This is a genomic window from Streptomyces sp. NPDC002125 (genome assembly GCF_053593715.1).
The window spans coordinates 56,989-171,363 of the sequence record NZ_JBSFDD010000015.1; the positions used below are offsets into that span (position 1 = coordinate 56,989).

Annotated in this window: 100 protein-coding genes and 1 riboswitch (2 of these 101 cut by a window edge); of the genes, 64 read left to right on the plus strand and 36 right to left on the minus strand. The window is 71.8% G+C overall.

Features of this window, described 5'->3' with window-relative positions; genetic code table 11:
* The 5 genes from ACWCQM_RS24300 to ACWCQM_RS24320 form a co-directional block, all read right to left on the minus strand.
* Positions 1-970, minus strand: partial view of a helix-turn-helix domain-containing protein gene (locus ACWCQM_RS24300; protein ID WP_450917259.1) — the 5' portion only. Its footprint begins 554 nt before the window's first position; the window shows 970 of its 1,524 coding nt (coding positions 1-970); the start codon lies at positions 968-970; the stop codon falls past the left edge of the window.
* A 5-nt stretch (positions 971-975) separates the two neighbouring features.
* Positions 976-2,091 carry an S-methyl thiohydantoin desulfurase domain-containing protein gene (locus ACWCQM_RS24305; RefSeq protein ID WP_450917260.1) on the minus strand — a complete coding sequence of 372 codons (1,116 nt, stop codon included), beginning with the start codon at positions 2,089-2,091 and terminating at the stop codon, positions 976-978.
* Positions 2,092-2,101: 10 nt separating this feature from the next.
* Positions 2,102-3,181 carry a DUF917 domain-containing protein gene (locus ACWCQM_RS24310; RefSeq protein WP_450917261.1) on the minus strand — a complete coding sequence of 360 codons (1,080 nt, stop codon included), beginning with the start codon at positions 3,179-3,181 and terminating at the stop codon, positions 2,102-2,104.
* Entirely contained in the window at positions 3,174-4,736 is a 1,563-nt protein-coding gene (locus ACWCQM_RS24315; protein ID WP_450917262.1) for a hydantoinase/oxoprolinase N-terminal domain-containing protein, read from the minus strand. The genes ACWCQM_RS24310 and ACWCQM_RS24315 overlap by 8 nt, the downstream gene beginning before the upstream one ends.
* Before the next feature lie 78 nt (positions 4,737-4,814).
* Complete coding sequence (locus tag ACWCQM_RS24320) at positions 4,815-6,164, minus strand: purine-cytosine permease family protein (protein ID WP_450917263.1); 1,350 nt, start codon at positions 6,162-6,164, stop codon at positions 4,815-4,817.
* Between the two features lie 328 nt (positions 6,165-6,492).
* Between ACWCQM_RS24320 and ACWCQM_RS24325 the strand changes: the two genes are divergently transcribed.
* Both ACWCQM_RS24325 and ACWCQM_RS24330 read left to right on the plus strand, forming a co-directional pair.
* On the plus strand, positions 6,493-7,212 hold the full coding sequence (locus tag ACWCQM_RS24325) for an aspartate/glutamate racemase family protein (protein ID WP_450917264.1): 720 nt from the start codon (positions 6,493-6,495) through the stop codon (positions 7,210-7,212).
* A 46-nt stretch (positions 7,213-7,258) separates the two neighbouring features.
* The gene (locus ACWCQM_RS24330; RefSeq protein ID WP_450917265.1) at positions 7,259-8,485 is read left to right on the plus strand and encodes a cysteine desulfurase-like protein; all 1,227 of its coding nucleotides are present in this window, start codon (positions 7,259-7,261) and stop codon (positions 8,483-8,485) included.
* A 179-nt stretch (positions 8,486-8,664) separates the two neighbouring features.
* Here the strand turns inward: ACWCQM_RS24330 and ACWCQM_RS24335 are convergent, their stop codons facing one another.
* Positions 8,665-9,606, minus strand: a complete 942-nt coding sequence (locus ACWCQM_RS24335) for an SDR family oxidoreductase (protein WP_450917266.1) — start codon at positions 9,604-9,606, stop codon at positions 8,665-8,667.
* Between the two features lie 121 nt (positions 9,607-9,727).
* Between ACWCQM_RS24335 and ACWCQM_RS24340 the strand changes: the two genes are divergently transcribed.
* The gene (locus ACWCQM_RS24340) at positions 9,728-10,294 is read left to right on the plus strand and encodes a TetR family transcriptional regulator (protein ID WP_450917267.1); all 567 of its coding nucleotides are present in this window, start codon (positions 9,728-9,730) and stop codon (positions 10,292-10,294) included.
* Between the two features lie 166 nt (positions 10,295-10,460).
* On the opposite strand, the gene ACWCQM_RS24345 is transcribed toward ACWCQM_RS24340, so the two are convergent.
* Positions 10,461-11,249 (minus strand): IclR family transcriptional regulator, encoded by a 789-nt coding sequence (locus ACWCQM_RS24345; protein ID WP_450917268.1) that lies wholly within the window; start codon positions 11,247-11,249, stop codon positions 10,461-10,463.
* Positions 11,250-11,423: 174 nt separating this feature from the next.
* Here ACWCQM_RS24345 and ACWCQM_RS24350 point away from each other — a divergent pair, with 174 nt between their 5' ends.
* The 3 genes from ACWCQM_RS24350 (at position 11,424) to ACWCQM_RS24360 (ending at position 15,137) form a co-directional block, all read left to right on the plus strand.
* The gene (locus tag ACWCQM_RS24350; protein ID WP_450917361.1) at positions 11,424-12,332 is read left to right on the plus strand and encodes a 5-dehydro-4-deoxyglucarate dehydratase; all 909 of its coding nucleotides are present in this window, start codon (positions 11,424-11,426) and stop codon (positions 12,330-12,332) included.
* A gap of 91 nt (positions 12,333-12,423) precedes the next feature.
* Positions 12,424-13,761 carry a gluconate:H+ symporter gene (locus ACWCQM_RS24355; protein ID WP_267080266.1) on the plus strand — a complete coding sequence of 446 codons (1,338 nt, stop codon included), beginning with the start codon at positions 12,424-12,426 and terminating at the stop codon, positions 13,759-13,761.
* 47 nt (positions 13,762-13,808) lie between these two features.
* Positions 13,809-15,137 (plus strand): enolase C-terminal domain-like protein, encoded by a 1,329-nt coding sequence (locus ACWCQM_RS24360; RefSeq protein WP_450917269.1) that lies wholly within the window; start codon positions 13,809-13,811, stop codon positions 15,135-15,137.
* A 112-nt stretch (positions 15,138-15,249) separates the two neighbouring features.
* Here the strand turns inward: ACWCQM_RS24360 and ACWCQM_RS24365 are convergent, their stop codons facing one another.
* Together ACWCQM_RS24365 and ACWCQM_RS24370 are read right to left on the minus strand one after the other, a co-directional pair.
* Complete coding sequence (locus ACWCQM_RS24365) at positions 15,250-16,053, minus strand: ABC transporter ATP-binding protein (RefSeq protein WP_450917270.1); 804 nt, start codon at positions 16,051-16,053, stop codon at positions 15,250-15,252.
* Entirely contained in the window at positions 16,050-16,325 is a 276-nt protein-coding gene (locus ACWCQM_RS24370; RefSeq protein ID WP_450917362.1) for an alpha-isopropylmalate synthase regulatory domain-containing protein, read from the minus strand. Before ACWCQM_RS24370 ends, ACWCQM_RS24365 begins: the two co-directional genes overlap by 4 nt.
* Here ACWCQM_RS24370 and ACWCQM_RS24375 point away from each other — a divergent pair.
* Positions 16,206-16,529 (plus strand): hypothetical protein, encoded by a 324-nt coding sequence (locus ACWCQM_RS24375; RefSeq protein WP_450917370.1) that lies wholly within the window; start codon positions 16,206-16,208, stop codon positions 16,527-16,529. The two genes, ACWCQM_RS24370 and ACWCQM_RS24375, sit on opposite strands and share 120 nt — an antisense overlap.
* Positions 16,530-16,541: 12 nt before the next feature.
* On the opposite strand, the gene ACWCQM_RS24380 is transcribed toward ACWCQM_RS24375, so the two are convergent.
* Positions 16,542-17,519 (minus strand): hypothetical protein, encoded by a 978-nt coding sequence (locus ACWCQM_RS24380; RefSeq protein WP_450917271.1) that lies wholly within the window; start codon positions 17,517-17,519, stop codon positions 16,542-16,544.
* 183 nt (positions 17,520-17,702) lie between these two features.
* Between ACWCQM_RS24380 and ACWCQM_RS24385 the strand changes: the two genes are divergently transcribed.
* A complete protein-coding gene (locus ACWCQM_RS24385) occupies positions 17,703-19,976 on the plus strand; it encodes a heavy metal translocating P-type ATPase (RefSeq protein ID WP_450917272.1) in 2,274 nt (757 codons plus the stop codon).
* Positions 19,977-20,043: 67 nt separating this feature from the next.
* Positions 20,044-20,496, plus strand: coding sequence for a flavodoxin family protein (locus ACWCQM_RS24390; RefSeq protein WP_450917273.1), 453 nt, complete (start codon positions 20,044-20,046; stop codon positions 20,494-20,496).
* A 391-nt stretch (positions 20,497-20,887) separates the two neighbouring features.
* On the opposite strand, the gene ACWCQM_RS24395 is transcribed toward ACWCQM_RS24390, so the two are convergent.
* Positions 20,888-21,118: a hypothetical protein gene (locus tag ACWCQM_RS24395; protein WP_450917274.1), complete on the minus strand. Its 231-nt coding sequence runs from the start codon at positions 21,116-21,118 to the stop codon at positions 20,888-20,890.
* 358 nt (positions 21,119-21,476) lie between these two features.
* Positions 21,477-21,664: riboswitch (cyclic di-AMP (ydaO/yuaA leader) on the plus strand.
* A gap of 2 nt (positions 21,665-21,666) precedes the next feature.
* Here ACWCQM_RS24395 and ACWCQM_RS24400 point away from each other — a divergent pair.
* Both ACWCQM_RS24400 and ACWCQM_RS24405 read left to right on the plus strand, forming a co-directional pair.
* Positions 21,667-22,524 carry a transglycosylase SLT domain-containing protein gene (locus ACWCQM_RS24400; protein ID WP_450917275.1) on the plus strand — a complete coding sequence of 286 codons (858 nt, stop codon included), beginning with the start codon at positions 21,667-21,669 and terminating at the stop codon, positions 22,522-22,524.
* 245 nt (positions 22,525-22,769) lie between these two features.
* Entirely contained in the window at positions 22,770-23,354 is a 585-nt protein-coding gene (locus tag ACWCQM_RS24405; RefSeq protein WP_450917276.1) for a hypothetical protein, read from the plus strand.
* Between the two features lie 67 nt (positions 23,355-23,421).
* On the opposite strand, the gene ACWCQM_RS24410 is transcribed toward ACWCQM_RS24405, so the two are convergent.
* Positions 23,422-24,315 (minus strand): SIS domain-containing protein, encoded by an 894-nt coding sequence (locus tag ACWCQM_RS24410; protein WP_450917277.1) that lies wholly within the window; start codon positions 24,313-24,315, stop codon positions 23,422-23,424.
* Positions 24,316-24,719: 404 nt separating this feature from the next.
* Here ACWCQM_RS24410 and ACWCQM_RS24415 point away from each other — a divergent pair, with 404 nt between their 5' ends.
* The 17 genes from ACWCQM_RS24415 (at position 24,720) to ACWCQM_RS24495 (ending at position 43,274) form a co-directional block, all read left to right on the plus strand.
* Positions 24,720-25,712 carry an MBL fold metallo-hydrolase gene (locus ACWCQM_RS24415; RefSeq protein ID WP_450917278.1) on the plus strand — a complete coding sequence of 331 codons (993 nt, stop codon included), beginning with the start codon at positions 24,720-24,722 and terminating at the stop codon, positions 25,710-25,712.
* Positions 25,713-25,793: 81 nt separating this feature from the next.
* Positions 25,794-27,368: an ATP-binding protein gene (locus ACWCQM_RS24420; protein WP_450917279.1), complete on the plus strand. Its 1,575-nt coding sequence runs from the start codon at positions 25,794-25,796 to the stop codon at positions 27,366-27,368.
* The gene (locus ACWCQM_RS24425; RefSeq protein ID WP_073748240.1) at positions 27,365-27,787 is read left to right on the plus strand and encodes a roadblock/LC7 domain-containing protein; all 423 of its coding nucleotides are present in this window, start codon (positions 27,365-27,367) and stop codon (positions 27,785-27,787) included. The genes ACWCQM_RS24420 and ACWCQM_RS24425 overlap by 4 nt, the downstream gene beginning before the upstream one ends.
* Entirely contained in the window at positions 27,784-28,137 is a 354-nt protein-coding gene (locus tag ACWCQM_RS24430; RefSeq protein WP_073748241.1) for a DUF742 domain-containing protein, read from the plus strand. The genes ACWCQM_RS24425 and ACWCQM_RS24430 overlap by 4 nt, the downstream gene beginning before the upstream one ends.
* A complete protein-coding gene (locus ACWCQM_RS24435; protein ID WP_450917280.1) occupies positions 28,115-28,729 on the plus strand; it encodes a GTP-binding protein in 615 nt (204 codons plus the stop codon). The genes ACWCQM_RS24430 and ACWCQM_RS24435 overlap by 23 nt, the downstream gene beginning before the upstream one ends.
* Entirely contained in the window at positions 28,726-30,033 is a 1,308-nt protein-coding gene (locus ACWCQM_RS24440; RefSeq protein WP_450917281.1) for a cytochrome P450, read from the plus strand. The genes ACWCQM_RS24435 and ACWCQM_RS24440 overlap by 4 nt, the downstream gene beginning before the upstream one ends.
* Positions 30,034-30,108: 75 nt before the next feature.
* Positions 30,109-30,516 (plus strand): cell division protein SepF, encoded by a 408-nt coding sequence (locus tag ACWCQM_RS24445; RefSeq protein ID WP_450917282.1) that lies wholly within the window; start codon positions 30,109-30,111, stop codon positions 30,514-30,516.
* A gap of 7 nt (positions 30,517-30,523) precedes the next feature.
* Positions 30,524-31,756 (plus strand): AAA family ATPase, encoded by a 1,233-nt coding sequence (locus tag ACWCQM_RS24450; RefSeq protein WP_450917283.1) that lies wholly within the window; start codon positions 30,524-30,526, stop codon positions 31,754-31,756.
* Positions 31,753-32,112 (plus strand): nucleotide pyrophosphohydrolase, encoded by a 360-nt coding sequence (locus ACWCQM_RS24455; RefSeq protein WP_450917284.1) that lies wholly within the window; start codon positions 31,753-31,755, stop codon positions 32,110-32,112. Before ACWCQM_RS24450 ends, ACWCQM_RS24455 begins: the two co-directional genes overlap by 4 nt.
* Before the next feature lie 135 nt (positions 32,113-32,247).
* Positions 32,248-32,772 (plus strand): DUF6099 family protein, encoded by a 525-nt coding sequence (locus ACWCQM_RS24460; protein ID WP_450917285.1) that lies wholly within the window; start codon positions 32,248-32,250, stop codon positions 32,770-32,772.
* A gap of 73 nt (positions 32,773-32,845) precedes the next feature.
* The gene (locus ACWCQM_RS24465; RefSeq protein ID WP_073748247.1) at positions 32,846-33,769 is read left to right on the plus strand and encodes an LLM class F420-dependent oxidoreductase; all 924 of its coding nucleotides are present in this window, start codon (positions 32,846-32,848) and stop codon (positions 33,767-33,769) included.
* Between the two features lie 149 nt (positions 33,770-33,918).
* Positions 33,919-34,854 (plus strand): homocysteine S-methyltransferase, encoded by a 936-nt coding sequence (mmuM, locus tag ACWCQM_RS24470; protein WP_450917286.1) that lies wholly within the window; start codon positions 33,919-33,921, stop codon positions 34,852-34,854.
* 43 nt (positions 34,855-34,897) lie between these two features.
* On the plus strand, positions 34,898-36,457 hold the full coding sequence (locus ACWCQM_RS24475; protein WP_450917287.1) for a 3' terminal RNA ribose 2'-O-methyltransferase Hen1: 1,560 nt from the start codon (positions 34,898-34,900) through the stop codon (positions 36,455-36,457).
* Entirely contained in the window at positions 36,454-39,003 is a 2,550-nt protein-coding gene (locus tag ACWCQM_RS24480; protein ID WP_450917288.1) for a polynucleotide kinase-phosphatase, read from the plus strand. The genes ACWCQM_RS24475 and ACWCQM_RS24480 overlap by 4 nt, the downstream gene beginning before the upstream one ends.
* Before the next feature lie 122 nt (positions 39,004-39,125).
* Positions 39,126-40,358 carry an arginine deiminase gene (locus tag ACWCQM_RS24485; protein WP_450917289.1) on the plus strand — a complete coding sequence of 411 codons (1,233 nt, stop codon included), beginning with the start codon at positions 39,126-39,128 and terminating at the stop codon, positions 40,356-40,358.
* 180 nt (positions 40,359-40,538) lie between these two features.
* Entirely contained in the window at positions 40,539-41,555 is a 1,017-nt protein-coding gene (gene argF / locus ACWCQM_RS24490) for an ornithine carbamoyltransferase (protein WP_450917290.1), read from the plus strand.
* A gap of 231 nt (positions 41,556-41,786) precedes the next feature.
* A complete protein-coding gene (locus ACWCQM_RS24495; protein ID WP_450917291.1) occupies positions 41,787-43,274 on the plus strand; it encodes an amino acid permease in 1,488 nt (495 codons plus the stop codon).
* Here ACWCQM_RS24495 and ACWCQM_RS24500 read toward each other — a convergent pair.
* Positions 43,222-43,680: an ATP-binding protein gene (locus tag ACWCQM_RS24500; RefSeq protein ID WP_450917292.1), complete on the minus strand. Its 459-nt coding sequence runs from the start codon at positions 43,678-43,680 to the stop codon at positions 43,222-43,224. The two genes, ACWCQM_RS24495 and ACWCQM_RS24500, sit on opposite strands and share 53 nt — an antisense overlap.
* Before the next feature lie 297 nt (positions 43,681-43,977).
* Between ACWCQM_RS24500 and ACWCQM_RS24505 the strand changes: the two genes are divergently transcribed.
* Together ACWCQM_RS24505 and ACWCQM_RS24510 are read left to right on the plus strand one after the other, a co-directional pair.
* Positions 43,978-44,805: an enoyl-CoA hydratase family protein gene (locus tag ACWCQM_RS24505; protein ID WP_073748255.1), complete on the plus strand. Its 828-nt coding sequence runs from the start codon at positions 43,978-43,980 to the stop codon at positions 44,803-44,805.
* Positions 44,806-44,863: 58 nt separating this feature from the next.
* Positions 44,864-47,167 carry a bifunctional salicylyl-CoA 5-hydroxylase/oxidoreductase gene (locus ACWCQM_RS24510; RefSeq protein WP_450917363.1) on the plus strand — a complete coding sequence of 768 codons (2,304 nt, stop codon included), beginning with the start codon at positions 44,864-44,866 and terminating at the stop codon, positions 47,165-47,167.
* On the opposite strand, the gene ACWCQM_RS24515 is transcribed toward ACWCQM_RS24510, so the two are convergent.
* Genes ACWCQM_RS24515 through ACWCQM_RS24530 form a run of 4 tightly spaced genes read right to left on the minus strand, consistent with a single transcriptional unit; the run spans position 47,154 to position 50,926 of the window.
* The gene (locus ACWCQM_RS24515) at positions 47,154-47,612 is read right to left on the minus strand and encodes a hypothetical protein (protein WP_450917293.1); all 459 of its coding nucleotides are present in this window, start codon (positions 47,610-47,612) and stop codon (positions 47,154-47,156) included. The two genes, ACWCQM_RS24510 and ACWCQM_RS24515, sit on opposite strands and share 14 nt — an antisense overlap.
* The gene (locus ACWCQM_RS24520) at positions 47,609-48,430 is read right to left on the minus strand and encodes a GNAT family N-acetyltransferase (RefSeq protein ID WP_450917294.1); all 822 of its coding nucleotides are present in this window, start codon (positions 48,428-48,430) and stop codon (positions 47,609-47,611) included. Before ACWCQM_RS24520 ends, ACWCQM_RS24515 begins: the two co-directional genes overlap by 4 nt.
* 53 nt (positions 48,431-48,483) lie before the next feature.
* Complete coding sequence (locus ACWCQM_RS24525) at positions 48,484-49,302, minus strand: PaaX family transcriptional regulator (protein ID WP_450917295.1); 819 nt, start codon at positions 49,300-49,302, stop codon at positions 48,484-48,486.
* Positions 49,303-49,306: 4 nt separating this feature from the next.
* Positions 49,307-50,926, minus strand: coding sequence for an AMP-binding protein (locus tag ACWCQM_RS24530; RefSeq protein ID WP_450917296.1), 1,620 nt, complete (start codon positions 50,924-50,926; stop codon positions 49,307-49,309).
* 135 nt (positions 50,927-51,061) lie between these two features.
* On the opposite strand from ACWCQM_RS24530, the gene ACWCQM_RS24535 reads away from it, so the two are divergent.
* Entirely contained in the window at positions 51,062-52,195 is a 1,134-nt protein-coding gene (locus ACWCQM_RS24535) for an acyl-CoA dehydrogenase family protein (protein ID WP_450917297.1), read from the plus strand.
* Positions 52,192-52,593, plus strand: a complete 402-nt coding sequence (locus ACWCQM_RS24540; protein ID WP_450917298.1) for a RidA family protein — start codon at positions 52,192-52,194, stop codon at positions 52,591-52,593. Before ACWCQM_RS24535 ends, ACWCQM_RS24540 begins: the two co-directional genes overlap by 4 nt.
* 61 nt (positions 52,594-52,654) lie before the next feature.
* On the opposite strand, the gene ACWCQM_RS24545 is transcribed toward ACWCQM_RS24540, so the two are convergent.
* Genes ACWCQM_RS24545 through ACWCQM_RS24565 form a run of 5 tightly spaced genes read right to left on the minus strand, consistent with a single transcriptional unit; the run spans position 52,655 to position 58,154 of the window.
* Entirely contained in the window at positions 52,655-53,788 is a 1,134-nt protein-coding gene (locus ACWCQM_RS24545; protein WP_450917299.1) for an FAD-dependent monooxygenase, read from the minus strand.
* 51 nt (positions 53,789-53,839) lie between these two features.
* The gene (locus tag ACWCQM_RS24550) at positions 53,840-54,409 is read right to left on the minus strand and encodes a GTP-binding protein (protein WP_073748263.1); all 570 of its coding nucleotides are present in this window, start codon (positions 54,407-54,409) and stop codon (positions 53,840-53,842) included.
* Positions 54,410-54,415: 6 nt separating this feature from the next.
* The gene (locus tag ACWCQM_RS24555; protein WP_450917364.1) at positions 54,416-54,772 is read right to left on the minus strand and encodes a DUF742 domain-containing protein; all 357 of its coding nucleotides are present in this window, start codon (positions 54,770-54,772) and stop codon (positions 54,416-54,418) included.
* A 47-nt stretch (positions 54,773-54,819) separates the two neighbouring features.
* Entirely contained in the window at positions 54,820-55,257 is a 438-nt protein-coding gene (locus ACWCQM_RS24560) for a roadblock/LC7 domain-containing protein (protein ID WP_073748264.1), read from the minus strand.
* A complete protein-coding gene (locus ACWCQM_RS24565) occupies positions 55,254-58,154 on the minus strand; it encodes a nitrate- and nitrite sensing domain-containing protein (protein WP_450917300.1) in 2,901 nt (966 codons plus the stop codon). Before ACWCQM_RS24565 ends, ACWCQM_RS24560 begins: the two co-directional genes overlap by 4 nt.
* An 835-nt stretch (positions 58,155-58,989) precedes the next feature.
* On the opposite strand from ACWCQM_RS24565, the gene ACWCQM_RS24570 reads away from it, so the two are divergent.
* The 7 genes from ACWCQM_RS24570 to ACWCQM_RS24600 all read left to right on the plus strand — a co-directional run bounded on the left by ACWCQM_RS24570 (position 58,990) and on the right by ACWCQM_RS24600 (position 66,341).
* On the plus strand, positions 58,990-61,905 hold the full coding sequence (locus ACWCQM_RS24570) for a Na+/H+ antiporter subunit A (RefSeq protein WP_450917301.1): 2,916 nt from the start codon (positions 58,990-58,992) through the stop codon (positions 61,903-61,905).
* The gene (locus ACWCQM_RS24575) at positions 61,902-62,495 is read left to right on the plus strand and encodes a Na(+)/H(+) antiporter subunit C (protein WP_450917302.1); all 594 of its coding nucleotides are present in this window, start codon (positions 61,902-61,904) and stop codon (positions 62,493-62,495) included. Before ACWCQM_RS24570 ends, ACWCQM_RS24575 begins: the two co-directional genes overlap by 4 nt.
* Positions 62,492-64,141 carry a Na+/H+ antiporter subunit D gene (locus ACWCQM_RS24580; RefSeq protein ID WP_450917303.1) on the plus strand — a complete coding sequence of 550 codons (1,650 nt, stop codon included), beginning with the start codon at positions 62,492-62,494 and terminating at the stop codon, positions 64,139-64,141. Before ACWCQM_RS24575 ends, ACWCQM_RS24580 begins: the two co-directional genes overlap by 4 nt.
* A complete protein-coding gene (locus tag ACWCQM_RS24585; protein ID WP_450917304.1) occupies positions 64,138-64,770 on the plus strand; it encodes a Na+/H+ antiporter subunit E in 633 nt (210 codons plus the stop codon). Before ACWCQM_RS24580 ends, ACWCQM_RS24585 begins: the two co-directional genes overlap by 4 nt.
* Positions 64,767-65,090, plus strand: a complete 324-nt coding sequence (locus ACWCQM_RS24590; RefSeq protein WP_267080313.1) for an MrpF/PhaF family protein — start codon at positions 64,767-64,769, stop codon at positions 65,088-65,090. Before ACWCQM_RS24585 ends, ACWCQM_RS24590 begins: the two co-directional genes overlap by 4 nt.
* Positions 65,087-65,488: a monovalent cation/H(+) antiporter subunit G gene (mnhG, locus tag ACWCQM_RS24595; protein WP_450917305.1), complete on the plus strand. Its 402-nt coding sequence runs from the start codon at positions 65,087-65,089 to the stop codon at positions 65,486-65,488. The genes ACWCQM_RS24590 and mnhG overlap by 4 nt, the downstream gene beginning before the upstream one ends.
* A 121-nt stretch (positions 65,489-65,609) precedes the next feature.
* On the plus strand, positions 65,610-66,341 hold the full coding sequence (locus ACWCQM_RS24600; protein ID WP_450917306.1) for a CDP-alcohol phosphatidyltransferase family protein: 732 nt from the start codon (positions 65,610-65,612) through the stop codon (positions 66,339-66,341).
* Here the strand turns inward: ACWCQM_RS24600 and ACWCQM_RS24605 are convergent.
* The gene (locus tag ACWCQM_RS24605) at positions 66,310-66,759 is read right to left on the minus strand and encodes an adenylyltransferase/cytidyltransferase family protein (RefSeq protein ID WP_073748274.1); all 450 of its coding nucleotides are present in this window, start codon (positions 66,757-66,759) and stop codon (positions 66,310-66,312) included. The genes ACWCQM_RS24600 and ACWCQM_RS24605 overlap by 32 nt on opposite strands.
* Before the next feature lie 166 nt (positions 66,760-66,925).
* Between ACWCQM_RS24605 and ACWCQM_RS24610 the strand changes: the two genes are divergently transcribed.
* The 3 genes from ACWCQM_RS24610 to ACWCQM_RS24620 are packed head-to-tail and all read left to right on the plus strand — an operon-like array spanning position 66,926 to position 71,096.
* Positions 66,926-68,170, plus strand: a complete 1,245-nt coding sequence (locus ACWCQM_RS24610; protein WP_450917365.1) for a glycosyltransferase — start codon at positions 66,926-66,928, stop codon at positions 68,168-68,170.
* The gene (locus ACWCQM_RS24615) at positions 68,167-69,855 is read left to right on the plus strand and encodes a lipopolysaccharide biosynthesis protein (RefSeq protein ID WP_450917307.1); all 1,689 of its coding nucleotides are present in this window, start codon (positions 68,167-68,169) and stop codon (positions 69,853-69,855) included. The genes ACWCQM_RS24610 and ACWCQM_RS24615 overlap by 4 nt, the downstream gene beginning before the upstream one ends.
* Complete coding sequence (locus ACWCQM_RS24620) at positions 69,852-71,096, plus strand: hypothetical protein (protein WP_450917308.1); 1,245 nt, start codon at positions 69,852-69,854, stop codon at positions 71,094-71,096. The genes ACWCQM_RS24615 and ACWCQM_RS24620 overlap by 4 nt, the downstream gene beginning before the upstream one ends.
* On the opposite strand, the gene ACWCQM_RS24625 is transcribed toward ACWCQM_RS24620, so the two are convergent.
* Positions 71,065-72,606, minus strand: a complete 1,542-nt coding sequence (locus ACWCQM_RS24625) for a hypothetical protein (protein ID WP_450917309.1) — start codon at positions 72,604-72,606, stop codon at positions 71,065-71,067. The two genes, ACWCQM_RS24620 and ACWCQM_RS24625, sit on opposite strands and share 32 nt — an antisense overlap.
* Before the next feature lie 108 nt (positions 72,607-72,714).
* Here ACWCQM_RS24625 and ACWCQM_RS24630 point away from each other — a divergent pair, with 108 nt between their 5' ends.
* Positions 72,715-73,878 (plus strand): glycosyltransferase, encoded by a 1,164-nt coding sequence (locus tag ACWCQM_RS24630; protein ID WP_450917310.1) that lies wholly within the window; start codon positions 72,715-72,717, stop codon positions 73,876-73,878.
* 12 nt (positions 73,879-73,890) lie between these two features.
* Here the strand turns inward: ACWCQM_RS24630 and ACWCQM_RS24635 are convergent, their stop codons facing one another.
* From ACWCQM_RS24635 to gmd, 5 genes are read right to left on the minus strand one after another with little or no spacing between them, the layout of a single operon-like run.
* Positions 73,891-74,718 carry a glycosyltransferase family 2 protein gene (locus ACWCQM_RS24635; protein WP_450917311.1) on the minus strand — a complete coding sequence of 276 codons (828 nt, stop codon included), beginning with the start codon at positions 74,716-74,718 and terminating at the stop codon, positions 73,891-73,893.
* On the minus strand, positions 74,715-75,416 hold the full coding sequence (locus tag ACWCQM_RS24640) for a hypothetical protein (protein ID WP_450917312.1): 702 nt from the start codon (positions 75,414-75,416) through the stop codon (positions 74,715-74,717). Before ACWCQM_RS24640 ends, ACWCQM_RS24635 begins: the two co-directional genes overlap by 4 nt.
* Entirely contained in the window at positions 75,413-77,668 is a 2,256-nt protein-coding gene (locus ACWCQM_RS24645) for a LamG-like jellyroll fold domain-containing protein (protein WP_450917313.1), read from the minus strand. The genes ACWCQM_RS24640 and ACWCQM_RS24645 overlap by 4 nt, the downstream gene beginning before the upstream one ends.
* Positions 77,665-80,445, minus strand: coding sequence for a LamG-like jellyroll fold domain-containing protein (locus tag ACWCQM_RS24650; protein WP_450917314.1), 2,781 nt, complete (start codon positions 80,443-80,445; stop codon positions 77,665-77,667). The genes ACWCQM_RS24645 and ACWCQM_RS24650 overlap by 4 nt, the downstream gene beginning before the upstream one ends.
* Positions 80,442-81,455 (minus strand): GDP-mannose 4,6-dehydratase, encoded by a 1,014-nt coding sequence (gmd, locus tag ACWCQM_RS24655; protein WP_450917315.1) that lies wholly within the window; start codon positions 81,453-81,455, stop codon positions 80,442-80,444. Before gmd ends, ACWCQM_RS24650 begins: the two co-directional genes overlap by 4 nt.
* Positions 81,456-81,569: 114 nt before the next feature.
* On the opposite strand from gmd, the gene ACWCQM_RS24660 reads away from it, so the two are divergent.
* Positions 81,570-82,553: a GDP-L-fucose synthase family protein gene (locus ACWCQM_RS24660; RefSeq protein ID WP_450917316.1), complete on the plus strand. Its 984-nt coding sequence runs from the start codon at positions 81,570-81,572 to the stop codon at positions 82,551-82,553.
* A gap of 60 nt (positions 82,554-82,613) precedes the next feature.
* Here ACWCQM_RS24660 and ACWCQM_RS24665 read toward each other — a convergent pair whose 3' ends face one another.
* Positions 82,614-84,158 (minus strand): sugar transferase, encoded by a 1,545-nt coding sequence (locus tag ACWCQM_RS24665; protein WP_450917317.1) that lies wholly within the window; start codon positions 84,156-84,158, stop codon positions 82,614-82,616.
* Positions 84,159-84,360: 202 nt separating this feature from the next.
* Between ACWCQM_RS24665 and ACWCQM_RS24670 the strand changes: the two genes are divergently transcribed.
* Complete coding sequence (locus ACWCQM_RS24670) at positions 84,361-84,738, plus strand: ankyrin repeat domain-containing protein (protein ID WP_450917318.1); 378 nt, start codon at positions 84,361-84,363, stop codon at positions 84,736-84,738.
* Positions 84,739-84,860: 122 nt separating this feature from the next.
* On the opposite strand, the gene ACWCQM_RS24675 is transcribed toward ACWCQM_RS24670, so the two are convergent.
* Both ACWCQM_RS24675 and ACWCQM_RS24680 read right to left on the minus strand, forming a co-directional pair.
* The gene (locus ACWCQM_RS24675; protein WP_450917366.1) at positions 84,861-86,333 is read right to left on the minus strand and encodes a catalase; all 1,473 of its coding nucleotides are present in this window, start codon (positions 86,331-86,333) and stop codon (positions 84,861-84,863) included.
* Entirely contained in the window at positions 86,326-86,802 is a 477-nt protein-coding gene (locus tag ACWCQM_RS24680; protein ID WP_450917319.1) for a Fur family transcriptional regulator, read from the minus strand. The genes ACWCQM_RS24675 and ACWCQM_RS24680 overlap by 8 nt, the downstream gene beginning before the upstream one ends.
* Before the next feature lie 206 nt (positions 86,803-87,008).
* On the opposite strand from ACWCQM_RS24680, the gene ACWCQM_RS24685 reads away from it, so the two are divergent.
* From ACWCQM_RS24685 to ACWCQM_RS24725, 9 genes are all read left to right on the plus strand, one after another.
* Positions 87,009-88,493 (plus strand): AlkA N-terminal domain-containing protein, encoded by a 1,485-nt coding sequence (locus ACWCQM_RS24685; protein ID WP_450917320.1) that lies wholly within the window; start codon positions 87,009-87,011, stop codon positions 88,491-88,493.
* Between the two features lie 34 nt (positions 88,494-88,527).
* Positions 88,528-89,037 carry a methylated-DNA--[protein]-cysteine S-methyltransferase gene (locus ACWCQM_RS24690; protein ID WP_450917321.1) on the plus strand — a complete coding sequence of 170 codons (510 nt, stop codon included), beginning with the start codon at positions 88,528-88,530 and terminating at the stop codon, positions 89,035-89,037.
* Between the two features lies 1 nt (position 89,038).
* Positions 89,039-89,704 (plus strand): alpha-ketoglutarate-dependent dioxygenase AlkB family protein, encoded by a 666-nt coding sequence (locus ACWCQM_RS24695; protein WP_450917322.1) that lies wholly within the window; start codon positions 89,039-89,041, stop codon positions 89,702-89,704.
* A 113-nt stretch (positions 89,705-89,817) separates the two neighbouring features.
* Positions 89,818-90,321 (plus strand): hypothetical protein, encoded by a 504-nt coding sequence (locus ACWCQM_RS24700; protein WP_450917323.1) that lies wholly within the window; start codon positions 89,818-89,820, stop codon positions 90,319-90,321.
* Complete coding sequence (locus ACWCQM_RS24705) at positions 90,321-91,712, plus strand: hypothetical protein (RefSeq protein WP_450917324.1); 1,392 nt, start codon at positions 90,321-90,323, stop codon at positions 91,710-91,712. The genes ACWCQM_RS24700 and ACWCQM_RS24705 overlap by 1 nt, the downstream gene beginning before the upstream one ends.
* Positions 91,713-91,771: 59 nt before the next feature.
* Complete coding sequence (locus ACWCQM_RS24710; RefSeq protein ID WP_450917367.1) at positions 91,772-93,151, plus strand: vWA domain-containing protein; 1,380 nt, start codon at positions 91,772-91,774, stop codon at positions 93,149-93,151.
* Positions 93,152-93,209: 58 nt separating this feature from the next.
* On the plus strand, positions 93,210-94,322 hold the full coding sequence (locus tag ACWCQM_RS24715) for an ATP-binding protein (protein WP_033302095.1): 1,113 nt from the start codon (positions 93,210-93,212) through the stop codon (positions 94,320-94,322).
* The gene (locus ACWCQM_RS24720) at positions 94,319-97,114 is read left to right on the plus strand and encodes a hypothetical protein (protein WP_450917325.1); all 2,796 of its coding nucleotides are present in this window, start codon (positions 94,319-94,321) and stop codon (positions 97,112-97,114) included. Before ACWCQM_RS24715 ends, ACWCQM_RS24720 begins: the two co-directional genes overlap by 4 nt.
* A gap of 224 nt (positions 97,115-97,338) precedes the next feature.
* Positions 97,339-97,974: a DUF6058 family natural product biosynthesis protein gene (locus ACWCQM_RS24725; protein WP_450917326.1), complete on the plus strand. Its 636-nt coding sequence runs from the start codon at positions 97,339-97,341 to the stop codon at positions 97,972-97,974.
* On the opposite strand, the gene ACWCQM_RS24730 is transcribed toward ACWCQM_RS24725, so the two are convergent.
* Positions 97,949-99,325, minus strand: coding sequence for an acetamidase/formamidase family protein (locus tag ACWCQM_RS24730; protein WP_450917327.1), 1,377 nt, complete (start codon positions 99,323-99,325; stop codon positions 97,949-97,951). The two genes, ACWCQM_RS24725 and ACWCQM_RS24730, sit on opposite strands and share 26 nt — an antisense overlap.
* A gap of 347 nt (positions 99,326-99,672) precedes the next feature.
* Between ACWCQM_RS24730 and ACWCQM_RS24735 the strand changes: the two genes are divergently transcribed.
* The gene (locus ACWCQM_RS24735; RefSeq protein WP_450917328.1) at positions 99,673-100,326 is read left to right on the plus strand and encodes a class I SAM-dependent methyltransferase; all 654 of its coding nucleotides are present in this window, start codon (positions 99,673-99,675) and stop codon (positions 100,324-100,326) included.
* 518 nt (positions 100,327-100,844) lie between these two features.
* Positions 100,845-101,498, plus strand: coding sequence for a hypothetical protein (locus ACWCQM_RS24740; protein WP_450917329.1), 654 nt, complete (start codon positions 100,845-100,847; stop codon positions 101,496-101,498).
* A gap of 292 nt (positions 101,499-101,790) precedes the next feature.
* Here ACWCQM_RS24740 and ACWCQM_RS24745 read toward each other — a convergent pair whose 3' ends face one another.
* Entirely contained in the window at positions 101,791-102,588 is a 798-nt protein-coding gene (locus tag ACWCQM_RS24745; protein WP_450917330.1) for an inositol monophosphatase family protein, read from the minus strand.
* Positions 102,589-102,775: 187 nt separating this feature from the next.
* Here ACWCQM_RS24745 and ACWCQM_RS24750 point away from each other — a divergent pair, with 187 nt between their 5' ends.
* The 6 genes from ACWCQM_RS24750 to ACWCQM_RS24775 all read left to right on the plus strand — a co-directional run bounded on the left by ACWCQM_RS24750 (position 102,776) and on the right by ACWCQM_RS24775 (position 112,086).
* Complete coding sequence (locus ACWCQM_RS24750) at positions 102,776-103,432, plus strand: hypothetical protein (protein WP_450917331.1); 657 nt, start codon at positions 102,776-102,778, stop codon at positions 103,430-103,432.
* 141 nt (positions 103,433-103,573) lie between these two features.
* Entirely contained in the window at positions 103,574-104,578 is a 1,005-nt protein-coding gene (locus tag ACWCQM_RS24755) for a hypothetical protein (RefSeq protein ID WP_450917332.1), read from the plus strand.
* A gap of 12 nt (positions 104,579-104,590) precedes the next feature.
* On the plus strand, positions 104,591-106,636 hold the full coding sequence (locus ACWCQM_RS24760; RefSeq protein ID WP_450917333.1) for a vWA-MoxR associated conflict system protein: 2,046 nt from the start codon (positions 104,591-104,593) through the stop codon (positions 106,634-106,636).
* Positions 106,633-107,619, plus strand: a complete 987-nt coding sequence (locus ACWCQM_RS24765) for an AAA family ATPase (protein WP_450917334.1) — start codon at positions 106,633-106,635, stop codon at positions 107,617-107,619. The genes ACWCQM_RS24760 and ACWCQM_RS24765 overlap by 4 nt, the downstream gene beginning before the upstream one ends.
* On the plus strand, positions 107,612-111,583 hold the full coding sequence (locus ACWCQM_RS24770) for a TIR-like protein FxsC (RefSeq protein ID WP_450917335.1): 3,972 nt from the start codon (positions 107,612-107,614) through the stop codon (positions 111,581-111,583). Before ACWCQM_RS24765 ends, ACWCQM_RS24770 begins: the two co-directional genes overlap by 8 nt.
* A gap of 5 nt (positions 111,584-111,588) precedes the next feature.
* On the plus strand, positions 111,589-112,086 hold the full coding sequence (locus ACWCQM_RS24775) for a GNAT family N-acetyltransferase (protein WP_450917336.1): 498 nt from the start codon (positions 111,589-111,591) through the stop codon (positions 112,084-112,086).
* 39 nt (positions 112,087-112,125) lie between these two features.
* Here ACWCQM_RS24775 and ACWCQM_RS24780 read toward each other — a convergent pair whose 3' ends face one another.
* Positions 112,126-112,509: a VOC family protein gene (locus ACWCQM_RS24780; RefSeq protein WP_450917337.1), complete on the minus strand. Its 384-nt coding sequence runs from the start codon at positions 112,507-112,509 to the stop codon at positions 112,126-112,128.
* 138 nt (positions 112,510-112,647) lie between these two features.
* Here ACWCQM_RS24780 and ACWCQM_RS24785 point away from each other — a divergent pair, with 138 nt between their 5' ends.
* Positions 112,648-112,947 (plus strand): hypothetical protein, encoded by a 300-nt coding sequence (locus ACWCQM_RS24785; protein WP_450917338.1) that lies wholly within the window; start codon positions 112,648-112,650, stop codon positions 112,945-112,947.
* 32 nt (positions 112,948-112,979) lie between these two features.
* On the plus strand, positions 112,980-113,324 hold the full coding sequence (locus ACWCQM_RS24790) for an SCO0607 family lipoprotein (protein ID WP_450917339.1): 345 nt from the start codon (positions 112,980-112,982) through the stop codon (positions 113,322-113,324).
* Positions 113,325-113,811: 487 nt separating this feature from the next.
* Here the strand turns inward: ACWCQM_RS24790 and ACWCQM_RS24795 are convergent, their stop codons facing one another.
* Positions 113,812-114,375 carry the 3' end of an ATP-binding cassette domain-containing protein gene (locus tag ACWCQM_RS24795; protein WP_450917340.1) on the minus strand. The gene runs 1,263 nt beyond the window's last position, so 564 of the gene's 1,827 nt are visible here — the last part of the coding sequence; its start codon lies off the right edge, out of view; the stop codon is at positions 113,812-113,814.

A 114,375-nucleotide genomic window follows, 5' to 3' on the forward strand; every position in this document is an offset into this window, starting at 1 on the left:
GGCCGTGCCGCGAGAGTGCGGCGGTCAGTTCGGCGGCGTCGGTGCCGGGCGGACCCGGGCCGTCGGCCAGGACGCGGAGCCCGACATGCCAGTCCTCCAGCCGCCAGCCGAGGGCGACGGCCCGCTCGACCACCCCTCGGCTGACGGTGGCACCACCGGCGAGGACCTCCTCCAGCAGCCGCAGGCGCGCGGCGGAGTCGTGGTCCGCCCTGGTGCGTGCCGCACCGAGCCAGGACCGGACGAAGGGTTCCAGGACCGCCAGACCCAGCGCGACCGTGTCGGTCCGCGCCCGGTCGGCACGGTCGTACGGCCAGACCAGCCAGGCGCCGACAGGGGCGGGGCGTGACGGCTCGTCACCGCCGGACGGATGGACGGGGTGGGCCACCAGACGCGCGGTGCGCTGCGGAACGGCCAGCTCCGCGCGCAGGGTTCCGAGCAGCGGCACGGGGTCCCCGAGGATCACACTGCCGTCCGGGGTGAGCAGGCTGATGTCCGCCGCGAGCACATCATGCGCCGCCGCCAGCAGGTCGGGGCCCTGCGTACGGGTGCCCAGCCGGCGCACCAGGGTCTCCACGGCGCGGGCCCGCAGGACCTCGGGCGCGCGGACGCGGAGGGTGAGGTCGAGCGCCAGCCTGAACGGGTCCTCGGTCACCGCCCACAGCACCGGGATGCGCAGCCGGTCCGCGAGACGGATCGCGGAGAGCGGCGGCCTGTCCGCGCTGGTCGTCATGACGCACAGCGCGGCGGCCCCGGCCTCCTGCGACCGGCGGACGAGCGAGTCCAGGCGGTAGGCGGGGGTGGTGTCACCCGCGTCGCAGACCACCAGATGCCCGGCCACGTCGAAGGGGGTGGTCCGGTGCGACGTCACATCGGTGACCGGGCGTTCCAGGCCGGCGTGCCCCGCGAGGGTCCGCGCGCCGTTCAGCAGGGGGTCGGCGAGCAGGTCGGCCACCGTGGGTCCCGCCGTCACGGCCGTCACCTTCCCCGCCCCGCGTCCGCGTGGCCGCGCGGACGCGGAGGTTCCATGTCCAGATCGAGTCCGAAGGCGGCGGGCCCGACGAGCGCGGCACCGGCGTCGGGCCAGTCGTAGAGGGCGGGCAGACGGACCAGCGTCAGGTCCTGGCCCGTACGGATCTGGTCGGAGCGCAGGGTGTGGCGCCCGCTCGGATCGACGGCCGCGATGATCTGCGGGCTCGCGGCACGTACGACCCCGTCCACCGTCACCGCCAGGAACTCGTCGAGCAGGTCCACGCGCACCACCGCGCCGCTGCCCCGGTCGATGAGTGTGACCGTGCCCGGCAGCTGTCCGTGACGCGGAACGATCTCCTCGGCACGGCCCGCGGCCAGCAGATCCCCGCCGAGCGCGGCCGCGAGCCCCTGAGGGGTGAGACCGGGGTCCTCGACGGCCGCGCGGAACCGGCCGCCCAGCTCCAGGCAGGCGCTGACCGATCCGCCCACCCCGATCCGGGCGAGCCGCCCCGCCTCCACGGGGTGGACGGCCATCGCGGCGGCTCCGCCGAGGGCGAGCACGTTCGCCCGCAGCAGGGGTTCCGCGAGCCTGGGGGAGCACCGGGGTACCACGACGGTGTCGCCGCCGGGGCCCACCAGCACGAGGGGCTGCGGGGCCAGGCCGTGCAGGGCGGCCACCGTCTGGTCGATGCGGGGGAAGGCACGCCCCATCAGGTCGCCGTCCACGAGCGGCAGCCCGGTGCGACAGGCGGCCAGCGCGGCGACGACGGCGTTGAGGCCGCCGATCTCCAGCACCCCCACGGCACCGGCCGGGGCACCGGCCGCTTCGGCCGCCGTACGCACGGCGGCGGCGAAGTCGTCCGGGTTGACGAGCCGTTCCGCGAGCACGTCCGGGGCGCCGACGAGGCCGACGTGCACCACGAGGGCGCCGGGAGGCAGCGCCGCCGCCGGTACGTACGGAAGGGGAGCCCCGGCGAGCAGCCGCCGCAGCAGCAGTGCTCCGGTGCCGACCTCGCCACCGCCGCCGGAGCCGAGCAGGGTGGCTCCGGCGGCCAGATCGCCCACCTGGTCCGCGGACAGCCGGTGCGGGGCGGGGCCGGGGGATGAGGGGTGCGGCGTCACCCTTCGATCATCACACTTCGACGGCCGGCAGCGGCACGTACGCGTGCTCGTACCCGAAATAGCCGGGTCCCGCCAGGGCGAGTCCCTCGGGGGTGCGCCAGCGCGGGTCGCAGGGCACGCCGAGGACGCTGACCCGCAGGCCGTACCGGAGGGTCTCGGTGGTGACCGGCTCCCCGGTGTCGGTGTCCAGGACACAGATCAGGTCGGGCACGCTGACGACGACCTCGCCGTCGCGGGTGGCCACGAGATTCTCGTTCTGGAAGGAGAGCTCCAGGGCCGATCCCGCGTCCCCGGCCAGACCGGCGAGCCGGGCGGAGCCCCGGGCGAAGCCTCCGCTGGTGCTGCGGAGGACGTCGCCGACCTTGCCGGTGAAGACCAGGTGCCCGCCGAGAACCTCCGCCGCCGCGGCGACGGGGTCGGCGTGCCCCTCGCGCGCCTCGCGGATGGCGCGGCCGATCCGCTCGCACAGGGTCATCGTGCCGGGCACCATCAGATCCTTGACCTGCCGTCCCGTCAGGACGTACAGGCTGACCGCCGCGCTGCACCCCATCTCCACGGTCGAGGCGCGGGCGAGGCGTTCGGCCCAGGCGTTGTCGGGCGTACGCAGGCTCACGGCGTTGCCCCGCTCGTCGGCGAGGGCCATCGGGGACGCCTTCACCCCGCCGAGGGTCGGCAGCAGCATCTGGAGCTCGGGGAAGGCACGGCCCATGCCGTCGGCGTCGATCAGCGGGATGCCCGCCTCGGCCGCGGCGACGAACGGGGTCATGGAGTTCAGGCCGCCCGCCTCGATGGACACCGTGTGGGTGGCCTTCCGGCCGAGGAGGTCCTCGATGGCGCGCATCGCGTTCAGGACCTCGTCGCCGGCGGGCAGCTTCTCCAGCATCACGGTGGGCGCGCCCATGAAGGCCGTGGGGATGACCAGGGCGTCGTCCTCGATCTCGTCCACGTCCAGGAGGGTGACCGGCCCGTGGACGGCGAGCGCCTGCTGGGCGAGGAGCCTGCCGACGAAGGGGTCCCCGCCGCCGCCGGTGCCGAGGACGGCGGCGCCGCGCGCCAGGTCGGGCAGGTTCTCGGCAGTGATCTCACGCATCGTGGCCTCCCAGGCTCAGTTCTCCGACAGCCTTGACCCGGATGCGCGCGGCGTTGCCGGGAAGGTAGGCGAGCGGTACTTCCTCCACGTCGACGATCTCCACCGACGCGGGGCGCGCGCCGGCCGCGACGGCGCGGTCGACGGCCTCCTGGCGGGCCTCGTCGAGGACGGCGTCCCGCTGCTGCGGCGTGACCGAGTAGACCCGGTCGACCTCACCGCCCACCTGGGCGATCGCCGCGCCGATGGCGTTGGCCACGGCGAAGTGGTCGGGCCGCACGACGTGCGAGGCTCCCGCGAGGTCCTCGGGCACCAGGATGCTGCCGCCGCCGACGGCGACGACGGGCACCGGTTCGGCGGAGGCGCGCATCCGGTCGACGACCTCGGCGAGCCGGTCGTCGATGACCCGGAGCGCGGCGTCGACCGTCGAGCGGTCCAGGTGCGCGACGAGCGACGGATCGCCGACCTCGGCGCGGCCCGCGGCCACCGCGATGTCGGTGGCGGTCAGCCTGGCGCCACCGAAGACGAGCGCCTCCTCGGTGAGCCGGTAGCCGACGCTGGCGGGGCCGACGGCCGCCCCGGACGGCCCGTCGAGCACATGGCTGCCACCGCCGATGCCGATCGACAGCACGTCGGGCATGCGGAAGTTGGTCTGCACACCGGCCACGGTGACGTCGGTGGACGCCTCGCGGGGGAAGCCGTTGCGCAGGATGCCGACGTCACTGGTGGTGCCGCCGATGTCGACGACCGCGCAGGAACGCAGCCTGGACAGGAAGGCCGCGCCCCGCATGGAGTTGGTCGGGCCGGACGCGAACGTCGCCACGGGATAGCGGCGGGCGTAGTCGACGTCCATCAGCGTGCCGTCGTTCTGGCTGAGGAAGACCGGGGCGGTGATGCCCGCCTCGGCGACCGTACGGCTCAGCCCGGTGGCCACCTGGTCGGCCAGGTCCCGCAGGGCCGCGTTGATGACGGTGGCGTTCTCCCTGCCCAGGAGGCCCATGCGGCCGATCTCGTGCGACAGGCTGACCGGAGCGCCCGGCAGCTGCTCGGCGATGATCTCCGCGGCACGGGTCTCGAACTCGGCGTTCACCGGGGAGAACACCGAGGACAGCGCGAACGAGGTCGCCCCTGCGTCGGCGGCCTTGGCCAGGACGTCCCGGAACTCCCGCTCGTCGAACGGGGCGATGGGGCTGCCGTCGTACTCGTGGCCACCGTGGCAGAGATAGCTGTGGCCGCCGATCGCGGTGGTCAGCCGGGTGGGCCAGTCCACCAGCGGCGGCAGGGCGCGGGTGGCGGGGAGGCCGAAGCGGATGGCGGCGGTCTGCGCCAGCCGCTCGCCCTCCACCAGCGCGTTGATGAAGTGGGTGGTGCCGATCATCACCGCGTGCACGGCGGCCGGGTCGAAGCCCGTGGTCTGCCGCAGATCGCGGATGGCGGCGACGATGCCGCCCGTGACGTCGGCGGTGGTGGACGCCTTCACGGCGCCCAGCACCTGTTCGCCGTCGACGAGCACGGCGTCCGTATTGGTGCCGCCCACGTCGATGCCCAGTCGGAGCATGTGGGTTGTCCTTTCTCGTTGTGCCCGGCCGGTCAGGGCCGCGCGGGCCCGGCCGGCCGGGTGCGGCCGGCCGTGTCGTCAGGCGGTCCGGGGCTCGGCGGCGCCGGGCACGGGGGCCGGCTCCCCATCGTCGGTCGCGGCGGTGCCGGTCCCGCGGATCAGGCCGAGGCGCGCCGCCGCGGCGTAGAGCACGAAGGCCACGACCACCGAGTTGATCGAGGGCAGACCCCAGTCCACGTACTTGCCGACGACAGCGGCCACGGCCCAGATGCCGAGCGATGCCGGGACCCAGGAGGGCGCGCTCGGCGGGAGGGAGCCCGAGGGACGGCTCTCGTCGAGCGGGGCGCGGAACACCCGGGAGACGAAGTACTCGGCGACCATGATCCCGGCGATCGGCGGGAAGAGGACACCCAGCAGATTGAGGAAACCGGTGAAGCTGTCGAGCACTCCCGCCGCGCCGAGCAAGGAGCCGGTGACGCCCACGACCACCGTGACGGCGGCGCGGCTCACCTTCCTGCCGAAGGCCTGCCGGACGAAGTTGACCACGCCGAGGGAGGCCGCGTAGAGGTTCCAGTCGTTCACCTTGATGGTGGCCGCGACGATGATGAGGGTCCCGAGGAAGCCCGATGTGGACGTGACGATCGCGATCACGTCGTTGGTGCGCAGCGCGAGGGCGAGCAGCACGCCGATCAGCCCGATCACGTACTCGCCGACCGATATGCCCACGACCGTCTGCTTGACCACGTCGCCCTGGGTGCGGTTGAAGCGGCTCATGTCCGGGGTGATCACCGCGCCCACGATGAAGCCGCCCGCGACGATGGTGGTGCCCTGGAGCAGCGAGAGCGGCGGCCCCGCGGGCTGCGCGGAGGTCAGCGCGCCGAGGTCGTGCTTGCCCAGCTCCACGGCGATGGACCAGCCGGCCATCAGCAGGAAGGCCGGCACGGTGATGTAGGCGGCCCAGGCCATCGACCCGACGCCGTAGACGACGATCGCGGTGATGACCAGTCCGCAGATCAGGGACCAGGCCCAGCCGGGCAGGCCGCCCACGAGGTCGACGAGCCCCTCCGCGGAGACGGCGTTCTGGATGCCGAACCAGCCGATGGCGCTGATGCTGATCGCCAGCCCGATCAGCGAGGCGCCGCCGGTGCCGAATCCGGTCCAGCGGGCGAGCAGCGAGGTGGACATGCCCTCCCGCTGCCCGGCGATGCCGGTGAAGATCGTCAGGACCTCCAGGACGACCGCGCCCAGCGTGATGGCCAGTACGGCGTTCCAGAAGGTCATGCCGAAGCCGAGGGTGGCGCCGATGAGGAAACTGGCCAGGGTGCTGAGCTGGCCGAAGCGCTGGGTCGCCACCGAGAACCAGTGGTACCGGGCGCCCGAGGGGACGCGGGCCAGCGCGTAGTCGTCGTGTCCTGCGGATGACGCCATGAGCACTCCAGGGGACGTGTAGCAGCGGTTCCGGTGAGGTTATGGCTGCCGGTCCACCCGGTCACGGTGCGATGTGCACAGGAAGTGGGGGAGAGGAGTGCACTGTGCACCGCAGAGATCAGGCCATGTGAGCCAGGGGACCCGTGCGAGCGATGAGCGCCCCGAGGGACAGGAGAGCCGCGACGTGGGGGCCGGGCGCGTCACTGTGCACTGCGCACTCCCGTGCCGCCCCGACAGGGCGCCGCGCACCTTGTGAGGGCGCCGCCACCGGGCGCAGCCTGCTCGGAAAGCTTGCTCGGAAAGCTGTCCGTCCTCACCTGGAGGTCCTGTGAAGCTCACGGTCGTGCTCCCCGTCATCACCGACACGTTCACCGAGGAGGTCCGCAAGGAGGTGGCGGCCTGGGCATCGCCCGGTACGGAGATCGACGTACGCCGTATCGCGCGCGGCACCGACTCCATCGAGTCCGAGTACGACGAGGCACTCGCCGGCCCCGGCATCCTCGACGCCGTCCGTGAGGCCGCCGAGGACGGAGCGGACGCCGTCTTCGTCAGCTGCTTCGCCGACCCCGCCGTGCGCGCAGCCAGGGAGATCGTGGACATTCCCGTGGTCGGCGGGTTCGAGCCCGCCGTCCTCACGGCCCTCTCGCTCGGCGAGCGCGCGGGCGTGATCACCGTGCTGCCGAACGTCCTGCCGATGCTGCACGGACTCGTACGGCGGCACGGTCTGACGGAGCGGATCGGCTCGATCCGGTCCGTGGACATCCCCGTCCTGGACCTCGGTCCCGGCGAGCGGCTGCTGGACGCCCTGACCGCACAGGCCAGGGCCGCGGTCGACGCGGGCGAGGCCGATGTGATCGTGCTCGGCTGCACCGGGATGCTGGGCGTGAGCAGCGCGCTCCAGGAGCGGCTCGCCCAGGGTGGTCCCTTCGTGCCGGTCGTCGACCCGACCGGCGCTGCCATCATGAGCCTGGAGTCCCTGGTGCGGCTCGGGGTGCGCCCGAGCCGCGTCAGCTACCTGCCGCCCAGGGCGAAGGAGCGCGTCGGCTGATCCCCGCCGCTCCGGCCGCCCGCCCCATCCCCCTTCGGAGTGCCCCTTGAGCAGTGAGACCAACGAGACCGGCGCGACCCTCGATGTGCAGGCGATCCGTTCCTGCTTCCCCGCGCTGAAAGCGGGCACCGCCCGTTTCGACGCCCCCGGAGGCACACAGACGCCCCAGCAGGTGATCGACGCCATCAGCGAGGCCCTCACCCGTCCGCTCGCCAACCGGGGGGCGCTCACGGAGGGCGCCCGCAACGCCGAGGCGATCGTCGTCGGAGCGCGCCGGGCCCTGGCCGATCTGCTCGGTTCGGAGCCGGAGGCCGTGGTGTTCGGCCGCAGTGCCACCCAGCTCGTCTACGACCTGGCGCGCACCATGGCCAAGGACTGGGGCCCGGGTGACGAGGTGGTGGTCTCCCGGCTCGACCACGACTCGAACATCCGGCCCTGGGCGCAGGCGGCGGAGGCGGTGGGCGCGACCGTCCGCATGGCCGACTTCGACCCCGCCACGGGCGAGCTGGGCACCGGGCACATCGAGGCCGTGCTGTCCGCGCGCACCCGGCTGGTCGCTGTCACGGCCGCCTCCAACCTCATCGGCACCTGCCCGGACATACCCGCCGTCGCGGACCTGGTGCACCGGGCCGGCGCGCTCCTCCACGTCGACGCGGTGCACTACGCCTCGCACGCCACGGTCGACATGGCCCGGCTCGGCGCGGACACCCTGGTCTGCTCGCCGTACAAATTCCTCGGACCGCATCTCGGTGTGCTGACGGGCCGCCGGGACCTGCTCCTCAGTCTGCGGCCGGACAAACTCCTGCCCTCCAGCGACGAGGTGCCCGAACGTTTCGAACTGGGCACGCTGCCCTACGAACTGCTGGCCGGGGCGACGGCGGCGGTGGACTTCCTCGCCGGTCTCACCCCCGGCGCGGGCAGCCGGCGGGAGGCCCTGGTCCGCGCGTTCACGGCGCTCACCGCACACGAGGACCGGCTGAGCGCCCGCATCGAGAAGGGCCTGGCGTCGCTGGACGGCGTCACGGTGTACTCCCGGGCGGCGCGGCGCACCCCGACCACCCTGTTCACGGTGGCCGGGAAGCAGCCGGGCGAGGTCTCCCGCCTCCTCGCCGAGCGCGGTGTGGACGCCCCCTCCGGATCGTTCTACGCACTGGAGGCGTCCCGGCGGCTCGGCCTCGGCGAGGAGGGCGGCGTACGCGTCGGTCTCGCGCCGTACACGAGCGACGAGGACATCGACCGGCTCCTCGACGCGCTCGACGGGTCGCGCGCCTGACGCAGCGTCAAGAACCGGTGCGGGGCGGCCCGACGCACTCGACGAGTCGCGCCTTACGCAGCGTCAAGAACCGGTGCGGGGCGGCCTTCACGGGCCCCGCGCCGGTTCCTGACGGCCTCGGTCCCGCCGGGCCTCGGAGGTCCCGCCCCTGGGGTCCCGCCGCCCGGCCGGCTCTCCGGTCAGGCGGGCGGAGCCGTGAAGTAGTGGCCCTCGTCCAGGTCTTCGAGCAGTCCCGGCCGCGTCGGCCGCCACCCCGTCAGCTCGCGGGTCAGCGTGCTGGAGGCCGGCACGTCGGTCGCCACGTAGTCGGCCAGCCAGCCGAAGTGGGCGCTTGCCTCCTCCGAGGGGACGGAGACCACGGGCAGGTCCAGACGGCGGCCGATGACCCCGGCGATCTCGCGCAGGGGCACGCCCTCGTCCGCGACCGCGTGCAGGGTCGATCCCGCCGGGGCCTTCTCCACCGCGAGCCGGAAGAGGTGCGCGGAGTCCAGGCGGTGCACGGCGGGCCAGCGATTGGCCCCGTCACCGATGTAGCCCGAGACCCCCTTCTCGCGGGCGATGGCGACCAGGGCCGACAGGAAGCCCGGGTCCCCCTCGCCGTAGTTGGTCGGAGGGAGCCGCACGACCGAGGCGCGGACACCCCGGGAGGCGTAGGAGAGCGCCAGTTCGGCGGTGGCCGCGCGGGTCGCCGGACCGCTGTTCGCGGCGGCGTCCGGCAGGCCCGGACCGTGCCCGTCCCGCTCGGTCAGCAGACGGCCGGACTCCGGCCAGGGAAGGCCGGTCCCGGAGGCGATCACGAGGGGCCGGCCGGAATCCGTGAGCGTCTCGCCGAGCGCCTCGACGACGAGGCGGTCGGTGTCGGCCGCACCCTGGAAGTCCCCGGAGAAGGCGACGTCGTGCTTGAAGGCGAGGTGGATGACGCCGTCCGACGCGGCGGCCCCGCCCCGGACGGTGTCGAGGTCGTCGAGCGTGCCGCGGAGCACCTCGGCCCCGGCGGCGGTGAGGGCGTCGGCCGAGGCGTCGGAGCGCGCGAGCCCCACGACCTGATGGCCCGCGCCGATGAGGCCGGGAACCACGGCGGAGCCGATCCAGCCGGATGCGCCTGTGACGAGAACACGCATGGGAAAGCCCTCCAATTGACCGGACCGTGAGCGCCGCGGGAGTGTGGCGGCGGGTTGATGTCAGTTGATGACATCAACCGTACACCTGATGACAGTGGCTGTCATCGCGTACGATCAAGGCATGAGTCGATGGGAGCCGAACGCGCGCGGGCGGCTGGAGCAGGCAGCGCTGGAGCTCTACGGCGAGCGGGGGTTCGAGCAGACCACCGTGAAGGAGATCGCCAAGCGGGCCGGTCTCACCGAGCGCACGTTCTTCCGGCACTTCGCGGACAAGCGCGAGGTCCTGTTCCCGGGTGACAGCCCGCTCCGGGAGCTGCTGGTCGGCACGGTCGCCGAAGCCCCCGCGTCCGCCCCGCCGATCGACGCCGTGGCGGCGGCCCTGGAGGCCGTCTCCGGCCTGTTCCAGGAGCGGCGGGAGCTGGCCCGGCAGCGCCAGACCGTCATCGCCGCCCATCCCGAACTCCAGGAGCGCGAGCTGATCAAGCTGGCGTCACTGTCCTCCGGACTCGCCGAGGCGCTGCGGCTGCGCGGTGTCACGGAACCGGCCGCGAGCCTGGCGGCCGAGGCGGGGATGGCCGTCTTCAGGATCGCGTTCGCGCGCTGGATCACCGAGGACGGCGGCCCCGACTTCTCCGTGTTCGTCCATGAGTCGCTGGACGCGCTGAAGGCCGTGACCGCCGGCCGGTGACGGTGCGGGTCGGTCCCCTGCGGCCGGTGGCCCGCGGCTGTTTCAGTGCCGGTCGGACGGCGGTGATGGCGCGCGTCTCCTGCGGCCGGTGGCCCGCAGCTGTTTCAGTGCCGGTCGGACGGCGGTGATGGCGCGCGTCTCCTGCGGCCGGTGGCCCGCGGGTGGTTCAGCGCCAGTCGGGTGCGCCGGGCGCGGGTGACCTGGCGCTCTCGATCTTCGACCTGATCTCCCGCATGACCGCCACGACCCGGGCCTCGTGCTTCGCGCCGAGCCGCGCCACCGGCACCGAGCAGCTGATGGCGTCCACGGCCGGCGCGTCGTAGCGCAGGGCGAAGCCGAAGCCGGCGATGCCGGTCACCGTCTCCTCGCGGTCGATGGAGTAGCCGCGCTCGCGGATCGCGGCGAGGTCGGCCAGCAGGGTGGCGCGCTCCGTGTGCGTGTTCCCGGTGAGGGCCTCCAGCGGGCCCTCGGGGAGCGGCAGCCGGTCCTCCGGGTGCTCGGCGAGCAGCGCCTTGCCCAGTGCCCCCGCGTGGGCCGGGATCCGGCGCCCGACGCGGCTGATGGTGCGCAGGTACTCGTGGGACTCACGCGTCGCGAGATAGACGACGTTGGGGCCGTCGAGCCTGGCCAGGTGGATGGTCTCGCCGAGCGCGTCCGACGCCTCGTCGAGAAACGGGCGGGCCGCGCGCACATGAGGGTCGCTGTCCAGATAGCTCGTCCCCGTGTGCAGGGCGCGGATGCCGATGCCGTACAGCGAGCCCGTCGTGTCGGTGCGCACCCAGCCGCAGTCGACGAGGGTCCGCAGGAGCTGGTACATGCTGCTGCGCGGTACGCCCAGTTCCTCGGCGAGTTCGTCGAGCCGGGCCGGCCGGTCGCCCCGGGCGGCGAGGAGTTCGAGCAGTGCGACGGTGCGGGACGCCGACTTCACGCCACGGACACCCCTGTTCTCCGGCATGGGCACATCCTAAATCCGCGCTGTCGCACCCATTGACCCCGTCGCGTTCACCCGCTTAGCCTCCGTTCTCATACATGTACGCCATCTGCATATGGGGATGAGATTGTGGAGCGGTTCAGTGCGGAACGGTCCGGTGCGGAGACCGGGGAGGTCGTCGAGCGGCTGCGCGAGGGCATGGCGGGCGGGGTGCTGGCCTTCCCCCTCACGAGCTTCCGGGAGGACGGCGGCCTCGACCTGGACGCGTACCGGAGGTATCTGACCGCCCAGGTCGCCACCTCGCCCGGAGCGCTCTTCCCGGCCTGCGGCACAGGGGAGTTCAGCGCGCTGGACGAGGACGAGTACCGCGCGGTCGTCACCGCGGCGGTCGAGATCGCCGGCGGCAGGCTGCCCGTGGTCGCGGGGACCGGCTACGGCTGGGCGCAGGCCCTGCGCTTCGCCCGTATCGCCGAGGAGGCCGGCGCCGACGCCCTGCTCGTCCTGCCGCACTACCTCGTCGCCGCCCCGGAGGACGGCCTGGTCGAGCAGCTCCGCCGGATCGCGGACGGCACCCGGCTGCCGCTGATCGCCTACCAGCGCGGCCAGGTCACCTTCACGCCCGACGGCGTGCGCCGGATCGCGGGCATCCCCACCGTCGTCGGCCTCAAGGACGGGCACAGCGACCTCGACCGGCTCCAGCGCCTCACGCTCGCCGCGCCCGAGGGCTTCCTCTTCTTCAACGGCGCCGCCACCGCCGAGATCCAGGCGCGCGCCTACGCCACCGTCGGCGTCCCGGCCTACTCGTCGGCCGTCCACGCCTTCGCACCCGAGATCGCCGACGCCTTCTTCACCGCCCTGCGCGAAGGCGACGACCCCGCGGTCACCGCACTGCTGCGCGACTTCTACGTCCCGTTCGTCGAACTGCGCGACCGGGTGCCCGGATACGCCGTGTCCCTGGTCAAGGCGGCTGCCCGGATGCGAGGACTGCCGGTCGGGCCCGTACGCGCCCCGCTCACCGACCCCGGCCCCGAGGACCTCGCCGTCCTGGAGGCCGTCCTCGACGCCGGGCTGAAGCTCGCGGGCGCCGAGCGCCCGCGCACCGCCTGAGCCGCCCCCCACCGCGCCGGACGGCGCCAGGGCCGAAAAGCCGCCGCGGTCCGACAGCTCGACACGCTCCACAGTTCAAAGGGGAACTGACATGCCGCTCCTCGTGGTCGGGATCAGCGTTCTTGTGCTGCTGCTCCTGATGACCCGTACGAAACTCAACGGCTTCGCCGCACTCCTCCTCGTGGCGGTGGGCGTCGCTCTCGTCCAGGGCATCCCGGCGGTCGAGATCCCGGACGTCCTCTCGGCGGGCATCGGCGACCAGATCGGCGACACGATGCTCACCATCGGCCTCGGCGCCATGGTCGGCAGGGTCATGGGCGACTCCGGAGCCGCCCAGCGGATCGCGGGCAGACTGCTCGACACCTTCGGGCCGCGCGGCGTCCAGCTGGCCATGGTGGTCACGTCCATGCTCATCGGCGTGACCATGTTCTACGAGGTCGCCTTCATCATCATCGTGCCCATCGCGTTCACGCTCGTCAGGGTCACCGGTGTGAACCTGCTGTGGGTGGGCCTGCCGATGTCGATCTCCCTGTCCACCATGCACAGCTTCCTGCCGCCGCACCCCGGCCCCACCGCCGTGGCGGCGACCTTCCACGCCTCCGTCGGACACACCCTCTTCTACGGCCTCTTCATCGCCGTACCCGCCGGTGCGCTCGTCGCCCTCCTCTGGCCGCGCCTGCCGTTCGTGAAGGCGATGAACCCCTCCATACCCAAGGGCCTGGTCAGCGAGCGCGAGTTCACCGACGAGGAGATGCCCGGCATGGGCTGGTCCCTCTTCGTGGCCCTCTTCCCGGTGGTCCTGATCGCCGGCGCCGCCGTCACCGACATGGCCACCTCGGGCGAGAACGCGTTCCTGCACGGGGTCGCCTTCATCGGCTCGGCACCGATCGCGCTCCTGCTGGCGCTCCTCCTCGCCATCTGGGCCTTCGGGCCGCGCATCGGCCGCAGCCTCGCCGACGTCAGCGCCTCCTGCACCTCGGCGGCCCAGGCGATGGCGATGATCCTGCTGGTCATCGGCGCGGGCGGTGCCTTCAAGAACGTCCTCGTCGAGGGCGGGATATCCGACTACATCAAGGAGATCACCGAGCACTGGGCGATCTCGCCGATCATCCTGGCCTGGCTCATCGCCGCCATCCTGCGCATCGCCCTCGGCTCGGCGACGGTCGCCGTGGTCACCGCGTCCGGCGTGGTGCTCCCGCTCCTCGCCGGCAGCGGCACCCACCCCGAGATGATGGTGCTCGCCGTCTCGTGCGGATCGATCGCCTTCTCCCACGTCAACGACCCCGGATTCTGGCTGTTCAAGGAGTACTTCAACCTCTCCGTCATCCAGGCGATCAAGGTCCGTACCGGCTACACGACCGTGCTCGCGGTCCTCGGCCTCGGCGGCGTCCTGGCGGCCGAGTGGGCCCTCGACACCCTCAGCCTCTGAACCACCCGTTCCCGTCCGCCCCCTCGTACCCAAGGAACCCGACCAGCATGAGCCAGCCGACCGTCACCCACTTCGCCGTCTATCCCGTCGCGGGCCGCGACAGCATGGAGCTCAACCTCTCCGGCGCCCACGGCCCCTTCTTCACCCGCAACATCGTCGTCCTCACGGACTCGCAAGGCCGTACGGGACTGGGGGAGGTGCCCGGCGGCGAGAAGATCACCCGGACGCTGCGGGACGCCGAGCCGCTGGTCGTCGGAGCGAAGGTCGGCGACTACAAGCGCGTCCTGCGCGAGATCGGCAGCCGCTTCGCGGACCGTGACTCCGGGGGGCGCGGAGCACAGACCTTCGACCTGCGGACCACCGTGCACGCCGTCACCGCCGTCGAGTCGGCGCTGCTCGACCTGCTCGGCCAGCACCTCGACGTGCCGGTCGCGGCCCTGCTCGGTGACGGTCAGCAGCGGGACTCCGTACGGGTGCTGGGCTATCTCTTCTACGTCGGCGACCCCGACCGCACCGATCTGGAGTACGTCCGCGAACCCGGCTCCGACGTCGAGTGGTACCGCGTCCGCCACGAGGAGGCCCTCACCCCCGAGGCGATCGTCCGCCAGGCGGAGGCCGCGTACGACCTCTACGGCTTCCGGGACTTCAAGCTCAAGGGCGGGGTCCTCGCGGGTGCGGAGGAGGTCGAGGCGGTGCGCGCGCTCAAGGAGCGCTTCCCCTCGGCGCGGATCACCCTCGACCCGAACGGCGCCTGGTCGCTGCGCGAGGCGGTCGAGCTGTGCTCCCCGCTGGTCGGCACGCTCGCCTACGCCGAGGACCCCTGCGGTGCCGAGGGCGGCTACTCGGGGCGCGAGGTCCTCGCCGAGTTCCGCCGCGCCACCGGCCTTCCGACGGCGACCAACATGATCGCCACCGACTGGCGGCAGCTGACCCACGCCCTGGCCCTCCAGTCGGTCTCCATCCCGCTGGCCGACCCGCACTTCTGGACGATGCAGGGCTCGGTGCGTGTGGCCCAGCTGTGCAACGCGATGGGGCTGACCTGGGGCTGCCACTCCAACAACCACTTCGACATCTCCCTCGCCATGATCACGCACTGCGGTGCGGCTGCCCCCGGCGACTACAACGCCCTGGACACGCACTGGATCTGGCAGGAGGGCCTGGAGCGGCTCACCGTCACCCCGCCCCGGATCACCGACGGCGAGATCGCCGTCCCCGACGCCCCCGGCCTGGGCGTCGAACTCGACATGGACCGCCTCCTCGCCGCCCACGAGCTCTACAGGAAGGAGGCCCTGGGAGCGCGGGACGACGCCGCCGGCATGCAGTTCCTGGTCCCCGGCTGGACGTTCGACGCGAAGCGGCCCTGCCTGGTGCGATAGGCGGGTGCGCCGGTCCAGGGGCCGGGCGGGGCCGTGCGGGACGGATGCCCGGCCGTACCTCGTCGACCCCCGGGCCCGGGAGCCGCGAGGTCCGCGCCCCCGCCCGCCCCGTTCAGCCGCGCCGGAGGCCGGTCCGTACGCTCCAGCGGCCCTCGAAGCGGCTCAGGCGGAACGGATGGCCGAAGCAGGTGCTGGCCGACTCGCTGGTCAGCACCTCGTCGGCACGGCCGGAGGCCAGGCAGCGCCCGTCGCGGAGCAGCATCACATGGGTGGTGCCGGGAGGCAGCTCCTCCAGATGGTGCGTGACCAGGACCGACGCGAGCTCCGGCGACTCCCGCTGAAGCGAGTCGATCCGTTCGATCAGCTGCTCCCGGCCCGCGACGTCCAGACCGGTCGCCGGTTCGTCCAGGAGCAGCAGCCGCGGGCGCGGCATGAGCGCCCGCGCGATCAGCGCGCGCCCCCGTTCGCCCTGGGAGAGGGTCGGCCACCGCGCGTCGCGCCGGGCGGCGAGTCCGAGCAGCTCGACGAGGCGTTCGGCCAGGGCCAGCCGGCCCTCGGTCGGGCTCCAACGGGGCACGCGTTCCACGCTGTTGGTCAGGCCGGTCAGGACGACGTCCTTGACCTTCAGCGGCGAGCGCAGCGCATGGCGCGGGTCCACATGCCCGACGTATGTGCGCAGCTGACGCAGGTCCACGCGGCCCAGCTGATGGCCCAGCACCTCGACGGTGCCGCGGGTGGGGTGCGTGAGGGCTCCCAGGAGGCCGAGCAGGGTGCTCTTGCCCGCGCCGTTGGCGCCGAGCAGAGCCCAGTGCTCACCGGCCCGCACGGTCAGCGACACCTCGCTCAGGATGGGACGTCCGTCGCGGACGATGTCCACGTCCCGCACACGGAGCACCGGTGGGGCTTCGGTCGTCACCCCTGGCTCCCCGCCCGGTTGACGGCGGACATGACGGCCTGGACGGAAGCCGTCAGGACCGAGGTGTCCCAGCCGGCCCCCCAGCTCGTGACCCCGTCGACCCGGCACCGGGCGTAGGCGACAGCGGGACTCCCCGGACCGGTCGCGGTGGAGTGCTGGGAGTACCCGAGGACGTCGACCGTGGTCCCGGCGGCACGCAGAGCGCTGGTCAGCGCGGCCAGCGGGCCGTTTCCCGTCCCCCGGCACGTGCGGACCGCGCCGCCGGTGCCCAGCTCGCAGCCGAATTCGTGCCCACGCTGCGCCGGGGGCTGATCGACATGCTGGAGCTGCTCGCACTGCGGTCGGGCGACCCCGGCCACGGCGACGCGGGCCACGCCGCACTGGTGGACGCGGTCGTGCGGGGCGACGGCGAGGCCACGGGCCGCACGCTGCGCGAGGAGCTGGAGGAGACGCTGGCCCGGCTCCGGTCGCTGTAGGGCCGACGGCCCCTACTCCCCGTGCGGGTGGGCCGGGCCCTCCTCGTGGCCGTCCGTGGGTCCGGTCGGCGCGGGGGTCCTGGCCGGGCCGCCCGGAGCCTGCGTCTCCCCGGCGTGCACCGTGAAGGCCACCGTCCGGACGGTGCCCTCGTGCTTGAAGTCCAGGAACAGGCGGTACGCGGCCGGGCTCGGCGCGGTCGCCATGAACGAGACGTCCGGGCCGGACGCGGTGACGCCGTCGCCCGGTTCGCCGTCGGGGTGGACATGGAGGTAGGCGAGGTCACCGGCGCGCAGGGCCACGAGGTGTCCGTACGCCCCCAGATAGGGCTGGAGGTCGGTGACGCGTTCGCCGTCCTTGCGCACGGTGAAGGTGAGCCGCTCCGGAGCGTCGGGGCGAAGCGTGCCGTTCAGCGAGACGGTGTATCCGTCGACGGTGGCGGCCGGTGCGGGCTTCGGCAGCTCCGCCGCCTTGTACGGGCCGGAGACCGCGAGGTCCGTCCCCAGGGTGAGGCCCGTGGCGTTCTTCCCCGCCGGTGTGAAGTCGGCGAAGACCCGGTAGTCGCCCGCCCTGGGCAGGCTGACCGGGGTGCTCCAGGTGCCGTCGGCCGCCCGGACCGGGTGCAGGTGACGGTAGGTGGCCAGGTCCCGTGAGGCGAGGATCAGATGCAGTTCCTTGTCGTGCTCGCGCTGGAACGCGGTGACCGGCTCGCCCTCCCGGTCGCGGATGGTGAAGCGCAGCTCGCTCTTCCCATCGGCCTCCAGGCGCGGGGTCCTCAGGTCCAGCGTGTAGCCGCCCTCGGAGACCTGGAGCCCGCCGGCCGCCGGCGCCGCGGCGCCGTCACCGGCGTGCCGGGCGCCGCTCTCGCTGTGGTCCGCGCGCTCGGAAGGCCCGGGATCACCGGGCCCGGCCACGGCGCCCACCCCCCAGGCGGCACCGAAGGACGCCGCAAGCGCGGCGGTGAACGCGGTCATCTTCGCGGCGGTTCTCATGACTGCTCCTGACGTCTGCGCGGAGGGCCCGCGGCGGTCCGACATCCTGAGCGTATACCCTCCAGGGGTATCTGCAAGCTGCCGCGCGACGCTTGCGAAGATACGGGGTGGGGGTATATCTCTTGAGGCGAGAGAGATACCCACCAGGGGTATACTTGGTCCCGTTCGAACGAGGAGCAGGAAATGACTCCCACGACTCCCGGAGCCACCCGGGTCGAGCTCGCGATCGGCGGCATGACGTGCGCCTCGTGCGCGGCCCGGATCGAGAAGAAGCTCAACCGCATGGAGGGTGTCGAGGCGACCGTCAACTACGCCACGGAGAAGGCGAGAGTCACCTTCGACGAGGACGTCTCGGTCGACGACCTGATCGCCACGGTCGAAGCCACGGGCTACACCGCCCAGCCGCCGGCCCCGGCCGCCCCCGTGCCCGGCGAGGGCGCCGCGCCCACGGCCGGGCAGGCGGACGACGAGCGCGCCGACGCCGAGCTGAGGTCACTGCGCGAGCGGCTCGTCACCGCCGCCGTGCTCGCCCTGCCGGTCGTCGCGATGGCGATGATCCCCGCCCTCCAGTTCGAGTACTGGCAGTGGCTCTCCCTCACACTCGCGGCCCCGGTCGTCACCTACGCGGCCTGGCCCTTCCACCGCGCCGCCTGGACCAACGCCCGGCACGGCGCGGCCACCATGGACACCCTGATCTCGGTCGGCACGTCGGCCGCCTTCCTCTGGTCCCTGTGGGCGCTCTTCTTCGGAACGGCCGGGATGCCGGGCATGACGCACCCCTTCGCATTCACGATCGCGCGGGGGGACGGTGCGGGGAACATCTATCTGGAGGCCGCCGCGGGCGTCACGGCCTTCATCCTGGCCGGCCGGTACTTCGAGGCACGCTCCAAGCGCAAGGCGGGCGCCGCCCTCAAGGCGCTCATGGAGCTGGGTGCCAAGGAGGTCACCGTCCTGCGCGACGGCCGTGAGCTCACGGTGCCCACGGCCGCTCTGGGCGTCGGCGACCGCTTCCTCGTACGCCCCGGGGAGAAGATCGCCACGGACGGGACCGTGGTCGAGGGCTCGTCCGCCGTGGACGTCTCGATGCTCACGGGTGAGTCGGTCCCCGTCGAGGTCTCCGCCGGGGACTCCGTCACCGGTGCCACCCTCAACGCGGGCGGACGCCTGGTCGTCGAGGCCACCAGGGTCGGCGCCGACACACAGCTGGCGCGGATGGCCCGGCTCGTCGAGGCCGCCCAGAGCGGCAAGGCATCGGCCCAGCGCCTGGCCGACCGGATCTCCGCGGTCTTCGTGCCGGTCGTCATCGGGCTCGCGCTCGCCACGCTCGGCTTCTGGCTCGGCTCCGGCGCCGGCCTCACCGCCGCCTTCACGGCCGCCGTCGCCGTACTGATCATCGCCTGCCCCTGCGCCCTGGGGCTCGCCACCCCCACCGCCCTGCTGGTCGGGACGGGGCGCGGAGCCCAGCTCGGCATCCTGATCAAGGGCCCCGAGGTGCTGGAGACCACCCGCAGGGCGGACACGATCCTCCTCGACAAGACCGGCACGGTCACGACCGGCCGGATGACCCTGCTGAAGGTCCGCACCACCCCGGGCACGGACGAGGACCAGGCCCTCCGCCTCGCGGGCGCGCTGGAGCACGCCTCGGAGCACCCGGTCGCCCGGGCCGTCGCCACGGGAGCGGTCGCGGCGGTGGGCACCCTGCCCGCCCCCGAGGACTTCGCCAACGTCCCCGGGCTCGGCGTCCAGGGAGTCGTCGACGGGCACGCCGTCCTCGTCGGCCGCGAGAAGCTGCTGAGCGAGTGGGCCATCGAGCTCCCCGAGGAGCTCCGGGCCGCCAAGGACCGGGCCGAGAAGGCCGGCCGGACCGTCATCGCGGTGGCCTGGGACGGTGAGGCCCGCGCCGTGCTGGAGGTCGCCGACGCGGTCAAGGACACCAGCGCGGAGGCCGTCCGGCGGCTGCGCGCCCTCGGGCTGACGCCCGTCCTGCTGACCGGCGACAACCGCACGGTCGCCGAGGCCGTCGCCGCCGAGGTCGGCATCGCCGAGGTCATCGCCGAGGTCATGCCGCAGGACAAGGCCGACGTCGTCAGGAAGCTCCAGGCCGAGGGCCGCAGCGTCGCCATGGTCGGGGACGGCGTCAATGACGCCGCCGCACTCGCCCAGGCGGACCTGGGTCTGGCCATGGGCACCGGGACGGACGCGGCCATGGAGGCCGGGGACCTGACGCTCGTACGGGGCGACCTGCGCGCCGCCGCCGACGCGATCCGGCTCTCCCGCAGGACGCTGGGCACGATCCGCTCGAACCTGTTCTGGGCCTTCGCCTACAACGTGGCGGCCCTCCCGCTCGCCGCGGCGGGCCTGCTCAACCCCATGATCGCCGGAGCGGCCATGGCCTTCTCGTCGGTCTTCGTCGTGGGCAACAGCCTGCGTCTGCGGAGCTTCCGCGCGGCCGGCTGAGCGGGAGCCCGGGCCGCCGCCCGTCCCGGTTTGCCTCCGGGGGACGGGGACGGCAGGGTTCACAGGTGTGGCCACTCTGCTGATCGTGCATCACACCCCCTCGCCCAACTGCCAGGCGCTGTTCGAGGCCGTCGTCGCGGGGGCGACCACGGACGACATCGAAGGCGTACGGGTCGTCCGGCGCGCCGCGCTCTCGGCCACGGCCTCCGACGTGCTCGCCGCCGACGGCTATCTGCTGGGCACTCCGGCCAACCTCGGCTACATGTCCGGCGCCCTCAAGCACTTCTTCGACCAGGTCTACTACCCGTGCCTGGACGGGACGCGGGGACGGCCGTTCGGCTACTACGTCCACGGCGGCAACGACGTCACCGGCGCCGTACGCGGCATCGAGTCCATCACGACGGGGCTCGGATGGCGCCGTACGGCCGACGCCGTGACCGTCACAGGAGAACCGGCCAAGGCCGACACCGAGGCGTGCTGGGAGCTCGGCGCGACGGTCGCCGCCGGGCTGATGGAGTGACGACGCGCCACGTGTGAGGCGTGTGAGGCCGCCGCGGTCTGCCCGGCCCCCGCGATCCGGATCGAGGACTGACGGGACGGCCCCACGCCGGGGCCGAGGACTGACGGGACGGCACCCACGCCGGGGCCGAGGGCCGCCACGGGACGAGCAGCAGCTTGCCCGCGGTGGCCCGGGACCCGATGTCGCGGTGTGCCCGCTCAGCGTCCTTGAGCGGTGGCGCCGCCCGGTCCCGGGCAGCAGGGCCCCCTGCCGCACCAGGTCGAAGAGCTCCGCGCTGGGGTGCCCCGGGCGGCGCCACCCCGCAGGCCCCGGCCGGGGCCGCTTCCCAGGCCCGGTGCGGAGCCGGCGCGCCTCCCGCGCGAGCCGGCCCGCCCCGGGCTTCGCCTTCCCGTCAGTGCGGCCGCCACCTGAGCTTGCCGCCGCCCACCCAGCGCACCGAGGCCGGATCGTCGAGGTCGTGGACCGGGATCCCCGCCGCCGAGGCGGCGATCAGCACATCCGTCATGGCGGTCGCCCGGCCGACCACCTCCCCGTCGATCTCGACGATGCGGAAGGGCGGGTCGCCGGGCTGGACGGGCAGGACGGTGATCCGTGGGTACGAGGCGTAGGGGTTCTCGGTCATGCGTGGATCGATTCCACGCGGTGTCGGACGGTATGCCCATTGATGCGCGATCTGAGGCATCTGCCCGATTTGGATCGCTTTCTTGAAATTGATCCCGTAATCCATAAAAGGCCATTTCGTGTGACCTGGGGACCTTCAAGGGGGAGCAAAACGCCCTAATCGGACTCCGTGACCAGCGTCACCTGACAAGCCGCGGACGCCCGGACGGAGCGGCCGGTTCCCTTCTGCGCCAAGAAGAGTTGTCGGCGCCGTGTGCGATGGATTACATGAATTCCTGTGAATCGATCTTGCCGGTGAATTTTGATCACGAGATCGGGCTTGTTCGTTTCCCTATTTCTCGCCTACGGTCACCATCACTCCGGATGGAACGCCTAATCCTGCCGCCGTCCGGGAACCCGACCACTTCTCGTACGGCAGGAGCGGGGGACCCAAGTAAGCGCCGATCCGGTATCCGGAGCGGCTCGGGGTGAAGTCGCATTCACGTGCGGCCGGGCATCTCCAGCCCGAACCCGACAGCTCACTTCGTAGGCGACGGAGAGGAATTCAGCATGCCCGAAAACGGTAAGCACCGTCGTTCCAGGACCAGTTCGCTGACTCGCGGCGTCATCGCCGTGACCACGGGTGGAGCCGCTCTCGCCCTTCCCGTGTTCGGCGCGACCGGTGCCTTCGCCGCCCCGGCCCAGCCGACCGCCGTCGAAAAGGCGGCCACGTCGACTTCCGTGTCCGGAAAGGGAATTGCCGCGAAGAAGTCGGGCTCCACCACCTATTCCGTGATCTTGGGTGACACGCTTGCCAAGATCGCCCGCGAGCATTCCGTGAGCGGTGGCTGGAAGGCCCTGTACGAGGCCAACGAGAAGTCTGTCGGCGGAAATCCCGACCTGATTCACCCCGGTCTGAAGCTGACCGTCGGCGGCAAGGCCGAGAAGAAGTCGGCCGACACGTCCGAGAAGAAGGCCGACAAGGCCGCCGACCGTACCGAGAGCGCCGACCGCGCCGACCGTTCGGAGCGCACCAGCACCCCGATCGCCGCGGAGGGCGCTCCCGCCGCCGCCGAGGCCGCCCCCGCCGCCGAGCCGGCCGCGTACACCGACGACCTGGACGGCTGGATCAAGGAGTCGCTCGCCATCATGGCCGAGCACGGCATCCCCGGCAGCTACGAGGGCATCCACCGCAACATCATGCGTGAGTCCTCCGGCAACCCCCAGGCCATCAACAACTGGGACTCGAACGCCGCCGCCGGCATCCCGTCGAAGGGCCTCCTCCAGGTCATCGACCCGACCTTCCAGGCCTACCACGTGCCCGGTACGTCGACGGACAGCTACGACCCGGTCGCCAACATAACGGCCGCGTGCAACTACGCCGCCGACCGGTACGGCTCGATCGACAACGTCTTCGGGGCCTACTGAGCCCCGAGGGCACATGACCCGCTGACGCGCGAGGCGTGACGGCGGGAACAGAGTGACGGACGGCAGAGACGGGTGGTACGGGTTCGGCGGAACCCGTACCACCCGTCTTTCGTGTGCGCACACCTACTCCGGTGCCCTCGTGCCCGGCCGTCACGTCGTGCCCGGCGGTTCCCGGGTGCGCGACGACAGGCCGGTCGGGACGCGTTGACTGGTCTCGTACAGGTTCGTCGTCCATACTGCCCGCCGTGGAGCAGCGCATAGATTCGAACACCAAGCCCGAGTTCGCCGCGGGGACAGACCCGGCGTTCATCCCCGGCCTGACGGCCCCTGTCGCCGCGCGAACGGGGGCTGAGGCGGAGGCGGAGAAGGCGGCGCCCGAGGGGGTCCCGGAACCGGAGGACGCGGTCGTGCTCGCGGCCGAGGACGCCGAGGAGCCGGAGGAATCCGGCGACGCGGGGGAGTCCGGGAACGACGCGGACTCCGGCGCTGTCGCGGACGCCGTCGCGGACACGGAAGCCGGCGTGGAGCGCGAGGGTTCCGACGGCGAGGACGGACCCGTCTTCGAGGTCAGCGACCGGCGCGGATCCATCCGGGTGGACGCCACGGGCGTCCGCTTCACGCTGGACGACCAGGAAGCGGAGTTCGACTGGTCCGAGATCGGCGCGGTCGAGGTCAAGACCGGCCGTTTCGGACGCCGGTTCACCGTGACCGTCCACCTGTCCAGCCGCCGGTGGTTCAACGCCGAGGTCGAGGCCGAGGCGCGGAGCAGCCTCAAGGAGTGGACGGCGGATCTCGACGCCGCGCTGGACGCCCACTTCGAAGAGGGCTGACCCGCACGGCCGTCGCCGCGTACCGGGCCGCCCGCCGGCCCGGTACGCGGCATGCCGTGACGCGGGGTCAGGCTCCCGGCGCCCCTTCGAGTACGACCGACCGTGTCAGATGGCGCGGCAGATCCGGGTCGAGTCCCCTGGCCACGGCGCGGGCGACCGCCAGCCGCTGGACGCGCACCAGGTCGGCCAGGGGGTCCAGGCCGCTCTCCACCCACCGGGCCCCCGTCGCCCGCACCTGTTCCGCCAGGCCCTCCGGTGCCGCGCCGAACATCCAGGTCGCGGTGCCGGCCGTGGCGATGCTGATCGGGCCGTGGCGGTACTCCATCGCCGGATAGGACTCCGTCCAGGACAGGGACGCCTCCTTCATCTTGAGCGCCGCCTCGTTGGCGATCCCGACCGTCCAGCCGCGCCCCAGGAAGCTGAACTGGGTGCACTCCAGCACCCCGTCGGGAAGCGGCTCGGCGAGCGCCTGCTCCGCGTCCCGTACGACCTCGTCGGTGTGCAGCCCGAGGTGGGCGCGGAACAGGGTCAGGGCCGTGGTCGCGAACCGCGTCTGCACCACGGACCGTTCGTCGGCGAAGTCGAGGACGACCAGCTCGTCCGCCGCGTCCGTCACCGGGGTGTGCGGGTCGGCGGTCACCGCCACGGTCCTGGTGGTGCCCCGCAGCCGGTTCAGCAGGCCGAGGACCTCGGTGGTGGTGCCCGACCGTGTCAGCGCGACGACCCGGTCGTACGGCCTCCCGAAGGGGAACTCCGACGCGGCGAACGCGTCCGACTCGCCCTGCCCCGAGGCCTCGCGGAGGGCGGCGTACGCCTGCGCCATGTAGTACGACGTGCCGCAGCCGACCACGGCGACGCGCTCACCGCCGGCGGGCAGGGCCGCCGCCCGGTCGGCGGCGACATCCACGGCACGGCGCCAGCACTCCGGCTGGCTCGCTGTCTCGGTCTCGACAAAGGACATGTGCGCACTCCGCTTCCGCTGCTGCTCGCACCCGAGGGGTGGGCTGGGTGAAATCGTCGCCGGTTTGCTCAATTCTGCATGTTACATGGGTCAATCGAGCAAGAACAAGCAAAGGGTCGCCGGTTCCGTGCGCCGTGGTACGGCTGTTTTCGGCCAAGCTCGGTGGGTAGTCGGCTCATTCGGGTTCTGTCGTTCCGGGGTGGGTATCTGTCGCGAGCCGTGAACGCGCGGGGTGACATCCCGGCCATCGCGTGGGAAATCCTCCGATCGGCCGATGGGCCGAGACGCCGGACCGTCACCGCCGGGCGGCGGGCGGCGGGAGTCAGGGTCGATTTCGCGTCACCGGGTCTGTGTGTTGGCCGAGTTCGAACGCGCTGACGGATCGTGGTCGGCATAATCGCCCCATGCCGATCACGGGTGGGGACGTCGTCGACCTCGGCGCGGGCTTGTACGCCTGGCTGCCGCCGAAGCGGGGCTGGGGCCTGGCCAACTGCGGCCTCCTGGTCTCGCAGCGCGGCGCGCTGTGGATCGACACCCCGTACGACCCGCTGCTGGCCGGGCAGTTCCTCGTCGAGAGCGAGAAGCGACTGCCCGACGGAGTGAGCATCGACCGGGTGATCGTGACCCATGCCAACGGGGACCACTTCTGGGGCGCGGGCGTGCTCCCGGACGCGGAGATCATCGCGACCCGGGAGGCCCGGGAGCACATCCACTACGACCCCACGCCCCGGCAACAGCACGCACTGGTGGCCGGAAGCGACCCGGCGACCCCCCTCGGCGCCTATCTCGGCCGCCATTTCGGCGGCTTCGACTGGTCGGCCACCGAGGAGGTGCTGCCGACGACCTACTTCACGGGCGAGCTCGAACTGACCCTGGGGGAGCACACGGTCCAGGTGACGTCCCTCCCGCCCGCGCACACCACGGGCGACCTGATCGTCCATCTGCCTGCCCAGCGCACCGTGTTCAGCGGCGACATCGTCTTCGCCTCCACCGAACGGCAGCCCGGGGACCACCCGGTGCACTGGGCCGGCCCGCTGAGCAACGTGATCGACGCCTGCGAGCGTGTGCTGGCCACCGGGGCCGAGGTGATCGTGCCCGGCCACGGACCGGTGCTCGATCCGACCGGGGTACGGGAGCACATCGGCTACCTCGCGTACGTACGCGAACGGGCCCACGCCCTCCACGCGGCCGGTGTGCCCGCCCTGGAGGCGGCCCGCCGGGTGATCCGCGAGGACCGCTATCCGGCGCTCGGCCTGCCGGAGCGCCTGGTGGTGACCATCGGGAGCGAGTACCGCCACCTGGACGGCTCCGAACTGCCCGGCGTCCTCCAGGTCATGGCCGACGTGGCGGCCGTCGCCCACGAGACCGGCACGGTGTGTACCGGCGAGCCGGCATGACCGCGGGCCGGTACGACGGCACAACGCCCCGCAGCCGCGCGGGACGCCGGCTGTCCCCGACAACAGAGACGCGGTGACGCCGTGGTGGCATGGATCGTGGCACTGATAGCCGTCGTGGTGGCGATCTGGTCGGCCTTCCGCATGGATCAGGCCAGGCGGGAGGCGTACAACGCGGCGGCACGGGCCGAGCTGGCCGACCGCCAGAACAAGGCCGCGGAGGCGCGCACCCTCGCCCTCACCGAGGAGATACGCCAGCTCGCCGAGAGGCGGATACCCGCCGCGGCCACCGCGCTCTCCCACCGGACCGCACCCGTCCCGGGACTGCGGGAGGCCGCCGGGATCGAGGGCGACGCCGCACGTCTGCTGACCGAGGCCGTACAGGCGGCGCGCACGGCGGTCCTGGAGGAACGCCGGCGCGTCGACGCGGCGGCACGCTCGGCCATGCGCGGCACCTCCGCGAAGATCCAGTCGCTGCTCAACCAGTCGCAGCACCTGCTCCAGGAACTCCAGCACGAGTACGACGACCCGCGCATCCTCCAGCTCGACTTCCGCAACGAGCTGGCGCTCCGCAGGACCCAGGCCACCGCCGTGCTCTGCGACGCCTGGCCGGGACTCGCCCGGCAGAACTCCTCGCTCGTCGAGGTCGTGCTCGGCGCCCAGTCCAGGGTCCCCGGATACGAGCGGATCAAGGTCGCCAACCATCTGCGCCAGGAGCGGCTCGCGCTGGTCGCCAGGGCCGCCGAACCCCTCGCGATCGCGCTCGCCGAACTGCTGGCCAACGCGACGGCGTACTCCCACCCGGACACCGAGGTCCCCGTGACGGTCCAGCAGACGCCGGGGCGCGGCGCTCTGATCCTGGTCGACGACGCCGGTATCGGCATGGACGACGACGCGCTGAAGCGGGCCCGCGCCCTGCTGTCCGGCCCGTCCGAGGTGCTGCTGACCGAGCTGGGGGACCCGCCGCAGACCGGCTTCGCCGTGGTCGGACGGCTGATCGCGCGCTACGGCTTCAGCTGCCACATCGAGTCGTCCCCGTACGGCGGGATGCGCGCGATGCTGCGCATCCCGGCCCATCTGCTGACCGTGATGGACGACGACCGCACCCTGTCCGTGCTCGCCCCCAAGCCGGTGCACGCGCGAGGTGAAGGGGCGGGTGCCGAAGCCCCGGAGCCGGCCGGCCTCCCCGGGCGTACGGGAGCCGCCGAGTCCGGGCGTACGGGAGCCGTCGAGCCCGGGCGTACGGGAGCCGTCGAGCCCGGAGCCGCCCGGCCCACTGCCGCCGGACCCGCCGCACGCCCCGTGCCTGCCGAGCCCGTGGAAGCCGCAGGAAGCGCCGTCACCGCTGAACCCGACGCCCCCGCCGCCCCCGTGGAGCCCGCCGTGACCGCCGACGACCGCGAGGAGCGCCCCGTGGGACTGCCCAGCCGACGGCGCAGATCCCGGCGCGCGGCCTCTCCCGACGTGCCGACCGCCCCCCGCGGGGCGGCGGCGGAGGAGGAGACCGCGCCCCGCACGCCCGAGCGGGCCGGAGCCGCCTGGGCGGCCCTCCAGGAAGGCACGCTCAGCGGCAGGAAGGCCCCGGTGCCCCCGGTGTCCGCACCCGCGGCATCCCCCTCAGCATCCTCATCGGACGATCAAGGAGACGACGAGAAGTGAGCACCACTCCCACCACCGGTGATCTCGCCTGGGTGCTGACCCCGCTGCTGGAACTGCCCGGCGTGCAGCACGCCGTGGTCGCCACCGGCGACGGGCTCGTCGAGGGCGCGTCCCCCGGCCTGGACCGCGCGTCCGCCGAACGCGTCGCCGCGATGACGGCCACCCTGCACGCGGCGGCCCGCGCCTTCACCACCGCCTTCACCGACGCGGAGTCCCCGCGCCTGGCGCAGACGGTGGTGGAGTCCGACCTGGGCTTCGCCATCGTCGTACCCGCGGGCAGGAACACGACCCTGGCCCTGTTCGCGGCCCCCGACGCGCACCTGGGGAACATCGCGTACCAGATGCAGGTGCAGGTCACCGCGCTGACCCGCGCCATGCACGCCCCCACCCGCCGGCCAGACGGTGCCGACCTGCCATGAGCCCCGGCCCAGGGCGCCGCCTGATCCCCGCCTATCTGGTCACCGGTGGCCGTCTCACGCCCACCGGCCCCGCGCTCGACCGGCTCGCCGTGCTCATCCGCACGGACTCGGCCCTGCCGCCGGACACCGGTGCGGAGCAGCGCAGGCTGTGCGAGCTCCTGCAACCGGGAGCCCTCACCGTCGTCGAATGCGCCGCCCATCTGGAACTGCCGGTCAGCGCGACGGTCTTCCTGGCCACGGACCTCGTGGCCGCCGGACATCTGCACGCTCGACCACCGATCCCCAGCGCCGGTGAGATCGACCGGTCGCTCGTCGAGAGGCTGCTCGTTGGACTCCGTTCCCTCCACTGACCGGGGCGGCATCGGCTACCTGCCGAGTGCCGCCGAGACCCTGATGAAGCTCGTCGTCACGGGTCCCTTCGGCGTGGGCAAGACGACCCTGATCCGTACGCTGTCGGAGATTCCGACCCTGCACACGGAAGAGGCGATGACACAGTCCAGTACGGGACTCGACGACACCGCCGGACTTCCGGACAAGACCACGACCACGGTCGCCGTCGACTTCGGACGGCTGACCGTCCAGGACGACCTGGTGCTCTACATGTTCGGGACCCCGGGACAGGAGCGGTTCTTCCCGCTCTGGGAGGACATCGCGCGCGGCGCGCTCGGCGCCCTCGTCATGGTCGACACCCGCCGGCTGGAGGACTCCTTTGCCGTCATGGACATGGTGGAGGAGCAGGGACTCCCGTACGCCGTCGCCGTGAACCGCTTCCCGGACGCCCCCGCCCACGCCGACGAGGTACTGCGCAAGCACCTCGACCTCGACCCCCGCACCCCGCTGGTGCAGTGCGACGCCCGTGAGCGCCGGGGCAGCATCGATGCCCTGATCGCCCTCGCCGAGCACGCGCTGACCTGCCTCCCCGCCTCCCAGGAAACGTCATGACCCCGCCGGTGCCCGGTACTTCGCCCGTGGCCGCCGCCCCGCTCCACGGGCGGCTCGCACTGTACGGACCCGACTTCGCCGCCGATCCGCACGGTCACTACCGCAGGCTGCGCGAGCAGGGGCCGGTGGCCAGGGTGAGCATCGCCCCGGACGTCGACGCGATGCTGGTCACGGACTACCACGCCGCGGTCGATCTGCTGCGCGACACCGACACCTTCACCAAGGACCCGCGCGCCTGGCAGGAGGGCGTACCGGCCGACTCGCCGGTCCTGCCCGTGCTCGGTCACCGGCCCACCGCGCTCTTCACCGACGGTGCCGTCCACGCCCGCTACCGCGACGCCATCAACGACACCCTCGCGCTGATCGAGCCCCACCTGCTGCGCGCGGAGGTCGCCCGGGTCGCCCAGCGGCTCATCACGGGCTTCTCGGCCACCGGCACCGGTGACCTCATCGCCCAGTACGCCCGCCGCCTTCCGATGCACGTCTTCACCGCCTCGTTCGGGGTGGCCCCCGAGGACATCGAGCGGGTGGTCAGGGGCACCGCGGGGATGATGGACTCCGCCGCGGACTCGACCGCCGCGTACGAGGATCTCGTCGGCGTCGTCACCGGCCTCGTCCACCGGCGGCGTGCGGCCCCGGGCCGCGACCTCACCTCGTACCTCCTCGCCCATCCGGCGGGCCTCGACGACCACGAGGCCGTGCGTCAGATCACGCTCATCATGAGCAGCGGCCACGAGCCGACGGCCAACCTGATCGGCAACGCGCTGCTGCGGATGCTCAGCGACACCGGATACGGGGGCTCCCTGCACGGCGGCGCGACGACCGCGCAGGAGGCGGTCAACGACGTGCTCTGGCGTGATCCGCCGATCGCCAACCTGGGCGCGCACTTCCCGCGCCACGACACGGAGTTCCACGGGGTGCCGCTGCGCGCCGGGCAGTTGGTGCTGGTCTCCTTCGCCGCCGCCAACACCCAGTCGCTCCCCTCCGCGTCGGACCCCGCGGTGCGCTCGGGCGACAGCGCGCACCTGGCGTGGTCGACGGGGCCGCACCGGTGCCCGGCCAAGCAGCCTGCCCTGCTGATGGCGATGACCGCGATCGAGCAGATCACCAGTCAGCTCTGCGACCTGGAACTGGCCGTCGAACCAGGTGAACTGATCTGGCGTCCGGGCCCCTTCCACCGCGCGCCGGCCCATCTCCCCGTCCGTTTCACCCCCCTCGATACCCATCCCGCACCGGACGTTTCCGGCCGTTCCGACGCTGTCGATCACGCTCCGGCCCGTGTCGGTGGTACGCCGAACGGGTGAGGGGCGAGAGAATTGCCCGATGAACAGCGAGCGCAGCCGGCGCACAGCCAACCGGCATACGGACGGGGTGGTTCTGTGAGCAGGTACGACAGGTACGACAGGTACGACGCCACCGACGAGCAGTGGGAGGGTCTCGCCCAGGTCGTACCCCTGAGGGGCCGCAACGAATGGCCGTCGCGGGTCGACCACAGGGCGGTCCCCGACCAGCGGGAGTCGGCCGAGCAGCGGCGGATGGTCGTTCTGCGGGTGCAGGTGTTCGCGGACGCGCGCGAGGTCGCCGAGTACCTCGTGGCGCAGATCCCGGTGCTGCTCGACCTGACCGGCGCCGAGAGCGATGTGGCCAAGCGGATCCTGGACTTCAGCAGCGGCGTGGTCTTCGGACTCGGCAGCGGGATGCACCGGGTCGACCGCAACGTCTTCCTGCTCGCGCCGGTGGGCATGGAGGTCGAGGGGGTCACCGCGGCGGGCGTACCTCAATCGTAGGAAGGTCGTGCGGACAAAACGGTTCGCCGCCCGGCGGCGTGCGTACGGTCCGCCCATGACTGTGATCTCCACGATCCCCACGGGGAGGACGGCTCCCGCGCCGTCCGCAGCGGCCCGCCCCGCCCGCCCCTTCGTCGGTGAGCTCCGGCTCGACGCCTTCGCCTCGCACCGGCGCACCGTCATCCCGCTCGGTCCGCTCACCCTGCTCACCGGAGGCAGCGGCAGCGGGAAGTCGACGGCCCTGCGCGGGTACGAGGCGCTGGCGAGGCTGGCTGCGGGCGACCCGCTGGAGGACGTCTTCCCCGACCCGGCGGCCTGGGTGCCGGAGGGGGCGGGCGCCGACGCGCAGGGGCGACGCGGATTCAGGCTGGGCTGCACGGTGGAGGGCCCGGCCGGCCCGGTGAGACTCGATCTCGCCGTGCAGGCCGAGCCCGCGCTCCGCATCGTCGGCGAGCGGCTGACGGGGGACGGTGGCGAGACCCTGCTGAACACGGCGCTGCTCGATCCGCGGCGCCCCTTCGTGCAGGCCGCCTGGCACACTGCCGGGGCGGTCGCGGTGACGCGCGCCCCCTTCCCCGACGACCGGCTCGGCACCGCGCTGCTGCCGCTGCGGGTCGCGGGCACCACCGACGGGCAGCTGCGGGTGCTGGCGGCGGCCGAGCAGGTGGTCGTGGCGCTGCGGTCGGCCTTCGCCTGCGATCCCGAGCCCCGGCTGATGCGTGGGGCCGTGCCGGTCGGGGAAGGCCGGCTGACCTCGTGCTGCGACAACCTCGCCGAGGTCCTGCACCGCACCCACAGCCAGTGCGAGCGGCGGCACGCCCGGCTCGTCGCCAGCGCGGACACGGGATGCGCGGGACAGGTGACCGGGCTGACCGTCGAAGAGCTGGACGACGGGACCGTCCGGGCCAGGACGGAGCGCGGGCCGGGGCGCAGCACCCCGATCGCCCGCCTCGGCGACGGCGAGCTTCGGTATCTCGCCCTCGCGCTCGTGCTGCTGACCGGACCGCATGTCCTGGTGGTCGAACCGGCGGCGGAGGTCCCCTCGGCCATGCAGGCGCTCACGGTCCTGACCGACGGCCTCGACCGGAGTCTGGACGCGCGTCAGACGGGAGAGCTGCTGGCCCTGGCCGCCTCGATCTGCGCGGACGGCCACATGCGCCTGCTGGGAACGGTCGGCGAGGCGAACGCCGCCACGGCCCGGGGGACGGCGGGGGCCACAGTGGTAGACCTGGCACCGTGACGGAACTGGATGTAGCACAACTGCAGCGGCGGCTCGCCGACTTCGCGGCCACTCGGGACTGGGAGCCGTACCACACCCCAAAGAACCTCTGTGCCGCGCTGAGCGTGGAGGCGTCCGAACTGCTGGAGATCTTCCAGTGGCTGACGCCGGAACAGTCGGCCAGGGTGATGGAGGACCCCGGCAAGGCGTTCCGTGTACGGGACGAGGTCGCGGACGTCCTGGCCTACCTGCTGCAGTTCTGCCAGGTTCTGGGCATCGATCCGCTGGATGCCCTCGCGGCCAAGATCGAGCGGAACGAGTCGCGCTTTCCGGTGGCCGGCGGCGAGGCGTCGACCGATCGTCACTCTTCGGAGTGATCGACTTATTCACAACCGGATTACTGTCCACAGATTTCCGATTTCCTCTGGCCTTCGCGTGCCGCGCACCTCACTGTGGGTAATGAAGAAGTGAGCGGGTTTTCGTACGGGCGGTATGGGTGACGGGGGAATCGCATGGAAGCGGAGCGGCTGATCGAGGCGGGGCGCAGCGCGCTGGCGGGAAGCAGGGGCGTGCCGGCCGTCATGGCGGAGGTGTGGCAGGCCCAGGCTCTCGCCCGGGCGGTCGGCGGGCGGCTGGCGAGCGGCGGCCCCGCGGAATTACGGACGGACGCACGCGGCCTCAGTGAGATCTGCGCCCTGGGCAGCGCGGTGTTCGACCACCCGATGGTCCCGGCCTCGGGGGTGAGGGCCTCGCAGCTCACCGAAGTGTCCGATGTGCCAAGGGCGTTGGCCGCACTCGCGCAACTGCTCGGTGAGGCGGGCATAGCGCTGGTGGGTGTCGCCTGCGGCACGGAGGAGGAATCGCTCTACTGGCAGTGCATCGAGGCGATAGACGCCGTGGACGAGTCCGTGGACCGGGTCCAGGGCATGCTGAGACGGCTCGCGGAGGCGGAGCGCGAGCGTGAGGGCGAGCAGCGGCGCGACGGTCCGTACGGCGTCATCCGGGGACCGGCTGGTTTCGTCTCCGGCCAGCCATGAGCCGGGGCGCCCGGCGCGGGGGAGGGAAGAGGGGAGGCGGGGCCCGGCGGTTTCGAAGGTGCAGGATGGAGGCATGGATCTTCGAATCTTCACCGAGCCCCAGCAAGGGGCGAGCTATGACACTCTGCTCACCGTCGCCAAGGCCACCGAGGACCTCGGCTTCGACGCCTTCTACCGTTCGGACCACTATCTGCGCATGGGCTCCGGCGACGGGCTGCCCGGACCGACCGACGCGTGGATCACTCTGGCCGGTCTGGCCCGCGAGACCAAGCGGATCCGCCTCGGCACCCTGATGACCGCGGGCACCTTCCGTCTGCCCGGAGTGCTGGCCATCCAGGTGGCGCAGGTCGACCAGATGTCGGGCGGCCGGGTCGAGCTCGGCCTGGGTGCCGGCTGGTTCGAGGAGGAGCACAAGGCGTACGGCATCCCGTTCCCCAAGGAGAAGTTCGGCAGGCTGGAGGAGCAGCTGGCGATCATCACGGGCCTGTGGGAGACGGAGACCGGCAAGACCTTCAGCTACGACGGCACGTACTACCAGCTCACCGACTCACCCGCACTGCCGAAGCCGGCCCAGGCCAAGGTGCCGGTCCTGATCGGTGGTCACGGCGCTGTCCGCACGCCACGCCTGGCCGCGCGGTACGCCGACGAGTTCAACATCCCGTTCGCGTCGATCGAGGACAGCGAGAAGCAGTTCGGCAGGGTCAGGGACGCGGCCGTTGCCGCCGGCCGGGCACCGGACGACCTGGTGTACTCCAACGCCCTGGTGGTGTGCGTCGGCAAGGACGACGCCGAGGTCGCCCGGCGCGCGTCCGCCATCGGGCGCGAGGTCGAGGAGATCAAGGCGAACGGACTGGCGGGCTCCCCCGACGAGGTGGTCGACAAGATCGGCCGGTACGCGGCCATCGGCTCGTCCCGCGTCTACCTCCAGGTGCTGGACCTGCACGACCTGGACCACCTGGAACTGATCGCCTCCCAGGTCCAGTCGCAGCTGGGCTGAGCTTCGCCCCGCCGGCCCGGGCCTGGCCCGGGTCGGTCCGGGCCCGGGTCGTCCGGGGCCTGGCCCGGACCGGCCGACCGCAGGACACGGACCGCAGGACACCAAACGCCAGAACCCCGAGCTCAGGACACCGACAGCAAGGAGCAGCTGTGCACCCCGCCCGGACTCCGGATGTGCCGCCCGGCCGTACGCTCGGCGAGGCGCTCGCCGAGGGAACCGTCCTGCTGGACGGCGGTCTCTCCAACCAGCTGGAGGCACAGGGCTGCGATCTGTCCGACGCCCTGTGGTCCGCCCGGCTGCTCGCCGACGCGCCCCAGCAGATCGAGGCAGCCCATACGGCCTATGCGCGGGCGGGCGCGCAGGTGCTCATCACCGCCAGCTATCAGGCGACCTTCCAGGGCTTCGGACGGCGCGGGATCGGGCGGGCCAGGGCCGCGGCGCTGATGGCCGGCAGCGTGCAGGCGGCCCGCCGGGCGGGCGCGGTGGCCGGGCGGGAGTGCTGGGTCGCGGCCTCGGTCGGACCGTACGGGGCGATGCTCGCGGACGGCAGCGAGTACCGAGGCGGGTACGGGCTGACGGTCAGGGAGCTTGAGCGTTTCCACCGGCCACGGGTGGAGGCGCTGGCCTCGGCGGCTCCCGATGTGCTGGCTCTGGAGACGGTGCCCGACATCGACGAGGCCGAGGCGCTGCTGCGGGCGGTCGAGGAGTTCCCGGTGCCCGTCTGGCTCTCGTACAGCGCGGCGGGCGACCGGACCAGGGCGGGGCAGCCGCTGGCCGAGGCCTTCGGGCTCGCGGCCGGCATCGAGCAGGTGATCGCCGTCGGAGTCAACTGCTGCGACCCGGCCGACGCCGACCGTGCGGTGGAGATCGCGGCCGCGGCGACCGGCAAGCCCGTCGTCGTCTATCCCAACAGCGGGGAGGAGTGGGACGCCGAAGGCCGGGCCTGGGCGGGGAGCAGCACCTTCCAGCCATCCAGAGTGCGGGACTGGCAGCGGGCGGGAGCGCGGCTGGTCGGTGGGTGCTGCCGGGTGGGGCCGTCCGAAATCGCCGCGCTGGCCGGGCGACTTGCACCATCGGGTCCCTGAAAATGCCTGGTGGGAGACGGGTCCCGGGCCCATACTCGGACGGGTGTTCCTGACTATCGGCACCACCGGCACCCCTGAGCGTCCCGCCACCGATCTGGGCTTTCTGCTGCACAAGCATCCCGACAAGGCGCAGACGTTCTCCACCTCGCACGGGACCGCGCACGTCTTCTATCCCGAGGCGTCCGCGGAGCGTTGCACGGCCGCGCTCCTGCTGGAGGTGGATCCGGTGGCGCTGGTCCGGCGCGGCAAGGGCAAGGGCCGGGGCGGAGCCCCCGACGCGGCGCTCGCGCAGTACGTCAACGACCGGCCTTACGCGGCATCGTCGCTGCTCTCGGTCGCGATGACGACGGTGTTCAAGTCCGCGCTGAACGGCGTCTGCCGGGCGATGCCCGAACGGGCCGAGGAGCCTCTGCCCCTGCGGATCGAGGTGCCCGCGCTCCCCGCGCGCGGCGGCGCGGAGCTGGTGCGCAAGCTGTTCGCCCCGCTCGGCTGGACCGCGGTGGACGCCGTGGCCGTGCCGCTGGACGAGCGGTTCCCGCAGTGGGGCGACTCGCGCTACGTACGGCTGGTGCTGGAGGGGGAGCTGAGGCTCGCGGACGCGCTGCGCCAGCTGTATGTGCTGCTGCCGGTGCTCGACGACGCCAAGCACTACTGGGTCGCGCCCGACGAGGTGGACAAGCTGCTGCGGGCGGGCGAGGGCTGGCTGGCCGGACACCCCGAGCAGAAGCTGATCACCAGCCGCTATCTCTCCCGCCGCTGGGGTCTCACCCGGCAGGCGATGGAGCGGCTCGAACTGGTGCGGCTGGCCGAGACGGACGACCTGGAGGTGGAGAGCGTCGACAACGCGGTGGACGAGACCACCGACACCGAGGAGAAGCCGGTGCCGCTCGCCGAGCAGCGCCGCCAGGCGATCCTGGAGGCACTGCGCGCGGCAGGGGCGAGCCGGGTGCTCGACCTGGGCTGCGGCCAGGGCCAGTTGACGCAGGCGCTGCTCAAGGACGTCCGCTACACGGAGATCGTGGGCGTGGACGTGTCGATGCGCGCCCTCACCGTCGCCGCGCGCCGGCTGAAGCTGGACCGCATGGGGGAGAGGCAGGCCGCGCGGGTCACCCTCCGGCAGGGCGCGCTCACCTACACCGACAAGCAGCTGAAGGGATACGACGCGGCCGTGCTCAGCGAGGTGATCGAGCACCTCGACCTGCCGAGGCTGCCTGCGCTGGAGTACGCGGTGTTCGGCTCCGCGCGACCGGGCACCGTGCTCGTGACCACGCCCAACGTGGAGTACAACGTCCGCTGGGAGACGCTCCCCGCAGGACATGTGCGCCACGGTGACCACCGCTTCGAGTGGACCAGGGCGGAATTCGGGGACTGGGCGCGGCGGGTGGCCGCACGCCATGGCTACACCGTGGCGTTCGTGCCCGTGGGACCGGAGGACCCCGAGGTGGGGCCGCCCACGCAGATGGCGGTGTTCACGAGGGGCACGGCCGCCGGAGTTCCGCCCGAGGGGACGGCGAACGGGACGGCGGACGGCACGGCCGCCGGGACGACGGACGGCAGCGGCTCGATGGACCGGACGACGACGAAGGAGGCGAAAGCCGCATGACCAGTACCCGTACCTCTCGCACGCTGCCGGTGACCGACCTGTCCCTCGTCGTGCTCATCGGCGCCAGCGGATCGGGCAAGTCCACCTTCGCCCGGAAGCACTTCAAGCCCACGGAGGTCATCTCCTCGGACTTCTGCCGGGGCCTCGTCGCGGACGACGAGAACGACCAGAGCGCCAGCCGTGACGCCTTCGACGTGCTGCACTACATCGCGGGCAAGCGCCTCGCGGCGGGGCGGCTCACCGTCGTCGACGCCACCAATGTGCAGCCCGAGAGCCGCAAGCAGCTCGTCCAGCTGGCCCGGCAGTACGACGTGCTGCCCATCGCCATCGTGCTGGACCTGCCGGAGGAGCTCTGCCAGGCGCGCAACGCCGAACGCCCCGACCGTGCGGGCATGCCCCGCCATGTCGTCCAGCGCCACCGCCGCGAGCTGCGCCGCTCGCTGCGCGGCCTGGAGCGCGAAGGCTTCCGCAAGGTGCACATCCTGCGCAGCGAGGAGGAGGCCGACTCCGCCGAAGTCGTCCTGGAGCGCCGCTACAACGACCTCCGGCACCTCAACGGCCCCTTCGACATCATCGGCGACATCCACGGCTGCAGCTCCGAGCTCGACACCCTGCTCGGCAGGCTGGGGTACAAGGACGGGGCCCACCCGGAGGGGCGTACCGCCGTGTTCGTGGGCGACCTCGTCGACCGCGGACCCGACAGCCCCGGAGTGCTGCGCCGCGTCATGTCCATGGTGGCGGAGGGCAACGCCCTGTGCGTCCCCGGCAACCACGAGAACAAGCTCGGCCGTTACCTCAAGGGGCGCAAGGTCCAGCACACCTACGGTCTCGCCGAGACCATCGAGCAGCTGGAGCGGGAGGACGCCCACGACCCCGAGTTCCGGGGGCGCGTCGCGGAGTTCATCGACGGGCTGGTCAGCCACTACGTCCTGGACGACGGCAAGCTGGTCGTCTGCCACGCCGGGCTGCCCGAGAAGTACCACGGGCGAACCTCCGGCCGGGTCCGTTCGCACGCGCTGTACGGGGAGACGACCGGCGAGACCGACGAGTTCGGCCTGCCCGTGCGCTATCCGTGGGCCGAGGACTACCGGGGCAGCGCCGCCGTGGTCTACGGCCACACCCCGGTGCCCACCGCCTCCTGGGTCAACAACACCCTCTGCCTCGACACCGGCGTCGTCTTCGGCGGGAAGATGACGGCCCTGCGCTGGCCGGAGCGGGAGATCGTCGACGTACCCGCCGAGCAGGTCTGGTACGAGCCGGTGAAGCCGCTGACCACCGAGGCGCCCGGAGGGCGGGAGGGCAGGCCGCTCGACCTCGCCGACGTGCAGGGCCGCCGCATCGTGGAGACCCGGCACATGGGCCGGATCGCGGTGCGCGAGGAGAACGCCGCGGCGGCGCTCGAAGTCATGAGCCGGTTCGCGGTGGACCCCAGGCTGCTGGCCTACCTCCCACCGACCATGGCCCCGACAGCGACCTCCCACGAGGAGGGCTTCCTGGAGCACCCGGCCGAGGCCTTCGCGCAGTACCGCGCGGACGGCGTCACCAAGGTCGTCTGCGAGGAGAAGCACATGGGCTCGCGCGCCGTGGCGCTGGTCTGCCGCGACGCGGCAGCGGCCCGCGAGCGGTTCGGGACCGACGGCCCCACGGGAGTCCTGCACACCCGCACGGGCCGGCCGTTCCTGGACGACCCGGCGCTCACCGAGGTCGTCCTCGGCCGGCTGCGCACGGCCCTCACCGCCGCCGGACTCTGGGACGAGTGGGAGACCGACTGGGTGCTGCTCGACGCCGAGCTGATGCCCTGGTCCCTCAAGGCGGCCGGACTGCTGCGCTCCCAGTACGCCGCGGTGGGCGCCGCCGCCGGGGCCGTCCTGCCGGTGGCCGGGGACGCCCTGTCCGCGGCTGCCGCCCGCGGTGTCGACGTCGGCGCGCTCGCGGACCGCCAGCGGGAGCGGGCAGCGGACGCCGCCGCGTTCACGGAGGCCTACCGCCGCTACTGCTGGAGCACCGAAGGGCTCGACGGGGTCCGGCTCGCGCCGTTCCAGATCCTGGCGGTGCAGGGCCGCTCGCTCGCCGCCGTGCCGCACGACGAGCAGCTGGCATGGCTGGACCGGCTCGTCGAGCATGACCCGGCCGGCCTGCTCCAGGTCACCCGCCGGCTCGTGGTCGACACGGGTGACGAGGCCTCCGTGCGCTCCGGCATCGACTGGTGGCTCGAGATGACCGGCCGTGGCGGAGAGGGCATGGTCGTCAAGCCGCTCGCCGCCCTCGTGCGGGACGACAAGGGCAGGCTGGTCCAGCCAGGCATCAAGGTGCGCGGCCGGGAGTATCTGAGGATCATCTACGGCCCCGAGTACACGAGGCCGGAGAATCTCGACCGGCTGCGCTCGCGCTTCCTCGGCCACAAGAGGTCGCTGGCCCTGCGGGAGTACGCCCTCGGCCTGGAGGCCCTGGACCGGCTGGCCGAGGGGGAGCCGCTGTGGCGTGTTCATGAGGCGGTCTTCGCGGTCCTGGCGCTGGAGTCGGAGCCCGTCGACCCGCGCCTCTAGGGCTCTCCCGTCAGGGATCGCGGGAGAGCCCTCGGGGCCCTGGGGACCCGGCGGGACCGCCCCGCCGGAATCCGGTGGCGGTTCGCAGGGTGAACGGCGCTCCGCGCGGTGAGGATGGAGGCATGGGATTCCATGTCGATTCCGAGGCCGGGCGGCTGCGCCGCGTCATCCTGCACCGCCCCGATCTGGAGCTGAAGCGGCTGACCCCGAGCAACAAGGACGCGCTCCTGTTCGACGACGTGCTCTGGGTGCGCCGCGCCAGGGAGGAGCATGACGGCCTCGCCGACGTGCTGCGCGACCGGGGGGTGGAGGTCCATCTCTTCGGCGACCTGCTCCGCGAGTCCCTGGACATCCCGGTGGCGCGCAGGCTCGTCCTCGACCGTGTCTTCGCGGAGAAGGAGTACGGCCCGCTCGCCACCGAGCATCTGCGCGCGGCCTTCGAGGAGATGCCCGCGGCGGAGCTGACCGAGGCCCTCGTCGGCGGGATGACGAAGCGGGAGTTCCTGGAACGGCACGCCGAACCGACCTCCGTCCGCTTCCATGTGATGGATCTGGACGACTTCCTGCTCAGCCCGCTGCCGAACCACCTCTTCACCCGTGACACCTCCGCCTGGATCTACGACGGTGTGTCCATCAACGCGATGCGCTGGCCCGCCCGGCAGCGCGAGACCGTGCACTTCGAGGCGATCTACCGGCACCACCCCCTGTTCACCGGCCCCGAGGCGGGTGTCTTCCACCACTGGTCGGAGGGCCAGGACGACTACCCGTCGACCATCGAGGGCGGTGACGTCCTTGTCATCGGGCGGGGCGCCGTCCTGATCGGGATGAGCGAGCGCACCACCCCGCAGGCCGTGGAGATGCTGGCCAGAGGGCTCTTCGACGCCGGGTCGGCCCGGACCATCGTGGCGCTCGACATGCCCAAGCGCCGGGCGTTCATGCACCTCGACACGGTGATGACGATGATCGACGGGGACACCTTCACGAAGTACGCGGGGCTCGGCATGCTCCGCTCCTACACGATCGAACCGGGCAGCGGCCCCCGGGAGCTCAAGGTCACCGACCATCCCCCCGAGCACATGCACCGGGCCATCGCCGCCGCGCTCGGCCTCGACTCCATCCGTGTGCTCACCGCCACCCAGGACGTGCACGCCGCCGAGCGGGAGCAGTGGGACGACGGGTGCAACGTGCTGGCCGTGGAGCCCGGGGTCGTCATCGCCTACGAGCGCAACGCCACCACGAACACCTATCTGCGCAAGCAGGGCATGGAGGTCATCGAGATCCGCGGCAGTGAGCTCGGCCGGGGCAGGGGCGGCCCCCGCTGCATGAGCTGCCCGGTGGTGCGCGACCCCGTGTGACGCGTTGTCCGCTGGTGCGCGATCACGGCATGAGGTGGTGCGCGGCCCAGGTGTGAGGCGTGCCCCGGTGGCCGGGGCGGGACGTACGGGCGTCGCCGAGGCTCTGTATAGCAATACGGGTCGTCGTATAGACTTCCAAGACATGTCCGTACGTCCTCAGCCCGCCCAGGAGCGATCACCATGGCCATAGACCTCGCAGGCCGCCATTTCCTCAAGGAGCTGGACTTCACGGCCGAGGAGTTCCGCGGCCTGGTCGATCTGTCCGCCGAGCTCAAGGCCGCCAAGAAGGCCGGCGAAGAGGTGCAGCGGCTGCGCGGCAAGAACATCGCCCTGATCTTCGAGAAGACCTCGACGCGCACCCGCTGTGCCTTCGAGGTGGCCGCCGCCGACCAGGGCGCCTCCACGACGTACCTCGACCCCTCCGGTTCCCAGATGGGGCACAAGGAGTCGGTCAAGGACACGGCCCGGGTGCTCGGCCGGATGTTCGACGGCATCGAGTACCGGGGAGACAGCCAGCAGGCCGTCGAGGAACTCGCCGCGTACGGCGGTGTCCCCGTCTTCAACGGGCTCACGGACGACTGGCACCCCACCCAGATGCTCGCCGACGTCCTGACGATGACCGAGCACAGCGAGAAGCCCCTGGAGCGGATCTCCTTCGCCTACCTGGGCGACGCCCGCTTCAACATGGGCAACTCCTACCTGATCACCGGCGCCCTGCTCGGCATGGACGTCCGGATCGTCGCGCCCGCCGCCTACTGGCCGGTCCAGGAGATCGTGGACCGGGCGCACGAGCTCGCGAAGTCCAGCGGTGCGCGCATCACCCTCACCGAGGACGTCGCGGAGGGAGTGCGGGGCGCCGACTTCGTCGTCACCGACGTGTGGGTCTCCATGGGTGAGCCCAAGGAGGTCTGGGACGAGCGCATCACCGCCCTCGCGCCCTACGCCGTGACCATGGATGTCCTGCGCGCCACGGGCAACGACGACGTGAAGTTCATGCACTGTCTCCCGGCCTACCACGACCTCGGGACGAAGGTCGCCAGGGAGATCCACGCACGGCACGGACTCTCCGAGCTGGAAGTCACCGACGAGGTCTTCGAGTCCGCGCACTCGGTCGTCTTCGACGAGGCCGAGAACCGGATGCACACGATCAAGGCCGTTCTCGTCGCGACGCTGGCGGGTGACCCGAAGGCCGCATGAACATGCGCCCGATTGGGTGAACATGCGTGCAAGTGGCTACCATGGGGTCACTTGGTGGGGTTCGGGCTCGCACGTCCGGACCCCTTTTCATGTGCCCGACCCGCCAGAGGTCCGGGTCTGCGTGCGCCGGGCCGTCAGGCACAGGGGCGCGCATGCGTACGTCCGGGCCTCCCCACAGGTCCCCGCACCACCAGAGTTCCTGCACCACCAGAGAAGAGACCCGTCCCCCCCATGAGTCCCACCACCCCTGCCCCGCGCCACCCCGCGCGCCCCTCCCGCCGTACCGGGGCGCGCGTCAAGAGCCCCGAACTGCTGCTCGCGGAGTCCGGGGGAGACCTGGAAGGGCACGGCCTGCGCCGCACCATGGGGCTGTTCCAGCTCGTGTGCTTCGGGGTCGGGGCCATCGTCGGCACCGGAATCTTCGTCGGCCTGTCCGACAGCGTCGCCGAGGCCGGCCCCGCGGTGGTGGTCTCCTTCGTCCTCGCCGCCATCACCTGCATCTTCACCGCCTTCTCGTTCGCCGAGCTCGGCGGTGCCATCCCGGTGTCCGGCAGCTCCTACTCCTTCGCCTACGCCACCCTCGGGGAGCGCGTCGCCTTCCTCGTCGGCTGGTGCCTGCTGCTGGAGTACGGCGTCTCGGTCTCCGCGGTCGCGGTCGGCTGGAGCCAGTACGTCAACGAGCTCCTCGACAGCCTCACCGGCTGGACCCTTCCCGAGGTGCTCTCCTCCGGGCCGGGTGACGGCGGTGTGATCAATCTGCCCGCGGTCGTCGTGGTCATGATGGCCGCCACCCTGCTGGTGCGGGGCATCAGGGAGAGCGCGCGCGCCACGGCGGCGATGGCGGTGCTGAAGATCGGCATCCTCATCGCGTTCTGCGCGATCGCCTTCACCGCGTTCGAGGACGGCCACCTCTCGCCCTTCGCCTCCCACGGCATGGCCGGGGTCACCGCCGGGGCGTCGGTGGCGTTCTTCTCGTACATCGGCTTCGACGCCATCACCACCGCCGGCGAAGAGGTCAAGAACCCCCGGCGGAACATCCCGATCGCGATCCTGATCTGCATCGGCCTGGTCACGCTGCTGTACTGCGCGGTCGCCCTCGGGGCCATCGGAGCCCTGGGCGCGGACGCCGTGGGTGACAGGCCCGCCGCGCTCTCGCTGGTCGTCGACCAGGTCACCGGGTCGAGCGTCGGCGGCGGGATCATCGCCTTCGGCGCGGTCGTCGCGATCGCGTCCGTCGTGCTCGCCGTGATGTACGGGCAGACCCGCATCCTGATGTCCATGTCCCGCGACGGGCTGATCCCCCGGGTCTTCGAGCGGGTCTCACCGAAGACCCGTACCCCCGTGGCCAACACATGGATCGTGGCGGTCGTCTTCGCGGTCCCGGCCGCGTTCTCGTCGCTGGACGTCGTCGTCAACCTCACGACCATCGGCACGCTCGCCACCATGGCCGTGGTCAACATCGCCGTGATCGCGCTGCGCCGCCGCAACCCGGAGCTCAAGCGCTCCTTCCGGGTGCCGCTCTATCCGGTCAGCCCCGTCCTGGGTGTCGGATTCTGCGTCTATCTGATGTACGGGACGGGCTGGACGACCTGGGTGCAGTTCGCCGTCTTCCTCGCCGTCGGCGCCCTCGTGTACGCGGGATACAGCCGCAGCCGCTCCCGGCTGGTCAGTTCTGGGGAGCCGCGGGACCCGGCGGCACAGGAGCCGAAGGCAGGGTGAACCAGACCGCCTTGCCGTGCTCGGTGGGGCGGTGACCGCAGGCCGAGCTGAGCGCGCGGATCAGCAGCAGTCCGCGGCCGTGCTCCTGCCACGGGTCCGGTGTGCTGCCGGGCAGCAGGCGGGAGAGGTCGCCCGGCGGGCCCGGGTCGTGGTCGTGGACCTCGACCTGGCAGCCGGACGCCATCAGCTCGACCACCAGCTCGATGGGCCCCGTGCCGTCGGTGTGCTCCACCGCGTTGGCGACCAGCTCGGCGGTCAGCAGCTCGGCGGTGTCGCAGTCCGCGGGCGCGTCGAGCTCCGCCAGCGCCGTGCGGACGAGGGCGCGGGCGATCGGCACCGCGGCCGTCGAGTGCGGCAGGGCGATGCGCCATGAGGCGGACGGGGGCTCGGGGGCGAATGGCGGCACGGCGGGCGTTTCCGTTCAGGGACGAGGCATCCGGCGGGGGGATCGCTGTTCCGGGACTGCTGGGACCGGGAACCGCGTCATCCGCTACCGGAGGGTACGGCGTTCCGTACCGGGACTTCCTGCGCTCAACCATACGAAGTGCCACGGCGGAGACATAGGGTCGGCCGACCAGCACAAAAGGGACCTTCGCCACACCTGCCCGTGGGAGAGCTGTCGCGTCCTCGTGACGGAAGTCACGGATGAGTGATAGCTTCGGGAGGGACCAGCAGCAGCCCGACGGCTGGAGGGGGCCCTTCCATGAGCCCGTTCACCGGCTCCGCCCCGCGCACGGAGCGCTGGCGGCATCTGCGCCTGACGACGCACGACGGAGTGGCGACCGTCACACTCGCCCGGCCCGAGAAGCTCAACGCGCTCACCTTCGGCGCGTACGCCGATCTGCGCGACCTCCTCGCCGAACTCTCCCGCGAACGCTCCGTGCGCGCCCTGGTGCTCGCCGGTGAGGGGCGCGGGTTCTGCTCGGGCGGGGACGTCGACGAGATCATCGGCGCCACACTCGCGATGGACACCGCGCAGCTGCTGGACTTCAACCGGATGACCGGACAGGTCGTGCGGGCCCTGCGCGAGTGTCCCTTCCCCGTCATCGCCGCAGTCCACGGGGTCGCGGCCGGCGCGGGAGCCGTCCTCGCCCTGGCCGCCGACTTCCGGATCGCAGCGCCCTCCGCGCGCTTCGCCTTCCTCTTCACGGCCGTCGGTCTCTCCGGCGGCGACATGGGAGCCGCCTACCTCCTGCCGCGCGTCGTCGGCCTCGGCCACGCCACCCGCATCCTGATGCTCGGCGAACCCGTCCGCGCCCCCGAGGCCGAGCGCATCGGGCTGATCAGCGAGCTGACCGGCGAGGGCGAGGCCGACACCCGCGCCGCCGCACTCGCCAGGCGGCTCGCCGACGGGCCCGCGCTCGCCCTGGCCCAGACGAAGGCGCTGCTCACCGCCGAGCTCGACATGCCGCTGGCCGCGTCCGTGGAGATGGACGCCGCCACCCAGGCCCTCCTGATGAACGGCGAGGACTACGCCGAGTTCCACGCCGCCTTCACCGAGAAGCGGCCCCCGAAGTGGCGGGGCAGGTAGCGCCATGCGCACCCCTGACGCGATGCCCCAGACGGACGCGGTGCCCGCCCCGGACGCGATGCCCGCCCCGGACACCAGCCCCTCCAGGAGCGCGGGGCGGATCGCGGTCATCGGGGGCGGACCCGGCGGGCTCTACGCCGCCGCCCTCCTCAAGCGGCTGGACCCCGCCCGTGACATCACCGTCTGGGAGCGCAACGCCCCCGACGACACCTTCGGATTCGGCGTGGTCCTCTCCGACGAGACGCTCGGCGGCATCGAGCACGCGGACCCCGTCGTGTACCGGGCGCTCAGCGACGCGTTCGTCCGCTGGGACACCATCGACGTCGTCCACCGGGGCGCCACCCAGACCTCCGGCGGCCATGGCTTCGCCGCACTCGGCCGCCGTACGCTGCTGCGCATCCTGCACGAACGCTGCGCCGACCTCGGCGTACGGCTCCGCTTCCGCACCGAGGCGCCGCCCGCCGCCGAACTCGCCGCCCACCACGACCTGGTCATCGCCGCCGACGGGGTGCGCAGCGCCACCCGCGCGGCCCACGCCCTGCACTTCCGCCCCACGGTCACCGGCCACCGGAACCGCTACATCTGGCTCGCCGCCGACTTCGCGTTCGACGCCTTCCGCTTCGAGATCGCCGAGACCCCTCACGGTGTGATGCAGCTGCACGCCTACCCGTTCTCGCCCGGAGCCTCCACCGTCATCGTGGAGATGCGCGAGGAGGTCTGGCGGGCGGCGGGCTTCGACCTCCGCGACACCGCCGAGTCGGCCGGACTCTGCGCCAAGGTCTTCGCCGACGCCCTCGGCGGCCGGCCGCTGCGCTCCAACAAGTCCTCCTGGCTCACCTTCGCCACGGTCACCAACGAACGGTGGTCGCACGGCAACACGGTCCTCATCGGCGACGCCGCGCACACCGCCCACTTCTCCATCGGCTCCGGAACCAAGCTGGCCGTCGAGGACGCGCTCGCCCTGGCCGCCTGCGTCGAGGAGCAGCCCGACCTGCCCACCGCCCTCGCCGCGTACGAGGCCGAGCGCCGCCCCGTCGTCTTGTCCACCCAGCGCGCGGCCGAGGCCAGCCTGCGCTGGTTCGAGGAGCTCCCGCAGTACGTGGACCAGCCGCCCCGCCGGTTCGCCTTCAACCTCCTCACCCGCAGCCGCCGTGTCACCCACGACAACCTCCGGCTGCGCGACCCCGGCTTCACGGGCGCCGTCGAGGAGGAGTTCGGCTGCCCGCCCGGCACCCCGCCGATGTTCACCCCGCTGCGGCTGCGCGGCCTCGAACTCCGTAACCGCGTCGTCGTCTCGCCCATGGACATGTACTCCGCCACCGACGGCATGCCCGGCGACTTCCACCTCGTCCACCTCGGCGCCCGCGCGCTCGGCGGTGCCGGGCTCGTCATGACCGAGATGGTCTGCGTGAGCCCCGAGGGCCGCATCACGCCCGGCTGCACCGGCCTGTGGAGCGACGGACAGGCCGAGGCGTGGACCCGTGTCACACGCTTCGTCCACGAGGCCGCCCCCGGAGCCGCGATCGGCGTCCAGCTGGGCCACTCGGGCCGCAAGGGCTCCACCCGGCTGATGTGGGAGGGCATCGACCAGCCGCTGGACGACGGCAACTGGCCTGTCAGCGCGGCCTCACCCCTCCCGTACGCGCGGGGAGTCAGCCAGATCCCGCAGGCCCTGGACCGGGCCGGGATGGACGCGGTCCAGGACCGCTTCACCGAGGCCGCCCGGCGGGCCGCCCGCTGCGGGTTCGACCTCCTCGAACTGCACTGTGCCCACGGCTATCTGCTCTCCGGCTTCCTCTCGCCGCTCACCAACAGGCGCACCGACGCCTACGGCGGGCCCCTGGAGAACCGGCTGCGCTTCCCCCTGGAGGTCTTCGACGCGGTACGCGCCGCCTGGCCCGACGACCGGCCCATGACCGTACGGATCTCCGCGACGGACTGGGCTCCCGGCGGGACGGGTGACGAGGACTCCCTGGAGATCGCCCGTGCCTTCGCCGCCCACGGCGCGGACGCCATCGACGTCTCCACCGGCCAGGTCGTCCCGGACGAACGCCCCGCCTACGGCCGCTCCTACCAGACCCCGTACGCCGACCGGATCCGCAACGCCCTGGACGTGCCCGTCATCGCCGTCGGCGCCATCTCCTCCTGGGACGACGTCAATTCGCTGCTCCTGGCCGGCCGCGCCGACCTCTGCGCCCTGGCCCGCCCCCACCTCTACGACCCGCACTGGACGCTGCACGCGGCGGCCGAGCAGGGGTACACCGGGCCGGGTGTCTCCTGGCCGCTGCCGTACCGTGCGGGCAGCCGCACCCCTCCGGCCGGCCGCACCGACGCCCCGAAGCCTCGGCTCACGCTCGGCTGAGCGTCAGGCACTCGTGGCACCGGCAGGGGACCGGGTGCGCGGCGGACCAATGGGCCGTGCGGTACTCGGCGGCCAGCCTCTCCAGCCGGAGGGCGAGCTCCTCGGCGTCCTCACGCGCCGTCCAGCAGCCGCCCACATCCGCCTCCTCGCACAGCCTCAGCACGGTCGGGCTGTGGACCGCCACGGCCCTGAACGTGTGCAGATTGCGCGTCGCCATGTCGATGGTGATGTACGTGCCCGTGCGGCGCCCGCGCCCGATCGTGGTCAGCTGCTCGTGCCCGGACCCGGCGTAACTCTCGATCACGTACACCTTCGAGCCGCCCCGGTAGGACTTGGTGCCGGGCCGCAGTTCCTGGCCGCCCTCGCCGTAGCGTCGCCACCGCACCACGTTCGCGGCGATCAGCCAGCCCCGCTCCTCCGGAGCCGGTCCGGCCCCGGCGCTCACTCCGGCTCCGCGGTGATCAGCAGGCGGTCGGAGACGGCCTCGTAGCCGATGCGCCGGTAGACGCCGTTGCTCGTGGGGTTCGCGAGGTCCGTGAAGAGCAGCACCTCCCGGGCTCCCTCCTCCCGCGCCACGCGGCTGACCCACGCCGTCACCGCCCCCGCGTATCCGCGGCCCCGGTGCTCCGGCGGTGTGTAGACGGTCGCCACACGCACCGTGCCCGCGATCCTCGGTGAGACACCGGCCAGCGACACCGGCTCCCCGCCGGACTCCCACAGCGTGAGCCCGCCGTGCGCCGTGCGGTCGTCGACGATCCGCCCGGCCCGGTCGCCCGGCTGGCCGGTCTCCTCGCCGAAGGCCCTGATCCAGTCGACGAGCAGTTCCCGGTCAGCGCCGGTCGCGGTCCTCGGCCCTCCGGCGGGCGCGGGGGAGGGCGGCACCAACGTCCCCAGGCGGTACAGCCGTTGTTCCTGCTCGACACGGTGGCGGGGCCAGTGCGCGGCCAGGACCGCCGCCGCCTCGCGCTCCGCGTTGACACCGGTCAGCGGGAGCGCGTCCGGCAGCGCGGCGACCGCCTCGGGATCCGCCGTGCCCAGGACCGGAGGGAAGGGCGGTGTGCACACCAGCGCCCCGGCCACCTGACCGTCCGCCCCGCGCCACCAGCCCAGCACCGGCACCCCCGGGCCGTAGGCGTGCGGCCCGCCGTCCCTGAGGGTGGCGGTGACGGTCAGCAGCAGGGTGTTCTCGGCGGGCCTGGCGGCGAGGGAGGCTCCGGCGGCGTCCAGGAAGACGGCGACATCATCGGTGAAGGTCCAGGTCATGCTTCATCCTGCCGGGGCACCGGGCCCCGGGTCACCCGGATTTCGAGGGCCGGTCAGCCGCCGTCCGCCGCGAACCGGGCGCCCGCGTCCCGCAGCCGGGAGTGCAGCAGCCCGAACACCTCCGCCGCCCGGCCGCCGGGCCAGTCCTTCGGCAGCAGCTCGTCGGGGAGCCCCGGATCCGCGTACGGCAGCCGCCGCCAGGAGTCCAGCGCGCGGAGATAGTCCCGGTAGGCGTTCTCCGGGTCGGGCGCCACGCCGGACCGCGCCTCCCAGGACCGCAGCACCGGCTCCTGCTGCTCCAGGAAGTCGAGGTACAGCCGGGCGATCGCGTCCAGGTCCCACCACCGCGCCACCGATTCCCCCGTCGCGGCGAAGCCGAGGTGCTCCCCGCGGAACAGCTCGACGTACGGGGCGAGTTCGAGGCGCTCCAGGGTGTGCCGCGTCTCCTCGTACAGTCCGGCGGGCGCGATCCACACCCCCGGTGCCGCCGTGCCGAAGCCGAGCCTGCCGAGCCGGGAGCGCAGCAGGTGCCGCTTGCTGCGCTCCGCTTCCGGCACGGAGAAGACGGCGAGCACCCAGCCGTCGTCCGGCCGGGGCGGCGGTCGCCGGTAGATCCGCCGGTCGCCGTCGTCCAGCAGCTGACGGGCGTCCGGCGAGAGTGCGTAGCCGGCCGCGCCGTCCGCCGTGCGGGCGGGGACGAGCAGCCCCCGGCGCTTGAGCCGGGAGACGGACGAGCGCACCGACGGCGCGTCGACCCCCACCGCGTGCAGCAGCCGGATCAGCTCGGACACCGCCAGCGGGGCGTCGCCGGGGCGACGGCCGTACGCGCCGTAGAGGGTGACGATCAGGGAACGGGGAGTGTGCTCGGCCACGTGATCACTCTAGAGCGGTCGTGCCGCGCAGCAGGAAGCGCTGGAGCTTTCCGGTGGCCGTCCGGGGGAGCGCGGGAAGGAACTCGAAGGCGCGGGGGCACTTGTGGGGCGCGAGCACGGACGTCATGTGCGTCCGCAGTTCGTCGGCCGTCAGCGACGCGCCCTCGCGCGGCACGACGTACGCCGCCACGATCTGGCCGCGCAGTTCGTCCGGACGGCCCACCACCGCGGCCTCGGCCACATCGGGATGGCGCAGCAGCGCCTCCTCGACCTCGGGGCCGGCGATGTTGTGCCCGGCGGAGATGATCATGTCGTCGGCGCGGGCGACGTAGCGGAAGTAGCCGTCGGGCTCGCGGACATAGGTGTCGCCCGTGATGTTCCAGCCGTGGCGCACATAGACCCGCTGGCGGTCGTCGGCGAGATAACGGCAGCCGACCGGGCCGCGCACCGCCAGCAGCCCGGGCTCGCCGTCGGGCAGTTCCGTGCCGTGCTCGTCCACGACGCGCGCCTGCCAGCCGGGCACGGGAAGGCCGGTGGTGCCGGGCCGGATGTCCCCGTCGGCGGCGGAGATGAAGATGTGCAGCAGCTCGGTGGCCCCGATGCCGTTGATGATGCGCAGCCCCGTCCGCTCGTACCAGGACCGCCAGGTGGCGGCGGGGAGGTTCTCCCCGGCAGAGACGCACCGGCGCAGCGCGGAGAGGTCGTGGCCGTCGAGCGCGTCGAGCATCACGCGGTACGCGGTCGGCGCGGTGAACAGGACCGAGACTCGGTGCGCGGCGAGCGCGGGCAGCAGCTGCTTGGGGCCCGACTGTTCGAGCAGCAGGGCGGACGCCCCGGCCCGCAGCGGGAACACCACCAGCCCGCCGAGCCCGAAGGTGAAGCCGAGCGGCGGGCTGCCCGTGAACACGTCCTCGGGCACCGGCCGCAGGATGTGGCGGGCGAAGGTATCGGCGACGGCCAGCACGTCGCGATGGGTGTGCATGCAGCCCTTGGGCCGTCCGGTGGTGCCCGAGGTGAAGGCGATCAGCGCGATGTCGTCGGCGGCGGTGTCCACCGTCCGGCAGGGTCCGGGCCTCGCCGCCGCGAGCCGGGTCAGGTCGTCGGGCGACTCGCCCCCGTACGTCGTGACGCGCAGCCCGGGCACCCCGGCTCCGGCCAGGTCGTCGACGGACCTGATGTCGCAGAGCGCGTGGCCGACCCTGGCGAGCGAGCAGATGGTGGCGAGCTCGGAGGCGCGCTGCTGGGCCAGCACCGTCACGGCGACCGCCCCGGCCTTCATCACGGCGAGCCAGCAGGCCGCGAGCCAGGGCGTGGTGGGGCCGCGCAGCAGCACGCGGTTGCCGGGCACGACGCCCAGATCACGCGTCAGCACCTGGGCGATCCGGTCCACCCGGTCCCGCAGCTCCCCGTAGCTCCAGACGCCGCCGTCGGGGGTGCGGAAGGCGGGGCGGCCGGGCCCGAAGCGTTCGACGGTGCGGTCGAGCAGCTCGTATCCGCAGTTCAGCCGGTCGGGATAGGCCAGTTCGGGGAGATCGAAGACCAGCTCCGGCCGGTCCTCGACGGGTGGGAGATGGTCGCGCGCGAAGGTGTCGGTGTGCGCGCTCGCGGTATCTGACGGCTTCATGAAGCATCGCCTCCCAGGATCTCTCGTCCGGATCCGGCCTGACCCGAACGACAGCCCCTTGTCGCCACTGGAGCGTATCGTTTGAGTGACGGTAGTCAACGGTCCGCGATAAGTCGTGACAAGAGAGGCGCCGGTATGACGGCATTCTCACTCGATCCCGGTCAGACCGCCTGGTGCGAGGAGCTGTACGCCCTCGCACGCGACGAGCTGCGGCCCCTCGCCGAGAAGGGTGAACCCGGCCGGGTCAACCGCCCGCTCGTCTCCGCGCTCGGCGGATTCGGCCTGCTGGACAGACTCCTCGGCTCCGGCGCGCTCGACCTCTGCTTGCTGCGCGAATCACTCGCGCGGGGCTGCACCGAGGCGGAGACCGCACTCGCGCTCCAGGGGCTCGGCGCGGGACCGGTCCGGCAGGCGGGCACCGAGGCCCAGCGCGCACGCTGGCTCCCCGAGGTGCGCGCGGGCCGCGCCGTCGCCGCCTTCGCCCTGAGCGAGCCGGGCGCCGGGTCCGACGCGGCGGCGCTCGCCCTGGCCGCCCGGCCGGGCCCCGGCGGTGACGGCTGGCGGCTCACCGGCGAGAAGTGCTGGATCTCCAACGCCCCGGAGGCCGACTTCTACACGGTCTTCGCCCGGACGGGCGAGGGCCCCGGAGCCCGGGGCGTCACGGCGTTCCTGGTCCCCGCCGACCGCCCCGGACTCACCGGGACGGCCCTGGACATGCTGTCCCCGCACCCCGTCGGGGCGCTGGACTTCGACGGTGTACCCGTGACGGCCGACGACGTCCTCGGGGAGCCGGGCCGGGGCTTCCGGGTCGCCATGGACACCCTGAACCTCTTCCGGCCCAGCGTCGGGGCGTTCGCCGTCGGCATGGCGCGGGCCGCGCTCGACGCCACCCTGAAGCACACCGCGCGGCGCACCGCCTTCGGCGGCCCGCTCAAGGAACTCCAGGCCGTCTCCCTCCAGGTCGCCGAGATGGCCACCCGCACCGAGGCCGCCCGCCTCCTGGTGTACGCCGCCGCCGCGGCCCACGACGCGGGAGAGCCAGGAGTGCCCGGGCGCGCCGCGATGGCCAAGCTGTACGCCACCGAGACCGCGCAGTACGTCGTCGACACGGCCGTCCAGCTGCACGGGGCCCGCGCCCTGCGCCGGGGCCATCTGCTCGAACATCTCTACCGGGAGGTCCGCGCGCCCCGGATCTACGAGGGCGCGACCGAGGTGCAGCGCACCATCATCGCCAAGGAGCTGTACGCGACCCAGGAGACGCCCGCATGAACCCGCTCACCCGGATCAACCCCACCGAACTCGCCCCGCCCACCGGTTTCTCGCACGCCGTCACGGCGACCGGCGGCCGGCTGGCCTTCCTCGCCGGACAGACCGCGCTCGACGGTGAGGGGAAGATCGTCGGCGCCACGCTCCCCGAGCAGTTCGAGACCGCACTGGGCAATCTCCTGACCGCCCTGCGCGCGGCGGGCGGCGCCCCGTCCTCCCTGGCCCGGATCACCGTCTACGCGACCGACATCGCGGACTACCGCGCCCACGCCCCCGCACTGGGCGAGATCTGGCGCCGGCTGGCGGGGCGCGAGTACCCGGCCATGGCGGTCATCGGGGCGACCAGGCTCTGGGACGAACAGGCCATGGTCGAGCTCGACGGCATCGCCGTACTGGACTGAGCGGGAACGCGAAAGGGGCGGCGCGGCACAGGCCGCACCGCCCCACTCGCGTGACGCGCGCCTAGTACGGCTTGACCAGCACGTGGGCGGCGCCCGGCATGCCGATCTTCAGGAGCTCGTCCTCCTCGGGCGTCGTCGCGCTGCCCGTCTCCTCCTTGAGGATGGCGCGCGAGAGGTTCTGCACGAACATCGCGCGGGGGCGGCGGCGCGCCTCCCAGGCGGCGAGCGCCGCGGGCACGTCCGCCTCGGCGTCCAGCGACCCGGCGAGCACCAGCGCGTCCTCCACCGCCATCGCCGCGCCCTGCGCGAGGTTCGGGGTGCTCGCGTGCGCGGCGTCACCGGCGATGACGACCCGGCCGACGTGCCAGGGCTCCTCCACCGTGACCTGCGAGATGCGCGAGTACACGACGCCGTCCGCAGACGTCACCTTGGCCAGCGCCTCGGCGACGGGCCCGCCGAACGCGGCGAGGCGCTCCCTGAGCTCCTCGTGCGCCCGCGCGGGGTCCGGGCGGAAGTCCGGCTCCTCGGCGGTCACGGCCGCCAGATACATCAGCTCGTCCGTGATCGGGGTGAGCAGCGCCTTGGTGGACGACCTGCCCGTGCTCACGACGACTCCCTGGACCTCGGGCAGCCGGTCCACGGTGACCCGCCAGTTGGCGAAGCCTGTGTACTCCGGGGCGAAACGCTCGCCGTACAGCCGGGTCCGCAGCGGGGAGCCGATGCCGTCGAAGCCGACGACCAGGTCCCAGCGGGCGGAGGTGCCGTCGGACAGGGTGACGTCGACCCCCGAGCCGTCGTCGGCCAGTTCGGCGATCGTCGTACCGAAGCGGATCGGGACCCCGGCCGCCTCGGTGGCGGCGCCCAGCACCTCGGCCAGGGCGGGGCGCGGGATGCCGTTGCTGGCGGGGGCCCCGTCCATCCGGGGCTGCGGGATCTTGGCGAGCGTGGCGCCGGCCGGGTCGCAGATGGTCAGCACCTCCCACTCGAAACCGGCCGCCACACAGGCGTCGAGGACGCCGATCTCACGCATGACGTGCAGGGCGTTGGACGGCTGGATGATGCCGACGCCGAGCGCGTCCAGCTCGTCGCGGAGTTCGACGACCTCGACGGTGTGACCGCTCCGGGCCAGCGCGACGGCGAGCGTGAGGCCGCCTATGCCGCCGCCGTGTACCAGTACACGCAGGGGTGTTGCCATCTCAGATTTCTCCAGGCGGGAAAGGAAGAAGGGGGAAGAGGGAGGGGCGGCTCAGCCGACCGCCGCGGGCAGGCTCATCAGGTGGTCGACGAGCGCGAGCAGCACATCGCGGCCGAAGTGCCGCTCCCGGACGTCGCCGATCAGCAGCGGAACATGCGGATCCAGGTCCAGCGCGGCCCGGATCTCGTCATTCGTACGGGTGTTGTGCCCGTGGAAGCAGTTGATGGCGACGACGAAGGGGATGTCCCGGCTCTCGAAGAAGTCGATCGAGGCGAAACTCGTCTCCAGGCGCCGGGTGTCGGCGATCACGACCCCGCCGAGCGCTCCGTTGACCAGGTCGTTCCACATGAACCAGAAACGTTCCTGGCCGGGAGTGCCGAAGAGGTAGACCACCAGCTCGGGACTGACCGTGATGCGGCCGAAGTCCAGGGCCACGGTGGTGGTGTTCTTCTCGCCGACACCGGCGAGGCTGTCGACGCCGATGCTCGCCTGGGTGAGGTATTCCTCGGTGCGCAGGGGGGCGACCTCGCTGACGGCGCCCACCAGGGTGGTCTTTCCGACGCCGAAGCCACCGGCTATGAGGATCTTGACGGCGGAAGGTGCCGTCTGACTGGTTGTCATCTTGGGTCAGAGTCTCCGGAGTCCGTCACGTACGGCGGCCAGCAGGCCCATGTCGGCCCCGCCGGACGCCCGGGCCACCATCAGGGGAGCGCGGGCCAGCAGCAGGCCCTGGCCGACCAGGTCGGCCAGCAGGATCTTGGTCACCGAGACCGGCAGGTCGAGTCCCGCCGCGACCTCGGCGACCGCCGCGGGCCGGCGGCAGCGGCCGAGGATCATGCGGTGCTCCGGCTGGAGCCGGCCACCGCGCAGCGGTGTGCCGTGCTCGTCCACCGCCTCGTCGGCGGTGGTGAGCACGGTGATGAGGCTGAAGTCGTCCCGCTCGGGCGCGGTCCGGCCACGGGTGATCGTGTACGGGCGCACCATCGTGCCCGCGCCGTCCTCCTCGGCCTCGTCCTCGTCCCAGTAGGACCTCACGCCCGCTGCCCGTCCCCGGTACCGAAGGCGTCGAAGTCACCACGCGCGGGGGCGGTGAGCTTCTGGCCGACCTGCTGGACGAGGTTGTGCATCGCCAGCGACATCACCTCGGCGTCGACCTCCTGGGAGGCGACGACGGCGAGGTGGGTGCCCTGGCCGGCCGCGATGATGAAGAGCCACAGATCGGCCAGCTCGACGATCACCTGGTGCACCGAACCGCCGTCGAACAGCTGGCCGACCCCACGGGCGAGGCTCTGCTGGCCGGTGCATATCGCGGCGAGCCGCTCGGCGTCGGCACGTTCGATGGTGCGCGAGTGGCTCACCACCAGTCCGTCGTCGGACAGCAGTACGGCGTTCAGTGTCTCGGCCACCGAGTCCACCAGACCGTCGAGCAGCCAGTCCAGGTCCTGGAGGGTGGCGGTTGTGCGTGTCATGACCGTTCTTCTCTCGTAGGGGAGGGTGCGGTGGGGGCGGGGCCCGACGGCTCCTCGGCCGCGCGTGCCGCGCGCGAGCGCCGCTGGAATGCCCCGATCGCGGCACCGGCCCGCCGGGGGACGGGGCGCAGCAGCGGGTTCTCGTCCCAGGCCGGGGGCTTGGGCGGGGCTGTCCGGGAGGCCGGGTCCACCCGGAGCTCGTCCACCAGGCTGGCCTGGCGTACGCGGCGGGGGAGCGGGGGCTCCCCTCCAGCCGCCGGAAGTGCGGGAAGCGGGGCCGGGGACGGGGCCCCGGGCCCGGCCGCACCGTAGGCGTGCGCGGCGGGCTCGTCCGACGCCGGGTAGACCTGCGGGTAGGACGGCTCGGGCGCCGGGTACTCCTCGGCCGGCTCCGCGTACGCGTGCCCGGGGACGGGGTACTGGCCCGCGGCCGTCATGTACGGCTGCTCCTGACCGGCGTACGGCTGCCCGGACCCGGGGTAGGGGCCCTCGGCGTACGGCTGTTCCGGCGCCGGGTAGGCGGAGCCGGCCGTGGTGTACGGCCGGTCGGCGTCGGCCTCGGTGTACGGCCGGCCGTCGGCGTACGGCTGTTCCGGCGCCGGGTAGGCGGAGCCGGCCGCGGTGTACGTCCGATCCGCTTCACCCGTCCCGTACGGCGGGTCCGTATCGGCGTACGTCTGGTCCGCCTCGGCGTACGCGGCCGCGCCCGGGGTGTAGGGCTGCTCGTCCGCGGCGTAGGGCTGCCCGTCCGGCGGGAAGGGCCGGCCGGGCACCGGGAACGGGTCGCCGGAGCCGCCGTACGGCTGCTCGGGGACGGGCTGTTCCTGCTCCGGGGTCCGCGTCCTGGCGGCGTGGTCGGCCAGGGCCGTGACCCCGGCCATCGCGCGCCCCTGCACCCGGGTCGGCAGTGCGCCGGGCGCCGCGGGGGCGCCGGCCGGCGGCTGCTCGGCCACCGGGGACGGGTCCGCCGAGGGGACGGCGGCGGGGCGGGAGCCGGGCTCGGGCACCGTCAGCGCGTCGGGGACGAGGACGACCACGCGGGTCCCGCCGAAGGCGGAGGGCCGGAACTCGACCCGCAGACCGTACTGGTCCGCGAGGCGCGAGATCACGTAGAGGCCGAGCCTGATGTCCTCCGAGTGGGCCAGCACGTCCATCCGGGGCGGACGGCTCATCAGCTCGTTCGCCTCGGCGAGCTGTTCCTCCTCCATGCCCAGGCCGCGGTCCTCGACCTCGATGGCCAGGCCCCGGCTGACCTTCGCCGCCCGGACCTCGACCGGGCTCGGCGGACGGGAGAAGCTCAGCGCGTTCTCGATCAGCTCGGCCAGGACGTGGGAGACCGGGCCGACGGCCCGCTCGGCCAGCCACGGGGCGCCGTCGAGGTCCAGCACCACCCGGCGGTAGTCCTGCACCTCGCCCTGCGCGGACCGCATGACGTCCAGCAGCGGGACGGGCTTGCGCCAGCGCCGGTGCGGCGAACCGCCGGCGAGGATCACCAGGTTCTCCTCGTAACGCCGCAGACGCGCCGTCAGGTGGTCCAGGTCGAAGAGGCCGTCGAGCACCTCCGGGTCCTCGTGCTTGCGCTCCAGCTCGTCCAGCTTCTTGAGCTGCTGTCCGATCAGCTGCTGGGTACGGCGCGCGATGCGCTGCAGGAGCCGCTCGAAGCCGCGGTGCTGGTCGGCCTGCTTGACCGCGGCCTGGAGAGCGCTGGTGCGGGCCTGGTTGAGCGCGCCGCCGAGCCGGGTGAGCTCGTCGCCGCCCTCGCTCGGGGTCTCGATCGCGCGGGCCTCGGCCTCGACGTCGATCTTCTCCCCCTGGGCCAGCCGGTCGACGACGTCCGGCAGCGCCTTCTCCAGCTCCTCGGCCCGCTCCTGGAGTCCGGAGATACGCCGGCGGAGGTTGCGGGTGAGGCGCCAGGTGGTCCAGACGACCGCGATCACGGCGAGCAGACCGACCACCGAGGTGATGATCATCTTGGTGAGCAGGGACATGACGGTGCCCTTGCCGGTCACCATGACCGCGTCGGTGCGCTGCTCCAGCAGATCGACCAGCTGCGGGGTGACACCGTCCATGGCCTTGCGCCAGGCCTTCTCGTCGGCGTCGAGCTCGACGAATCCGGACCGGTCGGCCTCGGCGGGGCGGAGCACCTGCTCCTCGATCTCGGTCTTGGCGGCCCAGGCGGAGCTCTCCGTCAGCTTCTGCCACTGTTCCCGCTCGTCCTCGGGAAGGTAGGGGACGACCTTGGTCCCGGCCTGGAACGCCTGGCCGGAGACCTCCTTGCGTACCTCCTGGAGGTCCTCCGTGCTGAGCTTGCCCGTGGGCCAGCCGCGCGCCAGGATCGCGTCCGAGCGGGAGATCATCTCCTTCGCCCAGAAAAGGTCCACCAGCGGCTGCCCGAGCGTGGTCACCTCACCGTTGTCCACATGGCTGAGGGCCGCGAACAGCTTGAGGTCCACGGCGATCAGGTCGGTGTAGTAGCCGTAGACCACCGCCTGCTGGTCCGCGTCGCCCTCGTCGACCAGCGAGCGCTGGGCGGGCAGCTGGGTGATGGCCTCGCGTGCCTTGCCGACGGCCTCGCGCACCTCTTCGGGCGCGTCGTCCGCGGTCACATCCGAAAGCGACTGGAAGGTTTTGATCGCTTCGTCGGTGAGTGTGCGCTGCTGCTTCAGCGCCGTGGTGGAGTCACCGGGACGAGCCAGCGCCTCCGCGCTGAGCCGGCGCTCCTCCTGCAGGTTGTAGTACACGATGTTGGACGGTTGGCCCGCTTGTTCGGCCAAGAGTCCCTGGGCTGCCTGGCGTTGAAAGTCCAGGAGAGTCTGACCACTGGTGATGGCCCACAGGGCTGCCAGTGCTACTCCGGGGACGATGGCCAGTACGAGGAGGGCTGTCCGCAACGACATGGGTGCCGAGTCGGTCCGCCGTGACGCGCGCGTGCGCAGGGGAGGCTCCTTGACGATGATGCCAGCCGGTGACTGGTCAAATACGTTAAGAACTTGGACGCGTTGATATTAGTCACAGTGCAAAAAAGAAGAGAAAGTGGCCTCACATGTGCAACACGGCGCGCTCACAACCTGCTTACGCATGCCTGCCGAAGTGTCGGTGATGCCTGCCATGCCCGGTAGCGGCACGCACGCTCCGGAGTGAGGCTGGGGGTGCAGGTATACGTTTCGGCCGGGGAGGCGAACCGAGGTGACCGGTGAACGGCCTGCGCGCGCCGGGGCCGGTCCGTGCGACGTGACCGCTCCGCGTGCCGGGGCTGGTCCGTGCGACGCGACCGCCCCACATGCCGCGACCGCCCCACATGCCGCGACCGCCCCACATGCCGCGTCCGCCCCGCATGCCGCGACCGCCCCGTACGCCGCGACCAGGTCGGCCGACGGCTCCGGGATCACGGTGCGCGACGAGGCGCACTGCCGGTTGCGCGCCACCGGGCGCGCCCGCGGGCTGTCCGGCGAGATGCCCGACGAACCGTCACATCTGTCCCTGACCGCGGACCGGGTGCTCCGGCCGCGGGAGGGCGGCGCAGGGGCCGACGTTTTGGAAGAGCCCCATGTCATGCCGTGTGACCGCGCGCGATCGGGGCAGGCGGCGCACCATGACCACAGCGCGGCACGGGAGGACGCCCACCGGGGCTGACCGGAACCAGCGGGCGGGACGCCGCGCGGCGCGCCGTACGGGTGAACAGGGCCAGGGGATATATCTGTATTCGGTGCCCTTTGATCCGGATCCCCCGTCGTGATCGCGCTCATCCTCAGCCATTTCGTCCTGGCGGCGTGCGCGGCGCCGCTCGTACGGCGGCTCGGCAGGTACGCCTTCGCCGTGCTCGCGCTGCCCCCGGCGGCCACCACCGTGTGGGCGGTGTCCGAGTGGGACGTCACCGAGTCGGGCCGCGCGGTCACCTGGTCCTGGGAGTGGATCGGCACCTACGGCGTGTCGGTCGCCCTGCGCCTCGACGCGCTCGCCGAGCTGATGGTGCTGCTCGCGGCCGGGGTGGGCATGCTCGTCCTGCTGTACTGCGTGTCCTACTTCGGCGACGACGCACCCCAACTGGCCTCCTTCGCCGGGAACCTGCTGGCCTTCACCGGCGCCATGCTGGCCCTCGTCCTCGCCGACGACCTCATCACCCTCTACGTCTTCTGGGAACTGACCACCGTCTTCTCCTATCTGCTGATCGGCTACAGCAGCGAACACAAGAAGAACCGCCGTTCCGCACTCCAGGCGCTCACGGTCACCACGCTCGGCGGCCTGGCCATGCTGGTCGGCTTCCTGATCATCGGAGAGGCGGCGGGCACCTACCGGATCTCCGAGATCCTCGCCGACCCGCCGGAGACGACCCTCGCCCTGTCCGTGGCAGTCGTCCTCGTGCTCTGCGGGGCCCTGTCCAAGTCGGCGATCTGGCCCTTCAGCCTCTGGCTGCCGAACGCCATGGCCGCACCCACCCCGGTCAGCGCCTATCTGCACGCCGCCGCCATGGTCAAGGCCGGTGTCTACCTCATCGCGCGGCTGGCCCCCGCCTTCGCGGACGTACCCGTCTGGCGGCCGGTCGTCCTCGTGCTCGGCACCGCGACGATGATCCTCGGAGGCTGGCGCGCCCTGCGCCTGAACGACCTGAAACTCGTGCTCGCCTACGGCACCGTCAGCCAGCTCGGCTTCCTCACCGTCCTCGCCGGGGCCGGGAACCGGGATGCGGCACTGGCCGCCGCCGCGATGATCCTGGGGCACGCCCTCTTCAAGGCCGCGCTGTTCCTCGTCGTCGGCATCGTGGACCATTCCGCCGGCACGCGTGACCTGAGAAAACTCTCCGGCCTCGCCCGCAGCACGCCGTACGTCTGCGCGGTGGCCGTGCTGGCGGCGGCGTCCATGGCCGCCCTGCCGCCCCTGCTCGGATTCGCCGCCAAGGAGGCCGCGTTCCACGCGCTGCTCCACGGCGACCTCGTCGACCGCTGGGTGCTGGCCGGAACCGTCGTCGGCTCGGTGCTGACCGTCGCCTACACCCTGCGCTTCCTCTGGGGCGCCTTCGCCCGCAAGCCCGGCGTCGCCGACACCCCGGTCCACCCCGTCGGCGCCGCCATCCTGGCCCCGCCCGCCGTGCTCGCCGTCGCGGGCCTGGTCCTCGGCCCCGGCGTCGGCTGGACCGACCACCTCTTCGCCGCGTACGCCGACACCTTCCCCGCCCCCGCGCACCCCTTCCACCTCGCGCTCTGGCACGGCTTCGGGACCGCCCTGCTGCTGTCCGCCGTCACCTGGGCCGGAGGGGCGCTGCTCTTCGCGGGGCGCTCGGCGGTCACCCGGATCTCCCGGCGCGTGGCCTGGCCGACGGCGGACAGCGTCTTCGGGCACCTGCTGCTCGGCCTGGAACGCCTCGCCCTCCAGATCACCGGATTCGTCCAGCGCGGCTCGCTCTCCGGCTATCTGGCCATCACCCTGACGGTGATGCTGGCGGGCCAGCTGGCGGTCCTGGCCATGGACCGCCCGTGGGAGGGAGCGGTCGCCCCCCGGGTCTGGGACGTCCCGCTCCAGGGTGCGGTGGCCGTGCTGACCTGCGGCGCCGCCCTCTCCTGTCTGACCGTCAGCCGTCGCATGAAGGCCGTCGTCCTGGCGGGCCTGACCGGATACGGGGCCGCGCTCCTCTTCGTCGTGCAGGGCGCGCCCGACCTGGCGCTCACCCAGTTCTGCGTGGAGACCGTGTCGATGATCGTGTTCGTGCTGGTCCTGCGCCGGATGCCGGTGCGCTTCGAGGAGTCGATCGGCACCTGGCGCCGGGCCCTGCGTATCCCGGTGGCCCTGGGGGCGGCGGCGACGATCGGCGTGTCCGTGTGGGCGGCGGGCGCCGCGCGCATCGCCGAGCCCGCCGGCGCGGCGATGGTGGAGGAGGTCGCCCACCACGGCCTCAAGGACGTGGTGGCCACCATCCTGGTCGATCTTCGCGCCTGGGACACGCTGGGGGAGTCCGCCGTCCTGGCCGCGGCGGCGATCGGTGTCACCAGCCTGATCTATCTGCACCGCCGCAGCGAGACGTCCTTCAGCAGGGAGGAGCTTCGGGGGGAGACCGCCTGGGCGATGTCGGCCCACCGGCTCTCCGGCCTGCCGCAGGGCGACGACACCGCGCCCGAACGCAGCTGGCTGGCCGCCGGGTCCACGCTCGCGCCCGAGCACCGCTCCGTCGTCTTCGAGGTGGTGGGCCGGCTGCTCTTCCACCCCATCCTCGTGCTCTCCCTGTATCTGCTGTTCTGCGCGGAGAACATGCCGGGCGGCGGCTTCGTCGGAGGTCTCGTGGCCGGACTCGGCCTCATCACCCGCTATCTGGCGGGCGGAAGGTTCGAGCTGGCGGAGGCCGCGCCGCTGCAGCCCGGACTCTTCACCGGACTCGGACTGTTCGTGTCCACCGCGGTCGCCCTGGGAGGCCTCGCGGAGGGGACGGTGCTGCACGCCTGGACCTACCACGGGAAACTGCCCGTCTTCGGCGACTACCACCTGAGCACATCGGTCCTCTTCGACTTCGGCGTCTATCTGCTGGTGCTCGGAGTGGTCCTGGACATCGTGCGGGCGCTGGGCGCCAAGGTCGACCGTCAGATCGAACGGGCGGCGGGCGCGCTGGCCCCCGCGACGGGACCGGGGGCCGGCACGGGAACGGGGGAGCCGAACCGATGATCATGAGCGTCTCGCTCCTCGCCACCGCCGTCGTGCTCTGCGCGGTCGGCGGCATCCTCATGCTCACCCGACCGCTCACCCGCATCCTGCTCGGCGCGGTGATCGCGGGCAACGGCATCAATCTGCTGGTCCTCTCCGCGACCGGCTCGGCAGGAGCCGCACCCCTGCTCTACGGAGTGCCGCTGACCCGGATCACCGACCCGCTGCCCCAGGCCATCGCCCTCACCGCGATCGTCATCACCCTGGCCACCACGGCGTTCCTGCTCGCCATGGCCTACCGCAGCTACCAGCTGACCGGCACGGACGAGGTGCACGACGACCTGGAGGACCGGCGCATCTTCCTGCGCGCCGAGGTGCTGGGCAGACGCGCCGAACTCCGGGAGGAGTACCGGGCGGAGTCCGGCCGTACGCGCTCGGACCGGGCACGCTACCGGGCCGAACACCGCCGGCTGGCGGCCCGGCTGCGCGCCGACCGCGCCCTCCAGGCCCGGGGGCGGGACGCCAGTGGCGACCTCTGGCACGACGTGCTGGGCGCCGACCCCGAGGACTACGTGAACGACACCAACGACGACCGGGGAGCCGCCGGATGAACGCACTCGTTCCGCTGCCGGTCCTGCTGCCCCTCTGCGCCACCGGGCTGAGCCTCGCCTTCGGGACCCGGCTCGCGCGCTTCCAGCGCTTCATCAGCGTCGCCGTCCTGACCGCCGTGCTCGGGCTCTCGGTGGCCCTGATGATCGCCGCCGACCGGCACGGCCCCCTCTCCGTCCACCTCGGCGACTTCGCACCGCCGCTCGGCATCACGCTCGTCGCGGACCGGCTCTCCGGGCTGATGCTCACGGTGTCCTCCGCGGTCACCCTCTGCGTCCTGGTGTACTCGCTCGGCCAGGGCATGGCGGACCGGGACAAGGAGACGCCCGTCGCCGTCTTCCACCCCGCCTATCTCATCCTGGTCGCCGGGGTCTCCCTCACCTTCATCGCGGGCGACCTCGTCAATCTGTACGTCGGCTTCGAGATCATGCTGGTGGCCAGCTTCGTCCTGCTCACGCTCGGCGGTACCGGCCCCCGGATCCGTGCGGGTTCGACGTACGTGATCATCTCGCTGTTCTCCTCGATGCTGTTCCTGACGGCGATCGCCATGACCTACGCCGCCACGGGCACCACCAACTTCGCCCAGCTGGCCGTCCGGCTGCCCGATCTGCCCCTCGGTGTGCAGACCCTGGTGCAGGCCATGCTGCTGACCGTCTTCGCCATCAAGGCGGCCGTCTTCCCGCTGGCCGCCTGGCTCCCCGACTCCTACCCGACCGCGCCCGCGCCCGTCACCGCCGTCTTCGCCGGCCTGCTGACCAAGGTCGGCATCTACTGCATGCTCCGCACCGAGACGCTGCTCTTCCCCGGCAACCGACTCGGCGACCTGCTCATGGCCGTCGCCCTCGCCTCGATGATCGTGGGCATCCTCGGGGCCGTGGCCCAGACCGACCTGAAGCGGCTGTTCTCCTTCACCCTCATCAGCCACATCGGCTACATGGTCTTCGGTATCGGCCTCGCCACCCGTGAGGCGTACGGCGGCGCGATCTTCTACGTCGCCCACCACATCACCGTGCAGACCACGCTCTTCCTCGTCGCGGGGCTCATCGAACGCCGCGGCGGCACCAACGAGCTGACCCGGCTCGGCGGACTGGCCAGGGCGGCCCCTCTGCTCGCGGTCCTCTTCTTCCTGCCCGCGATGAACTTCGCGGGCATCCCCCCGCTCTCCGGCTTCATCGGGAAACTCGGGCTCATGCGGGCCGGTGTCGCCGACGGCAGCGCCTGGGCCTGGGTCCTCGTCGCGGGCGCGACCGTGACGAGCCTGCTCACCCTGTACGTGATGGCCAAGATCTGGAACCTCGCCTTCTGGCGCACCGAGCCGCCCGGCCAGGCCGCCTACGGCACCGTTCTGGAGACCGCCGACGAGACGGAGGACGACGACCCCGACACCGGCCCGGACCGCATCCCCGGCACGGGCGACGAGGGCGTGGGCGTGACCCCGGCCGGGCAGACCGTCACCGCCACCCTGCACGGGCGGGCCGTCACCACCACGGTCCACCCGCCCCGGCTCATGACCGCCGCCACCGCCGGCGCCGTCGCGCTCGGACTCGCCTTCACCGTCCTGGCCGGTCCGCTGACGGCGTTCACCGACCGTTCGGCGGCCGAGCTGATCGCGCGCCGGCCTTATGTGGAGGAGGTGCTCGGCCCGTGAGGCGCCTGATCACCCTGTCGTACCGCAACCCCCATCTGCCCCCGTACAGCGTCGAGTTCGCCGGGCGCAGGCGCCGCGTGCTCGATCTCCCGCTGATCGCCTGGCTCACCTTCATCTGGGTCCTGCTCTGGTCCACCCTGACCTGGGCCAACGTCGTCACCGGCGTGGTCGTCGCCATCGTCGTCTGCCTGGCGTTCCCACTGCCCCAGGTCGATCTGGGGCTGCGCCTGCACCCCTGGGGCATCCTGCTGCTCGCCGGCTATCTGCTGTACGACATGTACACCTCGGGGGTGAAGGTCACCCGGCAGATCTTCTCCGACCGGCCGCACCGGCCCGCCGTGATCGGCGTACCCCTGCGCTGCCGCACCGATCTGATGCTCGCCGCGACCGCCGTGACCGTGTCCAACGTGCCGGGCGGCTCGGTCGTCGAGGTGCGCAGGGCAACGGCCACGCTCTTCCTGCACGTCCTCGACGCGGACAGGCCGGCCGAGCTGGAGGCCGCCAGGCGCTCGGTCTGGAAGCTGGAGAAGCTGACCGTGCGGGCGTTCGGCACCGCGGAGGAGATCGCGCGGGTGGACGAGCCGCCGCCGCCGGTCCCCGGCTCCGACCACGCGGGGGAGGACGCATGAGCGGCCCCGAGACCGTCGACCGGGTGCTGATCACCGCCGCCGTCGTCCTTGTCGTCGTGGCGGGCGCACTGCTCTTCGTCCGGATCAGCCGCGGTCCCTCGATGCTCGACCGGGCCATCGGCCTCGACGTCTTCGCCGCCGTGATCATCGCGGGCCTGGGCGCCAAGTCCGCCTTCGCCCGGGACCCGTTCTACTTCCCGATCATGCTGGTGCTCGCGTTCCTCGGGTTCACGGGGTCGGTGGGCATCGCCCGCTTCATCGCCGTACGCGACAAGCCCCGGCCGCGCCGCAAGCCCCTGGGCAAGGAGGGACGGAAATGAGCGTCTGGCTCCAGATCACGGACACGGCCGGGGCGGTCCTCGTGTTCCTCGGCGCGGCGATCTGTCTGCTCGGGGTTGTCGGCATGCTGAAGCTGCCGGACGTCCTCTCGCGCAGCCACGCGGCGACCAAGCCGCAGACCCTCGGGCTGCTGCTGGTGCTGGCCGGGGTCGCGCTGCGGCTGCGCAGCGGGATGGACCTGGCGACGCTGGCACTCATCGGGTTCTTCCAGCTGATGACGGGCCCGGTCGCCGCCCATCTGGTGGCGCGCTCGGCGTACCGGACAGGTCAGATCGAGCGCGGCGAGCTGCTCTTCGACGACCTGGACGCACAGCTCACCCGGCCCGACGCGGAACGGGAAGGGGACGACGAGACGGGCACGGAGGGCGGGAGGAGCTGAGGGAGCGGCGGCTGGGCGGGGCTGCCGGGGTGTCACGGGCGCCCGCGTTCGCGTATCCCCCCCGCACGTCACATCGTTTCTGCGATGATGCGGCGGGGTACCAACGGGCGCTGGGGGGCGTATGTCGAGTACGGGTACGGTGCTGCGCGAACTGCGCGGGGCACAGAAGTCGTCCAAGGGTGTCTCGCTCTACTCGCGGTACGTGAACCGCCCGGCCGGGCGGCTGCTCGCGGCGGGTGCGTACCGTACAAGGCTGACGCCCAATCAAGTCACGCTGATCAGCGCGGCGTTCACTCTCGCCTCGATCGCCGCGGTGGCACTCGCGGAGCCGTCCTGGTGGCTCGGCGCCGCCGTCTGGGCGGGTCTGGCCGTCGGCTTCGCCTTCGACTCGGCCGACGGGCAGCTCGCGCGGCTGACCGGGCGGGGCGGGCCGGACGGTGAGTGGCTCGACCATGTGGTGGACTGCGCGAAGATGATCCTCGTCCACACGGCCGTGCTGGTCTGCTTCTACCGTTTCGGTGAACTGCCCGCAGACGGATGGCTGTTGCTCCCGCTCGGCTTTCTCTTCACCGCCGTGCTCACCTTCTGCGCCGGGCTCCTGCGCGAGCAGCTCGGAAAGGCGGCGGCCCGCACCGCTCCGGCCGCACCCGGCCCCGCGGCTCCGGTGTCCCGGCTGCGGGCCGTGGCCCTGCTGCCCGCGGACTACGGGGTCTTCTGCCTGGTCTTCCTGCTGCTCGGCGCACCCGGAGCCTTCCGCGCCGGGTACGCCGTGCTCGCGGTGGTGCACGCCGTGTTCCTCGTGGCGTTCCTGGCCAAGTGGTTCAGGGAGCTGAAAGCGCTCCGGGCCGGCTGACGAGCACGTCCAGCGCCCTGCGCAGCTGGGTGCTGGACGTGTGCACGGTGTACGGGAAGTAGACGACCTCCACCCCTACTTCGGCGAAGTCCCGCTCCAGGCGAAGGCCCTTCTCGGTGCCCCGCCAGTCGTCCCCCTTGAAGATGACGTCGAAGCGGACCTGCTGCCAGGTCTCCACCTTGTCCGGAACGGTCTCGACGAAGGCGGCGTCCACATGACGCACACTGCGCACGATCTCCAGCCGCTCGGGCAGCGGGATCACCGGCTTGTGGCCCTTGGCCAGGGCGGCCATCTCATCGGAGACGACCCCGGCCACCAGGTAGTCGCACTGGCTGCGCGCGTGCCGCAGGATGTTCAGGTGTCCGACATGGAACAAGTCGTACACCCCCGGCGCGTATCCGACTCTGTGCTGCACCATCCGTTCTCTCCCCCCACGGTGGAACTGGTGCAACGACCTTACTGTGAAGAACACTTGTGCATCCCGTGAACGGATAAGCTCGAAGAAGAGGCTGTTCCGGGGGGAAGGCGATCATCCGTTGTCCGCTGATGAGCATCAGAGACTGTTCGAGAACCGCAGACTTCTTGTGGTCTCCACGAACTACGCCCCGGAGGTGACGGGCATCGGCCCGTACGCCACGCAGCTCGCCGAGCACTTCGCGGCGGCGGGGGCCAGGACCGAGGTCCTGACCGGTATGCCGCACTACCCGGCCTGGCGCGTGGACGAGCGGTACAAGGGGGTGTGGCGCAGCCAGGAGAGCCGCGAGGGCGTGCGTGTGCACCGGAGGCGCCACTATGTACCGTCCCGTCAGACCGCCCTGCGCAGAGGGGGCTTCGAGGCCACGGTGCTCCTCCACGGCATCCTCGCCCCGCCCCCGGGGCGGCCCGACGCGGTGATCTCCCAGATGCCGAGCCTCGCGGGCGGTGTCATAGGCGCCCGGCTCGCACGCCGCCACCGCGTCCCTCACATACCCGTCGTCCAGGACCTGATGGGCGCGGCGGCCGCGCAGAGCGGAATCCGCGGCGGGGGCAGGGCGGCGGTCGTCGCCGCGAAGGCGGAGCGCCACGCCCTGCGCGACGCGGCCCTGGTCGGTGTGATCCACGAGAGCTTCGTGGAGGGCGTCACCGCTCTCGGTGTGGACCCCAAACGCATCCGTGTCGTCCCGAACTGGACTCATGTGCAAGGCCCTTCGGCCGACCGCGCCGCCACCCGCGCCCGGCTCGGATGGCGCGAGGGCATCCCGGTGGTGCTGCACTCCGGCAACATGGGCCTCAAGCAGGGCCTCGACGTCCTCGTCGGCCTCGCGCGGCTGGCCCCGGACATCCGGGTCGTCCTGATGGGCGACGGCAACCAGCGCGACGGACTGCGCGAGCTTGCCGGAGGGCTGCCCAACCTCGACTTCCTGCCGCCCGCGGACGCGGACGAGTTCACCGACGTGCTCGCCGCGGCGGATGTGCTCGCGGTGACCCAGCGGGCATCCGTGCTCGACATGAGCGTGCCGTCCAAGCTCACCTCGTACTTCGTCTCCGGACGCCCCGTCGTCGCCTCCGTGGCCGACGAGGGCGGCACGGCCGACGAGGTGCGCCGCTCGGGGGCGGGGGTGCTCGTGGCCCCCGAGGACCCGGCCGCGCTCCTCGCCGCCGTACGCGAACTGGCCGCCGATCCGGCGGCGGCGGACACGCTGGGCGCCCAGGGGCCGCGCTATGTCGCGGACCATCTGAGCCGGGAGGCAGGCCTCGCCCGCTTCGACGCCCTGCTCGCCGAGGCGCTCGACGACGCACGGGCCGGGGCCACGCGGGCCGGGGACACACAAGGGGGAGTACGCCGATGACACATCCGATCCGGGCCGTGGACGACCACGACGAACCGGCGCTGCTGCGTGACCAGTTCCGCCAACTCCTCCGCTACCGGGCCCTGCTCGCCGCGGGCGTCGTCGTAGGGCTGCTCGGCGGCGGGTTCCTCGCCCTGAGCGGCGACGACACCTACACCGCCACCGGTGAGGTGCAGGTGCGCTCCGCGACCGCCGACCCCTTCGCCACCGGTGCCTCCGCCGACAAGGGCATCAACATCGGCTCGGAGCGGCAGACCGCGGTCAGCGACACCGTGGGCGACCTGGCCGCCGGCACCCTGCTCAAGGAGGGTGACGACGTCACCGCCAGGAAGCTGCTGGCCGGACTCCAGGTCACCAACCCGCCCAACACGCTCACCCTGCGCTTCTCCTACACCGGAGCCTCCCCGGAACAGGCCCGCTCCCGCGCCGAAGCCCTGGCCAATGCCTACCTGGCGCACCGCAAGGCGCGCACCGAGGAGAGCATCGACAACATGGCGAACGGCTACCGCGCCCAGCTCGAACCACTGGAGGAGAAGCGCGACCTCCTGGAGGAGCGGGCCGGGGTCGACGGCGACGACGTCAGCAGCGCCCGCGCCAACATCATCGTCTCCATCTCCGAGCTCAGCCGGAAGATCTCCGAGCTCAAGGCGCTGGACACCACGCCCGGTTACCTCAACAAGAAGCCCGTGGCCCCCACCGAGCCCACCGGCGCCGGACTGCCCCTCCTCCTCGGGCTCGGAGCAGTCGTCGGGCTCGCGCTCGGGCTGCTGCTCTCCTGGGTGCGCCTCGTCTTCGACCCCGCCGTGCGCTCCCCGCGCGAGCTCGTCCGCTCCCTCGGCGGGCCGCTGCTCGGCACCCTGCCCAGGGAACGCGCGGCCGCGGGCACCCTGCTCGCCATCGGCCGCAGCGGTTCCCGGCTCGCCGAGGAGTACCGGGCGGTGGCCTTCCGGCTCGCCTACGACCCCTCGTTCGCCGAGCGCCGCCGGCTGCTGGTCACCGCGCCGCGCGGCGACAACTCCGAGGCGGCGGCCGCCGCGGTCAACCTGGCCGCCGCGTTCGCCGAGATGGGCCGCGACGTCCTGCTCGTCGAGGCCGATCTGCGCACCCCGTCGCTCGCCCGTGAGCTGGGCTCCTCCGCCCACGAGGTACGCCCGCCGCGCTGGGCCGCGGGCGAGGAGGGCGACGGCAGCTGGCCCACCGGTGCCCGCCACAACGTCGACGTGCCCGGCTCCGGCGCCTTCGCCCTGGTGGCCGGGGCCACCGCGGACAACGTGCCGCGCGCCCTGACCTCCGCCCCCGTCGCCCGCATCGTCGCCGAGGCCGACCGCCCCGGGGCCGTGGTGATCGTGCTCGCCCCGCCGGTGCTCTCCTACGCCGACGCGGTCGCCCTCGTCGACCGGGTCGAGGGCGTCATGATCGTCTGCGACCCCCGCGAGGTGCACCGCAGCGACCTGGAACGCATCCGCGAGATCATCAGCGCCTCGGGCGGCTCGGTGCTCGGCGCCCTGCTCCATCCCGGCCGGGGCAGGCTGCGCCGCGCGGACCGCCGCCACAAGTCCGCCCGGCGCCGCAACGGCGGCGGGTCCGGCACCCCGTCCGTCGAACCCGACGCGCCGGAGACCACCGGGGACCCGGCCGAGACCATGGGCCTGCGCTCCTTCACCCTTCCGGGAGCGCGCCGGTGAGAGCCCGTACCGCGATCCTCTGTTCGGTCGCGGACCAGGGCGTGGCCGCGCTCACCAACATCCTCGTGCTCGTGGCCGCCGCCCGGCTCTCCACCGTGGCCGACTTCGCCCGCTTCTCCGCGGTCTACCTCGTCTTCACCGTGCTTCTGGGTGTCTCCGGGGCGTACACGGGGCAGCCGCTGGTCCTGCGGCGCGGCGGCGGCGAGGCCACCCGGGGGGCCTGCCGCTCGGCCGTCGTGTTCACCGTGGGGGCGTCGGCCGCGCTCGGCGGGCTCATGGCCGTCGTCTGCCTGCTCGTCCCCGGGGACACCGCCCGGGCCCTGATGATGCTCGGCCTCGTCCTGCCCGTGGTGCTGGGGCAGGACGCCCTGCGCTACGCCTTCTCCACCCTCCAGCGGCCCCATCTGGCCCTGGGCTCCGACCTGGTGCGGCTGCTGTGCGTCCTCGGCGCCCTGTCCGTCCAGGTGTACGGGGCCGAGCCCGCCCGGCTGATCCTGGTCTGGGGGCTGTCCGCCCTGCCGGCCCTCCTGCTCTCCGCCGTCCTGCTGCACCGCGCCACCGCGGGGGCCCCGACGGCACTGCGCCCGATGCTGCGGCGCGGTCACCTCGGGCAGCGCTTCGTCGTCGAGTTCGGGGTGGGCAACGCGACCAGCCAGCTCTCCGTGCTCGGCCTCGGCGCCGTGGGCAACCCGCTCCTGGTCGGTGCCCTGCGCGGGGCGACCACCCTGTTCGGGCCGCTCAACGTGCTGTTCACCTCCGCCACCTCCTTCGGCCCGCCCCTGCTCGGCCGGATCGCCGACGAGCGGCGGCGGGTGCGGGCGACCGCGGGCCTCGCCGCCGTCCTCGCGGCCACCGCCGCCCTCTGGGCGACCGTGCTGGCCCTGCTGCCCGAACGGGCGGGACGCGAACTCCTCGGTGACACCTGGCCCACGGCGGCGGCGCTGCTCCCCGCGACCGGCAGCCAGTACGCCGCGATGGCCGCCGGCACCTGCGGACTGCTCGCCCTGCGCATGCTCGACCCGCGCACCACCCTGAGCATCCAGGTGGTGTTCTCGCTCACCGCCGTGGCGTTCATGGCGGGGGGTTACGCACTCGGAGGCGTCCCGGGGGCCGCATGGGGGCTGTTCCTCGGATCGCTCTGCAAGGCCGCCGCCACCTGGATCCGGGTGGCCCGGATCCGTCGCGGGAAGCCGGCGCCGGACGCCGCCGTCACCGCCGGCGCACTGCCCTCTGCTCCTTGAACGTGCTGATCAGCAGCAGACACAGCGCGGCGATGGCCAGCTTGCCCGCCGCCTGGAGCAGCGGACCGCGCAGCAGGATGAAGGTGTATCCGGCGATCAGCGGTGCGGCGATGGCCAGCACACTTCCGGGGCCGGGTCCCGCCCGGGTGACGGCCAGCGCGTACCGGCGGTCGGTGCGTGCCACCGCGTAACCGATCAGTGCGAGCCCGCCGATCACCCCGGACGCACCGAAGTCGACCCAGAACTCGGTCCACAGCGGGGCTGAGAGGTTGGTCATCCGCAGACCCATCCACTGCCCGACCCGGACCCCGGTGTCCTCCGGCTTCCCGCTCCACGCCGCGCGCGGCACGAAGAACAGCGCGGAGCCCGTCAGCTGGCGACCGTAGGTGTGGCCCCGGGTGTCGACCCACGAGATGCTGTTGGCGAACATCACCATCTGGTCGTAGTCCTTGGTCACCAGCGGCTCGAAGACCGAGGCCGACTGCGCGGGCCGCTGTCCTGCGTCGTCGTACCGGAACTTGTCGGCGTACGGGAACACCACCAGTGCCCCCACCACCCCCGTCGCCAGCACGATGCGGTAGATCGCCGCACTGCTCGGGAAGGCGGTGAACACGAAGGCCAGCAGCACCGTCAGGAACCAGTAACGGGCATTGGAGACGGGGTTGTTCACCACCAGGTTCAGCGCCACCAGCGCCACCCACACGAGCACCGTCGACGGGGTGCGCCGGGCCCGGTAGGAGGTTGCCAGACGGCGGGTGTAGAAGAGCAGGGCCAGCAGCGCCGGGACCTGGCCGAAGCCCTTGACGAACGCCGAGCCGACATTGGACCCTTCCGAGACCACACCGCTCGCCGCGACGGTCTCGTTGATCTCCTGCCGGCTGGAGAAGAAGACCGAGGGCCCGCCGAGCTTCAGCACATAGAACGCGCTCGCCGCGAACGCCAGCAGCACCAGCAGTCGCAGCCGCAGCGGATGCGCCACGGCCGGTCCACCGCCCGGGCTCCGCGTGGAGGGTGTACGTCGCCGCAGCGGTCTCCGCGAGGCCAGCAGTGCCCCCAGGTCGAAGGCGGCACACCCCACCAGGACCATCGCGATGGCCGTGACCAGGTCCTGGCGCGGCCCCACCATCGGTGTCGGCGTCTGCCCGATCACCACCTGGGCGAACGGCGCCACGCCCATCGCGATGTACACGAACATCCAGAAGACACCCTGGAGCAGCCGCCGCCGGGTGGAGAGGATCATCGTCGCCAACCGGGCCCCCGCATAGCAGGTCAGCACCAGCTGGAGCCAGTACGCGGTGTCCCGGACCTCACTGCCGGGCTGGGCGGCGATCACCGCGGGCAGGAAGCACACCAGGCCGAGGACGAGTGGCACGGACAGGGCCCGCGACAGCATCGACCAGGCGATCGGCCGCTCGGGCGGCTCCGGGAGGCCGTCGCGGCCCGGTGGCCACTCCGGGGTCGCGATAGAGCGGGCGGCCTGCTCCTGCGCCGATGTGTGCACCGACGTCATGCGCCCCCCCGGGATCAGTGAACCGCTGAACACTCTAACGAATCACCCCACCTGAGGGGGCGTGATGACTAGTCTGTGAAGTATTGGCCGCAGTTGAGGGGAACTCTGGTGAAAATCCTGCATGTTGTCACGCTCCACACTCCGGACCATGCCTTCGGCGGGCCGACCCGGGTGGCGTTCAACCTCTCCAAGGTCCAGCGGTCGAACGGCGACGACGCACGCGTCATGGCCCTCGGCGACGGCTTCCCCGACGGTGAACTGCCCAGCCATGTGGAAGGTGTTCCCGTCCACCTGTTCCAGGCGCGGCACCTGCTCCCGATGTTCGAGGTCAGTGGCATCACCTCCGCCGCGCTCCTGCGCACCGCACGCCGCATGATGCGCGGCGCCGACCTCGTGCACGTCCATCTGATGCGGGACCTGGTGACCCTGCCGGCCGCGCTCCTCGCGCTCGCGACCCGTACACCCCTGGTCGTCCAGACCCACGGCATGATCGACCCCACCGAGAAGAAGGTCGCCCAGCTCACCGACGTCCTCGGGGTCCGCAAGGTGCTGCGCGAGGCTGACGCCGTCCTGCACCTCACCGAGATGGAGCGGGTCGATGTGAACGCCGTCGCCGCTCCCGTACCGCTCACCCGTACCGTACGGCTGGTCAACGGTGTCCGCCGGCAGGAGCGCAAGCCCGCCCGCGACCCCGGCCGCCCGCCGACCGTGCTGTACCTCGCCCGCATTCAGGAGCGGAAGCGGCCCGAGGACTTCATCGCCGCGATGCCGCACGTCCTCGCCCACCACCCGGACGCCCGGTTCGTGCTGGCCGGCCCCGACACGGGCGCGCTGGCCGGCACCCTCGCCCTCGCCCGGAAGCTGGGCGTCACGGACTCCCTCGACCATGTGGGCCCGCTGGAGCACGACGAGGTCCTCGCCGCCGGGCGCGAGGCCGATGTGTACGTGCTGCCGGCGATCGAGGAGCCGTTCCCGGTCTCGGTCCTGGAGGCGATGTCGGTCGGCACCCCGGTCGTCATCACCCGCACCTGTGGGCAGGGCCCCGATGTGTCGGGGGCCGGTGCGGGCCGGGTCATCGACAGCCGGGTCGGCGAGGACGCGGCGAACGCCCGCAAGGTCGCCGACGCGATCCTGGAGCTGCTGGAGCCGGAGGCAGCCGAACAGGCGGGCAAGGCCGCCTGGCAGCTGGTCAACGACCAGTTCACCATCGAGGCCGTCACCGCCACCCTCCGGCGGACCTACGAGGACGTGGTCCGCCGAAGGAGAGGGTGAGACCTCGGCCGGTCAGCCTCCGGGTTTCTCACGGGACTTGAGCGCGATCTGCCACCGGTAGAAGCTCATCGCGAGGGCGAAGTCCAGGCCCGCCCGCCCGTCGAGGAAGCCCCGCCGGTAGACGTACATGTAGGCGAAGGACACCAGCGGCTTGAACGGCGCCTTGTGGAAGAGCTGCCCCTGACGGGACTTCACCTTCCGCACCTGCTCCTTGACATCGGGGTGGTGCTCCAGCCACGCCTCCCAGTCCGAGTAGCGGTTGTGGCGCTCGAACCAGGCGGTGACGGGGTCGAGGTCCTGGTGCTCGATGGGATTGCTCAGCGCCTCGGCCGTCGCGGCGACCGGCTGGTAGTGCCCCTCCACCTCCCCGATGCCGGGCGCCGCGAGGTCGCCGACCTCCGGGTAGTAGCACCTGGTCCGGTCGGTCAGGGAACGCTTGCGGATGGTGTAGCCGTGCCGGAGCCGCTTCCCCGAGAACCAGTAGCCCAGCGGGATGTCGTACGCCGCCGGCTTCGGGCTCTCCGGGTCGGCGAACGTCCGCCGCAGTTCCGCGAGCAGCCCCGGACTGAGCCGCTCGTCGCCGTCGAGCAGCAGGATCCAGTCCAGGTCGGTGCGGACGTTCTCCAGGCACCACTGCTTCTTGCGCGGATGTCCTCCGTCCCAGGTGTACGTGACCACCTCGGCCCCGCACTCCTCGGCGATCTTCGCCGTGTCGTCGGTGCTGTGGGAGTCCACCACGACGACCGCCTCGAAGTGGCCCAGGACCGACTTCACCGCCTCGGCGATGTTCAGGCCCTCGTTCTTCGTGGGGATCGCCACGGCGATGGGCAGCTTGCTCATCCGTTGTCTCCTTGCGGCAGCCAGGCGTAGCAGCCTGTGGAGGTGAAGGTGCGGGCGGAGTCGCCGATGGTGATCTCCACCTGCTTTCCGGCGCCGGAGGAGCCCGCTTCCAGCTCCTTGCCCCGTGCCCCCGCCACCTGCCAGCTGCAGGCCTCGGTGGGGGAGGGCGCCCGGTAGCGTCCGGGGCGCAGGGCGGCGCCCTTGTGCGTGCCGTCGGCGTAACCGAGAGCGGCCTCGTCGATCACGTCCTGGTGCTGGGGGCACAGGTGTGCCACGGCGGGTCCGGCGTCCGTGACCTCACCGGAGACGACCGCGGCGACGGCGATGTCCCGGTCGGCCTTGACGAGATAGCGCAGCCGGTCGCAGGTCTCCTGCCCGGTCTGGAGCACCGCGGCCGGGTCCATCCCCTTGGGCACGCGGTCGGTCAGATACTCCCTCTGCTTCTTGGTGAAGGACCCGGTGGCCGGGGTGATGTCCCCGGCGGGGGCCTTCGGCGTACTGCTGGGCTTCGCGGCCTGCGAGCCGGACGGGGAGGCCGTGGGCCCGGCGACGGAGGGCGGGGCGGAGGCCGCAGCGGACGGCGTGCCACCCGCTGCGGCCTTCCCGCCCCCGTCGCCGGACCCGCCGGACGAACCGCAGGCGGCCAGCACCGCCGTCGCGAGAGCGACGGCGGTGCCGGCCAGGAACGGATACCTCATCCACCCGTCCTCAGGGCGTAGTGCGCGCTGACCGTGGAAGCGCTCAGCGCGGTCGGATAGACGGCGGTCTCGTCGATCTGACCGGCGAAGAAGTTGCTGGTCGGGCGGTTGGCCCAGTTGGCCAGGTTGTCGCCGCCGACCCGCCAGTAGCCCGGGTAGTTCTCGTTGGAGGTGTAGAGGAGATTCGCCGCGCGGAGCTGCCCGTCGACGTACAGGGCCACCCCGCCCGGGCCCTGGGTGGCGACGACGTGGTGCCACGCGCCGTCGTTGTAGGTCCCCGTCGTGGTCACGGTGCGACGGCCGCCGCTGTAGACGCCGAAGACCAGCCGCCCCTCGTTAGTCATGTACACGTGCTTGTCGAAGCGGGTGCTGTTCTGCATGGACAGGTTGCCGAACCCGATGATCTTCCCGCCCCGGGTCGTGGTGGTCTTGATCCAGGTCTCCACGGTGAAGCGGGTGGGCTGGGCGTGGCGTTTGTTGCTGTACGCGTACTCGCTCGCGCCGTCGAAGCCGATCGCGGTCGAGTCGCCCGCGATCGCCGCCGGGGTCTGCTGGTAAGCGGGCCCGTTGCGCAGGAAGCCGTTGTTCAGCCCGTCCGTGGTGTCGGCCGCGAAGGTCGAAGTCCCCTCGTCGTACCGCCAGTAGAGCGAGGCGCCGTCCGACAGCACCCGTGCCGGATAGCCCTGCGTCGACGCCGCCACGGTCGCCGACTGGGCCGGGGACTTGGCACTGGTGTTGGTGCCGTCGCTCGCGGTGATGCGGTACGAGTGCGTCTCGCCCACCGCCACGTCGGTGTCCGTCCACTTCAGCTGCGGACGGTCCCAGAACAGCGAGTACCCGGTGGTGGTGTGGACGGGTGTGCTCGCCCCGTCCTTGTAGATGCGGTAGGTCAGCTCACCGTCGTCGGTGTCGAAGCTGGTCTGCCACTGGACGTCGATCTGCCCCGGGGTGACTGTGGAGAGGCTGACGTTGGGCACCCAAGGGGTCCCGGTGTCCGGGCCGTCGGCGAACCGGGTCAGGCCCTGCTGGCCGCCGCCGTTGACGGTGGTGAACTCCCCGCCGACCCAGAGGTAGTGATGTCCGCCCTTGTCCGTCTGCGTCATCACCCGGGGCCCGACGGGCTCACCGATGCCGTCGTTGGTGTCCGGGAACCAGGGCAGGAGCGTCGGGTCGTCGACGGACTGGGCCAGCAGGTGCCTGCGCGGCTGGTCGGCGAACCCGCCCATGCTGGAGCAGTCGTGGGCGTGGCTTCCGCTGTACAGCACGCCCGAATGGACCAGGACGGCCTGGGTCGCGCCCAGGCAGGTGTCGCGCCAGCGCTGCTGGTAGTCGTCGAGGTCGATGGCGATCCGGCCGTCGAACACCCCGCCGCCGGTACCCTCGTTGGCGGTGTAGAGCCCGGTGGCGTCCGTCGTGAGGTCCTGCACCGTCGAGGTGTCGGGGATGAAGCCCGGGTAGCTCTTGGTGAGCGCGCCCGTGGTGGCGTCCACCACCGCGAGGGCGTGCGAGGTGGTGCCGTTGACGTTGAAGAAGTCACCGCCGAGCGCCACGTGCTGACCGTCGGGGGTCACCTCGACCGCCCGCGCCACCTCGTCGGCGTTCGCCGTCCACGGCAGGAGGTCCGCACCCGTGGTGACGGCGGCGAAGCTGTTCCTCGTCTGGCCGCCCACACTGGTGAAGTCACCACCCAGATAGACGGTGTCCGCGGTCGCGTCCAGCGCCCGCACCGTCGCCGACACCGCGATCTTGAAGTCCTGGCGCGGGGTGCAGGTCGCGGTGTCGACGGCCGCGATGTTGCTGACGCCCACCCCGTTCACCGCGCCGAACTGCCCGCCCGCGTACAGCGTCTCCCCGTCGGGGGAGAGCGCGAGGGCCCGTACGGTCGCCGTGCCCGAGGACAGGGTGAACGACAGGCTGCAGTCCGTCGGCGCGCCCGTCGCCGCGTCGAACGCGGCGAAGTTCACCGCCGGCTGCTCCGATGTGCCCGCCGCCGCGTCCGGAGGGCGGATGGTGGAGAAGGTACCGCCGGCGTAGACGGTGCCCTCCGTCGCGGCCATCGACCACACAATGCCGTTGGTCTGCCAGGTGGTGAGGTCGTCCGCGGTGAGGGCCACCGGCGGTGTCAGAGCCGCCGCCGGGGAGGCCCCGGCCGCTGTCGCGGTCAGGGCTCCGGCGAACAGGCAGAGCGCGGCGGACGCGGCCCGCACACGGCCTTGTCCCCTCTGTCTCCGCCCCGTACTTCCGTTCATCATTCATCTCCGAAGGTGAGGACGAGCTGCGGCCGGTAGGCCGCCGTTGCCTCGCTCGACCAGATGCGGAGACTGTCCGTCCCGCTGCTGGTCAGGGCGAGTGAGGTGGCGGAGCCGAGGGCTCCGCCGAGTGCGGACGCGTTCAGTTCCGCCGAATAGCCGGTGGAGACGGAAGCGGCGCCGGTGATGGTCCCCAGCACGGTCGTGGAGAGCGACGGCCGGGTGTTGTAGGTGACCGACGATTCGGTCCACGCGCCGGTGACCGGCACGATGCTGTGGCTCTCGGCCGAACCCGCCGTCGAGTCCGACGACGTCCGGAAGGCGAGCCGCGCGCTCCTGAGCACCTGGCCGGCCGGGGCGGACGGCAGGGTGAAGCGCAGATAGCCGACATAGGCCGTGGTGCCCCGGGAGGCGAGCTGGCTGTCGTTGTAGTTCGTGTTCGCCGCCACGCTGTTGACGTAGGCGTCCTCGTCCGGGGTGACGGTGACGGTGCTGTCGCCGGGCCCGGGCGGGGTGCCGGCCAGCTCGTGGTGGACCGCCACCTGTGCGGCGGTCAGCGCCGAGGGGTAGACCGCGGTCTCGTCGACCTGCCCGGCGAAGTAGTCGCTCGTGGGCCGGTTCGGCCAGGCGTTGTTCATGGCGTCACCGCCCACCCGCCAGAACCCGTTGTACGAGCGGTTGCCGCTCGCCTGGTTGCTGCCGACCGCCTCCCCGTCGACGTACAGCACCATCCCCGACGCGCCCTGCGTGGCCACCGCGTGGTGCCAGGCGCCGTCGTTGTAGGAACCGGCCGACGTGATGGTGGGGCGGGTGCTGCCGCTCTGGACCCCGAAGGCGAGCCGGCCGTCGTTCGTCAGGTACACGAGCTTGTCGCTGACGCTGCTCGTGTGGCCGCGCGCGGTGCCGATGTTGTTGCCGTATCCGATGATGCGCCCGCCGGTCGTCGACGTGGTGCGGAACCACGTCTCGACCGAGTACGGCGTGGGCGAGGTGTAGCGGTGCAGCCGGTCGCTGTAGACGTACTCGTCCGTGCCGTTGAGGGAGAGCGCGGCCGAGCCGGCCACGGCGGACGGCGTGGCACGGTAGGACGGCGCGTTCATGTACACACCGCCGTTGTCGCTCGAAGAGGCGTCCGCGGCGAAGGCGCCGCCCGCCTCGTCGTAGCGCCAGTACAGGTCGGCCCCGTCGGCGAGCACCTTCTCCTGGTAGGGGGAGGCGGAGGACGCGGCCGTCGCCGAGACGGCGGCGGACAGTCCGCTGGTGTTGGTGCCGTCGCTCGCCGTGATCCGGTAGCTGTACGTGCGTCCCGCCACCACGTTCCGGTCGGTGAAGGTCAGCTGCGGCCTGCTGAAGAACAGCGAGGAGCCCGTCGTCGTGTACACCGGCGCCGAGCCGCCGTCACGGTAGACCCGGTACGTCAGCAGGCTGTCGTCCAGGTCCAGACTGCTGCGCCAGCTGACCTTGACCTCACCGGCCCTCGGCGCGGACACGCTCACCGCCGGAGCCGTGGGTGCCCCGGTGTCCGGGGTGTTCGCGAACCGGGTCAGCGCCTGCTGCCCGACCCCGTTGACCGTGGTGAACTCGCCGCCCACCCAGAGGAAGTCCCGGCCGCCGCGCGAGGAGACCGTCAGCGCGCGGGGCCCGACCGGCTCACCGATGCCGTCGTTGGTGTCCGGCAGCCAGCCCAGCAGATCAGGATCGTCGACGGACTGCGCCGTCAGATGCTTGCGGACCTGGTTGGGGAAGCCGCCCATGGTCGAGCAGTCGTGCACATGGCTGCCCGCGTACAGCACGCCCTTGTGGACCCGGACCGCCTGGGTCGCGCCCTGGCAGGTGTCCCGCCACCGCTGTCCGAAGCCGTCGAGCTCCATGGCGAGCCGGCCGTCGAAGGAGGCGCCGCCGGCGCCCTCGCCCGCCGCGTACCAGCCTTCGGACTCCGCGTCGGTGACGATGTCCTTGATGACGGCGGAGGACGGGATGAAGGTGGCGCCGTAGGCGTGGGTGACCGCGCCGGTGGAACGGCTGGTGACCGCGAGCGCGTGTGAGGCGGTCCCGCCGACGGTGAAGAAGTCGCCGCCGATCAGGACGCTCTCCCCGTCCGGGGTGACCTTCAGGGTGCGGCCGGTTTCGTCGGCGTCCGGATTCCAGCCGGTCAGCGCGCCGGACGCGGTGACCGCGCCGAAGAAGCGTCTTGCCGTGCCGTTGACCGTCTGGAAGTCGCCGCCCGCGTAGACCGTGCCGTCCGCCGCGACGTCGAGGGCGCGCACCGTCGCACCGAACTGCGGGGCGAAGCCTGGACGGGGCCGGCAGGTCGCCGTGTCGATCGCGGTCAGGCCGTTGGCGGCCTGCCCGTTCACCGCGTTGAAGTAACCGCCCACGTAGAGCGTGGACTTGTCGGGGGAGACCGCGAGGGCCCGGACCGTGGCGGTGCCGTTGCTCCGGGTGAAGGAGAGCGAACAGCCGGTGGGGGCACCGGTGGACGCGTCGAAGGCGGCGAAGTTCACGGCGGGCGTGGTGTTGCTCCCGGCGGGCGAGCCGGCCGGCCGGATGCCGGAGAAGGTGCCGCCCGCGTAGACCACACCACCGGCCTCGGCGAGCGTCCACACGATGCCGTTGGTCTGGTAGGTGGACAGGGCGTCGGCGGTGAAGCCGACCGGTGGGGTGAGCGCGGCGGCCGGGGGAGCGGTGACCGACGAGGTCCCGAGCGCGCCCGCCGTGAGCGCCATGATCGAGGCGAGGACACCGCCCCGGGTGCGTCTGAGACGTCTTGGCCCTCTCATCGGTCCACCCTGACCGCGGACCCCGTGAGCTGGTCGTTCAGCAGCCGGATGTCCGCGTCCACCATGATCCGGGCCAGCTCGCGCGACTTCACCTCCGGCTTCCAGCCGAGGAGTTCCTCCGCCTTGGACGCGTCACCGATCAGCGCGTCGACCTCGCTGGGACGCTCGTACTTGGGGTCGTAGCGGACATGCTCCGCCCAGTCGAGGCCCGCGTGCTCGAAGGCGTACTCCAGGAACTGCCGGACGCTGACCCCTTCGCCCGTGGCCACGACGTAGTCGTCCGGGGTGTCGCACTGGAGCATCCGCCACATCGCCTCCACGTACTCCGGGGCGTAACCCCAGTCGCGTACGGCGTCGAGGTTGCCCAGGTGCAGCCGGTCCTGGAGGCCCGCCTTGATCCTCGCCACCCCACGCGTGATCTTGCGGGTCACGAAGGTCTCGCCGCGGCGCGGGGACTCGTGGTTGAACAGGATGCCGTTGGTGGCGAACATCCCGTACGCCTCACGGTAGTTGACCGTCGCCCAGTACGAGTAGACCTTGGCCACGCTGTACGGGCTGCGCGGGTGGAACGGGGTCTTCTCGTTCTGCGGGGGCGGGCTCGCGCCGAACATCTCGGACGACGACGCCTGGTAGACCCGGGTGTCGATGCCGCTCGCGCGGACCGCCTCCAGCAGCCGCACGGTGCCGAGCCCGGTGACGTCACCGGTGTAGAGCGGGGCGTCGAAGGACACCCGGACATGGGACTGGGCGCCCAGGTTGTAGACCTCGTCGGGCTGGATGTCGCGCAGCAGGTTCACCAGTGCGACACCGTCGGAGAGGTCGGCGTGATGGAGCACGAAGGAACGATTCGCTTCCTCGGGCCCCTGGTAGATGTGATCGATCCGCTCGGTGTTGAAACTCGACGAACGGCGTATCAGTCCGTGGACCGTGTACCCCTTCTCGAGCAGCAGCTCCGACAGATACGAGCCGTCCTGTCCGGTCACACCCGTGATGAGCGCGGTCTTTGCCATGACTCCCCCCTCTGTGATCGCCCCAAGGGCGTTCTGGTTCACCGAAATATCTGGTTCTGAGCGGAATGCGGCAAAGGGTCACCCAGGCGCCGTGCTGCTGGCACAATCCGTGCCATGACGACTGAAATCCCCGGCCCACCCCAGGAATCCGTCCTCCCCCTGCTGTCTCCCGGTGCCCGCATATTCGTCGCGGGCCACCGCGGACTCGTCGGTTCGGCGCTGGTGCGCCGCCTCACCGCCGACGGCCACGAGGTGATCACCCGCGGCCGGGACGAGCTCGATCTGCGGGACGCCGGTCCGACCGAGGCCTTTCTCCGTGACACCCGTCCGGACGCCGTCGTGCTGGCCGCCGCCAAGGTGGGCGGGATCATGGCCAACAGCACCAGCCCGGTGCAGTTCCTGGAGGACAACCTCCGCATCCAGCTCGCCGTGATCGCGGGCGCGCACGCCGCCGGTGTCCGGCGGCTGCTCTTCCTCGGCTCGTCGTGCATCTATCCCAAGCACGCCCCGCAGCCCATCCCCGAGGACGCGCTGCTGACCGGACCCCTCGAACCGACCAACGAGGCCTACGCGCTGGCCAAGATCGCCGGGATCGTGCAGATCCAGTCCTACCGCCGGCAGTACGGCGCCTCGTACATCAGCGCCATGCCCACCAATCTCTACGGTCCGGGCGACAACTTCGACCTGGAGACCTCGCACGTGCTGCCGGCCCTGATCCGCCGCTTCCACGAGGCGAAGAGGGACGGGGCGCCCGAGGTCACCCTCTGGGGATCCGGCAGTCCCCGCCGTGAGTTCCTCCATGTCGACGATCTCGCAGCCGCCTGTGTGCGGCTGCTGGAGTCCTACGACGGCGACGAACCCGTCAACGTCGGCTGCGGAGAGGACCTCCCCATCCGTGAACTTGCCGCCATCGTGCGCGAGGTGACGGCCTATCAGGGCTCGGTCGTCTGGGACACCTCGAAGCCCGACGGCACCCCGCGCAAGCTCCTCGACGTGTCCCGGCTCTCCTCCCTCGGCTTCAAGCCGCAGATCCCCCTGCGGGACGGCGTCGCCCGCACCTACGCCTGGTGGCTCGGCAGCCAGGCCCCTCGGCACTGACCTCCCGGCCCGGCCGCCGCGGTACGTCCTGGACCCGTGCACCCGTTCCCCCGCCACGGCTCAGTACGCCCCGCGGCCGTCGGTGACGGCACGCACCGTACGGGCGAGGAGCCCCATGTCCGTGGCCATCGACCAGTTGTCGACGTACCAGAGGTCCAGCGACACCGTCTCCTGCCAGGACAGGTCCGAGCGCCCGCTGACCTGCCAGAGGCCGGTCAGCCCCGGCCGGACCGCCAGCCGTCTCAGCTCGCGCTCGTCGTAGCGCGACACCTCCTCCGGCAGCGGAGGGCGTGGGCCTACCAGGGACATGTCACCCCGTAGCACGTTGAGGAGCTGCGGGAGCTCGTCGACGGACGTCCTGCGCAGCGCGTGGCCGATCCGGGTCACCCGGGGGTCGCGGCGCATCTTGAACATCGGGCCCTCGCTCTCGTTCACCGCCGAGAGGTGCTCCCTGCGGGACTCCGCGTCCGCCACCATCGTGCGGAACTTCCACATGGTGAAAGGCCGGTTGTGCCGCCCCTGACGGATCTGGCGGTGGAAGACGGGTCCGGGCGACGAGAGCCGCACGGCCACCGCCACCGCGAAGAACACCGGAGCGAGCGCGAGCAGGCCGAGCGCCGCACCGGCACGGTCCACCACGGTCTTGAGCAGAGCCTGCGCTCCGCGCCGCAGCGGTGGTGCCACGTGCAGGAGCGTCAGCCCCGCGGCGGCGGCGGGCCGCACCCGGGCGGCGGCGACCCCGGACAGTTCCGAGAGCACGCAGAGGGCGAGGCCGCCGTCGTGCAGGCCCCACGCGAGGCGGCGCAGCCGGTCCTCGTCCAGCTGCGGCCCCGGGGCGACGAGGACCAGGTCCGCGTCATGGGCGAACGCGCTGCCGAGCACCGTCGACACGTCGTCCTCGGCGAATTCCGGGGCGATCCGCCCCGGCACCGGCGTCCCGCAGTCGGGCGCCGCCGGACCCACCGGCACCACCGCCACGGCTCTGTACGGGTGATCCGTACGGGAGTTGAGCAGGCCGACGGCCCGGTCCAGGCCCTCGGCCTCGCCGACCACCAGGACCCGCCGTCCGCGCCGCGCGGCCGGCCGCCAGCGGCCCGCGGCCCCCGCGAGGACGGCGACGGCCAGGCCGGGTGCGAGCGCCACGACCCCGGTCGCCGGGTCGAGCCCCCCGCCCGTCAGGGCCACCAGCACGGCCAGCACCCCGATGAGCGCCAGCCAGTCACCGAGCGAGCTGTGCGGCGCCCCGGCGGGTTCCCCCGGCAGCCCGCGCGTGTACCGGCCGCGCACCGCGCGCACTCCGGTCCAGACGAGGGCGGCCGACGCCGCGGCGGTCAGCGGGCCCGGCTGGTCCCCGGCCCTCAGCACGAGCCAGGCCGGGACTCCCAGGCCCAGCAGATCGGTCAGTACGAGGAGCGGTACCTGCGGATCGGGCCTCTTTCTCGCCCGCGGTCTCTCCGCGTGGTCGCGCTCCACAGTCGTCGGTGCTCTCCACACACGCTCCGGAGCCACCGTGCGGTTCCGTGGCCCACCGGTACGCGGACGTGGTGCCTCCGCGATCCCGGCGGGCCCGGATATATCCGTTTCAGGTATTTCGACATGCCCCATGAACCCCCCAGCCACAGTTGCATCCCCACAAACGGGACGCATCCGCCGATCCCATGGACTGACGGATGCGCCCTCGCTCGGTGCACGATATCCACACACGTGCCATTTCGCTGGAGTTCTCGTGAAGTTCAGACAGCTCGGACGAAGTGATCTGTGTCGCGCCCTCCGGAGGGTTTGGGAGGGTCCCGCCTAGAGTGAAGGTATGCAACCGCTTTCCGAGGAACAGACAGGCAGACTCGTCGCGATCGTGATGGATCTGGCCAGAGAAGGACGGTCGGAGGAGCTCCTGGAGTTCTTCGATCACGGCCTTCCGGTCGACGTCCAGGACCCCGACGGAAACACGGCGCTCATGCTCGCGGCGTACCACGGACAGGCGGAGACGGTCCGCGCGCTCATCGGGCGCGGTGCCGATGTCGACCTGCGGAACGGCCGGGACCAGTCCCCGGTGGCGGGTGCGCTGTTCAAGGGTGAGGACACGGTCGTGAAGGCCCTGGTCGCAGCGGGTGCCGACCTCGACGCGGGGACGCCCAGTGGACGCGCCGCAGCCGAGATGTTCGGCAGGACGGCGCTGCTTCCGTAGCGCTCGCGGCGGTTTCGGGACGGACAGGGCCCCGGGCGACTTCCCGTCGCCCGGGGCCCTTTCGTATACGGCTCCGGCCGAACCGCGGGCGGTCCGGGGCCTCTTGGCGTACTGCCGTGGACTCAGGCCGACTTGGAGGCCTTCAGGGCCTCGATGGCCTTGCGCACACCCTCGCCGTAGGCCGGGTCGGCCTGCGTGCAGTGGCTGATGTGGCGCTCGATGGTGGCCTGCGAGGCGCCGTCGATGGCCCGGGCGGTGTTGCCGAACAGGGCGTCCTGCTCGTCCGGGCTCATCGCCCGGAACAGGTTGCCCGGCTGCTCGAAGTAGTTGTCGTCGTCCTCGCGGTAGTCGAACCGGTCGGCGGCGGCCCCGTCGAGCGCCAGGCCCGGCTCGGCGAACTGCGGCTGCTCGGCCCAGCGGCCGTAGCTGTTCGGCGTGTAGCCGGGCACGGCGCCCTGGTTGCCGTCCACGCGCAACTGCCCGTCACGGTGGTAGGTGTTGACGTTCTTCGCGCCGCGCGGCTGGTTGACCGGAATCTGGTGGTGGTTGACCCCGACGCGGTAGCGGGCGGCGTCACCGTACGAGAACAGCCGGCCCTGGAGCATGCGGTCGGGCGAAGCGCCCACGCCGGGAACGAGGTTGGCCGGGGTGAAGGCGGCCTGCTCCACGTCCGCGAAGTAGTTCTCCGGGTTGCGGTTGAGCTCGAACTCGCCGACCTCGATGAGCGGGTAGTCCTTCTTGGACCAGACCTTGGTGAGGTCGAAGGGGTGGTAGCGGTACGTCGCCGCGTCGGCCTCCGGCATCACCTGGATGTAGAAGGTCCACTTCGGGTGGTCGCCGCGCTCGATCGCGTCGAACAGGTCCGCCTGCGAGGACTCGCGGTCAGCGGCGACGATCGCGGCGGCCTCCTCGTCCGTCAGGTTCTTGATGCCCTGCTGCGTACGGAAGTGGAACTTCACCCAGAAGCGCTCGTTGCTCTCGTTGATGAACGAGTAGGTGTGCGAGCCGAAGCCGTGCATGTGGCGGTAGCCGTCGGGGATGCCGCGGTCCGACATCACGATGGTGACCTGGTGCAGCGCCTCGGGGAGGTTCGTCCAGAAGTCCCAGTTGTTCTCCGGGGAGCGCAGGTTGGTGCGCGGGTCGCGCTTGACGGCGCGGTTGAGGTCGGGGAAGTGGTGGGGGTCGCGGTGGAAGAAGACCGGCGTGTTGTTGCCGACGACGTCCCAGTTGCCCTCCTCCGTGTAGAAGCGGAGGGCGAAACCGCGGATGTCGCGCTCCGCGTCGGCCGCACCGCGCTCACCGGCGACGGTGGAGAACCGGGCGAAGAGCTCCGTCTGCTTGCCGACCTCGGAGAAGAGCGCGGCCCGGGAGTAGCGGGTGATGTCCTGCGTCACGGTGAAGGTGCCGAAGGCCCCGGAGCCCTTGGCGTGCATGCGCCGCTCCGGGATGACCTCACGGCTGAAGTGGGCCAGCTTCTCCAGGAACCAGACGTCCTGGAGCAGCATCGGGCCGCGCGGACCGGCGGTGACGGCGTTCTCGTTGTTCGCGACCGGTGCGCCGGCGGCAGTGGTCAGCGGCTTCGTGTTGTCAGAAATTGTCCTGCTCCTCCGTGTGGGAACTTCGGTGCGACTCCGGATTCCGCTGACCTCGCTCGGGCTGACATGCCGGGCACAGACCCCAGTACGTCACCTCCACGTGGTCGATGGTGAACCCGTGATTCCGTGGCGTGTCCAGCCGCGGAGCGACCCGGGGGGCATCGACGTCGGCGATGGTGCCGCAGGTGCGGCAGACCACGTGCTGATGGTCGTCCCAGGTCTGTCCCTCGTACCGTGCCGGGGAATTCGGCAGGTCGATCCGCCGCGCCAGTCCGGCGTCGACGAGCGTCCTGAGCACGTCGTAGACCGCTTGGGTCGAGACCGTGCCGATCCGTGTCCGTACCAGGGTGAGGAGGGTACTGACGTCGGCGTGCGGGGCCTCGTGGACCGCCGAGAGCACGGCGACCCGGGGTCGGGTCACCCGCAACGACGCTCCGCGCAGGAGCGTCCTGGCCTCGGCTTCGATCACCTTCGCAGTGAATCACTTCTCTGGAATGATTCCAATCAATGGGGCGTAAAGACGAGCGCGTGTCCCCGTGCACTGGCCCGTGGAGCCCTTCCGGGCCCGGAGTCCGGCGCTCGTCGTCGCCGGCCGCGCCCGTCGCCCGGTGCCACGAGTGCCGTGTCCGATTCCCGCCAGCACCGCAGCGTGCGATGGCGCACCCTGGAAGCGTGATGAGCGACGACAGCAGGTACGAGGCGGTGAGCAGCCGCGACGCCCGGTTCGACGGCGAGTTCTTCTTCGCCGTGTCCACGACCGGGATCTACTGCCGCCCGAGCTGTCCGGCCTCCACCCCCAAGCGGCAGAACGTGACCTTCCACCCCACCGCTGCCGCCGCCCAGGGCGCCGGATACCGCGCCTGCCGGCGTTGCCGCCCGGACGCGGTGCCCGGCTCCGCCGACTGGAACGCCCGCGCCGACCTCGTGGGCCGGGCGATGCGGCTGATCGGCGACGGAGTCGTCGACCGCGAGGGCGTCGCCGGACTCGCCGCGCGCCTCGGCTACAGCGCCCGCCAGGTGCAGCGCCAGCTGAACGCCGAGGTCGGTGCCGGGCCCATCGCGCTGGCCCGGGCCCAGCGGGCGCACACCGCGCGGGTCCTCATGCAGACCACCGGCCTGCGGGCCGCGGAGGTGGCCTTCGCCGCGGGTTTCTCCAGTGTCCGCCAATTCAATGACACGGTCAGGGAGATCTACGCCCTCACCCCCGGCGAGCTGCGCGCCGCACGCCCCGGCCGGTCCTCCCGCTTCGGTTCCGTCTCAGCCGCAGACGGGGCCGGGGGAGTGCCGCTGCGGCTCGCCCACCGGGGGCCGTACGCGGCGGCGGAGATCTTCGACCACCTCGCCGCACGCGCCCTCGCGGGCGTCGAGGAGATGGCGGGCGGCCGGGGCGACCGCCTCTACCGGCGCACTCTGCGTCTGCCCCACGGCACCGGCATCGCGGAGGTCGGCGAGAGGCTGGGCGACGGATGGCTGGAATGCAGGCTGCACCTTTCCGATCTGCGCGATCTGACGACCGCCACCCAGCGGATTCGCCGCCTCTTCGACCTGGACGCCGACCCCCACGCCGTCGCCGAGCGCCTCGGTGCCGAGCCCGCGCTCGCCCCGCTCGTCGCCCTCCGGCCGGGGCTGCGCGCCCCCGGGGCGGTGGACGCCCACGAACTGACCATCCGCGCCGTGCTCGGCCAGCAGGTGTCCGTCGCCGCGGGGCGCGCGCTCGGCGGCGCGCTGGTCGCCGCCCGCGGCACACCTCTCCGCACCCCCAGCGGAGCCCTCACCCACACGTTCCCCGAGCCCTCCGCCCTGGCCGGCGAGGACCTGCGGGAGCTCGGGATGCCCGAATCGCGGCGGGCCGCCCTGCGCGGCGTCGCCGCGGCCCTCGCCGAAGGCAGGATCGGCCTCGACCCGGGCGCCGACCGGGACCGGGCCGAGAAGGAGCTGCTCGGCCTGCGGGGCGTCGGGCCCTGGACGGCCGGGTACGTCCGGATGCGGGCGCTCGGCGACCCGGACGTGCTGCTCACCGGCGACGTGGCCGTCCTCGCGGGAATGCGGCACACAGGGGCCGACGCGGTGGACGCCGAGGCGTGGCGGCCCTGGCGCACCTACGCCACGCACCACTTCTGGAACGCGGCGGCCGACCGGCGCCGCACCACCTCGGCGTGATGACATGAACAGCACTTTCGGAAGGACCGGCAGGATGACGCTCTACACCACGATGGACAGCCCGCTCGGCGAACTGCTGCTGGTGGGCGAGGAGTCGGCCACGGCATCCGGCGGCACCGCCCTCGCCTCGCTCTCGGTACCGGGCCAGAAGGGCGGCGCGACGGTCCAGGACGGCTGGACGGAGGACGCGGAGGCGTTCACCGCGATCACCGCCGAACTGCGCGCCTACTTCGAGGGCAGCCGGACGAGCTTCGGCATCGAGTACGCCGTCGGCCGTGGCACCGACTTCCAGCGGCGCGTCTGGCAGGCCCTGGAGGCCATCCCGTACGGCACGACGCTCAGCTACGGCGAGATCGCCGCCCGGATCGGCGCGTCGCGTGCAGCCGTGCGCTCGGTGGGCACCGCGATCGGCGCCAACCCGCTGCTGGTCGTGCGCCCCTGCCACCGCGTGATCGGCGCGAGCGGCGCGCTGACCGGCTACTCCGGCGGCCTCGACCGCAAACGAAAGCTCTTGGACCTGGAGAACCGCCACCAGGCGGCCTGAGATGGACGCCCTGATCCCCCGCCCCGTCATGGAAGTCGCCCCCGGCGCCTGGCACGTGCCCGGCTGGCTGACCCTCGCGCGCCAACGCGAGCTGGTGACGGCCTGCCGGGCCTGGGCGACCGGGCCCGTCCCCATCCGGCACACACGGCTGCCACGCGGCGGCGTCATGTCCGTACGGACCGTCTGCGTCGGCTGGCACTGGCAGCCGTACAGGTACACCCGCACGGCGGAGGACGTGAACGGCCGGCAGGTCGCCGAATTTCCCGACTGGATGGTGCGGCTGGGGCGCGAAGCCCATCTGGCGGCGTACGGAGACGAGGCGGCGGCGCGGGCCTACACCCCGGACACGGCGCTGATCAACTTCTACGACGGGCAGGCCAGGATGGGCATGCACCAGGACAAGGACGAGAGGTCCTCCGCCCCGGTCGTCTCCCTGTCCATCGGCGACACCTGCGTCTTCCGCGTCGGCAACACCGAGACCCGCACCAAGCCGTACACCGACATCGAGCTGGCCTCGGGCGACCTGTTCGTCTTCGGCGGCCCCTCGCGGTTCATCCACCACGCGGTCCCCAAGGTCCATGAGGGGACCGGCGATCCGGCCACCGGGCTGGGCTCGGGGCGGCTCAACATCACGATGAGGGTCACCGGGCTGCGGGACCCCTCGTAAGACCCCGGGGGAACCCTGGTGACCGCGGCGTTGTCAGTGGGTGCACGTAGGTTCAGTCGTGTCCCGCCGATCCGGCGAGGACGACCCCTCAGGTGTGCATTGGAGATGGCGCGTTGTCCGATTGGGAGAGGTCCAGCACGGCACGGGTGATTCCGCCCGCACGGCCGCGCAAGCTCGCCAAGGTCCCGTTCGTCGAGCTGGCCGACGGACGTCTGCAGGGTGTGGTGTCCAGCGGCTCGGACATCGGACGGGTCTACGTCTCGTCGGTCGCGGCCGGGACCTTCGCGTTCGCGTGCAGCACCAACAACAACCGCCCCTGCGGCGGGGCGCGCGGCTCGTTCTGCAATCACATAATCGCCCTGATCAACGAGTCGGTCCTGCAGTACGGCGCCGAGCGCGTGGTCCGGTATCTGAAGGCCGAAATTCCGGCGGGGGACGCGGACGGGCCCGCCCTCGTGGCGGCCATGCGCAGCACCCGGCCGCAGGCGGACGCGACGAAGGCCGCGGCCTCCGTGTTCAGCCGATTCCTGCGGCACCTCGCGTATCTCGAACACGGCCCGGTGACGGCTCCGTTGCCCGAGATGCACTTCTTCCCGCCGACCAGGGCGGTGGCCTGATGCGTGCGGATCTGCTCGCGGAACCCGTCGAAGGGCTCGACGAGGCCCTGGACGCCGTCGACGCCTTCGACCGTGCTCTCGTCGACGGCCTGCTCCGGCCGCGGTCCGGAGGGACCGACGGACCGGCCGCGCTCGCCCGGGCCGTGGCGGGGACCCCATTGGCCGGCCGGGTCGCCGAGGCGGCCGGGAAGGCCGCCGCGGGAGCGGCCGGTGAGGACCACTTCGTGGCCCTGGCCGCCGCCCGCACGGCGCTGCTCGGCTCCGTCCACGACGCCCTGCTGAGCCGCGTCGAGGAGGCGGCGGGGCGGTCGCGCGACGAGCTCGCCGCGCCGGCGCCCGGTGAGGGGCGGACGGCGAACCTCCTGGCGGCTGCCCGCGCCTGGCTCTCCGACCTGGCCCGCTGCGGATGGCAGGGCCTCGACCACGAGGTCGTGTCCGGAGCGGCGGAGGTCGTCTCCGCGATGCTTCCCGACCCCTCCCTCCGCCGCCTCGCGGCCCTCGTCGACGGCTTCGCGGCCGAGCTGGCCGCGTCCTGTCCCGGCGCGTCAGCGGAGCGCTTCCCGATACGCCGTTGGGCCGACCTCTGGTCGCGCGGAATGCTGCTGACGGTTCCCGGCGCCGCCGGTGCGCCGCCGGTCTCCACCGCGGACGGGCGCCTGCTGCCCCTCGGCATCGACGTACAGGAGCACGCGACCGCAGCGCAGGCGCAGGTGCACGCCGTGTTCGAGCCCGCCGACGGTTCGCCGTCCCGGCTCGTGCGAGCCAGCGTGTCCGTGCCGAAGCCCGACACGGTCGTCGGGGCCGGGATCTGGCAGCTGATGCGCCCGCACATGTCCCTGCTCGCGGCGGCGGGTGAGGGCCGTTCCATGGAGCTCACCGCGATGCCGGTCACGGCCGAGGGCGACCTCGTCTGGAGCGACGAGCACGCGCGCCCCGGAGAGCCGGCCGAGGCGTTCGCCACGGCCCGCGTGGCACTGCCCACCGCGAACGCCCCGGCGACGGCCCCCCTGGACCGGCACCCTGCGCGGATCGCCGTGCCCGTCTTCCTGGAGGGCTACACCGCCCGTACGGACGACGACGGCGCACTGACCTTCACGGTCGCCGGGCTCGAACTGCCCGTCCACACCGACCGGATCCCGGCCGCGGGCCCGCTCACCCCCGAGACCGTCGCCAGGTCGAGCGCGTGCATCGCGCTGATCCGCTGGGACGCCGGGACGTTCGGTGTGCAGCCACTCGCCGTCGAGACCACGGTGCGGAAGAAGGTGACCGCGGTGCACGCGGGGGCGTGGGCCGGAGGGACGGCCGACAAGACGGGGCTCAGGGCGGAGAAGGCCGCCACCGACGCCGCGAAGGTGCTGAGCGAGCGCGCGGGAAGGCTGCTGCGGAAGTGACCGGACAGCAGAGTCCCGGGGTGACCGGAGATACCTCGAACGACAACCGCCGCCAGGTCATGTACTGGCGCCTCCTCGCCCGGCTCTTCGACCCCGAGGAGCAGGCGGCCCTGGAGTCCGCGAGCCTCGCCGTGGTGGAGGACATCGGCCTGCCCGCCAAGCTGCTCGACCCGCAGGCGTCCATCGACTCGGTGATGCAGCGCCACCCCGAGCTGGCCGCCGAGTTCGACGGCCTGATGGTGCCGGAGGACACGGACGAGACGGAGGAGGGGACGGAGCAGGGCGGCGAGGACGGCGGCGGACGCGACCGTGCCGCCGAGGTGCGGCGCGCCGCGCTCGTGTCCAAGGTGCTGCTCAACGTCTTCCACTCCCCGCCGGGCACGGTCACCGCCGACCAGCTGTCCAGGTGGCAGTCCGACGCCGGCTGGCTGGAGCGCGCGCTCGGCTGCACGCCCGGCGAACTGCGCGGCGGTCGCGCCGGAGGCAGGGGCGCCGCTCCGACCGGCACGGGTGGCGGCGGCAGAACCCCCGACCTCAGCCGGCTGATTCCGGAGATCGGCCCCGAACTCGGCTCCATCGAGGCCGGACTCGTCAAGCGGATGCGGCTGCGCGAGGTGCTCGCCGACCCCGCGCTCGCCGCCCGGCTCACGCCGAGCATGTCCCTGATCGAACAGCTGCTGCGCGACAAGGACAACCTCTCCGGCGTCGCCCTGGCCAACGCCAAGGCGCTGATCCGCCGCTTCGTCGACGAGGTCGCCGAAGTGCTGCGCACCCAGGTGGAGAAGTCGACCGTCGGCGCCCTGGACCGCTCGGTCCCGCCCAAGCGGGTCTTCCGCAACCTCGACCTCGACCGCACGATCTGGAAGAACCTCACCAACTGGAGCCCGGAGGAGGAGCGGCTCTACGTCGACCGCCTCTTCTACCGGCACACGGCGCGCAAGACGACGCCCCAGCGGCTGATCGTCGTCGTCGACCAGTCGGGTTCCATGGTCGACTCGATGGTCAACTGCACCATTCTCGCCTCGATCTTCGCGGGACTGCCCAAGGTGGACGTCCACCTCATCGCCTACGACACGCAGGCACTCGACCTCACTCCCTGGGTGCACGACCCCTTCGAGACACTGCTGCGGACCAATCTCGGAGGCGGCACCGACGGCACGGTCGCGATGGCGCTGGCCCAGCCGAAGATCGCCGAGCCGCGCAACACCGTCGTGGTGTGGATATCCGACTTCTACGAATGGCAGGCCGAGCCGCTGTTCGAGAGCATGGCCGCCATCCACCGCTCGGGAGCCAAGTTCATCCCGGTCGGCTCGGTGACCAGCTCCGGCCGCGCCAGCGTCAACCCGTGGTTCCGGGAGCGCTTCAAGGACCAGGGGACGCCGGTGCTCTCCGGCCACATCCGCAAGCTCGTCCACGAGCTCAAGACATTCCTGACCTGAGGCGTCCTGCCCAGGCGCAATCGAACTCCCCCTCCCCATCGTGAAAGGCACAGAAGACATGTCCGACCTGTTGCGCGCCCCCGCCGAGATCAAGTACGCCGAGGAGCTGGACTGGCTGGAGTCGGTCGACGACGGCCCCAAGCCCTTCTCCTGGCGGCTCTCGCCCAAGATGGTCCGGCTGTTCATCCTGGGATCCGAGCGCTCCGACGGCCTCGACCGCGAGATCTCCCAGAAGTGGTACGGCGACCGCAGCTTCGTCGAGCGCTCCATCGTCACCCTGGCGTCGGACCGCGGTCTGCTGCTGATCGGCGACCCCGGCACGGGCAAGAGCTGGCTGGCCGAGCTGCTGTCCGCCGCCATATCCCGCAACTCCACCCTCGTGGTGCAGGGCACGGCCGGCACCACCGAGGACCACATCAAGTACTCCTGGAACGTCTCCATGGTGATCTCCAAGGGGCAGTCCCGGGAGTCGATGATCCCCTCGCCGATCATGACGGCGATGGAGACCGGCGCGATCGGCCGCTTCGAGGAGCTCACCCGCTCCACCAGCGACGTCCAGGACGCGCTGATCTCGATCCTCTCCGAGAAGTACATCTCGGTTCCGGAGATGGACAGCGACAACATCGTCTTCGCCAAGCCGGGCTTCTCCGTCATCGCCACGGCCAACAGCCGTGACCGCGGGGTCAACGACCTGTCCTCCGCGCTCAAGCGCCGCTTCAACTTCGTCCGCATCCCGGTGGTGACGAACAAGAAGAGCGAGGCGGAGATCGTCCGCTTCCGCACCGAGGAACTGCTGCGCCGCCACCAGATCGAGCTGGACGTCCCGCCGACGCTCCTGGACGTACTGCTCCAGAGCTTCGCCGATCTGCGGGCATCCGCGGCGGCGGCCGGCAGCGACGACGAGAAGCTGGAGTCCGCGCTGTCGAGCGCCGAGCAGATCGGCGTGCTCGAGGACGCCATCCTGCACAGCAACTTCTTCGGCGAACGCGCCCTGACCGCCCGCACCCTGGCCTCGTCGCTCGTGGGATCGCTGGCCCGGCGCGAGCCCGAGGACCTCGCCATCCTCAACAAGTACCTGCACGGTGTCGTCGAGCCGCGCAGCAAGGAGGAGGGCGGCTCCTGGCCGGAGTTCCTGGAGGGCGGCCGCGACGCGATCGCCACCCTGTCATGAGCGCCGCGACCGAGGAGACCGCGTTCGAGGCGCTGCGCGGCCAGCTGCAGGACGCGGCGACCGAGTTCGCGGACGGCCCCGACGCACTTCAGGGCATCCTGCTCGGCATCGTCGACGACGTCGACCGGGCCGTGCGCGAGCCGCTGGAGATCTTCCCCGTATGCCACCACTCGCCCGCCTCGGCGGTCGCGATGGCACGGCGGCTGCGGGAGAAGCAGCCCAAGGTGGTGTATCTGGAGCTGTGCGAGGACATGGCTCCGCTCCTGCCGGAGCTGAGGAACTGCCGCCTCCCGGTGGCCGTCCAGGCGTTCGCGAGCGAGGTCAAGGGCTTCCCCGCGGAGTGGGCGCCGCTGTCGGTCGTCGCCCCGATCACCGAGGCCTCCGCCGAGTACCAGGCCATCGCCTACGCTTTGGACACCCCGGGCGTGGAGCTGGTCCTCGTCGACCGCTCGTCGGACCACGTCTTCCAGTGGCAGGCAGGCGGCACGGAGCTCACGGGCCCCGACGCACCGCCCGCCGACGAGGAGGCGGCGCTGCACGGTGACGCGGTCGGCGTGGAGATCGGCGACCTGCGGCCCCGCTTCGCCGAACTGGAGGAGCACCTCCTGCACCACGGCCGGGTGCGGCACTGGTCGGAGTGGTGGCACCAGTACGTCGAGCTGCCCCTCGGGGACAGCGACCACGACACCTACCGCCAGGTCATGCTGCTGATCGGCAGCCTGTTCCGCCGTCTCGCCCCCGGTGACGCCGCCCGGGTCCGCGTCGACGAGGACCGTGAGCGCTACATGTGGACCCGGATGCGCGAGCACCTCGCCGCCACCGGCACCGATCCCGAGGACTGCCTCTACGTCTGCGGAGCGTTCCACGCCTCCAGCCGCGTCGAGGAGTTCGGTGTCCACGGCAGCGACGGCTTCGAGATCAGCCCGCCGAGCGAGAGCACCTGGCAGCACGGTCTGATCCCGTCCAGCCACTCGGCGATCGAGGCGCAGTTCGGCCTCGCCGCCGGGTCGGTCTCGATCGCGGCCACCCAGTGGGCGAAGAACCTCAAGCGCACCCGGGTGCAGCCGTACCGGCTCGTGGGACAGGCAGGCACCAAGAAGACGGCGAAGCCGCGGAAGACAGCCGCTGCCGCCGTCCCCGTGGCGCCGGAGGCTCCCTCCGACAAGCTCTCCGGCTTCCTCCAGAGCCCACCGGCCCTGGACCGGCTGGACGAGGCCGAACTGCTCGGCTGGTCGGTGGAGATCGTGCGCTCCGCCCGCCGCAACGGCTACCTCGCCTCCACCGCCGACGCCATCGCCGTGTTCGAGACCTCGATCCTGCTGGCGGGCATGCGGGACCGGGCCAGGCCGACCCCGTACGACTTCCAGGACGCGGCGGTCACCTGCATCGAGAAGGACACCGTGCCGGGCCGGCGCGACGTGCGCCGCCTCGTGGAGATCCTGATGGGCGGCGACCGGGTCGGCCAGGTCGGCTACGACGCGCTGCCGCCCCTGGCCCGCGATGTGCACGACCGGCTCGCCCCGCTGAACCTCAAGCTCCAGCAGCGCGGAGTGCAGCGGGCCCTGCTGGACATCGCCGCCCAGCAGGAACTGCGCCAGTGCTCCGATGTGCTGTGGATGCTGCGCCATCTGATGCCGCCCGGCGCCGCACGTCCCATCATGGGCGAGCGCGAGCTCGGCAAGCAGTCGGTCCAGGAGTCCTGGGACCTCGCGCTCGGCACCCACCAGCGGGCGCTGATCGAGCTGGGCTACGAGGGCGTCAGCATCGAGCAGGTGCTCGAACAGAGGCTGCGGCGCGCGGCGTACGCCCCCGACGCCACCACCGCGCAGGTCCTGGAGGCCGTCGAGGCCGCTCTGCTCCATCTGCGCGGAAGCCGCCTCGCCGACGAGCTGGGCACCCGCGCCCTTGAGGTGCTGGCCACCGAGCGCAGCGTCGACGGCGCGCCGGAGGTGCTGCGCCGGGTGCGCCGGCTCCTGGCGTACTACCGGATCAGCCGGCCCGAACTGCCGTCCTGGATCGAGTCCTTCGCCAAGACGGGGTACGCGCACTACTGCACCCTCCTGCCGACGGCGTTCACCGACGAGGACGCGACCGTCCGCCAGGTCGCCGCCATGCTGGGCTTCCTCTTCAGCATGGAGAGCCTCGCCCTGTCACTCGGCTGCGACCGGACCCAGCTGGACCTGGCCTTCGCTCAGTCACACCCGCAGGAGCCGTCCAGGGTGGCGCTGCTGTGGGCGGCGCAGGTGCACCTCGGCCAGCTCTCCCGCACCGGACTGCGGGAGCGGTGCGACGCGTTGCTGGCCGACCCGCTGGTGGTGCCCGCCTATCCGCGCTACCTCAGCGGCTTCCTGCACGCCCTGGAGCCGGTGCCGCAGCTGGCCGACTTCGTCGTGGAGGCGGTGTCGAACGCGTTCGCGCGGCTCCCGGACCCGGTGCTGCTGCCGTGGCTGCCGAAGCTGATCACCACGCTGCGTTCCGAGGGCGCCGAGCTGGCCCCGCTGCTGATCCGCGAGGCCGGGCGGGTCTTCCCCGGCCGCCTGGCCGCCCTGGACGCCTGGGTCCCGCCGTGGCTCGCCGCCCCGGAGACCCCGGCCGCCGCCCCGGCGGCGACCGGCGGCGGCGCGGCGGGACGTGCCGTCCTGCTCGCCGCACACCCGGAGACGTGCGACAGCCTCGCCGAGCTACTGGGCTGCGAGGGCGCCTGGGAGACGGAGGCACCTTCGGGCGCGATACTCGTCGGTCGCCACCCGGAGACCGCGGGGGCACTGGAGGCGCTGCTGGCGAGGGTCTGAAAGCCCGGAGTCCGGCACGGCGCACGGCGCGAGACCCGCTGCGCCGTGCCGCCGTGCCCGTGGTGCCGCCGTGCCCGTGGTGCCGCCGCGCCCGCGGTGCGGTCGGGCCCGTTGTGTCGCCGTTCCGTCGTGCGCGGACAGTTCGGCGGGCGCCGAACGACCGGATGGATAGCGTGCTGAGCGCGCCACGGGAGAGGCTCGTGGCCGACGGTGAGGAGCGGTCCATGGCGGAGCTGTCCGTGGGGGAGCGGGACCTGAAACAGAAGATCGCCGAGCGGTTCCGTGAGGTCAACGGCGACCATCCGATGACCGGGGCGGACGACGCCTATGTCACCGCGCGGTTCACCGCTCTGGAGCAACTCTGCGCCGTACAGGGCCGCGACGCCGACGAGGTACGCCGGCTGATGCTGGCGGGGCGCCTTCCGCTGCCGGGATATCTGCGCTCCGACGGCGCCGAGATGGTGCCCGGCGACCTGTTCGCCCTCGCCGAGAAGGCGGGCGGCACGGACCGGCTCCAGGAGTGGTTCACCGCCCACTGGACCGACCCGGCCGCCGGGGCGGCGGAGTGGGACGCGTACCTCGGCGGACAGTACGTCTGCCTGCACTCGGTGACTCCGGCCGGTATCCGGCGCAAGGACGAGCTGACGGCGGCGATCACCTCCGCGCCGGCCGCACCCGACGCCGGGTCGGAGCTCTGGTCGGCGCGACTGCACCTGCTGATCGGCGAGCTCGACGCGCTGGAGCCCGAGTTCACCGCGTACGACCGCCTGCGCTTCGACGGGCCCACCTCCCGCGATACGTGCATCGCCGGGATGCGGGCCCGTTTCCCCCGCGTCAGCCCCGGAAGTGGGACTTGCTGATCATGCCGTGCACGCCCGTGGTGCGGTCCACGACCTGCGAGACCTCGAAGTCCGCCGCCGCCGACAGATAGGCGTACGCCGTCGCGCGGTCCATGCCCAGGTCGTCCTGGAGGAAGTCGAGGGCGTTCACCACGGCCCGGCGCATGGCCACGTCCAGGTCGCCCAGATTGCCGGAGGCCGAGCCGTCGGGGTCGGAGAGGCCGACCGGGATCCAGGTGTCCTTCGTCTCGCCGAACGGATAACGGTAGGCGACCGAGGGCGCGTCGCCGCTGCCCGGCTTGCACACGGTCAGCCGGAAGGTGGCGCGGAGCGAACCCTCCAGCGCGGTGAGCGCGGCCTCGCCGTTGCCCATCGCGAAGTGCGGGTCGCCCATGTAGAAGAGGGCACCCTCCGCGAAGACCGGGAGGTAGAACGCCGAGTCCTCACCCAGATGGCGAATGTCGATGTTGCCGCCGCCCAGGGTGGGCGGGATCGAGTTCAGCAGGGGGTCGGTGGGCGAGCCCGCGTCGGCGAAGGCGACACCCATCATGCCCATGTGCGGGGCCAGCGGGAAGCGCACCTTGGCCTTCCGGCCGAGCGGCAGCACCGCCTGCGCGCCGTGCGAGCCCCGCTCGACCGGTGTGAACACGGAGACGTTTCCGTACTTCTCGGGATCACCTGAGGCCCGGCCGTCGTCAGCCATCGGTGGCATGACCTCGGCGGCCGTGATGCCGTCCGGGGCGCTCCCGTCCGCGCGACGGGCGAGCGCGCCCTTGCCGTGCCGGCTGGAGATCACTCCGTACGGCACGCGGGGCAGCAGCGACAGCGGCTCCACCTTCAGGACGTCACCGGGCTCGGCACCCTCGACCGCGACGGGCCCGATCACCACGTGCGGGCCGTCCACGTCGAAGTTCCGCGCGGTGCGGTCGTAGTCGCGGGCCACCGACACCGCGTCCTTGAGGACCCGGTCGGCGGGTACGCCCTGGGAGCGGAAGTAGGCGAGCGGATCGCGGCCCTGGTCCTCCAGCAGGCCCTCGTGCGAGAGCGTGTCCACGGTGAGGGTCTCCCCGGAGCGCATCCGCAGCACAGGATCACTGCCGAGCGACGGCACGTAGCCCCAGCGCACCTCGTCCGCGTCGGCCCGCAGATAGTGGCGGCCGTGCACCGGGCCTTTGCCCGGCTGGAGTATCTGCCCCGGGTAGGAGACATGCGGCCCGGACGAGGGTGCCGCCGACGCCGGACCCTGCCCCGCGACCGAGGCCGCTGCCGTCAGCGCCCCCACACCCGCCGCCGCCCGCAACAGGCCACGCCGGCCAAGACGATCCTTCAACTGCTCGTGCAGACCAGCCAGTTCGCCGTTCTCGACAGCCACGCGCAACAACCTCCCGAACACCGGACCGTTCCGGCTCCGGATCCGCCGGAACGATGTGGTGCCTGGTCTACGGGGCGGGTGTTACGAACGAAGATCCACTTGGATTTCCGCGCCGTAACGAGACACCCGCCGGCCGGAGCCGAGAAGGCCGGCCCCGGCACCCCCGCGAGGCAACACCGTGCGACGGCTTCCTCCCGCACCCGGGCACACACCGGGGCTGCGCGACTCCCGCGTATACGTCCGCCCGCCCTCCCGTCCTTCGGCCCACCCGCCCGTCCGTCCGCCCGGCCGAGCCGGACCGGGGCCCCGCGCCCCGCACGCGCGGGCTGCGGCTACCGTGTCGCAGCATGAACGCGGACGGATGGCTGGCGGACACCCGGAGCTCCTACGACACGGTCGCGGACAGCTATGCCGCCCAGCTGCGCGAGGCCCTGGCGGGGGAGCCGTACCTTCGGGCGGCGCTGGCGCTCTTCGCCGAACTGGCCCACGCGGCCGGCGGCGGTCCCGTGGCGGACGTGGGGTGCGGCCCGGGGCACGTCACCGCTCACCTGCACGAGCTGGGCGTCGACGCGTTCGGCATCGATCTCTCACCCGGGATGATCGACGTGGCCCGGCGCGACCACCCCGGACTGCGCTTCGAGGTCGGCTCGATGACCGGCCTCGCACAGGCCGACGGCTCGGTCGGCGCCCTGCTCGCGTTCTGGTCGCTGATCCACATCCCCGACGACTCGGTCCCCACGGTCTTCACCGAGTTCCGGCGCGTGCTGCGCCCCGGCGCACCGCTGCTGCTCGGCTTCCACATGGGCGACGAGTCACGACTGAAGACGCAGGGCTACGGCGGATATCCGATGAAGGTCCACGTCCACCGCCGCCTGCCGGCCCAGGTGACCGCCTGGCTGAGCGATGCCGGATTCACCGTCCAGGCGCAGATGCTGCTCGACCTGGACGAGAGCCTGCCGGGAGCCGTCCTCTTCGCCCGACGGGAGGCCCAGGCGCAGTGACCCGCGGCGTGGACGGCGCTCTCTGTCCCGGGACTCCGCCGCCGGGCACTCCCAGGCTCTTGTCAGACACCGCTGTTACGTTGACACGAGGATGTGCTGACCTTCGGACGCGAGGAAGCCCGGCCTCGGCTCACCGGCTTCCCGGTGTGACCGGCCTCCATGGAGCCGGCCGCCGTGATGCCGAGCGAGCCACGGACGGCCGAACGGGCCGAAGTGCCGAATGAGGGGCGGCTAGTTCGAATACGGTCGCAGTCGGGGGTGCCGGGCGTGCTGTTCCTGGTCAGCCCAGTGGCACGAGGTGCTCGCTGGGTGTGTAATTCAATAAGAGGAGAAAGCGGGATCCCACCACGCGGCCTTGACCGTCAGGTGCTGTTGGTCCCTCACGTCCTGGGTCCACAGGTATACCGGGCTATCCCCTTTATGACGAGCGCACCGAATGGGGATTGGCGTTGCCGTCGAGCCTGAGGTCCACGTGGTGGAGCAGTCACCGGATCACCGCGACGGGGTGAGGAGACACCATGCTCGACAACCCGTATGAAGGCACGGATTTCGCGGAATCCTGGCACCAGGGATTCGGTGCCGGATTCACCTATCCCGATCGCCCCAACGAGGCACCCTTCCTGCTGGACAGCGATCAGCGGACGGTCTACGCCGAAGGCGTCCTCGCCGGAAACGACGCGGCGTCGCATGGGCAGGAGCTGTCCGACGTAACGCCCAGCGGGGACGCTTTCGCCGAGACGGCGGCGCATGTGGGTGAAGGGGTGCACCTGATCGCTGACGCCAAACACATCATCAAGCTGCGCACGCTGACATCGGTGGGGTGGGGAGCGTTCTGGGGGATCGTGCTGTTCGCGGTCCTCGGCCCGGACCGCTCGGACGAGTACTACTTCGATTCGGCCGCCCGGGCTTCTCTCAAGCAGGCGTATGACGATCTGTCTTCGACGGGAATGATGACGTCGAACGTCGAGCTGTACATGGCCGCCTGCGACCAGGACCACGGCAGCACGGAAGATGACGCGCTCACCCGCCAAGGCTGGTGGCACGGAATGGTGTACGGGGCATTCGAACCCGCCGAGACGGAGGCCCGGGGCCACGAACACCTGGGCAACACACGGGTACTGCGATTCCAGGCGGGGCTGGACGAGATCGAGATGATCGCGCTGGAGCAGTGAGCGAAAAGCGCCTGTTCTCAATCCTGGGCTGTGTGTTGCCCAGATCGGGATTTGAACAGAGGCCCCCTTGGGGTGCTCCGGAGACGACCCTCAGCGGTTCCGCTGAGGGTCGTCCGGTGGTGATGCGCGGTTTCGGGTCCAGGCCGGGGGCTCGTGCGGCACCCGGGCGACGGTGGTGACTGTCACCGCCGTTTCGGTCAGTCCCGTCGCGCTTCGCGCTGATTTCGCTCAGCACGGAGGCGCATACGACCAGCAGCGCGACCAACCCCGGCGCACCTGTGCGGTGACAGCTCTAACGCAGGCTGCGGATCATCGAGATCAGCAGCGCGTGGGTCCCGGCGTCGGCCGCCACCACAAGCCCGCGGGCTGCCCTCCCGATCGGGGCGCCGTCGATTCCGGTGACCACGCAGCCGGCGGCCTGGCACACAGCGATGCCGGCGGCGAAATGCACGCTCCCGGACAGGTCACCGCCGTCGGTCACGTAGGCGGCCCGCTTACCGCTCGCGACCCAGGCCAACGCCAGCGTCGTGGACACGACACGCGGCCGGAACCGCTCGACGAAGCCGGGGTGAGCCAGCAGGTCAACGGCACGGAACCCGGGGGCACTCGGGAACGGCGGGTCCAGATTGACGTCGACCAGTCGCGTGGCAGGAGTGGGTGCCAACCGGGCGTCCACCTCGTCATGCCGCACCCAGGCGGTCTTCCCGTCGGTGAAGAAGACCTCGCCGCTGAACGGATCGGCCACAGCTGCCGCCCCATCGCGCAGCGCCACGTTGACGGCCACCAGCATGGTGCCGACGGCGTAGTTCAGCGTGCCGCACAGGGGATCGACCAGCCAGCGACGCGCAGCGTCGGCGGCACCGTGCGCCCCGCCTTCCTCACCGAGCACCGCGTCATCGGGCCGAGCGGCACGGATGACACCGAGGATCGCCTTCTCGGCCTCCACATCGGCGGCGGTGGCAAAGTCTCCGGCGCCCTTGTCGATGCGGGTGAGCCGCTGACCGTACAGGGTGCGCACCAGGTCCGCGCCGGTGCGTGCCCCGGCTATCGCAACCTCGGCATCGTCGGCACCCGTGAATGAGTCGGTCACCCTGCCAGAGTAGCGAGGCGCCCGCCGAGGCAAGTGCGGTCGACCAGAACCACGCTGACATCCCCTTGCCATTCCCCGGGAGCAGCATGTCGCCGTCCAACGCGTACCGGCTGACCACGAAGGACACGGCCTCGCTGGGCTGTTCCCGCCCGACCTTGCCGGCTACCACGACGGGGCCGAGGTCTCCGTGCCCACCGCACTGGAGCTGGTGCGTGCCATGCTCCGGGACAGTGGTGCCTGGTGCAGGCTGGAGTCCGGGGACACGTTCACCGTGCACGTCGGGTGGGACCAGTACGTGTACGTCGGCAGCGCCCGGCCCTGCGAAGGGGCCGTCGCCCGGACCCATGAGATCGGCTTGTTCGCGGAGCCGATCACGGCCTCACCGTATGCCGCGGACCAAGAGGAACCAGAGGTGACGGAGGCCGCGGACGAGGACTTCTGGGAGCACGTGCGCGCGGCACTGGCCGCATCGCAGGCGTTGCTGCTGGAAGAGACATACGTCCGCAACGCCTCCCGCTGGCACCATCTCACCGAGGACAACCTCGACACCGTGCGCGTCGCTCTGGGGTCACGCGCGCTTCTGGCCGTCCACCCCGGCCTCCCCCCTGAGGTCGACGCGGTCCTGGCCGCGCTGCCCAAGGACGAATCCGTCGGGGTCGTATGGGAGGCACCGGACGCGACGATCCGCCGTGTCATCGTCGACGAGACCGGCCACCAGCAACTCGCCGGCCTGGTGGCCGGTGCGCGGGGCGCCTGCCTGCTGCCCCTGTCCCCCGACGAACACTCCCCGCTCTTCCGCGCGGCTCTGCCCGACAGCGACGGAGTGCTTCGCGCCCGGTGGTGACCCGCATCCTCCGGTCCCCGCGTGCGCGATGGGCGCCCACCGGACCGGTCGCGATCCTGGATCTCCGCCTGTTGACCGAGGGCGGAACTGACGGGTTCGGCCCCCTGGCTGTGCCGACTCCGTAGAATGTGTCCCTCGGAAATGCGGCTGATCATCGGGGGCGGGACATTGGCCGGAAAACCGCAGTTGCTCTTCATACACGGCATCGGCTCGGCGCGGGCCTCGGACATGGAACTACGGGAGTGGTCCGCGTCCCTCGCGAGCGGTGTCCGGGCGGCCGGCCACGCGGACCTGGTCTCGGGCATCACCCAGGCGTGGGCCGCGGAGACCCGCTTCGCCAACTACAGCGATCTCTTCTACAGAGCGGGTGCCCAGGGCGCCGCCGACGGTATCTCGGATGAGGAGCTGTCCCTGCTGCTCGCCCTCCTGGACGAGATGACCCAAGAGCTGGGCCGCCAGGCCGAGTCGGCCGGTGACCGCAGGTCGGTGGAGATCATCGGGAGCGCCCGCGCGGAGCTCCGGGCCGCCGTCGAACCGGAGACGGTACAGGGTCAGGGGCCGCTCGAGGCCGTCCGGCGGGCGGGCAACGTGGCGACGTTCCTTCTCCAGCTTCCCGGCCTGCGGCAGGCGTCGCAGTGGGCCAGTGGAGTCCAGTTCCTTCCGGTCCTCTCCCAGGTGGGCCGGTACCTGGCCCGGAAGGAGCCGGACGACGCGGGGCTGGGTCTCGACGTGCGCATCCGTGAGCGCGTCCTCTCCGGCCTCGACCCGTCCCGGCCGCTGATCGTGATCTCACACTCGCTCGGCACGGTCGTCGCGTACGAAGCGCTGCACATGTACACCGGCCGTGTGCCGCTGTGGATCACGCTGGGCTCACCACTGGCCATGGGGGCTCTGGTGCTTCAGCGGCTGGCGCCCCGGCCGCCGCGGACGCCGGCCGGTGTGGAGCGCTGGCTCAACTTCTGGGACCGCGACGACATCGTGGTCGCCCGTCCCCGCCTGGAGCGCTGGATGGAGGCCAACGCCCTGGGCGTCGAACCGGTGACCGCACGCGCGGACACGCACGGACTCTGGACCCATACGGCGACGAAGTACCTCGCGCACAAGGACGTCGCAGGGCCGGTGGCCGAGACGTTGAAGAACCTCTGACAGGCGGCCGCAGTGGTCCGTCACGTGATCGTGGTCGCCTCCCAGTGCTCCACCATGCCCGAACTCGGTTCGCTGGAGGCGGCCGCCAGAGACCTGCACGCCGTCCTGACCGATCCGCATCTGGGCGGCGCCGAGCCGACGGATGACTCGTTCCTGCTGAACCCGGAGTCGCCCGAAGACGTGACCGCGGCCGTCCACGCGGCCGCCACCCGTGCGCAGCGGGACGGCGCGGTGCTGATCGTGGCCCTGCTCGGTCACGGGTTCACCACCCCCGCGCTGCGCTTCATGGTCCAGGGCTCCCGAGTGACCTCATCGGGCTCAGCCGTGGATGTTCCGGGGCTCCTCGGGGAGGTGGCCAACGAGGCCGAGGGAGTGATCGCCCTCATCGACACCTGTCACGCCGGTGCCGCCCCGCCTCCCCCCGACGTCCTGGCCAGCGGAGTCAGGGCCGGACAGGTCCAGTTCGCCGTCATCATGGCCGCGGCCGCCGACCAGGACGCGTACGGCATGAACCTCTCCGTCGCTCTGGCCTCGGTGATCCGGCGAGGGCTGGACGGCCGTGGCCAGCACCTGCTGGTCGACGACGAGCTGATGAGCGGCGTCCGGGCCGAGGTGCGGAAACTGGACGGCGGCCAGACCATCGGCCGCTCGGTCTTCGACCAGTACGACTTCGCCGTGGGCCCGCTCTGGCTGGCCCACAACGCACGCGCCTCGTACGGTGCCGGGTCCGAGATCGGTCCGGTAGCCGCCCGGCTGCTGGACGAGGCGAGCGAGGGATGGCCGGACAGACCCGCCCGCTGGACCCACGCCTCCCTGACCGCCCTTCTCAGCTCCTCCGCCGCCGATCAGCACCCGGCCCAGAAGATGTGGGTCGAGGAGATCAAGGCCGGTCTGCAGGAGTGCAGGAAGACCGTCCAAGTGCTGAAGGAACACCTCCCGGACGCCATGCGGACGCACGTGCTGCGCACGGCCGCGAACCGGGCCGGCTTCCCCGCGTCCCTGGTGGACGGTCCCCGACTGCGTGATCTCGTCGAACACGCAGTCCTTGGAGGCGACCATTTCGAGCGATCCGAGCGGTCGAGGCACGACTTGCTCGGGCGGCTGGTCGCCGCGCTCCTGGTCGGGGCGGGCATCACGCCCCCGGCGGAGCTGAACAAATGGATCGAAGACCACGGGGATGTCGAGTCCTTCAAGGACGCATACGAGGAATTCCAGCAGTGGGATCAGTCCGCCCGAACCCGTCTCGTGCTCGGGATCCCCTCCCTCGCAGGCAGACGCCGCAGCAACGGCGACAGCGCGCTGGAATGGCCGAGGCGGTTGCACGCCTGGGTGATCCAGGGAGGCAAGACCCTGGGCTCGAACGAGTTCGAGGCCTCCACCCGTGACGAGGCCGGGCTGGCCGCTGTCATCAAGGCGGCGATCAGGTGGGCCCGCAGCCGTCTGCCCGCGGGCGAGCGCCTGCAGCACATAGACATCGCCGCCTGCGGGCGGGTCCTGGCACAGTGGCATCCGGAAGAGGCCCGGACCGGGCTCCAGAAACTCGGTATCGCGCACCGGGTCACGCTGCGGTGGAACAACTCGATCGTGCGGGACGAGGGGGCGGAGTGGGACGCCTCTGAGCTGAACTACCTCGCCGAGGACGTTCTCGAGTCCCTGGAGGCGGGCAACACGGAGCTCTCCTGGCTGGGACTCGCCGACATAGCGGACCTGGAAGACCTCGTGGAACGGCTGGCCTCCGAGACAGGGCGCCCCTGGGCGCTGGAGGAGCGTCCCGCCGGTTGCGACGAGACACTGGCCACCCTCGCCGCGTACGCCCCCATCCTGATCTGGCCCGAGCACGCCACCGCCGCACCCGGGCAGTTCCGCGCCACCGTGGACGGGTTGTGGAACCAGATCCGGAACGAGCAGGACTGGCAAGCCGGCCGTGCGCTCAAGCCCGGCGACGGCACGCCGAACGGTCTGCGGCAGGTGCGACGGGTGTGGCACGACCGGCAATGGCTCGATTTCTGCAAACAGTTCGAGCCATCCCTGAGCAGCCCCGAAGAGGAGACCTCATGACCTGGAGTCCTTACTACCGGGGCGACGGTGTCGCACGCGAACCGGAACTCCCGCCGCCTCCCCCTTGGCGCATGCCGGGGAACGACGTACCCGAAGGCGTGCCGTACCAGCCCGATCCCGGCCTCGTCGATGCCGTCAACGCGGCGCTGCTGCTGCACCGACCGCTCCTGCTCACCGGGCCCGCCGGCTCCGGGAAGTCCACGCTGATCAAGCATGTGGCCCACGAGGTCGGCCTCGGACGCGAACTCCACTGGCACATCACCTCGCGCAGCACCCTGACCGAGGCCCTGTACCGCTACGACGCCCTCGGCCGCATCCACGCCCAGAACCTGCGCAACGCGGCGGGCCCGGCGCGCTCCCGGCTGGCGGGCCGAGGCCGGAAACAACGCGGTGACGACATCGCTCCCTTCCTGAGGCTCGGTCCTCTGGGCACCGCCTTCGCCGCGGTGGAGCGGCCGCGCGCCCTGCTCATCGACGAGATCGACAAGAGCGACCTCGACCTGCCCAGCGACCTCCTGGACATCCTGGAGCGCGGCCGGTTCGAGATTCCGGAACTGTCCCGCCACCACCGGAAGCGCGTGCCCGTACGGCTCCACGACGACACCGCGACCGTGGACGTCGTGGACGGTGTCGTCCCGTGCACGCTCTTCCCTCTGATCGTGATGACCAGCAACGGCGAACGCGACTTCCCGCCGCCCTTCCGGCGACGGTGCATCCGGTATTCGATGCCCGTACTCACGGAGGAGAGTCTCACCGGGATCGTCGCCGCCCATCTCAGCGCCCCGGGCGAGGACGAGGACGCGGAACAGCTGACCACCGGCGTCCAGGAGCTGATCGCGGGCTTCGCGGGACGGCTGGCCAACGGCGAGCATCTGGCCGTCGACCAACTGCTCAATGCCGTCCACCTCATCAGGCAGCCCCTCCAAGGACAGCAGAGGAAGGACCTGACCGACCTTCTGCTCCAGGGCCTGGGCCGTGACTGATCCGCCGGAGCCGTTCGGCCGCCTCGGCGCGCTCGCCGCCCGGCTCGGACTGACGGCCGAGGAACTGGCGGACGCCGTACTGCTCGCGGCGTCCGGCTACCAGGGAGACGCGGCGGCACCCGGAACGCCGGTGGACGACACGAGCTCCGGCACCGTGGTTCCGAGATCCCCGGAACAGGAGCCCTCGCCGACGACGGACCCACCGCGCGACCAGCCGGCCGCGGGCGGGCACAGGATCTCCGCGTACGGCGCGGCCGACGGGGAGACCCAGCCCGGCGTACGTCTGACGCTGGGCCAGGCCGCGGCGCTCCCTCAGGCCCTCGCCATCGGACGGGCGCTGCGCCCGCTGCGGCGGCGCTGGCGGCACGGGCACCGTACGGAACTGCACGTCGACGCGACCGTCGAGGACTACGCGCGCACCGGTCTGCTCGTACCCCACCTGGTGCCGATGCCGGAACGGTGGCTGGACGTCACCGTCGTCCTGGACCGCAGCAGCAGCATGAGCGTGTGGGACCCGGCAGTGGACGGACTGAACAGGATCCTGCGCTCCCTCGGCGCGCTCCGCACGCTGAACACCTGGCACCTCACCTGGAGCGGCGCCGACCCCGTCCTCCACGACCAACGCGGCGCGCTCGTCCCGGCCGGCCAGGCCGGACGCCGCGAAGGCCAGCCGGGCCGACGGCTCATGCTCATCCTGAGCGACTGCGCGGCGCCGGGGTGGCGCGGCGAGACACTCTGGCGGCACATCCACGTCTGGAGCCGGACGACAAGTCTCGCCCTCTTCAACCCCCTCCCACCCCGGCTCTGGCACCGGACAGCACTGGACCTGCCGCTCACCGTGACGACCGCGCCGGAGCCGGTGGCCCCCAGTGGAAGCTGGCTCTACGAACCCAAGGAACCGCGTCGCTGGCGCCGGGAGAGCGGCATCCACTCCTGGCGGGCCGTCCCTGTGCTCGGCACGGACCCGGAAGATCTCCGGCGATGGGCCCATACGCTGATGCGCGGCGATCCGGAAGGCTGCACGGCCGTCCTGATCCCCGACACCGGACGCCCACCCCGACGAGCACCGAGTCGGCTCCCGGCCCGCCCGGCCGCACCGGCCCCCAAGCCGGGCGCCAGGGCAGAGGCCTTTCTGCGGACCGCCCGTACGCCGGCCACCCAGCTCGCCGTCCACGTCGCCGCTCTCGACACCTTCACCCTTCCGATCCTCCACGCGCTGCGAGAACAGGCCGTACCCGAGGCCCGCTTGGACGACTTCGCCGAGCTGCTCACCGCCGGCCTCTGCACCGTTCTGCGCAACCCGGAGGCGGATGATCTGTACACCTTCCGCCCCGAAGCCCTGACTCGGCTCCGCCAGGAGCTGACCCGCCAGACCGCATGGCGTACCCACCAGGCCCTGACCCGGCACATCGCGAGCCGCCCCTGGACCCCGGAGGGGCTCACCGCTGTCCTGCACACGGCCACGGGTACCTCTCTGCCCACGGCCCTGGTGCCCTTCGCGGAGGCGGCCGACTCGGTGCTCCGGCAGTTGGGCGTCACCATCCCGACGGCCCCCGATCGCGTCCCGACTCCGGCATCCGCCCCTGCCCCGACCCAGGTGACCGACCCGTCGACACGTCCCGTTCCGCCCGAACCCGCCTCGGACGTAGCCAGTGCTCTGCGGGAACGTCTCCAGGAGGCGCGGAATGTGGCCCCGCAGGAATGGGTCGCCAAGATCCGGCTCCTGGAGTCACTTGCCGCCGACTCCGAGCAGCTTCTCGGCGAGCGTCATCCCGACACTCTCAGTGCGCGCGCGTTTCTTGCCGCTGCCTATCTCGGGGCTGGCCGGATCGGCGAGGCCATCGCTATCGCGACGCGGGTGCTGGCCGATCGTGAGGCGGTCCTCGGAAAGCGTCACCCGGACACGCTTACCGCGCGTTCCCAGCTGGCGGTTTCCTACTACGAGGCGGGGCGGATCGACGAGGCCATCGCTATCGAGACGCGGGTGTTGGCCGACAGCGAGGAGGTTCTGGGGGAGCGTCACCCGGACACGATCATCGCGCGCGGCAATCTCGCGGCTTCCTACAATCGGGCGGGCCGGATCGATGAGGCCACGGCTATCCGTGAGCGGGTGCTGGCGGACAGCGTGGAGGTTCTGGGGGAGCGTCATCCGGACACGTTCATCGCGCGCGCTCACCTCGCCACCTCGTACCATCAGGCGGGCCGTAGCGTGGAGGCCACGGCTATCCGTGAGCGGGTGCTGGCGGACAGCGTGGAGGTTCTGGGGGAGCGTCACCCGGACACGATCATCGCGCGGGGTAATCTCGCGTCTTCCTACGATCGCGCGGGCCGGGTCGATGAGGCCACGGCTATCCGTGAGCGGGTGTTGGCGGACAGCGTGGAGGTTCTGGGGGAGCGTCATCCGGACACGTTCATCGCGCGCGCTCACCTCGCCACCTCGTACCATCAGGCCGGCCGGGTCGATGAGGTTACGGCTATCCGTGAGCGGGTGTTGGCCGACAGCGTGGAGGTTCTGGGGGAGCGTCACCCGGACACGATCATCGCGCGGGGCAATCTTGCCGCTTCCTACCTTCGAGCCGGTCGCATCGATGAAGCCAGGGCCCTCGAAGACCGGCGACCCGGCGGGGAGACGGCAACCGACTTCCTCCCGGCTCCGGAAGCTGCCGAGCCTCCAGCGGATCGGGTTGCCGGGCCTGGCCCTGGGACGGACACGGGTTCAGACGACCTTGGCCCAGCCGTCCCTGTTACGAGGACAGTCCGGCCCCCGCGCCGGGTGTCCCCGTACTTCTTCCTGAGCTACGCGCACACACCGGGGTTCGGCGGTGGTACGAGGCCCACGGACATGGGGGTCGAGCGGTTCTTCCGGGATCTGTGTGGCCATGTGATGGCCATGACCGGCCTGCCCGCAGATTCACCCGTCGGATTCATGGACCGGGAGATGTATCCCGGCGAGAGCTGGTCGGAGCGGCTGAGCGAGATGCTGGCCGAATGCAGGGTCTTCGTCCCGCTGTATTCACCGCGCTACTTCACCAGCGAGATGTGTGGGAGAGAGTGGCACGCTTTCGAACAGCGAACCATTCACCACCGCGCGACACGGTCGAATCAGACTGGGGAGTCGAGCATCGTCCCCGCGCTCTGGGTACCGGTGGCTCGCAGCCAACTGCCTCCCGCTGCCGCCGGCTTGCAGTTCACGCACCCATCCTTGGGAGAACGCTATGCCAGGGACGGGCTGTATGGACTGATCCAGCTCAGGCGCCATGCCGAGGAGTACGAACGCGTGGTGTACGAAATCGCGAAACGCATTGTCAGCGTCGCGGAGACCGTGAAGCTGACACCTGGTAGACCGATCGATCTCGACCTCGTTCCGAGTGCTTTCGGATCGCCGAGCAGTCAGCCGCAAGGCATGAGACCCATCCAGATCACCGTAGTCGCGCCCACGCGTGGCCATCTGCCGGAGGGACGCGACCCGCGGTACTACGGCGGCAGTGCACAGGACTGGAACCCTTACCATCCGGCGTCCGCAGTTCCCCTGGTCCATGTCACCGCAGATCTGGTGCGTTCCCTCAACCATCAGACTGTCACCACGTCGTTCGACATGGAGTCCGGACGTCAGGGAAGAAGGCAGCCGCCCGACAGCCCGGAGATTCTGCTGATGGACCGCTGGGCCCTTCAGGACGAGGACCGCCGACGCAGGCTTGCCGCCCACGACGCGGAGAACCCGCCCTGGACGGCGGTGATCGTGCCCTGGAACCGGGACGACGGCCAGAGCCGGGCGGCCGAGGCGGAACTGACCGAGATGCTCGAACAGACCATGCCGGTCACGATGCGCCGTTCCCGAAGCTTCGCGAGCGGGGCGGCCGTGGGTGTCTTCAGCATGGAAACGTTCGGGATGACCCTTCCCGAGGTGGTCGAGGCGGTCGTCGGGCAGTACCGGCAGTACGCGACGGCCCCTCCACAGGCGTGAGGCCCATGTCCACGTACGAGACGATGTCCTTCCACCTCGGGACCGAGCGGCTGATCCTGCGGCCGTGGGCCGAGTCGGACGCCGCTGACTTCTGCGCCCTCCTCGCCGAACGCGGCAAGGGGGCACCCACGGTCGAGCGCATCCGGACGTCCATCGCGGAGCTGCTCACGGCGACGGCGGAGACGGGGATCGCCCTGCTGCCCGTCCAGCGTCGTGCGGAGGGCGATTTCATCGGCTACTGCGGGCTCATCATCGGCCGCTCCACCCTGGAGGAGCCCGAAATCGCGTACGAGATGGTCCAGCGCGTACACGGTTACGCCACCGAGGCGGCCGGGGCGGTGCTCGACGCCGCCGTCGCGACCGGCCGGGAGCGGCTCTGGGCGACCGTCGGCGCGTGGAACACACCGTCGTTGCGCGTCCTTGAGAAGCTCGCGTTCGAGCGGGACCACGTCTCCACCGAGGACAACGGCGACGTGGTCTGGCTCAAGCGCTCGTTGCCGTAACACCGCCGGCCGTTCCCGGGGCGGTCCCGGCGCTCGCTGTCAGGGAGCCGTGGCTGCCCGGTCGGAGTCGCTGCGCAGCACGCAGAACTCGTTGCCCTCGGGATCGGCGAGGATCGCCCAGCCCGAGCCGTCGGGATTCCGGTGATCGCCGACGAAGGTCGCACCCAGGGCGAGCAGCCGGTCCACCTCGTGATCGCGTGAGGTCTCCGGACGCAGGCACAGGTGGATCCGGTTCTTGACCGTCTTGGCCTCGGGCACCTGGTTGAAGTGCAGCACCGGCCCCTCCGCCAGCAGTACTTGTGTCTCCTGGGCACCCGGCCGGTCCTCCGGATGCATCGGGCGACCGGTCACACTGCTCCAGAACCGTGCCAGCTCGTAGGCATCCGCACAGTCGATCGCCACATTCTGCAATACCGAGACCATGGGTGCGAGGCTCCCTGATCCTCGCCCGGAAGGCCAGCGAGTTGTGCTGCATCCTCCGGGGAAGTCCTGAGGGGCACAAGGTACGCCGTGCACAAAGGCCCGTGCCGTCGGCCGGGTTGGCCAACGCGGAGGAGGACGGTGCGGGCAGGGGACCGATTCGCGGGCAGGTACCGGCTGGACTCGCCGTTGGGGCAGGGTGGCATGGGCGAGGTCTGGAAGGCGTACGACGGCGAGCTCGGCCGTGCGGTCGCGCTGAAGACGATGCTCGCCGACGCCGACGCCGATGGACCGGTCCGGCGGTTCAGACGCGAGGCGGCGATCGGCGCGAGGCTCCAGCATCCGGGGATCACCGTGGTCCACGACGTCGCCCTGGGTATCCACGCGTGCGATTCCCAGTACCTGTACTCAGGGAACCGCGCTCCCGCGCGGCGAGAGTGAGGGCAGAACGAACGACGCGACTGGAGACGAGCATGTACCTGCCCCGCAGAACGAACCGAGCCGCCACCGCCTTCCGGCCCGGACGGGCCCGCATCATCGCTGCCGCCCTCGCGAGCGCGGCCGCGGTCGTGGCACTCGGCGGATGCGCCGGCGTCGAGTACAAGGAAGACATCTGCAGCGGCGGCGAGTACCCCGTTCTGTCCGTGGGAGGCACGGGCTCCGCCTGCGTCCCGGACGAGGAGGAGCCCCCGGCGGGATTCGCGCGGTACCCGGAGGGCAAGGTGCCGCGGCAGGTCGACGACAAGTGGGACGTGTACTGGGACACCCACACGCTCGACAAGGACGGCAACATCATCGACGCCCCCGACGCGAACTGAACCGGACGGCCCGGCACGCTTCCGGTTCTCTCAAGATTCCTTCCGGGGCCGGGTCGTGGCAGCTCAGCCATGCCGGTCACGGAACGCATCAGCCGGCACGGCGACGGCCCCCGAGAATGCCTTCGCTGTCGGCCAAGGTGCCTGGCCATGACGGGGAGGGCGGGCCCGGAGTCCCGCCTTGACAGGCCTCGAACCCCGGTGTGAATCTTGTACCGATTCTCTGTCGAAGCGCTTGCGCGGTAAATCGTCCGAGGTCCCGACGGCCTGCCGGAGCAGCGGACCGATGCGCCTGCGCTGGACGAGCTCGTTCTCCTGGAAGAAACTGGTCGCCAACAGCGAGCGCCCGTTGGGCGAGCTGGACCACGAAGGCGAGGACGGCCCGGACGGGGGCCACTGACCTCACAGCAGGGCGGCGGCGGCCCCGACGGCCGGCGCCCCCGCGCATGCCGGTCGCAGGAGGCATGCGCGGGGGCGGCGGGCCGGCCGGTCAGCCGGAGTAGGCGTCCGCCTGAATGCCGTAGAGATCGGCGTACCGGCCTCCCTCGATGGCGACCAGTTCGTCATGTGTGCCCGCCTCGATCAGCCGGCCCTGGTCGAGGGTGAGGATGAGATCGGCCCCGGTGGCGGTCGAGAACCGGTGGGTGACGATCAGCGTGATGGCGCCCGTCCGCTCGGCGACCTCCCGGGCACGGGCGATGTAGCGCTCGAAGATCTGCTGCTCGCTCGGGGCGTCGAGCGATGCCGTCGGTTCGTCCAGCATCAGCAGCAGGGGGCCGGGGCGCATCGACGCCCGGGCGAGGGCGACCTTCTGCCACTGGCCCTCGGACAGGTCCACGCCCCCGAAGTCCCGGCTGAGCTCCGTCTCCAGTCCGTCGGGAAGTGCCTCGACCAGCGTCTCGGCGTCGGCCGCCGCCACGGCCCGGCCGACCGTCCCGGCATCCTGGGAGTGCGGCAGGTCACCGAGGCCGACGCTCTGCCGGAAGGTCGTACGAAACCGGCCGAAGTCCTGGAACGCCGCACTCGACCGCGCGCGCCAGCCCTCCGTGTCCAG

Coding starts and splice junctions, on each gene's coding strand:
- ACWCQM_RS24310 (WP_450917261.1), bottom strand. CDS start 3,181: ATGCGTGAGATCACTGCCGAGAACCTGCCCGACCTGGCGCGCGGCGCC.
- ACWCQM_RS24315 (WP_450917262.1), bottom strand. CDS start 4,736: ATGCTCCGACTGGGCATCGACGTGGGCGGCACCAATACGGACGCCGTG.
- ACWCQM_RS24320 (WP_450917263.1), bottom strand. CDS start 6,164: ATGGCGTCATCCGCAGGACACGACGACTACGCGCTGGCCCGCGTCCCC.
- ACWCQM_RS24335 (WP_450917266.1), bottom strand. CDS start 9,606: ATGCGTGTTCTCGTCACAGGCGCATCCGGCTGGATCGGCTCCGCCGTG.
- ACWCQM_RS24340 (WP_450917267.1), top strand. CDS start 9,728: ATGAGTCGATGGGAGCCGAACGCGCGCGGGCGGCTGGAGCAGGCAGCG.
- ACWCQM_RS24345 (WP_450917268.1), bottom strand. CDS start 11,249: ATGCCGGAGAACAGGGGTGTCCGTGGCGTGAAGTCGGCGTCCCGCACC.
- ACWCQM_RS24350 (WP_450917361.1), top strand. CDS start 11,424: ATGGCGGGCGGGGTGCTGGCCTTCCCCCTCACGAGCTTCCGGGAGGAC.
- ACWCQM_RS24355 (WP_267080266.1), top strand. CDS start 12,424: ATGCCGCTCCTCGTGGTCGGGATCAGCGTTCTTGTGCTGCTGCTCCTG.
- ACWCQM_RS24360 (WP_450917269.1), top strand. CDS start 13,809: ATGAGCCAGCCGACCGTCACCCACTTCGCCGTCTATCCCGTCGCGGGC.
- ACWCQM_RS24380 (WP_450917271.1), bottom strand. CDS start 17,519: ATGAGAACCGCCGCGAAGATGACCGCGTTCACCGCCGCGCTTGCGGCG.
- ACWCQM_RS24385 (WP_450917272.1), top strand. CDS start 17,703: ATGACTCCCACGACTCCCGGAGCCACCCGGGTCGAGCTCGCGATCGGC.
- ACWCQM_RS24395 (WP_450917274.1), bottom strand. CDS start 21,118: ATGACCGAGAACCCCTACGCCTCGTACCCACGGATCACCGTCCTGCCC.
- ACWCQM_RS24400 (WP_450917275.1), top strand. CDS start 21,667: ATGCCCGAAAACGGTAAGCACCGTCGTTCCAGGACCAGTTCGCTGACT.
- ACWCQM_RS24410 (WP_450917277.1), bottom strand. CDS start 24,315: ATGTCCTTTGTCGAGACCGAGACAGCGAGCCAGCCGGAGTGCTGGCGC.
- ACWCQM_RS24415 (WP_450917278.1), top strand. CDS start 24,720: ATGCCGATCACGGGTGGGGACGTCGTCGACCTCGGCGCGGGCTTGTAC.
- ACWCQM_RS24430 (WP_073748241.1), top strand. CDS start 27,784: ATGAGCCCCGGCCCAGGGCGCCGCCTGATCCCCGCCTATCTGGTCACC.
- ACWCQM_RS24440 (WP_450917281.1), top strand. CDS start 28,726: ATGACCCCGCCGGTGCCCGGTACTTCGCCCGTGGCCGCCGCCCCGCTC.
- ACWCQM_RS24460 (WP_450917285.1), top strand. CDS start 32,248: ATGGAAGCGGAGCGGCTGATCGAGGCGGGGCGCAGCGCGCTGGCGGGA.
- ACWCQM_RS24465 (WP_073748247.1), top strand. CDS start 32,846: ATGGATCTTCGAATCTTCACCGAGCCCCAGCAAGGGGCGAGCTATGAC.
- ACWCQM_RS24480 (WP_450917288.1), top strand. CDS start 36,454: ATGACCAGTACCCGTACCTCTCGCACGCTGCCGGTGACCGACCTGTCC.
- ACWCQM_RS24485 (WP_450917289.1), top strand. CDS start 39,126: ATGGGATTCCATGTCGATTCCGAGGCCGGGCGGCTGCGCCGCGTCATC.
- argF (WP_450917290.1), top strand. CDS start 40,539: ATGGCCATAGACCTCGCAGGCCGCCATTTCCTCAAGGAGCTGGACTTC.
- ACWCQM_RS24495 (WP_450917291.1), top strand. CDS start 41,787: ATGAGTCCCACCACCCCTGCCCCGCGCCACCCCGCGCGCCCCTCCCGC.
- ACWCQM_RS24505 (WP_073748255.1), top strand. CDS start 43,978: ATGAGCCCGTTCACCGGCTCCGCCCCGCGCACGGAGCGCTGGCGGCAT.
- ACWCQM_RS24510 (WP_450917363.1), top strand. CDS start 44,864: ATGCCCGCCCCGGACACCAGCCCCTCCAGGAGCGCGGGGCGGATCGCG.
- ACWCQM_RS24520 (WP_450917294.1), bottom strand. CDS start 48,430: ATGACCTGGACCTTCACCGATGATGTCGCCGTCTTCCTGGACGCCGCC.
- ACWCQM_RS24530 (WP_450917296.1), bottom strand. CDS start 50,926: ATGAAGCCGTCAGATACCGCGAGCGCGCACACCGACACCTTCGCGCGC.
- ACWCQM_RS24535 (WP_450917297.1), top strand. CDS start 51,062: ATGACGGCATTCTCACTCGATCCCGGTCAGACCGCCTGGTGCGAGGAG.
- ACWCQM_RS24540 (WP_450917298.1), top strand. CDS start 52,192: ATGAACCCGCTCACCCGGATCAACCCCACCGAACTCGCCCCGCCCACC.
- ACWCQM_RS24545 (WP_450917299.1), bottom strand. CDS start 53,788: ATGGCAACACCCCTGCGTGTACTGGTACACGGCGGCGGCATAGGCGGC.
- ACWCQM_RS24550 (WP_073748263.1), bottom strand. CDS start 54,409: ATGACAACCAGTCAGACGGCACCTTCCGCCGTCAAGATCCTCATAGCC.
- ACWCQM_RS24555 (WP_450917364.1), bottom strand. CDS start 54,772: ATGGTGCGCCCGTACACGATCACCCGTGGCCGGACCGCGCCCGAGCGG.
- ACWCQM_RS24560 (WP_073748264.1), bottom strand. CDS start 55,257: ATGACACGCACAACCGCCACCCTCCAGGACCTGGACTGGCTGCTCGAC.
- ACWCQM_RS24565 (WP_450917300.1), bottom strand. CDS start 58,154: ATGTCGTTGCGGACAGCCCTCCTCGTACTGGCCATCGTCCCCGGAGTA.
- ACWCQM_RS24575 (WP_450917302.1), top strand. CDS start 61,902: ATGATCATGAGCGTCTCGCTCCTCGCCACCGCCGTCGTGCTCTGCGCG.
- ACWCQM_RS24580 (WP_450917303.1), top strand. CDS start 62,492: ATGAACGCACTCGTTCCGCTGCCGGTCCTGCTGCCCCTCTGCGCCACC.
- ACWCQM_RS24590 (WP_267080313.1), top strand. CDS start 64,767: ATGAGCGGCCCCGAGACCGTCGACCGGGTGCTGATCACCGCCGCCGTC.
- mnhG (WP_450917305.1), top strand. CDS start 65,087: ATGAGCGTCTGGCTCCAGATCACGGACACGGCCGGGGCGGTCCTCGTG.
- ACWCQM_RS24600 (WP_450917306.1), top strand. CDS start 65,610: ATGTCGAGTACGGGTACGGTGCTGCGCGAACTGCGCGGGGCACAGAAG.
- ACWCQM_RS24605 (WP_073748274.1), bottom strand. CDS start 66,759: ATGGTGCAGCACAGAGTCGGATACGCGCCGGGGGTGTACGACTTGTTC.
- ACWCQM_RS24615 (WP_450917307.1), top strand. CDS start 68,167: ATGACACATCCGATCCGGGCCGTGGACGACCACGACGAACCGGCGCTG.
- ACWCQM_RS24625 (WP_450917309.1), bottom strand. CDS start 72,606: ATGACGTCGGTGCACACATCGGCGCAGGAGCAGGCCGCCCGCTCTATC.
- ACWCQM_RS24635 (WP_450917311.1), bottom strand. CDS start 74,718: ATGAGCAAGCTGCCCATCGCCGTGGCGATCCCCACGAAGAACGAGGGC.
- ACWCQM_RS24640 (WP_450917312.1), bottom strand. CDS start 75,416: ATGAGGTATCCGTTCCTGGCCGGCACCGCCGTCGCTCTCGCGACGGCG.
- ACWCQM_RS24645 (WP_450917313.1), bottom strand. CDS start 77,668: ATGATGAACGGAAGTACGGGGCGGAGACAGAGGGGACAAGGCCGTGTG.
- ACWCQM_RS24650 (WP_450917314.1), bottom strand. CDS start 80,445: ATGAGAGGGCCAAGACGTCTCAGACGCACCCGGGGCGGTGTCCTCGCC.
- gmd (WP_450917315.1), bottom strand. CDS start 81,455: ATGGCAAAGACCGCGCTCATCACGGGTGTGACCGGACAGGACGGCTCG.
- ACWCQM_RS24660 (WP_450917316.1), top strand. CDS start 81,570: ATGACGACTGAAATCCCCGGCCCACCCCAGGAATCCGTCCTCCCCCTG.
- ACWCQM_RS24665 (WP_450917317.1), bottom strand. CDS start 84,158: ATGGGGCATGTCGAAATACCTGAAACGGATATATCCGGGCCCGCCGGG.
- ACWCQM_RS24670 (WP_450917318.1), top strand. CDS start 84,361: ATGCAACCGCTTTCCGAGGAACAGACAGGCAGACTCGTCGCGATCGTG.
- ACWCQM_RS24685 (WP_450917320.1), top strand. CDS start 87,009: ATGAGCGACGACAGCAGGTACGAGGCGGTGAGCAGCCGCGACGCCCGG.
- ACWCQM_RS24690 (WP_450917321.1), top strand. CDS start 88,528: ATGACGCTCTACACCACGATGGACAGCCCGCTCGGCGAACTGCTGCTG.
- ACWCQM_RS24695 (WP_450917322.1), top strand. CDS start 89,039: ATGGACGCCCTGATCCCCCGCCCCGTCATGGAAGTCGCCCCCGGCGCC.
- ACWCQM_RS24705 (WP_450917324.1), top strand. CDS start 90,321: ATGCGTGCGGATCTGCTCGCGGAACCCGTCGAAGGGCTCGACGAGGCC.
- ACWCQM_RS24710 (WP_450917367.1), top strand. CDS start 91,772: ATGTACTGGCGCCTCCTCGCCCGGCTCTTCGACCCCGAGGAGCAGGCG.
- ACWCQM_RS24715 (WP_033302095.1), top strand. CDS start 93,210: ATGTCCGACCTGTTGCGCGCCCCCGCCGAGATCAAGTACGCCGAGGAG.
- ACWCQM_RS24720 (WP_450917325.1), top strand. CDS start 94,319: ATGAGCGCCGCGACCGAGGAGACCGCGTTCGAGGCGCTGCGCGGCCAG.
- ACWCQM_RS24725 (WP_450917326.1), top strand. CDS start 97,339: ATGGCGGAGCTGTCCGTGGGGGAGCGGGACCTGAAACAGAAGATCGCC.
- ACWCQM_RS24735 (WP_450917328.1), top strand. CDS start 99,673: ATGAACGCGGACGGATGGCTGGCGGACACCCGGAGCTCCTACGACACG.
- ACWCQM_RS24740 (WP_450917329.1), top strand. CDS start 100,845: ATGCTCGACAACCCGTATGAAGGCACGGATTTCGCGGAATCCTGGCAC.
- ACWCQM_RS24755 (WP_450917332.1), top strand. CDS start 103,574: ATGCGGCTGATCATCGGGGGCGGGACATTGGCCGGAAAACCGCAGTTG.
- ACWCQM_RS24765 (WP_450917334.1), top strand. CDS start 106,633: ATGACCTGGAGTCCTTACTACCGGGGCGACGGTGTCGCACGCGAACCG.
- ACWCQM_RS24775 (WP_450917336.1), top strand. CDS start 111,589: ATGTCCACGTACGAGACGATGTCCTTCCACCTCGGGACCGAGCGGCTG.
- ACWCQM_RS24780 (WP_450917337.1), bottom strand. CDS start 112,509: ATGGTCTCGGTATTGCAGAATGTGGCGATCGACTGTGCGGATGCCTAC.
- ACWCQM_RS24790 (WP_450917339.1), top strand. CDS start 112,980: ATGTACCTGCCCCGCAGAACGAACCGAGCCGCCACCGCCTTCCGGCCC.